This is a genomic window from Bacillus sp. MM2020_4 (assembly GCF_011250555.1).
GTDB lineage: Bacteria > Bacillota > Bacilli > Bacillales > Cytobacillaceae > Neobacillus.
Genome location: NZ_JAANMZ010000007.1, coordinates 1 through 115,343 on the forward strand (window position 1 = coordinate 1; position 115,343 = coordinate 115,343).

The 115,343-nt window shown below is 42.0% G+C and carries 96 protein-coding genes, 3 riboswitches and 1 other annotated feature (1 of these 100 running past the window's edge); of the genes, 73 read left to right on the forward strand and 23 right to left on the reverse strand.

Annotation, left to right across the window (positions count from 1 at the left end; translation table 11 throughout):
• Positions 1-56 precede the first annotated feature (56 nt).
• Complete coding sequence (locus tag G6554_RS07560; protein WP_166240375.1) at positions 57-857, forward strand: carbon-nitrogen hydrolase family protein; 801 nt, start codon at positions 57-59, stop codon at positions 855-857.
• Between the two features lie 88 nt (positions 858-945).
• On the opposite strand, the gene G6554_RS07565 is transcribed toward G6554_RS07560, so the two are convergent.
• Complete coding sequence (locus G6554_RS07565; protein WP_166240551.1) at positions 946-1,311, reverse strand: ribosomal maturation YjgA family protein; 366 nt, start codon at positions 1,309-1,311, stop codon at positions 946-948.
• 611 nt (positions 1,312-1,922) lie between these two features.
• Here G6554_RS07565 and G6554_RS07570 point away from each other — a divergent pair.
• The 19 genes from G6554_RS07570 (at position 1,923) to G6554_RS07660 (ending at position 32,643) form a co-directional block, all read left to right on the forward strand.
• On the forward strand, positions 1,923-4,592 hold the full coding sequence (locus G6554_RS07570) for an endo-beta-N-acetylglucosaminidase (protein WP_242637708.1): 2,670 nt from the start codon (positions 1,923-1,925) through the stop codon (positions 4,590-4,592).
• A 227-nt stretch (positions 4,593-4,819) separates the two neighbouring features.
• Entirely contained in the window at positions 4,820-7,516 is a 2,697-nt protein-coding gene (locus tag G6554_RS07575) for an alpha-mannosidase (protein ID WP_166240377.1), read from the forward strand.
• 19 nt (positions 7,517-7,535) lie between these two features.
• Positions 7,536-8,864, forward strand: a complete 1,329-nt coding sequence (locus G6554_RS07580) for a glycoside hydrolase family 125 protein (RefSeq protein ID WP_166240379.1) — start codon at positions 7,536-7,538, stop codon at positions 8,862-8,864.
• Between the two features lie 42 nt (positions 8,865-8,906).
• Complete coding sequence (locus G6554_RS07585) at positions 8,907-9,527, forward strand: YesL family protein (RefSeq protein WP_166240381.1); 621 nt, start codon at positions 8,907-8,909, stop codon at positions 9,525-9,527.
• A 27-nt stretch (positions 9,528-9,554) separates the two neighbouring features.
• Positions 9,555-11,435 carry a beta-N-acetylhexosaminidase gene (locus G6554_RS07590; RefSeq protein WP_166240383.1) on the forward strand — a complete coding sequence of 627 codons (1,881 nt, stop codon included), beginning with the start codon at positions 9,555-9,557 and terminating at the stop codon, positions 11,433-11,435.
• A 66-nt stretch (positions 11,436-11,501) separates the two neighbouring features.
• Complete coding sequence (locus tag G6554_RS07595) at positions 11,502-14,609, forward strand: alpha-mannosidase (RefSeq protein ID WP_166240384.1); 3,108 nt, start codon at positions 11,502-11,504, stop codon at positions 14,607-14,609.
• A 200-nt stretch (positions 14,610-14,809) separates the two neighbouring features.
• Positions 14,810-15,739 (forward strand): ABC transporter permease, encoded by a 930-nt coding sequence (locus tag G6554_RS07600; protein ID WP_347564283.1) that lies wholly within the window; start codon positions 14,810-14,812, stop codon positions 15,737-15,739.
• A 61-nt stretch (positions 15,740-15,800) separates the two neighbouring features.
• On the forward strand, positions 15,801-16,793 hold the full coding sequence (locus G6554_RS07605; protein WP_166240386.1) for a carbohydrate ABC transporter permease: 993 nt from the start codon (positions 15,801-15,803) through the stop codon (positions 16,791-16,793).
• 23 nt (positions 16,794-16,816) lie between these two features.
• The gene (locus G6554_RS07610) at positions 16,817-18,271 is read left to right on the forward strand and encodes an ABC transporter substrate-binding protein (protein ID WP_166240388.1); all 1,455 of its coding nucleotides are present in this window, start codon (positions 16,817-16,819) and stop codon (positions 18,269-18,271) included.
• Positions 18,272-18,339: 68 nt separating this feature from the next.
• Complete coding sequence (locus G6554_RS07615; protein WP_166240390.1) at positions 18,340-20,136, forward strand: sensor histidine kinase; 1,797 nt, start codon at positions 18,340-18,342, stop codon at positions 20,134-20,136.
• Positions 20,129-21,634, forward strand: a complete 1,506-nt coding sequence (locus G6554_RS07620; protein ID WP_166240392.1) for a response regulator transcription factor — start codon at positions 20,129-20,131, stop codon at positions 21,632-21,634. The genes G6554_RS07615 and G6554_RS07620 overlap by 8 nt, the downstream gene beginning before the upstream one ends.
• 21 nt (positions 21,635-21,655) lie before the next feature.
• On the forward strand, positions 21,656-23,071 hold the full coding sequence (locus tag G6554_RS07625) for a glycoside hydrolase family 1 protein (protein WP_166240394.1): 1,416 nt from the start codon (positions 21,656-21,658) through the stop codon (positions 23,069-23,071).
• 116 nt (positions 23,072-23,187) lie between these two features.
• The gene (locus G6554_RS07630; protein ID WP_166240396.1) at positions 23,188-24,051 is read left to right on the forward strand and encodes an ROK family protein; all 864 of its coding nucleotides are present in this window, start codon (positions 23,188-23,190) and stop codon (positions 24,049-24,051) included.
• Between the two features lie 202 nt (positions 24,052-24,253).
• Entirely contained in the window at positions 24,254-26,008 is a 1,755-nt protein-coding gene (locus G6554_RS07635) for an ABC transporter ATP-binding protein (protein WP_166240398.1), read from the forward strand.
• 7 nt (positions 26,009-26,015) lie between these two features.
• Positions 26,016-27,836, forward strand: a complete 1,821-nt coding sequence (locus G6554_RS07640; protein WP_166240400.1) for an ABC transporter ATP-binding protein — start codon at positions 26,016-26,018, stop codon at positions 27,834-27,836.
• Between the two features lie 163 nt (positions 27,837-27,999).
• Positions 28,000-28,276: a binding site (T-box leader), on the forward strand.
• A gap of 102 nt (positions 28,277-28,378) precedes the next feature.
• Positions 28,379-29,218 carry an SAM hydrolase/SAM-dependent halogenase family protein gene (locus G6554_RS07645; RefSeq protein ID WP_166240402.1) on the forward strand — a complete coding sequence of 280 codons (840 nt, stop codon included), beginning with the start codon at positions 28,379-28,381 and terminating at the stop codon, positions 29,216-29,218.
• Positions 29,219-29,237: 19 nt separating this feature from the next.
• Positions 29,238-29,795: an ECF-type riboflavin transporter substrate-binding protein gene (locus tag G6554_RS07650; RefSeq protein ID WP_166240404.1), complete on the forward strand. Its 558-nt coding sequence runs from the start codon at positions 29,238-29,240 to the stop codon at positions 29,793-29,795.
• Between the two features lie 314 nt (positions 29,796-30,109).
• Positions 30,110-31,822, forward strand: a complete 1,713-nt coding sequence (locus G6554_RS07655; RefSeq protein WP_166240406.1) for an ABC transporter ATP-binding protein — start codon at positions 30,110-30,112, stop codon at positions 31,820-31,822.
• On the forward strand, positions 31,813-32,643 hold the full coding sequence (locus G6554_RS07660) for an energy-coupling factor transporter transmembrane component T family protein (RefSeq protein WP_166240408.1): 831 nt from the start codon (positions 31,813-31,815) through the stop codon (positions 32,641-32,643). Before G6554_RS07655 ends, G6554_RS07660 begins: the two co-directional genes overlap by 10 nt.
• A 52-nt stretch (positions 32,644-32,695) precedes the next feature.
• On the opposite strand, the gene G6554_RS07665 is transcribed toward G6554_RS07660, so the two are convergent.
• Entirely contained in the window at positions 32,696-33,175 is a 480-nt protein-coding gene (locus G6554_RS07665; protein WP_166240410.1) for a glutathione peroxidase, read from the reverse strand.
• Positions 33,176-33,469: 294 nt separating this feature from the next.
• A complete protein-coding gene (gene tagU, locus G6554_RS07670; RefSeq protein WP_166240412.1) occupies positions 33,470-34,396 on the reverse strand; it encodes a polyisoprenyl-teichoic acid--peptidoglycan teichoic acid transferase TagU in 927 nt (308 codons plus the stop codon).
• A gap of 894 nt (positions 34,397-35,290) precedes the next feature.
• Positions 35,291-35,381: riboswitch (cyclic di-GMP riboswitch) on the forward strand.
• A 29-nt stretch (positions 35,382-35,410) separates the two neighbouring features.
• On the opposite strand from tagU, the gene sinI reads away from it, so the two are divergent.
• On the forward strand, positions 35,411-35,542 hold the full coding sequence (gene sinI, locus G6554_RS07675; protein ID WP_242637707.1) for a DNA-binding anti-repressor SinI: 132 nt from the start codon (positions 35,411-35,413) through the stop codon (positions 35,540-35,542).
• Positions 35,543-35,637: 95 nt separating this feature from the next.
• Here sinI and G6554_RS07680 read toward each other — a convergent pair whose 3' ends face one another.
• The 3 genes from G6554_RS07680 to G6554_RS07690 form a co-directional block, all read right to left on the reverse strand.
• Entirely contained in the window at positions 35,638-36,081 is a 444-nt protein-coding gene (locus G6554_RS07680) for a flavodoxin domain-containing protein (protein WP_166240414.1), read from the reverse strand.
• Positions 36,078-37,124: a ribonucleotide-diphosphate reductase subunit beta gene (locus G6554_RS07685; protein WP_166240416.1), complete on the reverse strand. Its 1,047-nt coding sequence runs from the start codon at positions 37,122-37,124 to the stop codon at positions 36,078-36,080. Before G6554_RS07685 ends, G6554_RS07680 begins: the two co-directional genes overlap by 4 nt.
• Positions 37,125-37,254: 130 nt before the next feature.
• Entirely contained in the window at positions 37,255-39,537 is a 2,283-nt protein-coding gene (locus G6554_RS07690) for a ribonucleoside-diphosphate reductase subunit alpha (RefSeq protein ID WP_166240419.1), read from the reverse strand.
• Positions 39,538-39,666: 129 nt separating this feature from the next.
• Positions 39,667-39,867: riboswitch (cobalamin riboswitch) on the reverse strand.
• Positions 39,868-40,023: 156 nt separating this feature from the next.
• Here G6554_RS07690 and G6554_RS07695 point away from each other — a divergent pair.
• Together G6554_RS07695 and G6554_RS07700 are read left to right on the forward strand one after the other, a co-directional pair.
• Entirely contained in the window at positions 40,024-40,449 is a 426-nt protein-coding gene (locus tag G6554_RS07695; protein ID WP_166240421.1) for an OsmC family protein, read from the forward strand.
• 186 nt (positions 40,450-40,635) lie between these two features.
• Positions 40,636-41,943 carry an ATP-binding protein gene (locus tag G6554_RS07700; RefSeq protein WP_166240423.1) on the forward strand — a complete coding sequence of 436 codons (1,308 nt, stop codon included), beginning with the start codon at positions 40,636-40,638 and terminating at the stop codon, positions 41,941-41,943.
• A 79-nt stretch (positions 41,944-42,022) separates the two neighbouring features.
• Here G6554_RS07700 and G6554_RS07705 read toward each other — a convergent pair whose 3' ends face one another.
• Positions 42,023-42,190 (reverse strand): hypothetical protein, encoded by a 168-nt coding sequence (locus G6554_RS07705; RefSeq protein WP_166240425.1) that lies wholly within the window; start codon positions 42,188-42,190, stop codon positions 42,023-42,025.
• 231 nt (positions 42,191-42,421) lie between these two features.
• Between G6554_RS07705 and G6554_RS07710 the strand changes: the two genes are divergently transcribed.
• The 12 genes from G6554_RS07710 to G6554_RS07765 all read left to right on the forward strand — a co-directional run bounded on the left by G6554_RS07710 (position 42,422) and on the right by G6554_RS07765 (position 53,336).
• A complete protein-coding gene (locus tag G6554_RS07710) occupies positions 42,422-43,300 on the forward strand; it encodes a hypothetical protein (RefSeq protein ID WP_166240427.1) in 879 nt (292 codons plus the stop codon).
• Between the two features lie 39 nt (positions 43,301-43,339).
• Positions 43,340-44,626 (forward strand): hypothetical protein, encoded by a 1,287-nt coding sequence (locus G6554_RS07715; protein ID WP_166240429.1) that lies wholly within the window; start codon positions 43,340-43,342, stop codon positions 44,624-44,626.
• A gap of 209 nt (positions 44,627-44,835) precedes the next feature.
• On the forward strand, positions 44,836-45,468 hold the full coding sequence (locus G6554_RS07720; protein ID WP_166240431.1) for an FMN-dependent NADH-azoreductase: 633 nt from the start codon (positions 44,836-44,838) through the stop codon (positions 45,466-45,468).
• A 289-nt stretch (positions 45,469-45,757) separates the two neighbouring features.
• Positions 45,758-46,396, forward strand: a complete 639-nt coding sequence (locus G6554_RS07725) for a response regulator (RefSeq protein ID WP_166240433.1) — start codon at positions 45,758-45,760, stop codon at positions 46,394-46,396.
• A 1-nt stretch (position 46,397) separates the two neighbouring features.
• Entirely contained in the window at positions 46,398-47,504 is a 1,107-nt protein-coding gene (locus G6554_RS07730) for a sensor histidine kinase (RefSeq protein ID WP_166240435.1), read from the forward strand.
• Between the two features lie 115 nt (positions 47,505-47,619).
• Entirely contained in the window at positions 47,620-48,558 is a 939-nt protein-coding gene (locus tag G6554_RS07735; protein ID WP_166240437.1) for an ABC transporter ATP-binding protein, read from the forward strand.
• 12 nt (positions 48,559-48,570) lie between these two features.
• The gene (locus G6554_RS07740; protein WP_166240439.1) at positions 48,571-49,683 is read left to right on the forward strand and encodes an ABC transporter permease; all 1,113 of its coding nucleotides are present in this window, start codon (positions 48,571-48,573) and stop codon (positions 49,681-49,683) included.
• Entirely contained in the window at positions 49,683-50,828 is a 1,146-nt protein-coding gene (locus tag G6554_RS07745; RefSeq protein ID WP_166240441.1) for an ABC transporter permease, read from the forward strand. The genes G6554_RS07740 and G6554_RS07745 overlap by 1 nt, the downstream gene beginning before the upstream one ends.
• 335 nt (positions 50,829-51,163) lie before the next feature.
• Positions 51,164-51,790, forward strand: coding sequence for a metal-dependent hydrolase (locus tag G6554_RS07750; RefSeq protein WP_166240443.1), 627 nt, complete (start codon positions 51,164-51,166; stop codon positions 51,788-51,790).
• Between the two features lie 74 nt (positions 51,791-51,864).
• Complete coding sequence (locus tag G6554_RS07755) at positions 51,865-52,185, forward strand: YbjQ family protein (RefSeq protein ID WP_166240444.1); 321 nt, start codon at positions 51,865-51,867, stop codon at positions 52,183-52,185.
• Entirely contained in the window at positions 52,185-52,409 is a 225-nt protein-coding gene (locus tag G6554_RS07760) for a hypothetical protein (protein WP_166240446.1), read from the forward strand. Before G6554_RS07755 ends, G6554_RS07760 begins: the two co-directional genes overlap by 1 nt.
• Positions 52,410-52,703: 294 nt before the next feature.
• On the forward strand, positions 52,704-53,336 hold the full coding sequence (locus G6554_RS07765) for an AmiS/UreI family transporter (RefSeq protein ID WP_166240448.1): 633 nt from the start codon (positions 52,704-52,706) through the stop codon (positions 53,334-53,336).
• 253 nt (positions 53,337-53,589) lie between these two features.
• Here the strand turns inward: G6554_RS07765 and G6554_RS07770 are convergent, their stop codons facing one another.
• The 5 genes from G6554_RS07770 to G6554_RS07790 form a co-directional block, all read right to left on the reverse strand.
• Entirely contained in the window at positions 53,590-53,850 is a 261-nt protein-coding gene (locus tag G6554_RS07770; protein ID WP_166240450.1) for a DUF4176 domain-containing protein, read from the reverse strand.
• Positions 53,843-54,520: a DUF4293 domain-containing protein gene (locus G6554_RS07775; protein WP_166240452.1), complete on the reverse strand. Its 678-nt coding sequence runs from the start codon at positions 54,518-54,520 to the stop codon at positions 53,843-53,845. The genes G6554_RS07770 and G6554_RS07775 overlap by 8 nt, the downstream gene beginning before the upstream one ends.
• 15 nt (positions 54,521-54,535) lie before the next feature.
• On the reverse strand, positions 54,536-55,288 hold the full coding sequence (locus tag G6554_RS07780; protein WP_166240454.1) for a hypothetical protein: 753 nt from the start codon (positions 55,286-55,288) through the stop codon (positions 54,536-54,538).
• A 35-nt stretch (positions 55,289-55,323) separates the two neighbouring features.
• Positions 55,324-56,403, reverse strand: a complete 1,080-nt coding sequence (locus G6554_RS25570) for a hypothetical protein (RefSeq protein ID WP_207342944.1) — start codon at positions 56,401-56,403, stop codon at positions 55,324-55,326.
• A gap of 79 nt (positions 56,404-56,482) precedes the next feature.
• Positions 56,483-56,770, reverse strand: coding sequence for a hypothetical protein (locus G6554_RS07790; protein ID WP_166240456.1), 288 nt, complete (start codon positions 56,768-56,770; stop codon positions 56,483-56,485).
• Positions 56,771-57,083: 313 nt separating this feature from the next.
• Positions 57,084-57,189: riboswitch (SAM riboswitch) on the forward strand.
• A gap of 174 nt (positions 57,190-57,363) precedes the next feature.
• Here G6554_RS07790 and G6554_RS07795 point away from each other — a divergent pair.
• Genes G6554_RS07795 through G6554_RS07805 form a run of 3 tightly spaced genes read left to right on the forward strand, consistent with a single transcriptional unit; the run spans position 57,364 to position 59,889 of the window.
• The gene (locus G6554_RS07795) at positions 57,364-58,377 is read left to right on the forward strand and encodes a methionine ABC transporter ATP-binding protein (RefSeq protein ID WP_166240458.1); all 1,014 of its coding nucleotides are present in this window, start codon (positions 57,364-57,366) and stop codon (positions 58,375-58,377) included.
• On the forward strand, positions 58,367-59,041 hold the full coding sequence (locus G6554_RS07800) for a methionine ABC transporter permease (protein ID WP_166240460.1): 675 nt from the start codon (positions 58,367-58,369) through the stop codon (positions 59,039-59,041). The genes G6554_RS07795 and G6554_RS07800 overlap by 11 nt, the downstream gene beginning before the upstream one ends.
• 17 nt (positions 59,042-59,058) lie before the next feature.
• On the forward strand, positions 59,059-59,889 hold the full coding sequence (locus G6554_RS07805; RefSeq protein WP_166240559.1) for a MetQ/NlpA family ABC transporter substrate-binding protein: 831 nt from the start codon (positions 59,059-59,061) through the stop codon (positions 59,887-59,889).
• A 112-nt stretch (positions 59,890-60,001) separates the two neighbouring features.
• Here G6554_RS07805 and G6554_RS07810 read toward each other — a convergent pair whose 3' ends face one another.
• Positions 60,002-60,484 carry a DUF6376 family protein gene (locus G6554_RS07810; RefSeq protein WP_166240462.1) on the reverse strand — a complete coding sequence of 161 codons (483 nt, stop codon included), beginning with the start codon at positions 60,482-60,484 and terminating at the stop codon, positions 60,002-60,004.
• Positions 60,485-60,705: 221 nt separating this feature from the next.
• Between G6554_RS07810 and kynU the strand changes: the two genes are divergently transcribed.
• Entirely contained in the window at positions 60,706-61,989 is a 1,284-nt protein-coding gene (kynU, locus tag G6554_RS07815; protein WP_166240464.1) for a kynureninase, read from the forward strand.
• Positions 61,990-62,025: 36 nt separating this feature from the next.
• On the opposite strand, the gene G6554_RS07820 is transcribed toward kynU, so the two are convergent.
• The gene (locus G6554_RS07820) at positions 62,026-62,856 is read right to left on the reverse strand and encodes a TetR/AcrR family transcriptional regulator (protein WP_166240466.1); all 831 of its coding nucleotides are present in this window, start codon (positions 62,854-62,856) and stop codon (positions 62,026-62,028) included.
• 91 nt (positions 62,857-62,947) lie between these two features.
• Between G6554_RS07820 and G6554_RS07825 the strand changes: the two genes are divergently transcribed.
• The 13 genes from G6554_RS07825 (at position 62,948) to G6554_RS07885 (ending at position 78,659) form a co-directional block, all read left to right on the forward strand.
• Positions 62,948-66,034, forward strand: a complete 3,087-nt coding sequence (locus G6554_RS07825) for an efflux RND transporter permease subunit (protein WP_166240468.1) — start codon at positions 62,948-62,950, stop codon at positions 66,032-66,034.
• 143 nt (positions 66,035-66,177) lie between these two features.
• A complete protein-coding gene (locus tag G6554_RS07830; protein ID WP_166240470.1) occupies positions 66,178-66,990 on the forward strand; it encodes a prohibitin family protein in 813 nt (270 codons plus the stop codon).
• A gap of 254 nt (positions 66,991-67,244) precedes the next feature.
• A complete protein-coding gene (locus G6554_RS07835) occupies positions 67,245-68,999 on the forward strand; it encodes a cache domain-containing sensor histidine kinase (protein ID WP_347564284.1) in 1,755 nt (584 codons plus the stop codon).
• Between the two features lie 3 nt (positions 69,000-69,002).
• Positions 69,003-69,794 carry a response regulator transcription factor gene (locus G6554_RS07840; RefSeq protein ID WP_166240472.1) on the forward strand — a complete coding sequence of 264 codons (792 nt, stop codon included), beginning with the start codon at positions 69,003-69,005 and terminating at the stop codon, positions 69,792-69,794.
• 101 nt (positions 69,795-69,895) lie between these two features.
• Positions 69,896-71,206, forward strand: a complete 1,311-nt coding sequence (locus tag G6554_RS07845) for an extracellular solute-binding protein (protein WP_166240474.1) — start codon at positions 69,896-69,898, stop codon at positions 71,204-71,206.
• 77 nt (positions 71,207-71,283) lie between these two features.
• The gene (locus G6554_RS07850; protein WP_166240476.1) at positions 71,284-72,159 is read left to right on the forward strand and encodes a carbohydrate ABC transporter permease; all 876 of its coding nucleotides are present in this window, start codon (positions 71,284-71,286) and stop codon (positions 72,157-72,159) included.
• 15 nt (positions 72,160-72,174) lie between these two features.
• The gene (locus G6554_RS07855; protein ID WP_207627555.1) at positions 72,175-73,074 is read left to right on the forward strand and encodes a carbohydrate ABC transporter permease; all 900 of its coding nucleotides are present in this window, start codon (positions 72,175-72,177) and stop codon (positions 73,072-73,074) included.
• Between the two features lie 22 nt (positions 73,075-73,096).
• On the forward strand, positions 73,097-73,762 hold the full coding sequence (locus G6554_RS07860) for a YesL family protein (RefSeq protein WP_166240478.1): 666 nt from the start codon (positions 73,097-73,099) through the stop codon (positions 73,760-73,762).
• A gap of 19 nt (positions 73,763-73,781) precedes the next feature.
• Complete coding sequence (locus G6554_RS07865) at positions 73,782-75,389, forward strand: glycoside hydrolase family 43 protein (RefSeq protein ID WP_166240480.1); 1,608 nt, start codon at positions 73,782-73,784, stop codon at positions 75,387-75,389.
• Positions 75,390-75,707: 318 nt separating this feature from the next.
• The gene (locus tag G6554_RS07870; RefSeq protein WP_166240482.1) at positions 75,708-76,436 is read left to right on the forward strand and encodes an amino acid ABC transporter ATP-binding protein; all 729 of its coding nucleotides are present in this window, start codon (positions 75,708-75,710) and stop codon (positions 76,434-76,436) included.
• 17 nt (positions 76,437-76,453) lie between these two features.
• Complete coding sequence (locus G6554_RS07875; protein WP_166240484.1) at positions 76,454-77,272, forward strand: transporter substrate-binding domain-containing protein; 819 nt, start codon at positions 76,454-76,456, stop codon at positions 77,270-77,272.
• A gap of 70 nt (positions 77,273-77,342) precedes the next feature.
• Entirely contained in the window at positions 77,343-77,996 is a 654-nt protein-coding gene (locus G6554_RS07880; protein WP_166240486.1) for an amino acid ABC transporter permease, read from the forward strand.
• Between the two features lie 12 nt (positions 77,997-78,008).
• Positions 78,009-78,659, forward strand: a complete 651-nt coding sequence (locus G6554_RS07885; protein WP_166240488.1) for an amino acid ABC transporter permease — start codon at positions 78,009-78,011, stop codon at positions 78,657-78,659.
• Positions 78,660-78,731: 72 nt separating this feature from the next.
• On the opposite strand, the gene G6554_RS07890 is transcribed toward G6554_RS07885, so the two are convergent.
• A complete protein-coding gene (locus G6554_RS07890) occupies positions 78,732-79,901 on the reverse strand; it encodes an ROK family transcriptional regulator (protein WP_166240490.1) in 1,170 nt (389 codons plus the stop codon).
• Between the two features lie 200 nt (positions 79,902-80,101).
• On the opposite strand from G6554_RS07890, the gene G6554_RS07895 reads away from it, so the two are divergent.
• The 7 genes from G6554_RS07895 to G6554_RS07925 all read left to right on the forward strand — a co-directional run bounded on the left by G6554_RS07895 (position 80,102) and on the right by G6554_RS07925 (position 89,095).
• Positions 80,102-81,094, forward strand: a complete 993-nt coding sequence (locus tag G6554_RS07895) for a Gfo/Idh/MocA family protein (protein ID WP_166240492.1) — start codon at positions 80,102-80,104, stop codon at positions 81,092-81,094.
• Between the two features lie 145 nt (positions 81,095-81,239).
• Positions 81,240-82,322 carry a D-xylose ABC transporter substrate-binding protein gene (gene xylF, locus G6554_RS07900; protein WP_166240494.1) on the forward strand — a complete coding sequence of 361 codons (1,083 nt, stop codon included), beginning with the start codon at positions 81,240-81,242 and terminating at the stop codon, positions 82,320-82,322.
• A gap of 72 nt (positions 82,323-82,394) precedes the next feature.
• The gene (locus G6554_RS07905; RefSeq protein ID WP_166240496.1) at positions 82,395-83,933 is read left to right on the forward strand and encodes a xylose ABC transporter ATP-binding protein; all 1,539 of its coding nucleotides are present in this window, start codon (positions 82,395-82,397) and stop codon (positions 83,931-83,933) included.
• Positions 83,911-85,083 carry a sugar ABC transporter permease gene (locus G6554_RS07910; RefSeq protein WP_166240498.1) on the forward strand — a complete coding sequence of 391 codons (1,173 nt, stop codon included), beginning with the start codon at positions 83,911-83,913 and terminating at the stop codon, positions 85,081-85,083. Before G6554_RS07905 ends, G6554_RS07910 begins: the two co-directional genes overlap by 23 nt.
• Positions 85,084-85,121: 38 nt before the next feature.
• On the forward strand, positions 85,122-86,453 hold the full coding sequence (gene xylA, locus G6554_RS07915) for a xylose isomerase (protein ID WP_166240501.1): 1,332 nt from the start codon (positions 85,122-85,124) through the stop codon (positions 86,451-86,453).
• Positions 86,454-86,527: 74 nt separating this feature from the next.
• Positions 86,528-88,027: a xylulokinase gene (gene xylB / locus G6554_RS07920; protein WP_166240503.1), complete on the forward strand. Its 1,500-nt coding sequence runs from the start codon at positions 86,528-86,530 to the stop codon at positions 88,025-88,027.
• Positions 88,028-88,060: 33 nt separating this feature from the next.
• Positions 88,061-89,095, forward strand: a complete 1,035-nt coding sequence (locus G6554_RS07925) for an aldose epimerase family protein (protein WP_166240505.1) — start codon at positions 88,061-88,063, stop codon at positions 89,093-89,095.
• A 66-nt stretch (positions 89,096-89,161) separates the two neighbouring features.
• Here the strand turns inward: G6554_RS07925 and G6554_RS07930 are convergent, their stop codons facing one another.
• Positions 89,162-90,067: a DMT family transporter gene (locus tag G6554_RS07930; protein ID WP_166240507.1), complete on the reverse strand. Its 906-nt coding sequence runs from the start codon at positions 90,065-90,067 to the stop codon at positions 89,162-89,164.
• Between the two features lie 190 nt (positions 90,068-90,257).
• Between G6554_RS07930 and G6554_RS07935 the strand changes: the two genes are divergently transcribed.
• Both G6554_RS07935 and galE (G6554_RS07940) read left to right on the forward strand, forming a co-directional pair.
• Complete coding sequence (locus tag G6554_RS07935) at positions 90,258-91,235, forward strand: 2-hydroxyacid dehydrogenase (protein ID WP_166240509.1); 978 nt, start codon at positions 90,258-90,260, stop codon at positions 91,233-91,235.
• Between the two features lie 204 nt (positions 91,236-91,439).
• On the forward strand, positions 91,440-92,456 hold the full coding sequence (gene galE / locus G6554_RS07940; protein WP_166240511.1) for a UDP-glucose 4-epimerase GalE: 1,017 nt from the start codon (positions 91,440-91,442) through the stop codon (positions 92,454-92,456).
• Between the two features lie 591 nt (positions 92,457-93,047).
• Here galE (G6554_RS07940) and G6554_RS07945 read toward each other — a convergent pair.
• The gene (locus G6554_RS07945; RefSeq protein WP_166240513.1) at positions 93,048-94,259 is read right to left on the reverse strand and encodes an aminotransferase; all 1,212 of its coding nucleotides are present in this window, start codon (positions 94,257-94,259) and stop codon (positions 93,048-93,050) included.
• On the reverse strand, positions 94,256-94,762 hold the full coding sequence (locus tag G6554_RS07950) for an Lrp/AsnC family transcriptional regulator (RefSeq protein ID WP_166240515.1): 507 nt from the start codon (positions 94,760-94,762) through the stop codon (positions 94,256-94,258). Before G6554_RS07950 ends, G6554_RS07945 begins: the two co-directional genes overlap by 4 nt.
• 370 nt (positions 94,763-95,132) lie before the next feature.
• Between G6554_RS07950 and G6554_RS07955 the strand changes: the two genes are divergently transcribed.
• The 5 genes from G6554_RS07955 to G6554_RS26180 all read left to right on the forward strand — a co-directional run bounded on the left by G6554_RS07955 (position 95,133) and on the right by G6554_RS26180 (position 100,435).
• Positions 95,133-95,996, forward strand: a complete 864-nt coding sequence (locus tag G6554_RS07955; protein WP_166240517.1) for a Cof-type HAD-IIB family hydrolase — start codon at positions 95,133-95,135, stop codon at positions 95,994-95,996.
• A gap of 159 nt (positions 95,997-96,155) precedes the next feature.
• Entirely contained in the window at positions 96,156-97,055 is a 900-nt protein-coding gene (murQ, locus tag G6554_RS07960) for an N-acetylmuramic acid 6-phosphate etherase (protein ID WP_166240519.1), read from the forward strand.
• Between the two features lie 31 nt (positions 97,056-97,086).
• Positions 97,087-97,941, forward strand: coding sequence for an SIS domain-containing protein (locus G6554_RS07965; RefSeq protein ID WP_166240521.1), 855 nt, complete (start codon positions 97,087-97,089; stop codon positions 97,939-97,941).
• A gap of 128 nt (positions 97,942-98,069) precedes the next feature.
• Positions 98,070-99,431 carry a PTS transporter subunit EIIC gene (locus G6554_RS07970; protein ID WP_166240523.1) on the forward strand — a complete coding sequence of 454 codons (1,362 nt, stop codon included), beginning with the start codon at positions 98,070-98,072 and terminating at the stop codon, positions 99,429-99,431.
• The gene (locus G6554_RS26180; RefSeq protein WP_166240525.1) at positions 99,428-100,435 is read left to right on the forward strand and encodes a MupG family TIM beta-alpha barrel fold protein; all 1,008 of its coding nucleotides are present in this window, start codon (positions 99,428-99,430) and stop codon (positions 100,433-100,435) included. Before G6554_RS07970 ends, G6554_RS26180 begins: the two co-directional genes overlap by 4 nt.
• A gap of 79 nt (positions 100,436-100,514) precedes the next feature.
• On the opposite strand, the gene ilvB is transcribed toward G6554_RS26180, so the two are convergent.
• Positions 100,515-102,203: a biosynthetic-type acetolactate synthase large subunit gene (ilvB, locus tag G6554_RS07980; RefSeq protein WP_166240527.1), complete on the reverse strand. Its 1,689-nt coding sequence runs from the start codon at positions 102,201-102,203 to the stop codon at positions 100,515-100,517.
• A 192-nt stretch (positions 102,204-102,395) separates the two neighbouring features.
• Here ilvB and G6554_RS07985 point away from each other — a divergent pair, with 192 nt between their 5' ends.
• Positions 102,396-103,661 (forward strand): MFS transporter, encoded by a 1,266-nt coding sequence (locus G6554_RS07985; protein ID WP_166240529.1) that lies wholly within the window; start codon positions 102,396-102,398, stop codon positions 103,659-103,661.
• A gap of 89 nt (positions 103,662-103,750) precedes the next feature.
• Here the strand turns inward: G6554_RS07985 and G6554_RS07990 are convergent, their stop codons facing one another.
• The 3 genes from G6554_RS07990 to G6554_RS08000 all read right to left on the reverse strand — a co-directional run bounded on the left by G6554_RS07990 (position 103,751) and on the right by G6554_RS08000 (position 108,258).
• A complete protein-coding gene (locus G6554_RS07990) occupies positions 103,751-105,052 on the reverse strand; it encodes an NCS2 family permease (RefSeq protein WP_166240531.1) in 1,302 nt (433 codons plus the stop codon).
• Between the two features lie 295 nt (positions 105,053-105,347).
• On the reverse strand, positions 105,348-106,667 hold the full coding sequence (locus G6554_RS07995) for an N-acetylmuramoyl-L-alanine amidase (RefSeq protein WP_166240533.1): 1,320 nt from the start codon (positions 106,665-106,667) through the stop codon (positions 105,348-105,350).
• Between the two features lie 127 nt (positions 106,668-106,794).
• A complete protein-coding gene (locus G6554_RS08000) occupies positions 106,795-108,258 on the reverse strand; it encodes a GGDEF domain-containing protein (RefSeq protein WP_166240535.1) in 1,464 nt (487 codons plus the stop codon).
• Between the two features lie 178 nt (positions 108,259-108,436).
• Between G6554_RS08000 and galE (G6554_RS08005) the strand changes: the two genes are divergently transcribed.
• From galE (G6554_RS08005) to G6554_RS08030, 6 genes are all read left to right on the forward strand, one after another.
• Positions 108,437-109,408, forward strand: coding sequence for a UDP-glucose 4-epimerase GalE (gene galE, locus G6554_RS08005; protein WP_166240537.1), 972 nt, complete (start codon positions 108,437-108,439; stop codon positions 109,406-109,408).
• Between the two features lie 302 nt (positions 109,409-109,710).
• The gene (locus G6554_RS08010; protein ID WP_166240539.1) at positions 109,711-111,753 is read left to right on the forward strand and encodes a BglG family transcription antiterminator; all 2,043 of its coding nucleotides are present in this window, start codon (positions 109,711-109,713) and stop codon (positions 111,751-111,753) included.
• Between the two features lie 19 nt (positions 111,754-111,772).
• Positions 111,773-112,228, forward strand: a complete 456-nt coding sequence (locus G6554_RS08015; protein ID WP_166240541.1) for a PTS sugar transporter subunit IIA — start codon at positions 111,773-111,775, stop codon at positions 112,226-112,228.
• 41 nt (positions 112,229-112,269) lie between these two features.
• A complete protein-coding gene (locus G6554_RS08020) occupies positions 112,270-113,628 on the forward strand; it encodes a PTS galactitol transporter subunit IIC (RefSeq protein ID WP_166240543.1) in 1,359 nt (452 codons plus the stop codon).
• 38 nt (positions 113,629-113,666) lie between these two features.
• A complete protein-coding gene (locus G6554_RS08025) occupies positions 113,667-114,335 on the forward strand; it encodes an L-ribulose-5-phosphate 4-epimerase (RefSeq protein ID WP_166240545.1) in 669 nt (222 codons plus the stop codon).
• 6 nt (positions 114,336-114,341) lie between these two features.
• On the forward strand, positions 114,342-114,626 hold the full coding sequence (locus tag G6554_RS08030) for a PTS sugar transporter subunit IIB (protein WP_166240547.1): 285 nt from the start codon (positions 114,342-114,344) through the stop codon (positions 114,624-114,626).
• Positions 114,627-114,669: 43 nt separating this feature from the next.
• Here the strand turns inward: G6554_RS08030 and G6554_RS08035 are convergent, their stop codons facing one another.
• On the reverse strand, positions 114,670-115,343 hold the 3' portion of the coding sequence (locus G6554_RS08035) for an HAD family hydrolase (RefSeq protein ID WP_166240549.1). It continues 118 nt past the right edge of the window; the window shows 674 of its 792 coding nt (coding positions 119-792); its start codon lies beyond the right edge, outside the window; the stop codon is at positions 114,670-114,672.

Sequence of the window (115,343 nt, forward strand, 5' to 3'; positions counted from 1 at the left end):
CTATAATATAATAGAAGAAAAATACTAAACTAGTTTACTATCCAGGAGGTATTTTGATGAGAGTAGCCATTGCACAGTTATCCACAAGTGTTGATAAATTTGCTAATTTAGAGAAAGCCATAGAATACATTTCGAAAGCGAAAAGGTTGGGCGCGGATTTTGTCATCTTACCTGAATTTTTTATGGCACTGGCTACCCCAAAGTCTGGTGTCTTACCTGTTGATGTGGCGGAGCCCTTGGATGGCCATTTTGTTACCGGGCTAATGGAGGCTGCCCGCCAAAATGAAATTTATGTGGTTTGCGGTTTATATGAATCCAAACCAGATGATCAAAAACGTGCGTATAACACCACCGTCCTTATTAATCATTCAGGACAGCTCGTCCATTCTTATCGTAAGACACATTTATACGATGCTTTTAGTTATCATGAATCTGATACGATTATTCCGGGTGATAACCAGTATAAAATAGTAGAAACCGAGTTTGGAAAAATCGGATTAATGGTATGTTACGAATTACGATTCCCAGAAATCGCAAGGCAATTTGCGCTTCAAGAGGCAGATATTCTGGTTGTTCCTGCCGGATGGGTGGCAGGGCCGATGAAAGAGGACCATTGGCAAACGCTTATTCGAGCACGAGCGATTGAAAACACCCTGTTTGTCTGCGGTGCAAACTTAGTGGGCGATATTTTTACCGGACGCAGTGTGATTGTCGATCCAATGGGTGTCATTCAAGCTAGTGGAGGCGAAGAAGAAACGTTAATTTTGTCCGATATTGACCTTGATCGCATTCAACGAGTAAGGGGAAAACTTCCTAGTGTCAAAAATCGCAGGCCTGAATTTTATCCGACAATTTGATAGATCCCTCGTAAGGCACAGCTAGTTTCTTTCGCTAGTTGTGCCTTTTTACGTGCAATTCTCTGTTTTTACTGCTTCTCAACTAATTTTATTTACGTAGATTCAGCATCATCATTACTTTATCCATGCCAGCTGCTAGCCCTATCCCCACCGTATATCGAATCAGATCCACAAGTAGAAACCCTTTGCCAAGAATCAATGCCCCCATCATATTACTGCGAATCTGATTGATCCAGTCCGCCTGATACAATTGGCTGAATTCAATCCCAAAACTAAAGGAAAAACTAAGCAAGGTCGCTGTTAGCAGGCCTTTACGCACCAGTAAGAAACGGAAACCAACATAAACCATCATCGCCCATAGCGCATCCCCGGCATTCTCCGCTACAAAGACCGGAAGCAACTGGCCGTACCTCCTAGAGGCAAGGCCTCCTGCCACGGTAATAACAACAGCCATCAAATAAACAATTCTTTTAATCAATTGGAGTCCCCCTAGGGAAGAAGTGAAGCAGGGGACGGTTCTCCCGCTTCACTTCACATAATCTTCAAGAATAGAATATCAAATTCACACATTGTGTGAATTTGTGATGAAAAGGTCGCAATAGTAGAATATGATAGACTTGGAAAATGCTACATACAACCCCACAGTTTCAAACCACGAACCAAAGCGGCGAACCAAGGGACGGTTCACTTGCCTCTATTCATTCCTATTTTCTATCATCTTCATGAGCCTTTTCAATCATTTTTTTATCCCATCCATGACACATGCTGTTCTCAATCTAGAAGTTCCCTACTACACAAACAGTTGAGCAATTAAAGCGTAAGAACCGTCCCCTGCATCACTGCCTCCCTTTTCAATGGATTAATTATAGAAACAATGGAAAAACCATATTACCTTTTTCTAGCTCATTGACGGGGCATTTGAGTCAGAATATTGTAGGAGGAAGTAGGTTGATAGAATATTTTAAAAAATGAAAGCGTTACCCGACTTTGGGGAGAGGTAAGGGTTTCAGAAGCTCGCTGTAAAAAGCTTCACGATAAAAATAATAGAATGGGGAGAGTTGGAAAATGATTGATTGGAAGAAAAGCCAGTGGCTGATGGCTGCCTTTTTCGGCATGTGTTTCATCCTATTATGGCCGAATGCAAGCTTTGCAAAACAACCGGAATCATCTTACTGGTATCCCGAACAACTAGTAAACTGGACTCCAGAGAAGGATCCAAGTGCTGTGTTTAACCGCAGCCAGATTCCACTAGCCAAACGGGAGGTGTTATACAAGGTCAATGACCATGCCCAATCTGATGCAAAGTTAGTGGCGTTGTCTGCCCTAAACCCTACGACGAGCGGAGTGCCATCGCAAGGCGGGAAGGATTTCTATGCCAACACCTTTAGTTATTGGCAATATGTTGACCTGATGGTGTATTGGGCAGGTTCCGCTGGTGAAGGTATTATCGTACCGCCAAGTGCGGACGTGATTGATAATGCCCATAAAAACGGCGTACCGATCTTAGGCAATGTTTTCTTCCCTCCTACTGTTTATGGCGGGAAGGCTGAATGGGTCAACCAAATGCTAGCACAGCGGGAGGATGGAACCTTTCCTGCAGCAGACAAGCTGTTAGAAGTGGCAAACTATTATGGGTTTGACGGCTGGTTTATTAACCAAGAAACCGAAGGTGGAAACGCCCAGACGGCTGTAAAAATGCAAGAATTCCTTGCGTATCTTCAAAAACATAAACAGCAAGATATGCACATCATGTGGTACGACTCGATGACGAAAGATGGGCGTATCAATTGGCAAAATGCGCTAACGGATAATAATAGCAGCTTTTTACAGGACGGCAGCAAACGGGTTTCTGACAGCATGTTTTTAAACTTCTGGTGGCAGGACCAGCAGTCTTCCGCCACTAAAGCGAAGGAACTCGGCAGAAGTCCATATGACGTGTTTACCGGGATTGATGTGGAAGCGAATGGAACAAGTACAACTATTCCTTGGCAGGGAATTTTCCCAGAGGGCAAAGCACCTGTCACTTCTTTAGGAATTTATCGTCCAGACTGGGCCTTTAAAACAGCGGAAACGATGGAACAGTTTTATCAAAAGGAAAATGAATTCTGGATTGGAAGGTCTGGAAATCCTGCCGTAACAACTGATAACGGTACGTGGAAGGGAATGGCACATTATTTCACTGCCAAAACAGCGATCAAGGAACTGCCTTTTGTCACTCATTTTAATACAGGCAGTGGCAAGTTTTTTGCCGTCGATGGAAACGTAGTAAGTGACCAGTCCTGGAATAATCGCAGTCTGCAGGATCTTCTGCCAACCTGGCGCTGGTTAAAAGAAGGCGGGCAAGCTGTTAACGTGGACTTTGATTGGGAAACTGCTTATGACGGCGGAAGCTCATTGAAGCTTTCTGGTGCTGTTGATGCTAACAATCCTACGCATATTAAGCTTTATAAAACCAATCTGCCGATTCAAAAGGATACGGAAATTTCACTGACATACAAAACCGATTTGAAAAAGCCAAACATGAAACTTGGAGTAAGCTTTACTGACAATCCGGATCAATTTGTCTTCTTTGATGTGAGAAAACAAAGTCATCAACAATGGATAACCGATTCGTTTAAGTTGAAAAAATACAGTGATAAACATATCGCAGCCATCTCGCTTTTGATAGATAGTGATCAAATGGTGAAGGATTTTACGACAAATATTGGCGAAATCAAGGTTTTTAACAAACAAGAGAAACACAATGCGGTCCATGCCCCGAAGCAAGGAAAGGTAAGTAAGGTTGATTTTACCAAAGGAATCTATGCGGATGTCGCACTTGCATGGGAGCCGTCTGATTCCGATGTGAGTCATTATGAAATTTACCGGACGCTGCCAAACCATACAAAAGAGTTTGTCGGCGCTACACCTAACCATGTTTATTCCCTTTCTAATCTAAAGCGGAATGGGAAGGAGAGCAGTACCAAATTAGAAATTGTTGCGGTGAACAAAGAATTCAAACGAAGCGAGAGTGCAGCCGTCACGTTCGAATGGCCGCCGTATCCAAAACCGGAAGCAGATTTCCGTGCGGATAAAACGGTAGCGGCACCGGGGGAGAAGATTCAATTTTTCAATGCTTCATCAGAAGTAACGGAACAAGTGGAATGGCATTTTGAGGGTGGCTCACCGGCTGTCAGTAATGAGAAAGATCCATTTGTTACCTATGAAAAAGAAGGCACTTACCCTGTTACGTTGATTGCCAAAAATAGCGAGGGTGAAAGTGTTCTAACAAAAGAAGCATTGATTACCATTTCTGCAGCCGCTAAGGATATTAAAAATGTTGCGTTGAATAAGATAGCCATTGCGAGCGGACAGTGTGCTCCGAGTGAAGCGGCAAAATATGCCTTTGACGGGAACGTTAAAAGTAAATGGTGCGCCTTAGGAGATGCCCCTCATTGGCTAAAGGTCGATCTTGGCGATCAATATGCCATTGCAAAATTCGTTGTTCACCATGCCCAAGCCGGCGGAGAGCCGGGAGCCTTTAATACTCAAGCATTTAGAATTGAAGTGAGTATCGACGGAGAAAACTGGACAGAAGCTGTGAAAGTGACGGACAATACGGCAGCTGTTTCGGAACACAGCATTACCTTAACAAAGGCACGCTATGTCCGCTTATGGACGGATAAGCCAACACAGGGCGGCGACCAAGCCGCAAGAATCTATGAATTCGAAGTCCATGGATTTCCAACTCCATAGAAGAATGAAAATTTGGGTACGTCCCCCACTGCCGCAGTGGGGGACTACCCTTTTTTTGGCTAATCAATGGATTAATTTAATATCCACTGTAATATCTTTATGACTTGCCGGGATTCTATTGCTACTTTGGGTAGATTTTTTTATTGTTAGTGGTGAAGGAATTCTATCACACTAAAATGACAGCGTTTTCGCACCGGTATATAAATCATCGAAGGAGGGGACGTCTTATGAAGAAGACAGCCCATATTATCTCTCATTCTCATTGGGACAGGGAATGGTATTTACCTTTTGAAAAACATCGCTACTACTTTATCAAACTAATGAATCAACTTATTGAACAGTTTAAAAAGGAAGGAAATACGTTTCAATCCTTTCATCTAGATGGGCAGACGGTTCTATTAGAGGATTATTTTGCAGTGCATCCGGAAAAGCGTGAAATCGTGAAACAATTAATTGAAGAGAAAAAACTATATATTGGTCCTTGGTATGTACTGCAGGATGCCTTCTTAACTAGCTCTGAAGCCAATATCCGCAACCTGCAGATTGGCCTAAATGATACATTAGCCTATGGTCATGCTTCAAAAATTGGCTATTTTCCTGATACATTCGGCATTTACGGGCAGGCACCGCAGATTCTGAAACAAGCGGGGATTGATACCGCAGCCTTCGGACGGGGCGTGAAACCGACCGGCTTTAATAACACGGTATCAGACACTCCTGATTTTGAATCTCCTTATTCCGAGATGATTTGGAAATCACCTGATGGCTCCAGTGTTTTAGGTATTTTATTTGCCAATTGGTATTCAAATGGGAATGAAATCCCGACGAATGAAGACGAAGCAAAAGCATTCTGGGATAAAAAACTTCAAGATGCTGAAAAATATGCATCGACGAATCAGTTATTGTTTATGAATGGCTGTGATCACCAGCCGCTGCAAAAGACGATACCAAAGGCGATTGAAACAGCCGCTGCCCTATATCCTGATTACAATTTCAAGCATTCCAGCTTTGACGAATATACAGAGGCGGTAAAAGGTTCTCTTCCAGAAAAGCTGCAAGTGATTGAAGGAGAGCTGCGCAACCAGCGGACAGACGGCTGGTCTACACTTGTCAACACCGCGTCAAGTCGGATTTACCTGAAGCAATGGAACAACCTTTGTCAAAACCTGTTGGAGAAAACAGCTGAACCACTGGCTGCGATGAATTATTTAGCGGGCGGAACCTACCCCCGTGAATACATCCGCTTTATGTGGAAATCGCTGATGAAGAATCATCCGCATGACAGCATTTGCGGCTGCAGTGTTGATGAAGTTCACCGCGAAATGGTCACCCGTTTTGAAAGCGTCGCGCAAATGGGTGAAGTATTCGTACAGGAACAGGCCGTATTGCTTGCCCAAACGATTGATACTTCACAAACACCGGAAGGCGGTATTCCACTTGTTGTCATGAACACAACAGGATGGGAGAAAAATGAAGTCGTTACGAAAACCCTAGATCTTGAAAAGGTGTATTTTTCACACATGCATTTTGAAGAAATTCCTGCTTACCTGCAGGATAAAGAAATGCCGGAATACCGCCTAGTAGATGATCAAGGCAAAGAAATTCACTGTCAGCTCGAAGAAGCAACAATCGAATTTGGCTATGATTTACCGGACGATCAATTCCGCCAGCCGTTTTTTGCTAAACGGGCGAAGTTGTCTTTCTTTGCGGAGTGTGTTCCGTCATTTGGCTATAAAACATTCTATCTTGTGCCTGCTGATCAACAGATCCAGCAACAGGAAAAGGTGCGGCCTGCGCCTGACAACAGGCTTGAAATGGAAAATGAATATGTTCATGTATCGTTCCATGAGGATGGAAGCTACGATTTAACCGAGAAGCAATCCGGTGTAATCTTCCATAATCTTGGCATGTACGAAGATACTGGGGATGTCGGAAATGAATATATGTACAAAGAAGCAAAGGGACATGCAGCGATCACAACAAAAGGAGTGCCGGCGAAATTTACCTTTGTAGAAAAAAATGCCCTTAGAACGGTTCTAGAGTTCACGCACACCCTATCGATTCCGGTTTCTGCCGATGACCGACTAGCCATTGAACGGAATAAATTGATTTGGCATAAAGAAAGAGAAGCAGGCAGATCAAGTGAAATGACAACCATCGAACTAAGAACAATGGTCACCCTGGAAAAAGGAATGAAGGGTCCAGCCTTTAAGCTTACGATAGATAACCAAGCAACGGATCACCGTCTGCGCGTTCTCTTCCCGACCGGACTAAAGACCGAAACACATCAAGCAGATAGTATTTTTGAAATTGTCACACGCCCGAATACAGCGGAGAAGGAATGGGAGAATCCAAGCTTTTGCCATCATCAGCAGCGATTTGCCAGCCTCTCAGATGACAAGATGGGCTTAACCGTCGCAACCGATGGTCTTCAAGAATATGAAATCTTGCCGGCAGACGGAACAATTGCCGTTACCGTGCTGCGCTCGACGGCGGAACTGGGTGACTGGGGCTACTTCCCGACACCTGAAGCCCAATGCTTAGGGATGCAAACAGCACAATGGCAGGTGCTGCCGCATGAAAAGGATGTCATTAAGTCACAGGCATTTGTAGACGCTTACCAATATAAAGTGCCGCTGATGGTTATTCAGACCGATACTCATGAGGGAACATTACCGGTGACCTATCAGTTTGTACACACCGAGGCAACCGGTCTTGTATGGACATCGATGAAGGTGGGGGAAGCGAAGAATGATGTCATGATTCGCTGGTTTAATCCGTCTGAGAAACAAGCAAGCCTAAACGCTACTATTCATGATTACCAATCCTATAAGAGTACGATTCTTGAAGAAAGAATAAATCCATCAATAGATTTATATGAAGTAGAAAAATACGAAATTATTACCCTTGGTTTCGAAAAATAGGAAAAGGAGTGTGGTAAACATGACGACAGTGATTCCTGAATCAATGAAAAAACTTATCCATCACGTCAAGGAATTTTTCCCTGATAACCTCAAGCTGCAGCAGATGTTTGAGCAATGTTTTGTCAATACGTATACAACTACCATGAAAAAACAAGGAGATGGCAAAACGTTTGTCATTACAGGCGATATTCCGGCCATGTGGCTGCGGGATTCAGCTGCCCAGGTTCGGCCGTATTTATTGGCTGCGGAAGAGGATGAAGAAATCGCGGATTTGCTCGAAGGAGTGATCCGCCAGCAATATGCTTTTATCCTGCACGATCCATATGCCAATGCCTTTAATGAAAGTGCGAATGGCAAAGGCCATCAAAATGACGATACAAACATGACAGCGCATGTTTGGGAACGAAAATATGAAATTGATTCCTTGTGCTATCCGGTGCAGTTGGCGTACTTATTTTGGAAGTCAACAGGACGTACCTCACATATTCATGAAACGTTCCAGCAGGTGGTAGAAACGATTATCCAAGTATGGAGAACGGAACAAGACCATGAGAAAAATTCCTCTTACCGCTTTGAGCGTTCGGAATGCCGTCAATCCGATACGTTAATTCGTGAGGGCAAGGGAGGCCGGGTGGTTCCGACCGGAATGACATGGAGCGCCTTCCGTCCGAGTGACGATGCCTGCACCTACGGATATCTGGTACCGGCGAATATGTTTGCCGTGGTGATCCTAGGGTATGCAGCTGAAATGTGTGAGGAAGTGTTAATCAATCCATCATTAAAAGAGGAATGCCTCATGCTCCGTTCGGAAATCCAAAGTGGAATTGAGCACTATGCCAAACTGGATCACCCGATTCACGGCGAACTGTACGTCTATGAAACCGACGGTGAAGGCCGAGTTAATTTGATGGATGACGCCAATGTACCGAGCTTACTGGCCGCACCGTATTTAGGCTACCTTTCATTTGAGGATCCGACCTATATAAATACGCGCAAATTTCTACTGAGCAGAGATAATCCCTATTATTATGAAGGAAAATATGCGAATGGAATTGGCAGTCCGCATACTCCTGATCATTACATTTGGCATATTGCCCTTGCGATTCAAGGAATGACAACGACAAACGAAATGGAAAAACAGGAGATAGTAGCTTATTTTCTTCAGACAGATGGCGGTACCCATTTCATGCATGAAGGCTTTAATGCCGATTGTCCGGAGGAATTCACAAGGGACTGGTTTGCATGGGCAAACACTATGTTCAGTGAATTTGTCTTAAGTTTAACGGGGAAAGCGGTTAAGGGCAGTCCGCTTTATCACCAATTACAGAAAATCAATTTCGTTAGGTAAATGGGGTAATTTCGTGGAGTTGATGGGAAAGGATGGTGCAGGATGAAAAAAGGTTCTTGGATGAATGTGTTTGACTGGATATGGAGGGTGATTTCGGCCAATTTGTGCTGGATTGCCTTTACCATTCTGGGATTAGGGGTTTTGGGCTTTTTTCCTTCGTCGGTTGCCCTTTTTACCATTGTCCGGAAATGGATTAGACATGATACAGATTTGTCTGTATGGAAGACGTTTAAGCATGTGTACGTTAAAGAATGGAAAAGAACGAATGGAATTGGCCTTGTGTTTTACAGCATTGGCCTTTTCCTCTTTGTCGATATACGGATTGTAATGGGAATCATGACGGGTGTTTTTTCTATTTTTCTGCTCGTATTTTTATATTTTGTCGCCTTCCTGTTTATCATGTCTATTGGCTATTTCTTTTCGATCTATGTTCATTATCAGTTATCCACGAAGGAATATATCAAACAATCCTTTCTCTTTGCTGTGACAAGCTTCGGGCCTACCATTTGGATTGGGGCCGGGCTGTTACTTGTAGGCATGGTCGTGTGGAAGGTTCCCGGCTTAATCCTCTTTATTTCCGGGGTTGCACCAGCCTATTGGATGATGCGGGTCTGTCTGAGCCGGTTTACGAAGCTTGAAAGAATAGCCAATCAACCATCATAAAATTTGAATGAGATAGGGGAAAACACGATGAAACTTCACCTAACTGGCGAGATAGCTGCTGTTGCTGATGGACTTCAACTGGTAATGGAAAGTATAGGTATTCAACTTTCACCTGACGGATACCCTGTGGAGGTCAGAAAACAAAATGGTCCCATTAGGGTTGTAAATCAAAGTGGCCGTGGGCAAATTTATTTTAAAAAAACGGTTCACTTTTTCCGGGCAGTAGGGCTTTGGATGGAACACTTCCAAACTGAAACGGAATTTGATGTAACAGAAGTGCCGCAGTTTGACATGTGCGGTGTTATGCTCGATGCCTCGAGAAATGCTGTGCCAACAACGGCTGAGGTAGAAAATTTACTGCGAAGAATGGCTGTAATGGGTCTCGATACCTTGATGCTGTATACGGAGGATACGTATGAGGTAAAGGAACATCCGTATTTCGGCTATATGCGGGGAAGCTATGCAGCAGAAGAGTTAACATCCCTTGATGATTATGCCGCGAAGCTGGGCGTTGAGATGATTCCTTGTATTCAAACATTGGGTCATTTACGAGAAGCACTCAAATGGAATTATGCTAGCGATATTCGGGATACAGATGATATTTTACTAGTCGAAGAGCCGAAAACATATGAGTTTTTAGAGAATTGTATAAAGGCAGCATCGGAACCGTTTCGGACAAAACGGATTCATATCGGCATGGATGAGACATTCCAGCTTGGGCTAGGAAAATACCTGCAGCAGCATGGCTATGAAAACCATATCGATTTGATGAACCGTCATCTTCAAGAAGTGGTGGCGATTACGGAAAGGCATGGGCTGAAACCCATGATTTGGAGCGATATGTATTTTCCATTGTTCGCGGAAGACAGCAAATATAAAGACGAGAATGGCAAGATACCGGAAGAGATTATTGCCCAGATTCCGGACGTGGAGCTCGTGTACTGGAATTATTATAGTCAAGATCAAGAAGTCTATGAAAAGGACTTTCATCGCCATATGCTACTAGGGAAAACACCAATTTTCGCCGGCGGGGCCTGGACGTGGAATGGAATGGCACCAAACTATGGGAAAGCCATTGTGACAACAGAAGCGGCAATTGCTGCCTGTAAAAAAGAAGGCATTAAGGAAGTCTTTGTTACGATGTGGGGCGATAACGGGGCAGAAACGCCATTCTCCACTTCACTGCCCATCCTGCAATTATTCGCGGAACATACCTATCATCAGGAAGTTACGCTGGAACAGGTAGCGAAGCGCTTTGAATTTTGCGGCGAGGGTCATTTTGATGATTTTATGATGTTAAAATGGCTGGATGAAACCCCCGGTGTCATGAAGGATAATATGAACACCTCCATGACGTCTAAAGTGTTACTCTACCAGGATATCTTAATTGGATTATATGACGAAAATATCCGCGGCCTGTCTTTAGGCGAGCATTATCAAAAATTAGTCCCAGAGCTTGAAAAGGCAAAGAAACATAATCCAGGCTGGGCGAGTCTATTTGGCTTTTATGAACAATTAGCAAGGGTACTCAGTGAGAAGGCGGAAATCGGCCTTAGACTAACAGAAGCTTATAAGGAAAAAGATTACCAACAAATGAAATTAATCCTGGGTAAATTGGATGTGATTCAAACCAATGTGGATCTTTTACGCCAACAGCACCGCGAAGTATGGTTTGCGGCCTATAAGCCATTCGGCTGGGAAGTGATTGATATTCGATATGGCGGCGTGATTACACGGATTGACTCGGTTAAATATCGGATTAACGAGTGGCTCGATGGCAGAATGACTAGTTTGGAAGAGCTAGAAGAAAAACGCCTGCGCCATGATGGACCATGGGAAGTTGTCGACGGATTAGTAGGTGGCAATGTGTATCATCGAATTGTAACGGCCGGGAACTTCTCGCTCTAAGTGGGTCGCAGTGCCCAAAAGCGTGACAGGTTCATTAATTTTAATTTGACTATACGGGGTGAAAGCATGTTTTTGACCGAACGAAAATTTGAAGCGCGCATAAGGGAATTAGAGGGTTTCCGTTATCGTGATTGCGTTAGCATTGAGTACTTTTACACACATGAGGATGATGGCGTGATTGGTGCCCATCCACCGAAAGTTTACGATGAAAAAAGTACCATGAAGATTGGCGACTATTGGAAGGGGCGCGATCGCTATATGTGGCTTCATGCAGATGTAGATTGCCATCTTCCCAATAGCAATCAACAAGTGGCAGGTATCTTTTCATTTGGCAAGACGGGCGGCGGGAATAATTCCGGGTTTGAATCGCTACTTTTTGTGAACGGTAAACCATACCAAGGGGTCGACTCCAACCATGAAGAAGTACTGTTTGATGAGCAAACGGCTAAGGGCTCAATGCGTTTAGACTTCCGACTCTGGTCCGGACTTGAAGGCGGCGGTGTGCCGGTTGAGAATGAATTTAAACTGGAACAGGCTGAAATCGGCTGGCTGGACACAAGGGTCGATAATTTATACTACACCCTTTTAGCGGCATATGAGGTGGTAAAGGAAACGCATGAAGCAGATCCTACTTATTCAGCTTTGAAACAAATGCTTCAGGATGCCCTACTGCGAATGGATTGGACGGAACCTGGAAGCCTAGCGTTCTATGAATCTTGCTACGAAGCCGAAACGAGTCTTACAGAGGCGCTTCAGTCTATTGAAAAAACATCCGCTATTACGATTCATACTGTCGGTCACACCCATATTGATGTGGCTTGGCTTTGGCGCTTAAGGAACACAAGGGAGAAGGCCGCCCGTTCCTTTTCAACGGTCCTGCATTTAATGAAGCAGTTCCCTGAATACCAATTCCTGCAAACCCAGCCGCAGCTCTATGATTATATCAAAACCGACTACCCAGACATTTACGAGCAAATAAAGGAAAGGATTGCGGCAGCCCAGTGGGAAGCTGGTGGAGCAATGTGGCTCGAAGCCGACTGTAATATCCCGAGCGGCGAGTCGTTGGTCCGACAAATCCTCCATGGGAAGAACTTTTTTAAAGAAGAGTTTGGTGTCGATTGTCAATACCTTTGGCTTCCGGACGTTTTCGGATATAGCTGGGCGCTGCCGCAAATCTTGAAAAAATCCGGCATTAACACGATGATGACCACAAAGATTAGCTGGAATCAATACAACCGGATGCCTCATGATACTTTTTACTGGAAGGGAATCGACGGTTCGGAGATCTTAACACACTTTATCACCACACCGGAACCATGGAATGGACCGGATTCATGGTTCTATACGTATAATGGCTACATTACCGCGAAAACCGTTAAGGGTGCTTGGAACGGCTATCGTGACAAAGACTTATCAAAGGATCTGCTTCTTTCATACGGGTATGGTGACGGGGGTGGCGGTGTTAATCGTCATATGCTTGAAATGCGCCGCAGATTTGACCAAATGCCTGGAATGCCAAATGTGAAGACAACAACGGCAGGTGAATTTTTCGATAAACTGCATGAAAATGTCGAGAAATCGACTGGCTATATTCATAAGTGGGACGGCGAACTGTATCTGGAATACCACCGCGGTACCTATACAAGTCAGGCCTTTATGAAAAAAATGAATCGTAAACTGGAGCTGCTCTATCGCAGAGCTGAATTCCTATCCTCTTGGCTGTCTGAAAATAGCGTATGGCTTGGCGATGCTGCAATGAAAGACGGCTGGAAGATTATTTTAAGAAATCAATTTCATGATATTATCCCAGGGTCTTCGATTCATGAAGTCTATGAAGATGCTAGGGAAGAATATGCGGAAGCGCTGCAAATCGTTCAGCAAGTGGAAACCATGCTTGTGGAAAGCGGAGTCGAACAGGCCGACCGTTCCATCGTTGTTTTCAATTCCACGCACCAAACCGGCAAAAGAAATGTGGTCATTTCTCAGTTTGCTGATTGTGCAGCTGGGGTTTGGACAGATGGCAAGGGCACGGTGTTTCCTTCTCAAAAACGCCCTGATGGATGGCTTGTTGCGGTCGATTCTCTTCCATCCTTTGGTGCGAAGCAATTGTATTTTGAACCCGCTGAAGCAGCACCGGAAACAACGCATTTCACGTATCATGACCGAAGGGTAGAAACACCGTTTTACGAGGTGGAGTGGAATGAGTACGGACAGATGACAACACTTTATGATAAAGAAGCACAGCGCCATGTGCTAGCAGAGGGTCAAAGCGGCAATGTACTGCAAATCTTTGAAGATAAACCGCTTGCCCATGATGCCTGGGATATTGATATTTTCTATCACGAGAAGATGGAGGAAATTCGAAATATCGCTACATTCAAGGTAGTGGAGAATGGGGAACTGACTTTTGCGGTTGATAGTAAATGGACGTATCATCATTCGGAGATTTCTCAGCGAATTGTTTTTTATAAAAATGATCGGCGGATTGATTTTGAAACCGAGGTAGACTGGCATGAAAAACGAAAATTACTTAAGGCTTCATTCCCTGTGGATGTTCGCGCGACAGAGGCAACCTATGATATTCAATTTGGTAATGTAAAGCGCCCGACCCATTGGAATACCAGTTGGGAAATGGCGAAATTTGAATCAGTCGGACACCAGTGGGCAGATCTTTCCGAGCCAGATTATGGGGTAAGTTTACTGAATGATTCCAAATATGGCTATGATATCAAAGAAAATGTGATGCGGTTAACCTTATTAAAAGCAGCCACACATCCGGATCCTGAGGCAGATCAGGGTATGCATTCCTTTACGTATTCACTTTATCCGCATATAGGTGATTGGCGGCAGGCGAAGACAGTGGAAAAAGCCTGGGATTTAAATGACCCCGTTTTCGCTGTTGAAGGGAAATGGGCGAAGGAAGATTCGTTTATTGAATGCGGAACAGACCATATTTGGATTGATGCGATAAAGCCCGCTTACGATGGCAATGGCCTGATTATCCGTTTACATGAGTATGAGGGCAGACGAGGCAAGGCGTCTCTGAACGTTCGAAAGCCCATCACATCATGGGTGGAGACTAACTTGATGGAAGAACCCATTGCAGAAGCAGCACCATCACCGATTGAGTTTGAAATTAAACCATATGAAATTAAGACATTCAGAATCGTATAGAAAAAATGGATGACCGACCGGCATGTTCCAGTCGGTCATTTCATGTTCACTCTATCTTCTCCATGGCCAAATATAGATAGCGTGTCGTGATTTCTAAGATTTTTGCACTTAATCCCAAATTAGTCAACTATAAATAGCCTTCTATCCACTATAAAATATAAGTATGGAAGTGCTTACATTGAAGTGAGAGGAGGATAAGTGTGAAAAAGATAGTGAGTGATATCTATCAAAATAGAATCTGGTTACTTATGGTTTTACCAGGAACCATCTGGCTGCTATTATTCTCTTATTTGCCGATGTTTGGTCAAGTATTGGCCTTTAAAAAGTTTCGAATTGATCCGGATGGTTTTTTCGCAAGTGTGATGAATAGTGAATGGGTAGGCTGGGAGAACTTTAAATATTTATTCAGTACAAATGATGCCTTTGTCATTACAAGAAATACGATCCTGTATAATCTCGTCTTTATCGTCTTAGGGCTCGTAGCCGCGGTTGCAACGGCCATACTGCTCAGCGAGTTAGTAAATAAAAGGCTATCAAAGGTTTATCAGACAGGAATGCTGTTCCCGCATTTTATTTCATGGGTTATTGGCAGCTACTTTGTCTTTACCTTCTTAAGTTCGGATCGTGGTCTGTTAAATCATGTTCTTGGCTGGTTCCATATTGACGCTGTTTCGTGGTATAGCGAGCCTAAATATTGGCCATATATCATCGTTTTTATGAGCATTTGGAAGGGTGTCGGATATGGCAGTATCGTGTATTTAGCATCGATTGTCGGAATTGATCGAACGTATTATGAAGCAGCTATGATCGATGGTGCAACAAAATGGAAGCAGATTAAGCATGTTACCCTTCCAATGCTAAAGCCATTGATGATCATCTTAACCATCATGAATATTGGCCGGATCTTCAACTCGGATTTTGGCCTATTTTATCAAGTGCCAAGAGATTCCGGGGCCCTATTTCCAGTCACAAATGTTATCGACACATTTGTATATCGCGGGCTAATGACGTTGGGTGATATTGGTATGAGTACCGCAGCAGGTCTTTATCAGTCAGCTGTAGGTTTCATCCTTGTGATGATTACAAACTATATAGTAAGAAAAGTCGATGAGGAAAGTGCGTTGTTTTAATCGTTGCATGTCGGGGCTGACCAAGGTGCTTACGGATTTCTCAGAGAGGAGGGGAAAATAAATGCCCAATGATCTAAATCAAGCTCAAGTTTCAGTTGTCGCATCACAGCCGTTGGATCAGTTGAAAGGGGGTGGAACAAAGATTAAACGGAAAAAGACAAGGAATTATCATGAACTGCATCCCGTTGTCAATACCATTTTCAGTGTACTGTTAGGTATTTTCACCATCATGTGTGTCTTTCCGTTTATCTATGTTATCATTATTTCCTTTACAAGTGAGGAAAGTATTGTCAGACATGGCTTTCAAATTTTCCCGGCGGAATGGAGTACCGATGCGTACCATTACTTATGGAATGTGAAGGATCAATTGCTGGGGTCTTATGGTGTAACCCTATTGATTACGGTGGTGGGAACCATCATTAGTGTGTTGATGATCTCCTTTTATGCGTATGCGATTTCACGACCTCAATTTAAATACAGAAAATTTTTCACCTTCCTAGCATTCTTTACGATGCTGTTTAGTGGTGGATTGGTACCAACCTATATTGTGGTTACGCAATTTTTAGGATTGAAAAATTCAATTTGGGCGTTAATCCTGCCCCTTGTTATGAATGCTTTTTATATTATCATCATGAGAACCTTCTTTATGAAGTCCGTTTCCGAATCCATCTTGGAATCTGCACGGATCGATGGGGCAAGTGAATGGAGAATCTTCTTTCAAATCGTCTTTCCGCTCTCGCTTCCGGGCATTGCGACGATTGCTTTGTTCAGTACATTGGGTTATTGGAATGATTGGTTTACGGCATTGCTCTATATTGATGATCCAAAATTAGTGCCGCTCCAAGCCTTATTGATGAAAATTGAGGCAAACCTTGAATTCATGAGGCAAAATGTTGAAGTGGGGATCATGCAGCAAAGTTTATTTGATACGTTGCCGCAGGATTCAGCCAAAATGGCCATGGTCGTTATCGCCACATTACCGATAGCAGTCTCTTATCCGTTCTTTCAGAAGTACTTTATAAGCGGATTGACTATTGGCGGCGTTAAAGAATAAAAAAAGAAAAGGGGAGAGATACGATGAAGAAAAAGTTAGGTTTTATACTGGCACTCGTTTTATCCATTGGAACGATACTTTCTGCCTGCAGCGGGAAAGAAAGTTCTACTTCGGAGAAAGGTGGGAAAGATGGAGAGCCATATGAAATTAAATGGTACACGATTGGAACTCCGCAAAAGGATACTGATAAGGTATTTGCCGAAGTCAATAAGTATGTCAAAAAGAAAATTAATGCTACAGTGAAAATGCAGCAAATTGACTGGGGAGATTGGACACAAAAATCCCAAGTAATGATCAATGCAGGTGAATCATTTGATATAATCTTTACAAATGGTACTGATTATGTCCAAAATGCACAAAAGGGTGCTTTTGTGGCAATCGATGATATGTTAAATAAAGAAGGCAAGGACCTTAAGAACGCCATCGATCCCGCCCTTTTAGAGGGAAATAAGATTAATGGTAAAATTTATGGCGTTCCTACGAATAAAGAAGCGGCAAGACAGTCTGTTTATACGTTCAACAAACGTCTTGTTGATAAATACAAGTTTGATCTTACAAAAGTAAAAACCTTAAAAGATCTTGAGCCCATGTTGAAAACGATTAAGGAAAATGAACCAGGCATTACTCCAATGGCAACCTTTAAAGCGTATCTTCCCTTTGACTATACCTTTAATAATGAAATGCCATTTGCGTTCCCACTTGAGGGTGACAGAGACCATGTGATTAACCAATTTGAAACGGATTTAGCGATGTCAACCTACAAAACCATGCATTCGTATTACAAAGCAGGCTACCTTAAAGAAGATGCAGCCACAAGTAAAGACAGCTGGCCAATGGATGTAGAGAATTGGTTTGTCCGCATGGGTGATTCTCAGCCATATGCTGATTTACTATGGTCCCGTTCAGCAAAATATGACGTCGTTTCTGTACCGGTAGAAGAGCCAACCACATTTAACGATTCTGTTTCTGGTTCTATTCAGGCCATTTCTGCTACATCTAAGAATCCTAAAAAAGCAATGGAGTTCTTAACTCTTCTTAACACAGATTCATACCTTCGCAACCTTGTTGATAAAGGAATTGAAGGCGTGCATTACAAAAAGAATGATGATGACACAATTGAAGATCTTCCAGCACGTATTGATAACTATAATATCCCAACCTATTCAATCGGTAACTTCTTCGTCTTGGATTTATATAAAGATGATCCAAAGGATAAATGGGAAAAATTCAAGGAATTTAATGACGCTGCTAAACCAGCACCAACGCTTGGCTTCCATTTTAACAGTGATCCAGTGAGATCAGAAATTGCTTCGATTACGAATATTTCTAAAGAATTCTATCCAGCACTGGCAACAGGTTCTGTTGATCCAGAAGAATATCTGCCAAAGTATAATAAAAAATTAAAAGAAGCTGGAATTGATAAGGTATTAAAAGAAATTCAAAAGCAATTTGATGACTGGAAAAGCAAGCAAAAATAAGAGTAAAAATCAAGCTGGGTGGAATAGTCCGGCTTGATTTTATTTCAGCCATATCAGAGGACAGCTAAATGGAAATAAGAAAAAAAAGACGCGTGACTCAAAACATTTTTAATAAATTATTTTTAACATCGTCCATTACCATCATTATGACGGTTATTATCTTAATCGTTACGATTACCAACTATTATTCAGATGTTATTATTCAAAAGGAAGTCAATATAAATACAAGAATATTAGAAAGAGTAGAGGATTACTTTTCTGCTAAGGATTCAGATATTAGCAGGGCGATGAGGGATCTTTATACGAATGGCGATATGATTGATGATATTTCCTTTGCCCTTCACAATGGTTATGGGAAATATTTAGAATACCGCTTAGATAAGTATTCGGAAAGTAAATCATTTACACCGAGCAATATTGAAACGTATTTTAAAGGCTATTTCAGCCAAGATAGTGACTTAAATGCGATTAGTTTACGTTCGGTGGAAAATTCATCCATTGAGTATTTGTTAATCAATAATAATTTACGATGGAATAACAGCATTATTGGCCATGCCACCCCTTTAGAACCATCCCTCTCCCAAGGTCCGCCAAGAGTAATGGAAGAAGGTCTTCCAAAGGGAAGGGAATTAAGAAACACCATTACGAGGAAAGTTGAAATTAATAATCCGGTTACACTTACGAAGATGGGGGAACTATCCATTTTCTACTCAACAGAACGTCTAGATAAAATGTTGACAAGGCATGATGGGGCGCCTGCTTCTTTCTTTTTACTGGATGCACACGGCAAGATCCTCTATTCGCTTAATAATGGTGTTCCCCTAGAGATGATCAGTCAAGTAGAACATGAAACGAATGAAACGAAAGTAAAGTGGAACCAAGAAAATTATTATATTAATACCATCGCGAACAAGGGAGATTATACGTATGTCAGTGTGATTCCTGATAAAGACTGGCTAAAGTTATCTATTATAAGGGGAACCATGTGGGTTGTTATTATCTTCCTCATTAGCATTGCCATTTTAATCTCCTATTCGTTTACGTTAAATTACTCGCGGCGAATAAATACCATTGTTTCTATTATCCGCCAGGTGGAAAAAGGAAACCTAGATGCGCGGATACCTGAATCTAAGCACGAGGACGAATTATCCAAGATTGCTGTTAATATCAATTCTATGTTAATGGAATTGAATAATTATATCGAACAATTTTACCTGCTGAATATGAAGCAGCAGCAGGCGGAATTGAAAGCCCTGCAAGCACAAATTGATCCTCATTTTTTATTTAATACGCTTGAAGCAATCCGGATGGTCGCTGTGGTAGAGGGGTCAAAAACCTCGAGTAAAATGATTTTCCATTTAGCCAAACTTTTTCGCTACTCGTTAGAGTCGAAAGATGTGGTACCATTTTATACCGAAATTGAATATGTCAATCAATATTTGAAATTAATGCAGTTTAAATATCCCAATAAATTAGAGGTGCATATTGATATTCCAAGTGAACTGGAACAAGCACCCGTGCAAAAGTTAATTCTGCAACCGATCATTGAAAATTACTTTGTCCATGGTTTTAAAAAGGAGCGGCCAGATAATGAGCTATTCATTCGTGCTGTCAACCTGGGAGACAAAATTGAAATACGTGTAGAAGACAATGGGAAGGGGATGACCGAAGAGGAACTTTCCACCATTGTTCATCATATCAATCGTGAAGAGGGCGATGAAATGAATTCAATCGGGTTAAGAAATATCCATCAACGGTTAAAAATTAGATATGGAGACCAGTTTGGGATCATACTAAAAAGCTTTCAAGACCAAGGAACAATTGTCACCCTAACCATTCCAGTGCAGGGGAATAACCATGTTTAGGGTACTGCTGGCTGATGATGAAACGCTCATAACGTTAGGATTGCAGGCACTTTTGGATTGGGAGGATTACGGGTTTGAAATTGTTTATACTGCGGAAAGCGGAGAAGAAGCCCTCAGCTTTCTTAAGGATCATCCGGTTGACCTACTGATCACCGACATTTTAATGGGGGAAATGTCTGGATTGGAATTAATTAAAGCGGCAAGAGAAATTCAGCCCCAGATGAAAAGTATTGTATTAACTGGCTATCAAGAGTTCGGTTTTATTAAACAAGGGCTGCTATTAGGTATTGAAAACTATTTGGTAAAGCCTGTGGATGAGGAAGAGTTATTAACGACCATCCAAAATGTTGGCCAGAAATTGAAGGCTGTGATGGGTTCTGATCATCCACAAGAGACGACCACATTGCGGGATAATACATTATGGCGTTTTATCAATGGTGAAATTGACAAAAATGATGTTCTTGAAAGAATGGCATTATATGATATCCAATTTACCCAACCGCATTATCTTGTTTCAATTTTAAACTTTGAACATTACTATCGGACTCCGATACTAACGGATATTCGAAACTTTATCGAAGAATATTACTCTGCGACATGTCTCTATAGTCCAAATCAAGAATTAATCATTCTCTTTGGAAGTACGAATGAAGAAGAATTAGGTAAATGGAACAAACACCTTGTAAGTCAACTTTGTGAGGAGCAAAGGGGAATCGGTCAATTCTATTTATCTATGGGAAAACCGGTTCATACCATTGATGAATTAGAAAAGAGTTTTACCATTGCAAGTGAATACAGCCTTCTTCAACTTTATTCAGAACCAAATGTTCTTCTATCAGGCAGAATCTCGGCAGATAAACAAGACGAATTAAAAAAACAGCAGGAGTTTAAAGAAAATATCGTCAAACAACTTGTTAAAGCAAATGAAGAAACATTGCAGATGGTTGATTTGTTTTTTCAATACCTTACGAGGAAAGCAAAATTCATATCCCCACAAGTGGCGAAAAAATATACATTTGACTTAATTTCGTATATTCATTATTCCATCCAGCCAGATGACCTTTCTGAGTACACTGCGGCCGTTGAAAAAATGGTATATAGCTCGGATGTTACGCAGCTGAAGGCCATTTTGAAGGAGTATTGCCATGGATTACTTCTTTCCATTAATAATCAAGTCCAGATGCGAAGCCCCATTGTACAAAATGTTCTAAAGTTTATTCATGCCCACTACGATGAAGGGATATCCTTGAAAACATTGGGTCAACAGTTTCATGTAAACGCTATCTACCTGGGACAATTATTTCAAAAAGAAGTAGGGGTTGTCTTTTCTGAATACCTGAATCGCTATCGATTAGAAAAAGCAAAGGAATTACTAAAAACCACCCATTATCGTGCAGGAGAAATTGGGAAAAAAGTAGGTTATTCCGATACGACTTACTTTTATAAACAATTTAAGAAAACGGTTGGTACGACACCAAGTGAGTGGAGGAAAATTTAAAACAGAAACGGTGATGAATGTATGGAGAAAGTTTCATGTGAAAATCAAGTAAACTATCGTTTTCCGAACGGATTCTGGTGGGGGAGTGCGGCTTCAGGTCCACAAACAGAAGGTGCTGCGGATTTGGACGGAAGGAAACCAAGTATCTGGGATTACTGGTACAGCATTGAACCAAATTGTTTCCATCATGGTGTAGGGCCCGAGAATACATCTAACTTCTATCATCAGTTTAAAGAAGATATTCAACTAATGAAGGAAACGGGTCATAATTCCTTCCGAACCTCGATTCAATGGTCGCGGTTGATTCCAAATGGAGTCGGGGAAGTGAATCAGCAGGCAGTTGATTTTTACAATCGCGTCATTGATGAACTAATTGCAACTGATATTGAACCATTTATGAATCTCTACCATTTCGATATGCCGATGTGTATGCAGGAAAAAGGCGGCTGGGAAAGCCGGGAAGTTGTCGATGCGTATGTGAATTATGCGGCAACCTGTTTTCAATTATTTGGGGATCGGGTGAAGTATTGGTTTACCTTTAACGAACCGATCGTTCCCGTTGAGGCTAGTTATTTATATGATTTGCATTATCCCCATATAGTCGATTTCAAACGAGGTGCGGCTGTGGCTCACAACACGATTTTGGCCCATGCTAAGGCTGTAGAAGCATTTAAAAAGTTACATCTCGGCGATGCAAAGATTGGCATTATCCTAAACTTAACGCCGTCCTATCCAAGAAGTCAGGATCCAGAAGATGTGAAAGCTGCTCATATTGCCGATCAATTCTTTAACCGCAGCTTCCTTGATCCCGTCACAAAAGGGGAATATCCGAAAGACTTGATTGAGATTTTAAAAGATAAAGAGGTACTTCCGACAGTGGAACCGGGAGATTTAGAGGTCATCAGGAACAATCCCATTGATCTATTAGGTGTGAACTACTACCAGCCGCGACGTGTCAAAGCAAAAGAAGAGCCGGTACCAGCAGGGACTCCGTTTATGCCGGAGCATCTATTTGATCCATATATCATGCCAGGCCGGAAAATCAATCCGCATCGGGGCTGGGAAATTTGTGAGGAAGTCATCTATGACATAATGATCGATATTCGTGACCACTATGGCAATCTTCCATTCTTTATCTCAGAGAATGGGATGGGGGTGGAAGGGGAAGCGAAGTTCCGTAATCCCGAAGGATTTATCGAGGATGATTATCGGATTGAGTTTATCCAGGAACACTTGAAGTGGGTGCATAAAGGTCTGCAAGAAGGGGCGAATTGCCTTGGCTATCACCTTTGGACCTTTATGGATAACTGGTCATGGACAAATGCCTATAAGAACCGCTATGGATTAGTAGAGGTAGATAGAGAGAACAATTTTAAACGAACGATTAAAAAATCCGGCAGATGGTATAAACAGGTAGCTGAACACAATGGTTTTTAACTGAAGTGGAGGCATGCCAATTTGATAACGAGGCCAATTTAATTGGAGCTTTGTTTCATTTCTTGAAGGGATAAGCAGCATCAGGAAGATAAAAGAAACGACAGGGAGGAACCTAAATGTTTGGTGCAATTGAAGCTGGTGGAACAAAGTTTGTATGTGCGGTTGGAGACAAGGGGGGCACGATTATTGACAGGATTAAGATTCCTACGACAGTTCCGGAGGAAACGATGACTGAGGTATTCGCCTTTTTTAAAAAATATGAGCTTGAGGCCATTGGAATCGGCTCATTTGGCCCTATTGATGTGAATCCGGGAAGTCCCACCTATGGGATGATTACCTCTACACCAAAATTGGCATGGAAGAACTTTCCGTTTGTCCAGGCATTACACGATGCTTTTTCCGTACCGATTGGTTTCAATACCGACGTGAATGCAGCGGCATTAGGGGAAGCCGTTTACGGTGCGGCAAAAGGGTTGGATAGCTGCTTGTATATTACGGTTGGGACGGGAATCGGCGCGGGTGCAGTGGTTCAAGGAAGGCTTCTTCAAGGACTGTCCCACCCCGAAATGGGCCATATTCTTGTAAGGCGTCATCCGAATGATGAGTATCAAGGTAAATGCCCCTATCATGGGGATTGTTTAGAAGGTCTTGCAGCGGGTCCGGCAATCGAAGAACGCTGGGGGCACAAAGGGTTCGAGCTAGTAGAACGATTGGAAGTATGGGATGTAGAAGGCTACTATATGGCGCAAGCTCTGATGCAATATATTTTAATCCTATCCCCAAAAAGGATTATTCTTGGCGGTGGGGTAATGAACCAAAAGCAAGTATTCTCCTCCATTTATAAGTACCTGCCGGAGCTGGTCCAGGGTTATGTTTCCTTGCCGGATCTGAGGGAATATATAGTAAGTCCCGGACTAGGCGATGATGCTGGGATTACTGGCTCTCTTTTGCTTGCGCAGCAGGCGTTCAATGGAGAGTAGGTTTCAACGATAAACGATACAAATTGCAAGTGGCCGGGTCATGATGAATCGGCCTTTTTCTATCTACATCTTGATCATATTCTATGGAAAAATTTTTGTTGAAATAAATTTAGATAACCGAAATTTCAAAATGTAGAAATATTTTTGTGTCCTACTTTATATGATTAAAGCATGCCAAAATATTAATCAATGGGAGGAAAAAATGTTAGTTTTTAAAAAGTTAAAATCGTTTTATCTTCCATATAAAAGGGATTTCATTTGGTCAACGCTCTTTCTTATCATCATGGCGGGGATCACCGTTGTTTATCCGGTCATTTTACAGCTGACGATTGATGATGTAGTTCTTGGCGGACACTATCGCTGGGTGCCATGGATTTCCCTTGGATTTATCATGATTATGGCTGTAAAAGGACTGTCCACCTATATTCAGCATTATTTGGCTGATATGTTCGGCATTAAATCAGTGTACAGTTTGCGAAATGCCTTATACGAAAAACTGCAGCGGCTGTCATTCAGCTATTATGATAATGCGAAGACAGGAGATTTAATGTCACGCTTAACCGCAGATGTGGAAGGCTTTCGCTTTTTTGTCTCGTTCGGGTTTGCGGAGGTACTTCGTTTTGTTATTCAAGTCAGTGCCAGTTTATGTGTCATGTTCTATTATTCTGTTTCCCTTACCCTTGTCACCATTATCGCACTCCCCTTCTTGAGTATTGTTGTTTATAAGTTTGACAAAGCGGTACACCCGGCTTTTCGTGGGATTCGTGAATCGTTCGGCCGCTTAAATACAAAGGTACAGGAGAATATAAGCGGGATTCATACAGTTAAAGCCCTATCGAAAGAAGGGGTAGAGATCGAGCGCTTTACTGCCTCCAATCAACATTACAGGGTGAAACAGCTTCATACGGCATCGGTTTGGTCAACGTATTTTCCTTTAATGGAGCTGATCGGAAATATCTCTGTTGTCGCCTTACTAGCATTTGGCGGCTATCAGGTGATTGAGGGGGTCTTAAAACCAGGGGAGCTGGTAGCCTTTTACAGCTTGGTTTGGTATATTTTATGGCCGATCATGAACCTCGGATTTACCATTAATATGTTCTCACAGGCAAAGGCCTCGGGGGAGCGGCTTCTTGAAGTATTGGAAGCGGATGAAACTATTTACGATAAAGAAAATGTAAGATGCAGCGGGGAACTGGATGGGCATGTTGTTTTTCGTCATGTTTCCTTCCACTATCATCAGGAGGAAACAGCTGCCTTGGAAGAGGTGAGCTTTGATGCGGCTCCGGGCTCAACCATTGGCTTCATTGGCGCTGCCGGATCGGGAAAGACCAGTGTCATCCAGCTTCTATCCCGCTTTTATGAACCTACGGCAGGAGATATCCTGATTGACGGCCGCCCGATTAAGGAATATGGGTTAAAAATGCTCCGTTCGCAAATCGGCATCGTATTGCAGGAAACGTTCCTGTTCTCCTCCACCATTAAGGCAAACATTGCGTTCGGAAGACCAGATGCGTCGATGGAAGAGATTATCGATGCTGCTAAGCGTGCTCAAGCACATGATTTTATCATGGAGTTGAAGGATGGCTATGACACGATGCTGGGAGAACGGGGAATGGGCCTATCCGGGGGCCAAAAACAGAGGATCGCGATTGCCCGCGCGATTTGTCTGAATCCCACTATCCTCATCTTAGATGATTCCACAAGTGCCGTGGATATGGAAACCGAATTTCACATTCAACAATCCCTTCGGGAGGTCATGAAGGGACGGACCACCTTTATTATTGCCCATCGTATTTCATCCTTGAAACAGGCAGATGAAATTTTAGTATTGGATCATGGAAAAATTATTGAACGCGGAACACACGAGCAGCTATTGGCCAGCAATGGAACGTATCAACGAATTTATGACATTCAATACCAGGACCAAGAAGCAATTATTCAAAAGGCTGTAAGGTAGGTGGATCATGGAAAAGGATCAAAAGAAACAACTGATCGTGGAGAGGTTCCATTACTCACAGGATCAAGTGATAGATAAATCATTCAACTGGAAACAAATGTGGCGATTATTACAATATCTAAAACCCTATGCCAAAACGTTACTGCCTCTTTCGTTTATGACGGTCATCATCTCAACCGCCATCCGTTTACTTATTCCGATTTTGATTGGCGTTTACACCCTTGATAAGGCGATTATTGAAAAAGATACGCCATTATTAATGAAGCTTGTTTTCATTATTTCGGGGCTTTATCTATTATCATATGTCGTCAATTTACTACGAATCCGCTGGATGAACGAGCTTGGGCAAAATGTTATTTATGACTTACGAAAGCATTTATTCACACATGTCCAGTCCTTATCGCATAGATTCTTTGACCAGCGGTCGGCCGGTTCTATTCTGGTACGGATTATGAATGATATTAACTCCCTGCAGGAACTGTTTACAAGTGGTGTGATTAATCTATTAACCGATTTTCTGCTTTTGTTTGCTACCATTTTTATTTTGTTTTCCTTGAACGCGAAACTCACTATTGCGATTATGGTTATTTTGCCGATTATGTTTTTCATTTCCACAAGCCTTAGAAAAAAAATCCGAATGTCGTGGCAGGAGGTTCGGCTGATTCAGTCAAAAATGAATTCCCATTTAAATGAAAGTATACAAGGAATTCGGGTGACACAGGCATTTAGCCAGGAAAAGGAAAACATTCAATTTTTTAAAGGAATTAACCATGATAATGTTCAAAATTGGAAGCAGGCCGTTCAAAAAAATGCGATGTTTGGCCCATTTGTCGAGATGACCAATGCGGTGGGGACGGCAATCCTAATTTGGTACGGGGCCTATCTTGTTTCGGGTGGTGAATGTACGATTGGAGAATTCGTATCCTTTGCCTTTTATTTAGGCATGTTTTGGGAACCCATTTCCAGGCTTGGACAGTTGTATAACCAACTTCTGATCGGGATGGCTTCATCGGAGCGGATTTTTGAGTTTTTAGATGAAAAGCCGCTTGTGGCAGAGGCAGCAAAACCACGGGCACTTCCGTTCGTCAAAGGGGATATCGATTTTGTGGATGTCGAATTTTCTTATGATGCCACACGCAAGGCGTTAAATGGGGTTTCTTTTTCGATAAAAGCAGGTGAAACCGCGGCACTGGTTGGGCATACTGGGTCCGGAAAGACAACCATTGCGAATTTAGTCAGCCGTTTTTATGATGCGACCGCGGGAGTCGTCAAAATTGATGGTCATCCGATTCAGGAATTGTCCATTCCAGGCCTGCGTTCGCAAATTAGTGCCGTGCTGCAGGATACGTTTATTTTTTCGGGGACGATCCAGGAGAATATACGGTTTGGCAATCCCGAAGCAAGTGATGAAGAGGTGATGGCCGCGGCGAAGGCAGTGGGTGCGGATGAATTTATCAACCAGTTATCAAATGGTTATCTGACAGAGGTGGAAGAGCGCGGAAACGCCTTATCTGTTGGAGAACGCCAACTGCTTTCCTTTGCAAGAGCGCTGTTGGCTGATCCGAAAATTCTTATTCTAGATGAAGCAACAGCAAGCATTGACACGGAAGCAGAAGTAAAAATACAAAAAGCCTTAAAAACGTTATTAAAAGGCAGAACAGCCATCATGATTGCCCACAGATTATCCACCATTAGAGAAGCAGACAAAATCATTGTCCTCGACCACGGAAATATCCTGGAACAGGGAAACCACAACACATTAATGGCCAAACAAGGAGCTTACTATGAACTAATAAAAGCCCAATACAGAATGCTCAACGTGGGCTAAGCGGAGAAGCAGGGGACGGTTTTCTGCTTCCTTTTGTTAGTATGTTTATGAAGTTAGGAATACAGTGAATGCGCTTAATGGGAAAAGGTATTCTCTGACAAGTAGACGCTTGACTATTTAAAGGATAAATAATATAATTTTTATAAATTTCTGATAATTATGAATGAAGGCGATGAAGAGGGAAAGTACGATTCGGTTATTTTACACAGAGAGCTTCGGGAGCTGAAAAGAAGCAAAAATACGAATCCGAAGAATGGCCTCAGAGCTTCGAGCTGAAACAATCCCACTAGATTGGAGTAGGTTCCGACGAGAGTTGGTACTCGTTATCCAAACCACAGTATGAAGAGCAGCATTTGTGCTTGCGTACTTGCAGAGGCTGTTTTGTGTGAGCAAACAGTGAATTAAGGTGGTACCACGTGGCGAACAACCACGTCCTTATCTATTTTCTTTAAATGGATAGGGGCGTGGTTTTTTTTGTTGTGATGTGGGAAGCAGAGAACCGTCCCCTGCTTCAAGAATATAAAACGGAGGAGGCAAATATAATGAATAACAATCTCGTGTTGCAAACTGATTTTGGTACAAGTGATGGTGCTGTCAGTGCGATGTATGGTGTGGCAATTGGAGTGAATCCAGCGATTCGGATTTTTGATCTAACCCATGACATCCCGCAATATCATATTTGGGAAGGCTCCTACCGCTTATACCAGACGGTTTCTTATTGGCCGGCTGGCACGGTATTTGTTTCAGTTGTGGATCCGGGTGTTGGCTCTGAACGGAGAAGTATTGCCGTGAAAACGGCGTTAGGTCAGTATATTATTACTCCGGACAACGGGACGCTTACCCATTTGAAAAAATGTATGGGCATTGCCGAAGCGAGAATCATCGATGAGACTGTCAATCGCCTGCCACGCTCCGGTGAATCCTATACATTTCACGGACGTGATGTTTACGCCTTTACCGGAGCACGGCTTGCTTCCAACCTGATTACATTTGAGCAGGTAGGTCCCGAGGTGCCGGTGGATTCCCTTATTGAGCTGCCCATGGCGGAGCCAAGCATCACCAATCAAGTCCTAACCGGTCACATCGATATTTTAGACATACGTTTCGGGAATTTATGGACTAATATTGACCGCATCCTATTTAAAGATTTATCTGCCGGATATGGCGATTCCTTTGAGGTGACCATTGAAAATGATACCCGCCAAGTCTATAAAAATATCATGACCTATGGCCGGACTTTTGCTGATATTCATTTAGGAGAACCATTACTCTATGTGAATTCACTCGACAAAATTGGCGTGGCGCTAAACCAAGGGTCTTTTGCCAAAGCGTATCATATTGAAACGGGGGCTTCTTGGCAAATCATCATCCGGAAACTTTAATGACAAGGGGGTTTTAAAAATGAAAAGAAATCAATTATCAATTAAAACGATTGTGGCAATTGGAATTGGAGCTGCTGTATTCGTGATTTTAGGAAGATTTGCAGCGATACCAACTGGGGTTCCGAATACAAATTTTGATACTTCGTATGGCTTTTTGGCGTTAATGGCAATTATTTTCGGACCGGTTGCCGGCGGCTTGATTGGGTTAATCGGCCATGCCTTAAAGGATGCGATTTTCTACGGAACGCCGTGGTGGAGCTGGGTCGTCGTCTCTGGAATTGTCGGTTTCTTAATTGGCCTGGCAGCAAAGAAAATCAATATTGAATCGGGCGTTTTTACGGTAAAAAAGATCATTTTGTTTAACGTAGTTCAAATTATCGTCCAAGCGATTGGCTGGTTCGCGATTGCACCAACTTTGGATGTGTTGATTTATGCCGAACCAGTGAACAAGGTTTATTTGCAAGGCCTTGTCGCCGGGGGCTTAAACATGATAACGGTTGCTGTCCTAGGCACGTTACTGCTAAGCATTTATGCAAAAAGCCGCAGTCAAAGCGGCAGTTTAACGAAAGATGTTTAGGAGTTATTATAAAAAGTTTGTTGCATTATTGGATTCGCCGATATACTTGATAATTCGCTGATAAATCAAATTGGCTCTCTGAAAAAGTGTAAATTTACACCCTTACTATTTATATTTCATAATTTATTTAACGATTTAATCCCTCGATGAGCGAATTTCGATGTTCAACGAGCGAATTTTATCATGCAATGAGCGAATTTCGCTGTTCAATGAGCGAATTTTATCATGCAATGAGCGAATTTCGCTGTTCAATGAGCGAATTTTATCATGTAATGAGCGAATTCCAAAAAGCAACAATCCCTAGGAGAAATTTTATGAAAATACCAGTTATTCAATTTGAGAATTATAGTTTTCAATATAGCAGTCAGACGGCACCAACCTTGTGTGAGATCAATTTAACGATACACCAAGGAGAAAAGGTTCTGATTGTCGGCCCTTCTGGGTCTGGAAAAAGCACACTTGGTCATTGTCTCAATGGCCTTGTTCCCTTTTCTTATAAAGGGAAAGTGTCCGGAAGCTTAAAAATTAACGGTGAGGATACAATGGACCTTGATATTTTCACACTTTCCAAAAAGGTAGGGACCGTTCTCCAAGATCCTGATGGACAATTCATTGGTCTTACGGTTGCAGAAGATATCGCATTTGCGCTCGAAAATGATTGTGCACCACAACCACAAATGTTTGAAAAGGTTGGAGACGTTGCGAAAATGGTCGAAATGGAGGAGTATTTGGATTCCTCCCTCCATCATCTTTCCGGGGGACAAAAGCAACGGGTCTCGCTCGCGGGTGTCATGGTCGATGACGTTGAGGTACTGTTATTCGATGAACCGCTTGCCAATCTTGATCCGGCAACAGGAAAATATGCGATTGAACTCATTGACCAGATTCAAAAGAAAACTAACAAAACAGTCGTGATGATTGAGCACCGCCTAGAGGATGTCTTACATTGCTCAGTTGACCGCATCATTGTCATAGATGATGGCAGGATTATCGGTGACATGACCCCCGATGAATTATTGGCTTCACCGCTGTTGGAGCGGTGTTCTGTCCGCGAGCCCTTATATGTGAAAGCAGCCAAATATGCCGGGTGTGCGATCACGCCGGAAATGAAGCCTGCCCATCTTGATAGCTTCCAAGTCGAAAAATACAAAACCCAGTTGGCAGATTGGTTTACAAACGTGAATCCCCTGGAGCCAAGGGAGAAAAAAGAAATTATCTTGGAAGTGAAGAATCTTACATTTTGTTACAAGCCGGGACAACGGGCGATTCATGATGTTTCTTTTTCAATTGAAAAAGGGGAAATGGTCAGCATAGTGGGAAAAAATGGCGCCGGCAAATCGACATTGTCCAAATTAATCTGTGGCTTTGAGAAGCCGAGCGCAGGAGGAATTTATTATCGCGGGCAGGATAGCAGCGGCGATACGATTAAAGAACGGGCAGCACGGATTGGTATGGTGATGCAAAATCCGAATCAGATGATCTCAAAGCAGATGATCTATGATGAAGTGGCACTCGGTCTTTTCATTCGCGCTATCCCGGAGGACGAAATAAAAGCGCGCGTCCTAAAGACACTGAAAATTTGCGGGTTGTATCCGTTCCGTAACTGGCCAATTTCCGCTTTAAGCTTTGGCCAGAAAAAGCGGGTGACGATTGCCTCGATCTTAGTTTTGGAACCTGAGGTGCTGATTCTCGATGAGCCGACGGCAGGGCAGGACTTTCGCCATTATACTGACATAATGGAATTCTTGGTGGAACTCAACCGTCATGGGATCACAATCATCATGATTACTCATGATATGCATCTCATGCTCGAATACACACCGCGGGCGATTGTAATGGCAGGTGGGAGAAAAATAGCCGATGACACAGCGATTCACGTATTGGCCGATTCTGCGATGATCGACCAGGCAAACCTAAAGGAAACCTCCCTTTTTAAACTGGCGGAGCGAGCGGGAATCAGTGAACCGAAGGAGTTTGTCCGGCGATTTATTGCGTATGATCGAGGGGTGAGGCAGAAATGGCAGTAGAGATGCTTTCCTATATTGAGCGGCAATCACCGGTTCACCGACTTACAGGTGTCACCAAGCTGATTTGTTTTATAATTTGGTCCACAATTGCGATGCTCACCTATGATACGCGTGTTTTGGTCTTTCTTCTTCTATTAAGTGTAGGAGTGTTTATCGTTTCCAAGGTAAAGCTGAAGGAAGTAGCTTTTGTCCTCCTATTTATACTATCTTTTCTCATGATTAATAATCTAGCCATCTATGTGTTTTCACCGCAAGAAGGTGTGGCAATTTATGGTACGAGCCATGTGCTGGTAGATATCGGTGGCGGGCGCTATTCGCTTACGCTAGAGCAGCTATTTTACCAAATGAATGTCACGCTTAAATATTTCACTGTCATTCCGGCGGCGATCTTGTTTATCGTGACCACCAACCCGAGTGAATTTGCTGCATCGTTAAACCGTGTCGGAATCAGCTACCGAATTTCCTATGCTGTTGCTTTGGCGTTACGCTATATTCCCGACATCCAACGGGATTTTCGGACGATTGCGCTTTCCCAGCAGGCACGGGGAATGGATATGTCGCGTAAGGAAAAACTACCGAAGCGGATCAAAAATGCCGCCTCGATTATCATCCCGCTTATTCTTTCAAGTCTTGATAAGATCGAAATCATCAGTAATGCGATGGAACTGCGCGGCTTTGGAAAAAACAAAAGGCGCACCTGGTACCGCGCTCGTCCTTTTCAAAAAATAGATATTGTTACTATTATTCTATTCGTTCTGATTTTGGGAGCTTCACTTTCTATCACCTTTCATGACGGCAATCGGTTTTATAATCCGTTTTGAAGCAGGGAGTGGAATAAAAAACGAGCTTTCCGCGAAGGAAAGCTCGTTAAGCTTAAGCCAATATCTTTACTAAATCCGCCTCGATACTACTCGGATCCACCGTTGGCGCATAGCGTTTGATTACCTGGCCGTTACGGTCGACAAGGAATTTGGTAAAGTTCCATTTAATCCGAGGGGATAGAAGCCCCGTCTTTTGTTCCTTTAAATACTTGAATAGGGGGTCCGAAAAAGGGCCGTTTACGTCAATCTTTGCAAAAATAGGAAAGGTAACCCCGTAGTTAATCTGGCAAAATTCAGTTGTTTTATCGATTTCAGCAAATTCCTGATTGTTGAACTGGGAACAAGGGAAGCCTAAAATCTCCAACCCGCGCTCATGATAGGTATCATATAATTTTTGAAGTCCTGTAAATTGGGGAGTAAACCCGCATTTGCTGGCTGTGTTGACGATAATTAATGGTTTGCCCTCGTACTCTTGCAATGATTTTTCTTCACCATTCGGCATTTTTACTTGAAAGTCATACACGGTTTTCATGGCATTCGCTCCTTAAAAATGGATAGTAGGTTAATTCTTCATTAAATTACTCGACCTGGCAAAAGCCTCCATTCAAATCATCCTCAAAATAGCTCAGAGATTGATTACATTATTTCCTTTGTCAATTTTAGACTTTTCATTATATTTTGATAGTATAGATTCAATATATCGTAAAACGGAATGTTGCTCAATTGGATTTTCGAATTTATCGGAAATGATTTATGTTTACTGCCAATTCTCCCTATTAATAGAAAAAGCCGAATGGACCCATTATCCATTCAGCTTTTGCTACCTTTAGTTCAGTTCTAATTGTGCTTTTAATTCATTTTGGACTCTTTGCTTCTCTTCGGGTGACACTAATCCATAATAAATTGAATTAATCTTTGTCCCTTGTTCTTTTATTTCCATTTGCTGAATGTTCTTGCCTGCTTCTTTGTAATTCTTTTGAATGTCCATTAGTTGATCAAACGTTAGGTTCGTCTTTACGTTTTTGCCAAGGGCAGCGAAGATATCTGAGAAGTTAGTCAAGCTTGATACACTTGCTCCTTCTTGAATGACCCCTTGAATGATTTGACGCTGTCTGGTTTGACGACCAAAGTCCCCTCTAGGGTCTTCGTATCGCATACGTGTGTAACTTAAGGCCTTATCACCATTTAGTGTTAAGGGTCCTTTTGTAAAATGGAATCCATCTTGTGTAAAGTCTAAATCATTCTGGACGGTAATGCCGCCCACCGCATTGACGATATCCTTAAATCCTTCCATATTCACCTGCATATAATAATCAATTGGAATATCAAGGAAGTTTTCAACCGTATCCATTGACATTGGAATCCCACCAAAGGCATAGGCGTGATTAATCTTATCTTCTTTTCCCTTTCCAACGATTTCCGTACGGGTGTCACGTGGAATGCTGAGCATTTTGACTGAATTGTTGTTCGGATTAACCGTTAATACGATCATGGTATCGGAACGGCCTTTGTCACCTTTACGTTCATCGACTCCTAACATCAATACAGAAAATGGGTCTTTTTCCTTGAACTTTACTGGTTCTTGGCGTTTTTCGGATTGTTTCCGTTCAATTGGCTGGTGCATCGTATCTACAGCATTTTTAAAAGATTTATAGACGGTGAAGGCATAGGCACCACCGGCAACTAGTAGAACTAACAAGATAATTCCTGTTACCCTTAGCCACTTTCTTTTCTTTTTTTTAGCAGTCCTCATTCGACAATTCCTCCAAAAAATATACAATTATTTTACATCTACCATATAGAATAGCAAAAAAAAGGAAGTGTGGATACAAAAAAATTGTGGAAGTTTACGTTACATTCATTCCCAATATTCCTTTATTTTTCCCATAGGCTTTCATGGTAGATTCACTGTTATCGGCGTAGCCACTGTTTATTCTATACTTGATGCTCTTTATACTTTATTAGATGCTCATTAGCAAAATCATTCACTAATACAAAGGCATGTAGTTTGGTTCTCGAAAAACCCCCCATAAGTGATTGAATCTATTTTTTTCCTCCATTATTTTAAGTCGCTTGAATTTGCCTACTAAAGTCATTGCTTCTTCGAGTGCCTATTTTGAATTTGAATCGCGTTGTGCATGTGCAGTGGTAGTCGTTTCGTACCACGTTCATTTAGTAGATTAGCAAAAATATAGGAAAAATGATAGAAAAAATACAAATTTTAATTCGAGGATCCTATTTGATATAATGATCAGCTGGTTATTAGAAAAGTGCAAATTATGAGAAAACGGTAGAAAAGGCGATAAAAAGAACAATAATTGTATTTATTTGGGCAAAAATGCCTGTTTACTGGGTTTTTCTAATACGGTATTTTGTTTTATACTCGATGTAGTTGTTCGTTATAAAGAGTGAATTCTTCGACGCCATATTCACTGTTCCGTTTTTACTGTTTGGGTATGGGGGGGAATCTGTTTTTTTGTAGAAATATGTAAAAATAAAAGAATGGAAGAAATGAAGCATATCGACAAAATGTAACAAAATGATTAATTGGGACTAGGTATAATAAATATAACACTCAAGAGTGAGTATATGGCCCTATGGGGTTTGAGCAGAAATGATAAGATGGTGTCGTTTCATTGGGATTAGGGGCAGAAAAAGGCAAACCTTTTGAAAAAAGGGGACGCAAAGCCGCGGATCTAAGGCAGGTGGTTGCTTGCTATGATGGCCGGGTTACCTGGAATACGATTGTATTTTAGGGGTGATAAGAATGTTAACGGTAGACAAGGAAATGATGGACATTGACGAAGAATGGTTGAGGCTCATTTTAGAAGCAAAAGAATTGGGATTATCCATTCAAGCCATTCAAGCCTTTTTAAATCAAAAGGAACAACAAGCATAATACCTATGAAAAACCATAACCTACATACATCAAGCTAAAGCATCCCACAAAAAAGTCCTATTTTTTGCGGAATGCTTTTTTCCTTTCATTTGGTGTCAGGCACCATTTTCAATTTTATTCCAAATGATATTAACAAATCTACTGCAGCGTTCTTGGTCTGCCACTTGTATGGCGACTTCAATTTTCAGGGTGGCCGCCAAGCGACTTTGAACATAGAGCATGTCCCTGAAAGCATCGACTGCACCGCAAAATTGAGGGTAAAAGCTATCCCCGCTTCCGACTATACCGGTCACGATATGGTCTACCTCCTCGGTTTCAAATACGCGGTAAAGCGCGAGCATTTCAACTGGAATCTCCCCATCACCCCATGTGTAGGTACCAATAATGACCGCATCAAAGGTAAAAAGCTTCACTACAGGGAAATCCTCAATCCGAAAAAGTTCCGCCATGATCCTTTTCTCTAAAAATAAATCTCTTATGAACTGGACTAGATCTTCTGTATTCCCTGTTTTCGAGGTATACACGATGGCTAGTTTCATAGTTCATCGAATCCGTTCGATTGTGATACCTTCGCATAGGTCCGTGATTTTTGCTCAAAGAAATCCGACTTGGTGCCGTTCATCATTTCATCGCTAAACACATGAATCCATGGCATCGGATTGCTGCGGTCTTCATATAAATTCGCTAATCCAAGCTGGCGCAAACGCTTATTTGCCAAGTATTCCGTGTAGCCATTATATTCGTCCAAATCAATCCCCGTAATATCTCTGAGAATAAAGGCGGCCCATTCCTTTTCTAATTCGACAGCTTGTTCAATGGTTTGATAGATATACTGGATATTTTCCGGATGATTCAATTCCGGATTCTCGGTCAGCAGTATCCGGATAAATTGAGCAATGAAATAGGCGTGCTGCATTTCATCCCGTTGAATATAGCTAATCATCGTGCTCGTTTTCAGCATTTTCTGCTGGCGGGCAAGATGATAGAAAAAGGCAAAACCTGCATAAAAATAAATCCCCTCAAGATTAATCGAGTTCACCGCCAACTGAAACAAATGCTGGGGCGTCGGATTCTCGCGGAAACACTCATATGCCTGTAGGATCAAGTGATTCCGCTTCTGCACGATCGGGTCACTTTTTGCTTGATTGAACCGAGCATTCTGCTCGCTTAAAGAGACAAGGGAGCTAAGAATGTATGAATACGATTCAGTATGCACCGCCTCCTGCTGGGCAATGACGGCAATGATCGCTTTAAAGCTGGAATCCGTCACATAATCCATCACCTGCATCATCGTTGGTGTCTGCAAACTGTCGAGCGATGCCAGCTGGGTGTTAATTCTTAGAAAAACATCCTTTTCTATTGCACTGAGTGTATCCCATTGTTTAATGTCATCCTGCATATTGATCTCTTGGGCCTTCCAAAAATTGCCCAATAGGGTTTGATAAAAGCCGTACATCTGCGGATAGGCGATATCATTCCAGTTAAGCAGACCGGAAGACTCGCCGTTGATGATTCCGGTTGATTTATTAGGAAACTGTGGGTTTAATAGTTTTATTTTTGCTAATGGTGCATGGGGATCCATTTGAAAAAACCTCCTTGTTCATTATGGGCTCTTTTATAAAAGTTTGTTGTATTTTTAAATGCGCTGATAAACGGACAAAAATCGCTGATAGATCAGATTAACTCCGACTTTTTTACGAATACAGCCCCATCTAACTTTGACACGCCTCACATTCGGTAATTTCTGCTTGCGATGTGCTTCTAACGTAATACGTAGTCTTTAGTCCATGCCGCCAAGCTTCCATATGTAAGTTTAATAAATCCCTTGCTTTAATATCATGGCGGACATACAGATTAAAGCTGATCCCCTGGTCAATGTGGCGCTGGCGGGCGGCATTTTGTTTAATGCTCCATACCTGATCCAATTCATGTCGCGCCCGGCGGTAATAGGGATAGGTTCGATGCGTTAAATCTGGTGCAGTGACTTTGAATTTAAAATTTTTCTTCTCCTCCGCATATTCAACGGAATAAATCGGGTCAATTCCATCCGTAGAGCCGCCGATTTTCGCTGTAGAAGAGTTAGGTGCAACAGCCATTAACCAGCCATTGCGGATCCCGTGTTCAGCCATGTCCGTTGCTAACTCCAGCCACCGGTCAGAACGATATTCTTTCCGCGAAAAATAGGCACCCGTTTGCCACTCGGAGCCTTCAAACGCACGATAGACTCCTTTTTCAACCGCCAATTCCTTAGAGGTACGAATGGTGTAGTAGGCAATATCCTCATACAGTTGGTCGGCAAATTCAACCGCAGCTTCTGACTCCCAGTGAATGCCTTTTAGGGCAAGTAGATGATGCCAGCCGAATGTTCCGAGACCGATGGCTCTGAACTTTTGATTGGTTACCTGTGCCTGTCCCACCGAAATCGTATTGAAATCGATGACGTTATCCAGCATTCTTACTTGAATGCGGATTAATCGTTCTAACACCCCGGCCGGAATCGCCTTTGCAAGATTAATAGAAGATAGATTGCAAACCACGAAATCACCAGGCCTGCGAACGATGACAATGTTTCCTTCCTCATCTTGATACTCGTTGATAATTGTTGTGGCCGACATATTTTGTGTAATTTCCGTGCAGAGGTTGCTGCAGTAAATCGAGGTACGCCCAGCGCCGGAAAGATGCTTATTCGGATTTTGTCGGTTCACTTCATCTCGGTAGAACATATAGGGAGTACCGGTTTCCAACTGTGACACCATAATCCGCGCCATGATATCCATTGCCCTGTACGTTTTTCGGGGCAGGAGCGGGTGTGCTGCAGCTTCTTCATACTTTTTGGAAAAATAAAGATAGTCGGTTTCATCATAAAAATCCTCGAGTCCAAGGGGCACCCCGTTTTCATCCTTCCAGCCCATGCACTGCTTCACCTGATGCGGGCAAAACGTGTGCCACTCGCCGATACTTCTGCCATTCTCGTCAGTTTCCTGCAGTTTTTTCATAAACAGATCGGGGATGGCCACGCCGGTAAAAATATCATGGGCTTTGCGGCGTTCATCGCCATTATTCGTTTTCAAATCAAGAAACCCGTTCATGATATCTTTATGAAAAACATCCAAGTACACAGCAATGGCGCCTTGGCGCTGCCCCAGCTGATCGACGCTGACAGCTGTATCATTGACAAGCTTAATCCACGGCACAACCCCCGAAGAGTTGCCCTTGAATTTTTTAATATCGGAGCCGAGGGCACGGACCTTTCCGTAATAGAGCCCAATTCCGCCACCATCTTTACTTAACCGGGCAATATCCCAGTTATTTAAATAAATGCTGTCGAGCGAATCGTCGACCGTATCGATAAAACAGGAGGAAAGCTGGCCGAAACGTTTGCCGGCATTCGCGAGTGTTGGTGTGGCAACGGTCATATAGAGATTGCTAAGTGCCCAATAGGCTTCTTTTACTAGGTGGGACCGTTTAGATGGATGTTCATTTTGCATGATAGTCATCGCAATGATCATAAATCGCTCTTGTGGCAACTCATACACCTTTCGCTCATGATCGTGGGCAAGGTAGCGGTCCGCCAGTAAAAATAAACCGATGTAGGTAAAAAGGCCATCCCGCTCAGCGTCGATCTCTTTCGCAAATTCATCGATTTCCCTTTTTGTATAACTGCCTAGTAGATGGGTAGAATATATGCCGATTTCCGTTAATTGTTTAATGAGGTGAAAAAAATCCCCGTATTTCAGCTGGCGCTCATAACCGCGATTCGTTGCCGCCTGTTGGTATAATTCATTCAAATATAAGTGGGCCGCGACAAACGTCCAATCTGGCTGGTCCATTGCAATCTGATTGACAGCATAGAGAAGCGCTTGCTGGCAGGCGCCTGCCGCATCCCATCCACTGATTTGTTTTTCAAGTACCTTCGTATCTAATTGGTATTTCTCTGAAGCTTGTTTGATACAATCTAGTACCAGTTGCATTTCATCATTTACCTTGGTGGTCATAATCTATCTCCTTCAATAAAAAAATCCGCTCGGGAAATCCTGAGCGGATGAAACGGAACACTACACAAAAGGAAAAATAAAAGCTGCCTTGTGCTGCCACCGTTCATCCTCTTAAGTCCCCGAAGAGGTGAAACTACTTAAGAAAGACAGGTCTCCTGACTTATGCTTCATCCTACTTCTGAGCCCTTCCCATATAAGCGTCTATGTTCATAAACTCTCTCATACAGTGGTTTGCTCATTTCGTCAGCATTTACAGTTGCGGGGGCAGCTCCGGATTCACACCGGATTCCCTTTTAAGCCGCTAGCGGCATCTTTTCCTAAGGTAAATACAATATATAGTTTTATTTTCGAAAAAATTAACAATATGTAGATAATATACTAAAATTAATCATAGTATACTATATTTGAAATGACAAGGATTTTATTAGTGAGAAAAAATAAGGTCGGATTCAATTGGTTATGATAAAAAATGAAAGGGGGTTGAAAATGGATTTTACAATTAACTGGAAAGGGAAAATGGCATTTGGGGGTGTCACTCCATCCGGCCATGAATTTAACATGGATGCAGCATCAGAAGTAGGGGGAGAGAACGGCGGCCCAAGACCGACAGAATTACTATTACAGGCGGTTGCGGGTTGTACAGGAATGGACATCATCTCCATTTTGCATAAAATGCGCCTTGAGCCATCTTCCTTCCAAATGGATGTTACAGGTGAACGTGCCGAAGATCATCCAAAGCGGTTCACTGCCATTACCATTCATTATGCATTCGACGGAGACTTGCCGGAAGATAAGGTGATCCGAGCCATCCAACTATCAAAGGATAAATATTGTTCCGTGTCCCATTCCTTAAGCGCAGAAATCACCGTAAGCTACTCCATCAATGGTGTGAAAGGTGAAAAAAGCATATAAAGCAAGGCGAAGCAAGGGACGGTTCTCCTGCATCATTTCCTGGTACTCTGTGAAGCGCAAGAACTGTCCCCTGCCTCACTGCCTTACTATTTTTAAAATTTACATGATTTAAATAATTTTTTATAATAGAATAAGCATGAATGGGATAGTTTACCTTGATTGATCATAAAGCCAAGGAGTTTTTCTATGAATCTAGATGTTGACATTCTTTTATACCAAGTCGTAAGTGTCCTCTTGCCCATCTCCGTCTATCATTTATTTTTTCATGAACAAGACAGTGAGCGGAGAAAACCTCTATCAAAACTTTCCTTCATCCTGATTATGATTCTAGTACTTGCGATGTCATTCCCAGTGAAGTTTTCTTCGGGGTATATATATGATTTCAGAATTGTCCCCTTTATTATTGCATTTGTGTATGGTGGAACCTTTCCAGGTTTACTGAGTGCGGCGGTTCTTTTAGGATACCGTTATTTCATTGGCGGAGATGGCTTTTATATCGTTTTGATCAATTATTCGCTTTCTTGCATCATTTTCATTTTGATGCAAGATCAATATGAGCTTTTTAAAAAGAAAAATAAGTTGATGTTTGTTAGTTTGGTGTTCTGGGCTAACACGATCATTGTCATCCTCACGCTACTGACAAAGAATCAATTGGCGCAAATTCCCTTTATGTTTGGGTTTTATTTTATTACATGGATTTGCTTGGTGATGGTTGTTTTTATCATGGAAAATGTCAATCAGCAGGCTGAAATGCGGGAGAGATTACAAAAAGATGAACGATTAAATGTAATTAGTCAGCTGTCCGCTTCGGTTGCCCATGAAGTCAGAAATCCGTTAACCTCTGTTCGTGGCTTCTTACAGTTAATGCAAGAAGACGAGAATTTAAAAAATGAACAGAAACAGTATATTGAGATTGCTATAACGGAACTAGACCATGCGCAATCCATCATCAATGATTACCTGTCCCTAGCCAAACCGAACACGGAAGGTTTGACGATTGTCCATATTTCTGAAGAGGTGAAGAAGACGGTCGCACTTATGACTTCTTATTCAAATATCCAAAATATTTCCATTCAAATGAATGTGCAAGATGGGCTTTACATAAAAGGAAATAAAGGTGAAGTGAAACAGGTTTTAGTCAATATTATCAAAAATGGCATTGAAGCATTGGAGACGGGTGGGGATCTTCATGTTGATACCTTTGAAGAGGGCGGAGAGATTGTTATCCAGATCATTGACAGTGGCAAAGGGATGACCAAGAGCCAGCTAGCTAGATTAGGGACGCCTTTTTATACAACAAAAGAAAAGGGGACCGGTGTGGGATTAACCATTTCCTTTCAACTTATTCACGCCATGAAAGGAGTCATTTCGGTAGAAAGCCATCTAGGGCAGGGGACGGCCTTTACGATCCGGTTCCCAAGCCTGCCCGCGCCCAGCACGGCTGGAAGTTTGTCGAATATGGATGGAATTTTAGATCATGAGAAAATCAGTTGAAGGGAGAGGCCAGTTCCGGTGGGGAACAGCCTCTTTTTTAAAATTACTAGTACCGTGCAGGCACCTTTGCCCCTGGAACCTACACTTCATGAACATACGGCCGTTCAGACACGTTTTGTACATCAGATTCGTGAACTAATTCGATATGAAATCTATTGCTCTTCTCCCGAATTTCCAAATAACCTGAGGTATACTTATAGATCACCGCGTAAAGCTTACCCTCGTATAGCACTTCATTCATTTCCATTTTTATATCACCATCCATTTTTTTAAAAAATTAAGTGATTTATATCTATTCCTTATTTCGCTTTTTTATGACAAAAACTTCTTACTCTCAATGAGAAACAGGAAATTAGATACACTCGTTATAGGCGAAAAGAATCGTTTCTAGCGATTGATGGAGAAAACGGACAAAAATTGTTTATTTGACTCGAATGCTTTTCATGAAAGTGACGTAAAGAGGAAAGGGGGTGAGAAGATGCACTTCCGTGATTTTCTTATACCAGCCCTAATGGTGGGAGCAGCCCTGTTTTCACCAGGCCACACATTCGCCGAAAAGGGTGAACCTAATGGACAGGTAAATTCCCATAAAGAAATGGTGCAAACTTCTGAATTAATGGAGCACGGGCCGGTAAAACAGACTAATGTTCCAATTAAGGTTGAAAATGCAAATCCCGTGGGAAAACCCGTGACGATCCCTGAATCCGCTGGTAAAAGTCAAAGCGCAGTAAAACAGCCGCCTTCTAAGGGCGCTCTCAAACGAGCGGTTCCCATTCAAGCAGCTAATGAAACGGTAAAAACTTTGCCGGATCGGGCCAAGGGGAACGGATATGGGTTGTCAGAAACAAAAAATACTGAGAAAATCGTTAATCCGCCTGGGCAAGAGAAAAAGTCTGTCGCTCAGGAAAAGGAAAACGGGTTTATTGATGATGAGACTGAACCTTTCGTTGAGATTACGGTAAAAGATAAAGTAGAATCGACAAAATCGGTTCCTCGCTTCCAACCCCATGGGGAGGATTCCCACACCGTAAACACCAAAAAAGCGGCGGGCTTTGAACCGCGGTTGCCAGTGCCTGTAAAAAAGGAGAAGCCCCCTTCCGGTCAGGAAGAGAGGCCAGCCATTAACACTGTACAACGGTCAAACAATTCGAGCAGTCCGTCAAATGATCGAGTCAGCACAGGAGTAAGCTCCATTAGCTTTTCAGATAAGTGGTTTGAATGGAATAAGTACGTTGAAATGAAGCTTGTCCAACCATACCTTTCTCGCTATGCCTTTATGAATTCTCAATGGGTGAATGCTCCACCTTCGCCTCCGCCGCAAGATGCTCCTTTTTTAAAAACCGTAAACCGCAGCTAATCGCCACGGAACACGAAAATTAAAGGAGCGAATATTAAAATGAAACATTATATAAACACGAATAAAATGATGAAATCTCTTGTATTAACTGGAGCAGTATCCATTGGCGTTTTTGCAGGTGCTCATTTTACTGAAGCGGCAGGACCTGATAAGGTGAAAGTAGAACACTCTGTTCAAGTAAAAGGGGAAAATCCAGTAAAGGCTAATGGAAAAGAACAGCAAGTACCAGCTGCAAAACCTGTAGTTCCTGCAAAACCAGCGGAGCAAGTAGTAAAGGAACAGCCAAAAGTGGAACAAGCAGCCAAATCACAAGCAAGTGTGCATGCAAGTGAAAATGCAAAGTTGCACGCTAATCCAAATTCAGCCGTCCTTGGAAAGATTGGAAAGGCTGAAGATGTGGCTGCGGAAACAACTTCGGTCTCAGAACCAACCGTAGATGTGGAAGAAACTGAAATAACTGAAGTAACTCCGGTACAAGAGCCTGCAGTAGAGGAGAACGTTGACGTTAATATGGACGTTACAACGGATGACCAAGGTACTGAAACCGAAGTGGATGCTGATGAGGCTGCTAAGGCTGAAGAAGATAAAGCAGCTGTTAAAGAAGATGAAAAAAACACAGAAGTTGAGGCTGATTCAGTTGAAGCTACTGTGGATGAAAATGATGCTGACCAAGATTCTGATTCTAAAAAATTCGTTCATGATCGTGAAGGGATCGTGAATACGAAAGATGATGATGAATCAAATTCAGATGAAGAAGAAAATGACACAGACAAAGATGAAAAGGTGAATCCTTCATATGCTAATAAAATAAAATCTCAAGCATACGAGCATGCAAGTGACAATGCTAAAGCACACGCTGCTGCAAATGTGGCTGTTCATGCTGGAGAAGTTACGGAAAACGTAGTTACAGAAGAAAGATCTGAGGAAACAGCTGAAGTTGTTGAGGAAGACAATACAGCGGTTGGAACAATTGCAACTACTGAATCTGAGGGAGATGCTGCGGCAGTTGTTTCAGAAGATGTTACTGTTGAAGCTGGAACGGATGAATCAGTTGAGGCCGTAAATGATGAATCCACAGAAGCAACAGTACAAGATGAAGTTGAAACTGAAGAAGTAAACCCATCTGCAGCAAACAAAGCAAATGCTCAAGCTAGTTTAAAAGCAAGCGTTCAAGCAAAAGATAATGCTGCTGCAAATTCAGCTGTACAAGCTATGACTGTAGATACCAATGATGCAGTTGTAACCGATGATGAAACAACTAAAGAAGATACAACTAATGAAGTAGTTGCAGAAGAAACAGCTGTTGAAGTTGATGCAAAAGAATAGTTTTTATTTGTGCAGGGTTAAAGCATGTATTACTTATATTTACCCTATACGGCACGTATTTGGGGCAGAGAGAAATCTCTCTGCTCCATTTACATACAGGGAAATACCTTCCACTGTTACCAGAGTGTTTTGGTTGACCTGATTTTTAAAATCATATAGTATGAATTTGAGATAATCACAATCAAGATAACTAAGGGAGATCAATATAAATGAACATATTAGTAGTAAAAGCAAATAACCGTCCAGCTTCTCAAGCTGTGTCTAGTAAAATGTATGAGACCTTCATGGAGAACGTAGAAGGTGTGAACGTTACGACTTACGATGTATTTGCAGAGGATATGCCTTACTTTGGCCAGGATTTATTCAATGCTTTTGGAAAAATGCAGTCTGGCGAAGAGTTAACGGATGTTGAACACCGTATTTTAGCAGCAAAGCAAAAAGCTATGGATGCTCTATCAGCGGCAGATGTCGTTGTATTTGCCTTCCCATTGTGGAACTTAACCATCCCAGCTAAATTACAAACATTTGTTGACTATGTATATGCATCAGGTTTTGCCTTCAAATACGATGAAAATGGCCAATTAGTCAGCTTAATGACTGATAAAAAGGCTGTTATTCTTAGTGCACGCGGCGGCATTTATTCCACACCAGAAGCAGCCCCAATGGAAATGGCGGCAACTTATATGAAAAATGTATTTGGCGGCGTTTTCGGTATGCAAATCGTTAATGAAGTCATCATCGAAGGTCACAATGCTAACCCAGCACAAGCTGAAACCATTATTGCAGAAGGTTTAGCAAAAGTGGCAGAAGTAGCAAAAAGCCTTTCCGCCGTGCTAGCATAAGGCGGGCTCTAACCAACTAAAGAATAGTAGAGCAGTGAGATCAATCTCACTGCTCTTTTTCACTTAATCTACTTTCAATCGTATTTGTCGAAAAATAAAAAATTTCCCAGGAGATATTGAAGGATTTCAGATTTCTTTGTAGAAAATAAAATTTTTTGATACAGTCATTTCCCAAATTGTCGATATACAAAGAATCTGGATAGATGATTAGTAGGATGATGCCGGCAGCCCTTTTTCTTGCTATAATAGCGGGTAAAGCAGTGAAAATGAGGAAGGGGGTCAGGGACATATGAAAATAAAGGTCATCATTGCGGATGACAACTCCTTTATTCGCGAAGGTTTGAAAATTATCCTCCATACATATGCAGAGTTTGACGTACTTGATACGGTGAATGATGGAAAAGAGGCAGTGGACTATTGCTTGGAAAATTCAGTCGATGTAGCCCTACTGGATGTACGCATGCCCAATATGAATGGGGTTGAGGCGGCGAAATTGATTACCGAGCAAACCAGCACAAAGCCCCTCATCTTGACCACCTTTGATGATGATGAATATATTCTCGATGCGATCAAAAACGGGGCGAAGGGCTATTTATTGAAAAATAATGACCCTGAACAAATTCGTGATGCCATAAAGAGTGTTTATAATGGAAACAGCATCATTCAGGATGTGATTTTAGAAAAAATAAAGTCGAATCTTACGGAAAAAAAGGAAGCAGAGATGCAAATGGACCTCAGCCAATTTACCGAAAGAGAACGAGACATCATGTCTCTGATTGCAAAGGGGTTCTCCAATAAAGCGATATCGAAACAATTGTTTATTTCCGAAGGGACGGTGGCCAATTATATTACTTCCATCTTAAATAAGACTGGGCTTGAGCACCGCACCCAGATCGCAATCTTCTACCTGAAGGGGAAAGTGGAATAAGATGGAGTTTTGGATGATTGGCACAAAGCTAGTACTCTTACTTTATCTTGCTTTTTATTTTGTTCGGGTGGAGATCGATCATTTCGCCTTAGTGATTCTTACCTTTCTTGGCTATTTCTGTGTCAATATCACGCTCTATCTATTTAATCAGACCATTGTCAAACGAATTCTGCTCGTCATCTCAATAGGCATTTCTATTGTAGCCTGTCTGATGGTTCATCCAATATTTGGTATCTCATTGCCATTATCGATAGTAGAATTGGCCTCAGGATTTTTTGAAAAAAAAGTTCCCGTTCTGCTTCTTTCCATCGCCCCGATTCTTTATATACAAGAATCGTTTCAGCCGTTGTACGGATTAGTGGCCATCTTTTGCTTTATGCTCTATTCTGTCACCGCAAGCTTTAATAAGATGCTGGTGAAGGATGAAGCGCAGATCGATTCAATGCGAAAGGCGATGCAGAAATTAACCAAACACGTAAATGAAAATACCGAGTACATTAGGCAGTCGGAATATACCTTCAAATTAGAGGAACGAAATCGAATTTCACAAGAGATTCATGATAAAATCGGCCACTCGATGACTGGGGCCCTTTTTCAAATGGAAGCCGCCAAACGACTTATCGAAACCGATCCACCTAAGGCAGCTGAGCTGCTGCAAAATGCGATCAATATCTCAAAGGATGGCATCGAAAATATCCGCTTGACGCTGAAAAATATGAAGCCCCCAACGGAACAAGTAGGGATTCACCGCTTGAAGCTGATGATCGATGACTTTAATACCAAACAACCCATCAAAACGGTGCTAACGTATGAAGGAAATTTAGGAATTATTTCGCCAATCCAGTGGAAAATTATTCATGAGAATGTCACTGAGGCACTCACGAATGCCATGAAATATTCCCAGGCTACCGTCGTTTCAATCGACTTAAAGGTATTAAACAAGCTGGTCAGGGTCGAGGTGAAGGATAACGGCGCTGGAACAAAGACAATCAAGAAGGGGCTCGGCTTTATTGGGATGGAGGAGCGGACTGCCGCAATCAACGGGAAAATTATTGTCGACAGTACGCATGGTTTCTCCGTCACCACGCTCCTGCCCATCTCCATATGAGAATCCCACATCGACAATATGAATATCTTCATGTGAAAAGAATGAACGATTGCACTTATGCAGGTTCATTCTTTTTTTTATACTTGAACTATACTAACGACCTTGAGGTGAAAAGATGAACGTATTAGAGATAAAAAATGTTACGAAAAAATTCGCTGATTTTATTGCGGTTGATAATATGAGCTTATCCGTTGCCGAAGGGGAAATCTTTGGTTTCCTTGGGGCAAATGGTGCCGGTAAAAGTACAACGATTAATATGATCGCCGGACTGTTGCGAAGCAATGATGGTCTCATTCGTATTCTTGGGAAAAACGCGGCCAAACACAGCCGTTTTGCTAAAATGAACCTTGGCATGGTTCCACAGGATTTGGCGATCTATGAGGACATGACGGCCTATGAAAACGTAAAATTCTTTGCGGGGCTATACGGTTTGCGCGGTGCGGAACTACATGACCGGGTGGAGGAAGCGTTGGAATTTGTCGGTCTTCAAGATAAACATAAAAGTTACCCTAAAAGTTTTTCCGGCGGGATGAAGCGCCGCTTAAATATTGCCTGTGCCATCGCCCATCGGCCGAAGCTGATCATTATGGATGAACCAACGGTGGGCATTGATCCGCAGTCGCGGAACTACATCCTGGCATCCGTGAGGAAGTTAAATGAAATGGGCTGCACCATCATTTATACAAGCCATTATATGGAGGAAGTGGAGGAGATCTGTTCGCGGATCGCTATTATTGACCACGGAAAAATCATTGCCGAGGGTACGAAGGAACAACTGAAATCGATCATTACCAATACAAAAGACTTATGGATTGAAGTCAAATCGACCGAAAATATAAATCTTCAGTCGATTAAAGATATCCCAGGTGTAGAAGCCGTTGTCGTGGATGAAAATTTTATAAAAATCAACTCGGATACAGGTGTTAATAATCTAAATAATATCATTGAGCACTTTATTAACAGCCATATTGAAATACGCGCCTTACAAGAAAAAGCACCGAATTTAGAGACCGTATTTTTAACCTTAACCGGAAGAAATCTGCGGGACCAATAAGGGGGATTACCTTTGACTATACTTCATATCGCCTGGAAGGGGATCAAATCAGACTTCCGGGATAGAAGAACCTTGTTTTTTATGTTAGCCTTTCCGATTCTCTTAATACTTGTTCTTGGAACGGCCTTGTCGAACACGTTTACAAGCAGTCTTCCTGTGGATGATCTCCACGTTTTATATAAAGATACGACACAAGAAGGAAGCTTTCAGCAGTTTAGGGCTGGCGCTGAAGCATCTGGGATTCATTTCAAGAAAGCCACCGAAAAGATGGACGGAAAAAAAGAAGTGAAGCAAGATACCTATGATGGATATATAGAAGTGAGTGATAAAGGTGTACAGCTGTATATCAACAATGGAAATAGTATTAACGCAAATATCCTCCAAGGCATGCTCGCTGCCTATGTTGATAAATTCAATATTGCTTCTGAAATTAGGAAGACAGCGCCTGATAAATTGGAGGAGGCTTTTACGAGTAGAACCCAGGCGAATTTTATTAAGGAGACCTCTCTAAATCCCGAAAAGAAGCCGGGGTCGTTGGATTATTATGCGATTGCCATTACGACGATGATTATTCTGTACGGAGCGATGTCAGCGAGCTCGTTAATTGTTGGTGAGCGCGTAAGAAAGACGGCCGATCGACTAATTGCCGCACCAGTAAGGAAAAGCGAAATCTTTATCGGAAAAGTGTTAGGGAGTCTCATTAGTAATGGGTTGTGTGTCATATTAGTCATTCTGTTTAGCAAACTATTATTCAAGGCCAACTGGGGTAACCATCTGGGGCTGGTATTTCTAGTGCTGCTTTCTGAGGTGGTGCTTGCGGTTAGTATCGGAATCGGTGTTAGTTTCCTAGCGAAAACAAGTGCGGCACCTCAAGTCATCATTATGTTATTTGTGCAGCTATCATCCTTTTTTGGCGGGGCTTATTTTAAAATTGAAAATCCCGAGGGAATTTTTAAGCTCATTACCGACCTTTCACCGTTAACTTGGATGAATACAGCTATAACGAAAATCATTTATGCAAATGACTTTGCTGCCGCCATTCCGGCGATCGGTATCAATCTGATTGGATCATTCTTATTGTTACTAGTGGCAATCATCTCGCTGCAAAGGAGGGAGGGGCTATAATGAAGGATATCCTCTGGCTTATCCAAAACACATTACAAGGTACGTTTCGAAAAAAGAAAAACATTATTATGTATCTATTTATGCCATTAATCGGAATTTTTATTTCGCTGCTCGTCTATGGCGGTGATCAAAAAATGCTCCTGCATGTCGGCGTAGTCAACCAGGATAAAAGTGAGATTACCACAGATACGATCCAGTTTTTAGCAGGGTTAGAGAATGTGAAGATGACGGAAATGAAAGCCGGGAACGTTCAGGAAGAAATTGTCTCCGGTAAGCTCGACAGTGTCATTACCTTTGAAAAGGGGTATTCGGACAGTGTCTTGGCGGGAAGCCCTGACCATATCCAAATTACCTCCATCAAAGGTGCTCAAGTTACAGGATTCGTAAAATCCTATTTATATCAATATATCGAAAATATCTCGACGATCAGCCGTGCGGCAGATGGAAATCAACAAACTTTTCGGCAAATGGTTCAGGACTACCAGCAATCGGCCTTTAAGCTCGAGACACATTCATTAGCGGATACATCGAAAAATAAGAATATGACAAATCAAACGATTGGTTTTTTAATAATGATCATGCTGATGTCAGCAACCAATCTGTCCGAGATCATATTGCTGGAAAAAGAAAAACGCACCTATTTTCGGTTATTATCGACACCGATTAATGCTAGAAAATTTTTACTGGCGAATGTGCTGGTGAACATGATTGTGATGTGCATTCAAGTTGTGATTACATTAACTGTCATGAAAATCGTCTTTCATATTGGCCTGAATATGGCTTATTGGGAAGCGGCAGTCGTCATGTTCCTGTTTTCCTTGATTGCCGTCGGGCTATCGCTCGTCATGATCTCGCTTTCAAACAGCCGCAGTGCAGCAAGTGCCCTGCAAAACTTAATTATCACACCAACTGTGATGCTTTCCGGATGCTTCTGGCCTGTGGAAGTAATGCCAACTTCACTGCAAAAAATAGCCAACTTCCTACCGCAGCGCTGGACACTTGATACCCTAACCAAACTGCAGGAAGGCCATTCGTTTAGCGAGTTATCTTTACATCTGCTGATTCTCATTGCCTTTGCCGCTGCCTTTTTCTTAATTGCGGTCTACAAATTCAGCAGAAATAATACCACACAGAATTTTGTCTGATTTGCTGAAAATTTGATTATAATAACAAGAAGATGCGCTGCCGGTTTTTAGCGGACAGCGTTTTTTCAGTTTGTCGAAAGCTAAAAATTTCCTGGGGGATTTTGAAGGATTTCGGACTTCTTTGTAGAAAATTAGTAGTTATTCGCGACTAAATCAAGCAGAGGAGTAACAAATTTTGCTTAACAGTTGGAGTGGAAATAGGGGTACTTTTTTGCTTGCATCCATTCCAAACGTAAATTCCCTCTAAACAGAACAAACGTTTTGGTGTAAACTAAATATAGTGTGGTGCTTTTATGAAATAACCACAACAATATTATTTAGAGGTGGACATACAATTGAATGGTACAGCACATGCGGCAATTGGAGCAGCTGCGGGATTTATCGTTGCCAACCAGTTTCAATCTACTCCCTCAACTACGCTCTTATTAGTCGGATTAGGAGGAATATCTGGTTTAATCCCCGATCTTGACATTGATGGGAGTCTTCGCGGCAAAATCACTCTATCTCATAAGGTAATTCGGACGGCTGCTCAGCTAATTGGGGCTCTTATGATCTTTTATAGTTTTTTTGAGGGTGGAGCGACAGAAAAATGGCTTGGGGTTGGCATTGGATTGGCAATTATAGGAGTAGCCTCGAAAATCAAGCAAAAACATATGTTAACAATCACGGGAATTGGTGTACTTGCGGGGGGAGCCTCCTTACAAGAACTATGGTTGATCCTACTTGGAATTTATATTTTAATTGCGTCCTTTGTATCGCACCGCAGCTATACCCATTCGCTATTGGGAGTCATCTTCTTTGGGATTATCGCATCCAAATTAGAGGTATCGCTTGGAATTAGTGGTATCTTTTATACCTGCCTAGCCGGTTACATCAGTCATTTGCTGGCAGATCTTAAAATTCTGCCATTTAATAAACGGGGAATTAAACTATTTTTACCTGTTTCTTCTAAAGAAATCTAGCGACTTTCTGCACTTGTTTTGATGATGAATAGGAATTGAACACAACCAAAAATATAATGATGGAGGTGATTATTGTGTTAGTGGTTACCACTGAAAAAGTTGAAGGCTACAAAGTTGTAGAAATAAAAGGACCTGTATTCGGACTGATTGTTAGAAGCAGAGGGATTGGCGGCGATATTATGGCAGGTTTAAAATCTCTAGTAGGCGGAGAAATCAAGCAGTATACAGCGATGCTTGAAGATTCAAGAAAAGAAGCCTTGGACCGTATGATTAAAAATGCCAACCAAATGGGTGCAAATGCGATAGTGATGATGAGATTTGATTCTGGTGAAATCGGCAAAAATATGAGTGAAATTGTGGCATATGGAACGGCTGTTATTGTGGAGGCAATTTAATGAAGTTCGTCATTAGTTTCTATGCCATAGAAATAATTATCGTTATCTTTTGCATCCTCCTTGGTTACTTTATTTACGACAAACGGTTTAACCGAAATCATGGGATAAAAGTTCCGGATGGATTCCAATCGACAGAGGAAATAAATATTGACCCCGTAACGGGTGAAAAAACCAGAGTATATTATAACCCTGTTACAGGTGAACGTTTTTATAAAAATGAATAAAGTAGGGGACGACCACAAGTGTCAGGCTCCATCCAGTTAAAATGGGTGGGGCCTGGCACTTTTTTGGTTCTTAACTCTTATAGGACGATTATGGAGATAATGGAAATAAGTTAATTTTACATTTTTTCAAATGTGGCTTAACATATGTTCATGACATGTGCTATAGTTACTTTGAAAAATGAAATATAAAGATTTGATGATCACTATAATGATAAAATTTTGTTTGAAAGGGCAATTTCTTTTCTTCATTAAGAAGAGAAACTGCCTTTTCCTTTTTTAAAGGAGTGGAATGCAGTGAGCTTTGTGGGTTTATTTCTATCGGGTGCTGTCTTATTTTTAAACAGTCTTATGTTGTTAGGGAAGGCAGATGGGAAGAGTGTTGGCGTTTTTAATGTTTTCGTAGGAAGTATTCAAATTATTATTCCATTTTATTTACTCATTGTTTCGGATCAAACTAATTGGGAACTTTATAATAATGCGGCCATTTTCTTATTTGGCTTGACTTACTTATATGTAGGAACCACTGCGTTGAAGGGATTCGAGGGCAATGGTCTCGGTTGGTTCTGCTTATGGGTTGCCATTATTGCAGTCGTTTACACCATAACTTCAATTGTCCACTTTCATGATGTAGTAAGTGCCTTAACATGGGGAATGTGGTCATTTTTGTGGTTTCTCTTCTTTTTATCAAATGCGCTGAAAAAGAAAATTGATTCGTATCTCGGAATCGTTGCCTTCGTGCAGTCATGGGTAACGCTAACGATCCCAGCACTGCTTTACTTTTTAGGTGTTTGGAATACGCCATCTATGGCCCGAATCTGGACGTACGTTTTAATTCTTTCACTCCTCTCATTTGTTGCTGCCAGCCTATTTAAAAAGAAAATTGCCTTCAAGAAGGAACCTGAAGTGAAAGAGATATCAGCCGCTTAGGAGCAAAGGATTGAATCCTTTGCTTTTCTTTATGAGGAAGTCGGGGCATTGACACAATCTCGGTGAAGACGGAAACAATTGGATTGAAAACGACAACATCATTCATATAAGCGGAAATCCCCCTTGTTATCTTAGTCATTCGCTGCTTTTCGCCAATTTGGGGCAGAGACGATTGAGAGCGACCGAGGGACTAAGCCCTAGGACGTTCGAAGAGCAAATTCAGCCCCAATGGGGATTTTTTTCAAATTCCTATTTAATCGTTTTCGAATAAATTCTCCTTTACAAATTCAAACTCTTCTTCATCCTGGTAGCCAATAAAATAAATTTTATCTATTTGGTCATGATTAAATAAATACATGTATTGTTCGTTAATATTACCTTCGGGGTAAAGACAGGCAATGTAATCCCAAATTTTGTTGGTATTCAGTTCCTGTTGCTTGCGGCCGTAGATCATCACCCTTTTAGTGCCGCCTTCTAAGAGGACAACAGAACCAATCGGTAAATACTTATCCATTATTTTTCGTTCCTTTCGTCTTTGATCGACATATAACAATCATCATTGCGCAGCCGATATATCCGAACCCAACTGAACCAGCTAAAATTTCATAGGAATCCCTTACTGAATCAGGATTGGTAAAAATCTTGTGCATGATGACTATCATAATGATATAGGCAATGATGACCATTCCAATTCCGAGGACACTTGCCCAAACATAAGCCTTCGCCGTTTTGATTTCCCGGTTTAATATTTTTGGTGATGAGAGGATAAATAGGAGTACTGACAAAATAGAGATAATAATCAAATACTCTAGTAATGAAAACGAGAAGTAATGAACCTCTTCGACAATTGTTCCCTCTTCTACACCAGCTGTATACAAAATATTTGCGGTTAAAAAAAGCAGGATGCTAACTAGGATACAATAAACGGAGCTGAAAATCCCCATCTGCCTGTTGAGCCTTATGTTATTTCGCAGCCAAAATCCATAAATAAAAAGACCTAAACTTACCAATAGCACAATAGACACTGAAATAAGTAAAGACTGATTTGGGATAACCTTTGAATATTGAAAGCAGACTAATGCGAAAAAAGCCGTAATGGCAAATAAAACCACATTTATGAAAAGTATATTTTTCTTTAATGGATCGTTTGGGGATGTAGACGTTTTTGATTGCTTTGTTTTCATCTGGTTTCTCTCTTTCTAAAACGCTAGTATTGTCTTAATTAATTTGTTAGGAGGACATTGAAGTAATGCGGTCATTTCCTTTTCTTCCGTGTATATCATTTTAACCAGTGTAAGTATACCGGAATCATTAACTATTTTCGTGATGATCGTTCCAGTCCCGCCTATTCTCTCCGTGAGAACGGATAGACCTTCATGTTGATGGGTTGAATTTAATAAAGAAATACAAGTCTCGAAGCTTACTTGTTTAATGGTGCAAAGAACGCTGATTTTGGCTATTTCACTGTTGTTATACCAACCAAGAAGAGTATCAAATTGACTAGTAGGGAGTTGAAGCGAAAAGTATTCAAAAGGGGGTGGTGAGGTGGCCTCTTCCATGCTCATGTTGGCTAAAAAGTCATGGGAAAAATCTTCCTCGCCCTCAAAGTGTTTTAGAGAAAAACCAATATCCTCTTTTTTTAATAGTGACCTATCCTCTTCATGTAAATAAAAAACGGACTGAATCTCTTCTTCTTGAATAATTGAGATCATGGTGTCGGCACCAAACATGGATAATAATGATTCTATAAGACTAGTATCAAAAATAACATTTCCAAGTTCATCTGTACGAAGAAGTCCCCTTGAACGAAATCTTTCGGTAAATAGCTGCCATTCATTTTGGATCTGAACCTTTGTCCTATCATTGAATGGATCATCTACAATTAATGGTAATGGATGATTAAAAATAAGACTTAGAAAACCTATATCATATTTTGAAAAATTATAAACCATTTTCTTCACTCCTTACTGGTTGTTACGAACCATTACTAGCCTGCACCTGTTACTGGCTTTGGTTTATCCTTGAATAAACTCCCGAACCACCTTGATGCACCATTGGCTGCATGTCCAACGGCATCAACCCCTATTTCAACGCCATCCCCAATGACATCCAATGTTGACTTTTTATTTTTGCCAGAACCCCATATGTTTAAATTTAAACCCTTGTCGATGACATAGGAACTAATTGCTGCAACTCCGGCACCAACGACAGCACCAACGGCTGTCCCAACTCCCGGTGCAATGACCGTCCCGATTGCAGCCCCGAATTTTGCTCCGACAACTGCTACAGCAGCCACTTCTGCACCTTTCACCCCAGCGTTGATCACTTTTCTTTTTGTTGACACAGTATTATCTGTTGTGAGTTCTTTATACACTTGAGCAGCGCCGGTGATTAATGCTCCTGCCACTCCTACCTTCCCAGCAATTTTTAAACCTTTATCTATATTTACTAGTTTTGACACATTGGGATATCTGCCGTTTTTGACGTTTTCTATCGTGTATCTTCTCGCTAGTCCCTCGCCGCCTTTATAAAATTCACTATTCAAAACCTTGAGGTATCTATCATCCTTAAAAAACTTTGGCATCTTGTAATATTTCGAGACTAAGGAAGCAGAGAAGCCTCCTAAAAGCAGCTCGCTGGCGAGTCCGCCTTCATCATTTGTAAGGGCTTCAATAATGCCGTTACGCCATTGTTCCCATTGACTATCAGATTTAGACGCATGTTTCTGCCTGGCAGCAGCACCGCCCATTTGACTGTCCATAATGATACGATCGATCCCGAGCAAAGCTGCAGCCTTGCCATCTACTTTTCTTTCAGCTGATATGTATTGGTTAATCGATTCCTCCATGAAGGACTTCAGTTTGTTTATTTGACTTTCAGCGTCTTGAATATCCTGAGCAATTGTGTTCAGTTTTTGCCCAATAGATCTTCGGGACAGGATTTTACTGCTGATTTGATTCCTTAATGAGGACACACTTTGTTTAACATCTGAAATACTTGATTTACCTCTTTCTAAATTGCTTTGATAACCTTTTATCGTACTTACGTTTATTTTGATTGGATCCAAAGAAATCCCCTCTCTAAGCAAATCATGTATTTTGTGGTACCGAGAAATATAGTGCACCATTCGTCCAGCTAATTTCCTCTTATAGTGATTTTGCAGCCGCCTTTTCTTTCGCTATTTTTTCATTTCTAATTTCATGTGTAGTGCGGACAATATCTCCACCAATCTCATCTAGCGTTTGCGATATCGAATAAAATTTCCTACTAAGATGGTCAATCGCATTGTTTATGTACGTTACTTCCGTTGCCTGCCAATGGACAGTTAAATTGCCTTTATAGGTTTCCATGCTCTTTTTTATATCTCGAAGTGTATCTGCATATTGGCTTAACCTTCTCGCCTGTGAGACAGCCTGGTCAACATCAAATCCCATATGGTCACCTCTCTATTAATTAAAAAAACCGCTGCGTAATTTATTTAAATGGTGGTAAAAGATGGAACTATCAAGATTATAAGAAAACTACACCCTTTTGTCACGGGGTCAATAACAAAATGGTGCTTTAGGATGAGTATTCAAAAAAGGAAGCAGGGGACGGTTCTTTTGCTTCAAAAAGTTTCTAAAACCCACTTTATAGATTGATATAATAGGGATGGAAGCGTTTTATTGTGGTAGAATACTATTTTCTGATGATTGACAAAATAAACATAGATGAGTAATATCTAAACTATCTTATTAAACTCAATTTAACTTATCGAGAGCGACCGAGGGACTAGGCCCTATGACGTCCGGCAACCCCCACTTCGGGAAGGTGCCAATTCCTGCAGAATGACCTCCATTCTGAAAGATAAGTCGAAATATTTCTTTGTATTTCGATGCCCCTTTCAGGTGAAAGGGGCATTTTATTATTTTTTAAAAATAATGACAATAAGAAATGCGCAAGCGCCCTGGTTAGCGGCGCTGGAGCTGGACAATTCTCAAAATTGAAAATCTTATACTTTCTAATCTTTTGAAAAAGAGGTCATCCTATGATTGAAATTCAGAATCTTACAAAGATTTACAAAACAAAGCATGGCACGGTTAAGGGTGTCGATGAGGTATCATTAACCATTCAAAAAGGCGAAATCTACGGGATAGTCGGCTATTCCGGTGCCGGAAAAAGTTCGCTCTTGCGTTGTATCAATTTGCTAGAGCGGCCTACTACAGGCACTATTACCGTCGATGGAACTGACCTTACCTCATTAAAAGGCGAGAAGCTTCGCTTAGCGAGGTTAAAAATCGGGATGATTTTTCAACACTTTTATTTAATCAGTCAAAAAACCGTGTTTGAGAATATTGCTTTTTCCCTGAAGGCTGCCAACTATCCAAAGAGTGAAATCAAAGAACGGGTCGAGGAACTGCTTGCAACCGTGGGATTGACGGATAAACGGGATGTGTATCCGGCGCAATTGAGCGGCGGGCAAAAACAACGGGTGGGAATTGCGCGGGCACTCGCCAATAATCCCAAGGTACTCTTGTGTGATGAAGCCACTTCTGCACTGGATCCAACGACCACCAAATCGATTTTGACTCTATTGAAAAAAATCAATAAAGAACTCGATATCACCATTGTCTTAATCACCCATGAGATGAATGTGGTTAAGGAAATTTGCCACCGGATGGCGATTATGCAAGAGGGACGGGTCATGGAGGAGGGACCGGTTTATGACTTATTTGCCAGCCCTCAGGCCGCACTGACAAAAGAGTTTATCGAAAGTGTTGTTTCCTTTGATGTTCCGGAGGCTATTTTAAAAAATTGCCAGGGTCCTATCATTAAAGTGACCTTCAAAGGAAAAGTCGCAGGCGAGGGCGTCATTTCCGACATGCTGCAGCAATTTAAGGTAAATGGGAACTTCCTTCATGGTTCGATTGAGTACATTCAGGAATTGCCGCTTGGTATCTTTATTATGGAACTGAATGGCCAGAAGGAGGAAGTACGTACGGCACTTCGGTATATCGAGGACCGTGCAGCGCAAGTGGAGGTGTTACGTGATGGGTATTGATTTTAATCATCTGATCGAACTGATCCCCGATATCAATACAGCCTTTTTACAGACGATTTATATGATTGCTATTTCACTGGCGATTGCGATTATCATCGGTTTGCCTGTGGGGATTCTCTTATATGTCACTGATAAAGGTCTGTTTTTGCAAAATGGTGCAGTCCAGGTTTGCATGGGCTTTCTCGTCAATTTAATCCGATCGATTCCGTTTATTATCCTGTTGGTCGCGTTAATTCCGCTAACGAACTTTATCGTTGGAACAACGATTGGACCAACCGCGGCAAGTGTTTCACTATCCGTGGCAGCCATTCCTTTTTTTGCCCGAATTGTTGAGACAGCGTTACGGGAGATTGATAAGGGCGTCATTGAAGCGGCGATTGCTGCCGGTGCTACCCCATGGATGATCATTAAAGATGTCCTGCTCCTTGAGGCAAGGTCGGGGATTATCTCAGGGATTACATTAACCCTCATTAGTTTAATTGGCTTTTCAGCAATGGCCGGCACAGTCGGCGGCGGTGGAATCGGGGATTTAGCGATTCGCTTTGGCTACTATCGCTATGACAACACCATCATGATTGCCACTGTTGTCATATTAATTGTCTTAGTTCAGTTTGTTCAGCTTCTTGGGGATTTTATTGCCAAAGCGGTTGATAAAAGAAAATAGGAAAGAAGGAAATGATGATGAAAAAATGGTTTTTAGCAATGGTTTTACTTTTAGTCGTTGGAGCATTAGCAGCTTGCGGCGGCAGTTCCGAAAGCAAGGACAAGGCAAGTGCCAAATCGAAGGATATAAAATTTGGGGCTACTGCTGGTCCGTATAGTGATATGTTGAAGAAAGCAATTGTACCAGGATTAGAGAAAAAGGGCTATAAAGTGGAGGTTGTCGAGTTTAGTGACTATATTCAACCAGACAAAGCATTAGATAATGGCGATATTCAAGCCAACCTATTCCAAAACTCAATCTACCTGGCAAGTTTTGCGAAAGAAAATAACATGGATTTATCTCCTTTGATTTCGGTTCCAACAGCACCAATGGGGATTTTTTCAAAAAAATATAAATCATTAGATGAAGTAAAGGATGGGTCTACGGTGACCCTACCGAATGACCCAACGAATGCGGCGCGCGCGTTGAATACTCTCCGCGATGAAGGTTTGATTAAAATCAATGAAAAAGCCGATCCGATTACTGTATCAGAGAAGGACATTACGGAAAACAAGAAAAACTTGAAATTCCAGCCGATTGAAGCAGGTCAACTGCCTCGTTCTGTTGACAGTGCCGATTTAGCTGCTGTTCCTGGAAACTTCGCCTTGGCTGCTAAGATGGACTTGCTTGACGCAATAGCGCTTGAAAATATGCTTAATCCATATCGCAATGTCGTTGCTGTCAAAACAGAAAATAAAGATACCCAGCTGGCAAAGGATATTAAAGCCGTTGTCGAATCTGCAGAGTTCGAAAAAATCATCGACGACCAATTCAAAGGATTTGGAAAACCGGACTGGATGAAAAAGTAAAGACAACCCCTTATTCTTATTGAATACCAAACTATAAAAGCTCTTCTCATCATGAGAGGAGCTTTTCACATCTATTGTAATCGTAAATCCAGTGTATAAGTTAGTAAGGGTGTCAGGCACCATGTGAAGCGTTGAGCGTTTCCTTTACCTGGGTGCCTAGTCGATTGAGTTGTTCGATGATGTGGGTGATTTCTTGAATGGGCTGCAGGAGTTCGCCGTTTTCACGAAGGGTGGGATCGAGTCTGTCGTCTTTTATGTGATTTAGGTAAATGTCAATTTGGTTTGACAATAGATTGTTTTGTTCCATGAGCTCGTGATGGAAAGCAGCAACTGTTTCTGGTACGTCCAAGGTATTGAAGGATTCCAAGTCATCCTTCATTTGTTGAAGGGTTGTCTTAAGGTCATTTGCTGCTTGAGGGTCGTCCACAGCCTGCTGTAGGAGGACAGAGGTTTCATCGGCGAAAGTTACGACGCTGTCTAAATAATCTTTGGCATCGTTTACGTAATCAAGTGTGTCGTACGTATTGTTTAGGTAAGAACAGCCGCTTAAGAGGACTAAAAGACCAACAGAAAAAACAGTTAACCACCTTTTCATGAAAAACCCTCCGTTTCATTATACTCGGGGAAAATTACAGGCATAGTGAAGAAATGAATAGATTGGTATTATCACTATCATATGTGGGAACTTCTGTTAAGTTTCGTGTTTTGCAACAGATTATTCTTTCGTCATAGGTAAAAATCTTTTAACATATATGCAAAGGAATAATATCCTAAATGGTGTCAGGCACCATTTAGCTTTAGGAAAGGAGGACTACGATGGAGGCAAATTTCTTACCAACTGCGGAATTTGCAAAACAATTAGATCAAGAGGATCCTCTTTCACGTTTCCGTGAGGAGTTTTATTTAAAGCCAGGTATGATTTATATGGATGGGAACTCCTTAGGACTTCTTTCGAGGAGGGCTGAAAAAACGCTCTTAGAATCCTTAGAGGATTGGAAGCAATACGGGATTGATGGCTGGACAAGGGGGAACCATCCATGGTTCTTTATGGCGGAGCAGCTGGGAGAAAAGCTGGCACCGTTAGTTGGGGCTTCCGCTGAAGAGGTCATTGTCACGGGTTCTACCACAGTCAATTTGCACCAGCTTGTCTCAACTTTCTACAAGCCGGAAGGAAAGCGCACAAAAATCCTAGCGGATGAACTCACATTTCCATCTGATATTTATGCATTACAAAGCCAGCTAAAAATTCATGGCTACGATCCGAATACACATCTCGTCCGTGTGAAAAGCCGCGATGGTCGCACTATAGAAGAAGATGACATGATCGATGCGATGAACGATGAGATTGCGCTGATCGTCCTGCCGACAGTGCTGTATCGCAGCGGTCAAATAATAGACATGAAACGATTAACGAAAGAGGCGCATAAACGAGGGATTTTAATCGGCTTTGACGGCTGTCACTCCGTTGGTTCGGTTCCTCATTTCTTCAGCAAATGGGAGGTTGATTTCGCGTTTTGGTGCAATTATAAATATGTTAACGGAGGACCTGGCGGGGTGGGCAGTATTTTTGTGAATCGCAAGCATTTTGGAAAAATGCCCGGTCTTGCCGGCTGGTTTAGTTCGAATAAAGACAAACAATTCGACATGGAGCATACCTTAACACCAGCTCACTCGGCAGGGGCGTTCCAAATTGGTACACCACATGTACTTAGCATGGCGCCATTAATCGGGTCGTTGGAAATGATTACAGAGGCTGGCATTCAGAATATCCGTGAAAAATCGCTTAAAATCACTCAGTATTTAATGGATGTAATCGATCATGAATTAGCGGGTATGAGCATTTTCATTGGGACACCAAGAGAGGATGCGCGCCGCGGCGGACATGTAGGCCTTGAGCATCGTGAAGCCGCCCGAATTTGTAAGTCCTTGAAGGAAAATGGCATTATTCCCGATTTCCGGGCACCTAACATCATTCGCCTTGCCCCGGTGGCCCTATATACGTCCTATGTGGAAGTGTGGGAAGTTGTTCAAGCTCTAAAAAGGATTATCACTGAAAAACAATATGAGAAATTTAAAAATGAACGGGAGATCATCGCATAAAATGAAGCAGGGAACCGTCCCCTGCTTCACCCATTGTTAAAACCCAAAATATTGCCGAAGCAAGAAAGAGATCCATTTACAATGGGGGTGTTTACGAATATTCTCGATTAAGCCTTTCACAACCGCAGGCGGCTGCGAAGGATCCAACAGCTCTTGCCGCAGGAGGAGTAAAGACTCCTTTTCAATAGACTCTTCCATTTCTTCTATCTTTTGCTCCATTATTATACCGAGCTGTTCTTTTGTTCCTTCTTCCTGCATGGGCTTCTTAAACATTTGGCCGAGCTCTTTTGTAACAAAGGGGATAGTCATATGTTGAGCCAGTAAGGATGTTTTTTCCACAAGCGACTCCGACAATACCTGTAAATCCAATGGTACATTATAGAAAACAAATAACTGCGAATACATATTCATAAAGCCCTTAATCGTATACATTAAATCATATTTTGTCTCTTCGACCTCTTCAGCGTATAAACGTTCAACCAGCAGTAAGATATTGCTTTCAAGAAGTTTGTCGTAGTATTGCATTTTTAAGATCAGATCTTTGTTAAATGTTTGCGAATGCTCTTTCATGAGAACTTTGGCAAAATCAGAATGCTTTTGAAAGGCATGATAAATGGCATAATAAAATTGATATAAAAGTTGACTGTCTTCTGTATTTCTGACTATGTAGTCAATATCCGCAATGATTTGCATCATAAATTGGTCGATTAGGGCGATGATCAATTCGTCCTTTGACTTGAAGGATAAGTAAAAGGCCCCTTTGGAAATCCCGCAATGTTCTGTTATCTGCTGAACGGATGTTGCTTCAAACCCTTGCTTAGCAAAAAGCTCCAGCGATTTTTCCATTATTAATTGTTTTTTCACCATTTATGGTCGCTCCTATTTCATTGACAAATGACTTGCTGGTCATTAGTATAAGTAATTGAGCTTAATAAGTCAATTTAGGGTAGGTGTAATAGTGAAAGGGTTAGTCAATTTTGTTTTGAAAAATAAATTAGCCGTCTGGCTGCTTACGATTATCATTACGGTATCTGGTATCTATTCAGGTACGCGAATGAATATGGAGACGATTCCAAATATCTCGATCCCATACTTAATGGTTATGGATGTATATCCAGGAGCCACGCCTGAAAAGGTAATGAAAGATGTTTCCATGCCGATTGAAAAAGCGGTAGAAGGCCTTGATCATGTGAAAGCTGTCTATTCTAATTCCAACGCAAACGTGTCGAGTATTCAAGTGGAATACGAGTACGGTATCGATATGGATGAAGCCAAACGGGAATTAAAATCAGCGCTTGATTCCTTGAAATTGCCGGAAGGGGCACAAGAGCCGACAACAACAGCGATTAGCATGAATATGATGCCGGTTGTGGCGCTCAGTGTCAGCAGTTCAAAAGAGGATATTGTTGAATTAACATCAACCGTTGAGGAAAGCTTACTTCCAAAAATCGAAAAAATCGAGGGTGTTGCGTCGGCAACGATTACCGGCCAGCATATTGAGGAAGTAGATCTTACCTATAATAAAGCGAAATTGGCTGAGTTTGGGTTAACGGAAGATAAAGTGAAGCAAATGATTCAAGCAAGCAATATGGCTGTGTCACTTGGACTTTATGAGTTTAAAGCGGGGGAGCAGGCTGTTGCGATTGACGGCAAGTTCATGACCGCTGATGAATTAAAAAATATGCTGATTCCGGTCACACCAACAGCTGCCAGCCCATCACCATTTGTCAAGCTAAGCGACATCGCAACCATTGACACCGTTGGGAAAGTACAATCCATCTCACGCACAAATGGGAAAGATGCGATTGCCATTCAGATTGTCAAAGGCCAGCAGGCAAACACAGTTGATGTAGTAAACAAGGTGAAAAAGGTAGTAAAAGAGGAAAAAGCAAAGGTTAGTGGCCTCGTTATTGATGTCACGCTTGACCAAGGGAAACCGATTGAAGAATCGGTTGCCACGATGATTGAAAAGGCAGTATTTGGCGGGTTAATTGCCGTTCTAATCATTCTTCTGTTCCTACGTGATTTTAAATCAACGATTATTTCAATTGTTTCGATTCCAGTTTCGATTTTCATGGCGTTATTGCTGTTGAACTGGATGGATATTACATTGAATATTATGACGCTCGGGGCGATTACGGTTGCCATTGGCCGGGTCATCGATGACTCGATTGTCGTCGTCGAAAATATATATCGAAGACTGCATTTAAAAGAAGAGAAATTAAACGGCCGTGCCCTTGTCCGTGAGGCCACGATTGAAATGTTCAAACCAATTATGTCCTCGACATTGGTAACAGTTGCGGTATTTGCGCCAATGATCTTTGTTGGCGGCATGGTTGGTGAATTGTTCGCACCGTTCGCTTTAACAATGGCGTTCGCGCTTGGGGCATCGTTACTCGTCGCGATTACCATTGTTCCGGCCCTATCACACTTCTTATTTAGGAAAAAGTTATATGGTGAGAAAATAACAAAACGCCATAAAGAGGCCGGGGAATTAGCGAAATGGTACAAATGGTTCCTTGAAAAGACCCTTAATCATAAAGTGATTGCTTCCATCCTTGCGATTGTGTTATTAGCCGGAAGTTTGGCGTTAACACCGTTAATCGGCTTCAGTTTTATGGGCAGTGATGAGGAGAAAGTGATGTACTTAACGTACACACCAAAGGCAGGGGAATTGAAGGAAGATACATTGGAAAACGTTCAGGCAGTCGAAAATAAGATGCTAAAACGTAAAGATATTGATATCGTTCAAGTTTCCATAACCGAAGAAGGCGACCAAATGTCCGCTATGATGGGTGGCGGCGGAGGCGGAGCCTTAATGTATCTGATTTTTGACCCAGATATGGAGAACTTCTCAGAGGTGAAGGAAAAAATTGAAAAGGATGTAACCAGCCTTGACCAATCAGGCAAATGGAAGAGCCAGAATTTCGGCGCCATGTCGGGTTCTACCAATGAAGTTAGCTACACCCTTTACAGTGAAAATATAAACAAGCTAAATCAATCTGTGAAAAAAGTTGAGTCCGTACTGAAGAAACATGATGACTTAAAAGATGTGACTTCTAGTGCCGAGGACGCTTACGTCGAATATACTTTCCGTGTGGAACAGGCTAATTTACTGAAATACGGGTTAACAGCGGGTCAGCTCGTGATGATGTTAAGCCCACAAAAAACACAGGATGTATTAACAACGGTTGAAAAGGACGGCAGCTCTCTAGATGTCATCGTGCAACAAGAACAAGCAGCACAACCAGAATCAATCGATGACCTTTTAGCGAAACAAGTACCAACAGCCCTTGGCACCACCATGCCGCTTTCAGAGCTTGTTACGGTGAAAAAGGGAACAACGCAAAATACGCTTGCACGTAGTAAAGGTGAATACTACGCAACCGTATCTGGAAAAATTAAGAGTGCGGATATTTCCAAAGTAACGACTAAAGTTGGAAAAGAAGTAGATAAATTGGATTTACCAAAAGGTGTAACGGTCAGCGTTGCCGGGGTACAGGCAGATATGACCGAAACCTTTACACAGCTTGGTATTGCCATGGCAGCAGCGATTGCGATTGTGTACTTCATTCTTGTGGTTACCTTCCGTGAAGGTGTCGCGCCGTTTGCGATCTTATTCTCGTTACCGTTTGCGGTTATTGGATCTTTTGTTGGTTTGTTAATCGCCGGCGAAACCATTTCGGTATCTGTCATGATGGGACTATTGATGTTAATCGGTATCGTCGTCACGAACGCCATCGTCCTGGTCGATCGGATTATTCATATGGAACGTGATGGATTGAGAATGCGTGAAGCGGTCCTAGAAGCAGGAGCAACGCGTCTTCGTCCAATTCTGATGACAGCCATTGCTACAATTGGTGCATTAATCCCATTAGCACTTGGCGCAGGAGGCGGCGGAGGATTAATCTCCAAAGGCCTCGCAGTTACCGTAATCGGCGGATTGACAAGTTCGACGTTATTAACGTTGATTGTTGTACCGATTGTGTATGAAATTTTATCGAAGATGTTTAAGAAGAATCGTCGAGAAGTGCAAGAGAACTAATTGCAATATAGATGAAAAACAGAGGGTAAATGCCCTCTGTTTTTTGTGTTGGCATAAAACGAATGTATAAATGGTGAGCCATTTTCATATGGTTATCTGAATGGTTTTTTTCGTAGAAAGTAAGCTTGAAAAGGGGGATCATAATGAAATATATGAAATCTACTATCGGCGGACTAATTGCGATTGTCATTTTAGTAGTGGGCTTTTTTTCAACGACTACCGTAGCATCCGGAAATAGAGGTGTTCTGTTGCAATTAGGGGCCGTTAAACCGACCATTTTAACAGAAGGGTTTCATTTTAAGGTTCCATTTATCCAAACGATTCAATTGATTGAGGTCCGGGTGCAAAAAGAGGAAAGTACGCAGACGGCTGCTTCGAGGGATCTGCAAATGGTTACGGCTAAGGTAGCAGTGAACTATTCTGTTAATCCGGATGCCGTGAATAAGCTCTATCAAGAAATCGGTTTGGATTATCGTTCTCGGATTGTTGACCCGGCGATAGCGGAGTCGCTTAAGGCGATAACGGCGCAGTACACCGCGGAGGAATTGATCTCCAAGCGCCCAGAGGTATCAGCGCAGGTGAAGGAGATGCTTGGAAAAAAGTTAACAAAATATTATATGATCCTCGAAGATATCAATATTAAGGAATTTGCCTTTAGTGAAGAATTCAATAAAGCGATCGAATCCAAACAAACCGCCGAACAAAATGCCTTACGAGCACAAAGAGACCTCGAAAGGATTAAAATTGAAGCAGAGCAAAAGATCGCTCAAGCAGGTGCAGAGGCCGAAGCCTTACGGTTGAAAAAACAAGAAGTAACGGCCGAACTAATCCAACTCAAACAAATTGAAGTCCAAGAAAAGGCCTTGGAAAAATGGGATGGCAAACTGCCGGCTGTAACTGGCGGAGCAACACCATTTATTGATTTAGACGCACTAAAAAATAGCGATGCAAAATGATGCAGGGGAATGTTCTTGCGCTTCATTTTCCCCAAATAAATACAAATTAGGCAGAGGGCGAAAGGCTCTCTGTCTAATTTGTGTGTTGGCGAGGAAATGGAGACAAGTGCCGAGTAAAGGAAAAAGTCCCATGAAAAAAAGCCCAGCAACACCGATTTTAACGTTGAAAAGTTCCCCATCCAAGTAACATATTTGATTGCTAGTATTTAAGGAGAGTGATTTAATGAAATTAACAGAAATTTATTGGAGAATGGGTGATTACGATTCTTGGCTCACGATTGAGAAGCTTGAACACATTACGTAATCAAATATTATCTGTCTTTCTACTTGTCATGATGATAGTCCTTGCCATCGTTTCCATTATGGTCTACCGCCAAGTTGGAACCTTGATGAAGACCAATGCGGAAAAACAGATCCAGCAAACAGCAGTAGAAGCCAACGGGAGGATGGAAACGCTTTATAAACAAATTGACACGCTGTCAAATCAATTGGCGACGAATGGGACCGTTCAGCAGCTTATGCTTAGTTTAACAAACGGGGATACCATGGATTTTGCCAAGAAACAAGCGTTAATCAAAGTCATTAATAACTTTTATGCCTATTCAGATGGCATCTCTTCCTTTGAACTATACAGTTGTGAAGGAAAGAGAATTTATCCTTTTGATGATAAAAGATTATCCAGCCTGATCCATCAGGGTTGGATCGATTTGGCGGATGAGCAGAAGGGGCGGCTGGTTTGGGTGGGGAAGGATCCTCTCAATGAACATTATTCCTATGCCATCAGAAGAGTTAGTTTAATAGACCAATGGTTTTCGAGCGGCGGTTACCTAGTTGTCCGGATTTCCAATAGCTTATTTGAGGTAAAGGAGAATACGGCGGAGAACGGAGAAAAGGATTACATGATGCTCCTAGACCGTGACTTAGCTCCTATAACCTCTGACTATGGGATAGATATTCAAAATATTCTTCTTGAGGGCCAAAAGACCGTTTCGCTGCATAAAAAGGAATTCATGATTGTAAAAGAATCATCGAAAGTAACAGGCTGGACACTGGTTATCCTCAAGCCGACGAGTTTCTTAATGGAGCGCTCTTCTGCAGTACGGCCGGTAATATTCCTATCAGGGACGATTGGCTTTTTCATTTTCCTCGTTTCCTCCATTTTCCTAGCAACTATGATTACCAGACCAATTAAGAGATTAACAAGCACAATGAAGGATGCGAAAATGGATGAATTAAAGCTGCATCCGGAAAGTTCGGCTTCACTAGAAATTATTGAACTGAACAAAACGTACAATCAAATGGTCGAGAACACCAATCATTTGATTCAAGAAGTTTATGAAAAAGAGCTGTTACGCAGTCAAACTGAATTGAAGGCACTTCAGGCACAGATTGACCCTCATTTTCTGTACAATACCTTAAATGCCCTCTACTGGTCATTGGAGGAAAACGGAGAAGAGGACCTGGCCAAGATAGTGATTGCGATGTCAGAGCTTTTTCGCTACACCATTGGGAATAACACAAGTGGCGAGTGGGTCACACTGCTGGACGAACTCGAGCATATTGAGCGCTATTTGCAGTTAATGAAAATGAGACTTGGTGACCGATTGGTATGGAATCTAGCGGTACCACCGGAATACCTGGATGTGAAAATTCCAAAGCTGATTATTCAGCCCTTAGTTGAAAATGCCATCATCCATGGAATTGAGAATAATAGAAAGCAAGGATCTGTTTCTATCACTGTAGAAAAAGTGGACAACACCTCGGACCTTTTGTTTACTGTAGCGGATAATGGTCAGGGGATGGAAGCAGAAACACTCTCACGGATTCATCATGCGATTGAGCATGACGGGGAATCATCCTTTAGAGGAATGGGAATGGCCCTTACGAATGTCAATAAACGACTACGACTCTTTTATAATGGCTGCAACTTGAAGCATCTTCATCTAGATAGTGAACAAGGCAAAGGAACAACGGTAACATTTGAAATTCCAGTACAGGGGAGGCAATAACAGATGACTACCAAGACGATTCTTATCGCAGATGATGAACAAATGACAAGGCGGGGATTGAAAAAAACATTGGAGCTATGGTCCGCCGACAAATATGAAATTATCAGTGCAGCGGATGGACCGGAGGCATATGAATTGTTTAGCAAACATCGGATTCACCTCTTAATCACTGACGTCTGTATGCCGGAAATGGACGGGTTAGAGCTGTTGAAAAATCTAAAGGATAAAGGATACAAGCCTGTTGTCGTGATCATCTCCGGGTTCCCTGATTTCCAATATGCCCAGGAAGCCATTCGTCTTGGTGTCATTAATTATCTCCTGAAGCCGGTTAGTAAGCAAAAGCTGATTGAAGCAGTAGAGCAGGCCATGGAGACGGAAGCGAGCATGGAAAGGGCCGAATATATGGAAAAGGTCGCTGATAAAAAGCTGCTGCCAATCGACGGCCGGGATCACCTTGCTAATTCCCCCATAAAAGAGGCCATTTCTTTTATTAATCACCATTTTAACAGGCAGATTAGTCTGAAAGAGGTGGCGGATTCGGTGCATTTAAATGCCAGTTACTTCAGTGTCCTGTTTAAGGAGCAAACCCGTTTAACTTTCAGTGAATATTTGACTAGAAGAAGGCTGCAGGCAGCTAAAGTCATGTTATTAACGACCGATTCACCAATAGAAGATATCGCGCTAAAGGTGGGGTATCAAACCGCTAAATATTTTATTAAAATATTCAAAGATTACGAGGGCATTACCCCGAGCAAATATCGTAAAACAGCTGCTCTCGATGAAATACAGACCTAAAAATAGTGGTATTTTCCCCAATCGCGGTTACCTTACCGCGATTTTTACTAGGTGCTAAAATTTAGTTTGTAAGCGATATCAAAATAATTGGGGGTTGTAAAATGTTTAGGAAGGCGCATACATTACTGCTTGTACTTGCATTACTTTTGACAGCTGGTCTTGCTGGCTGCAACAGTTCTGACAAGGCGAACGGTGATAACAGTTCCAAAAAGACGATTAAATTTATGCATCTATGGCCTGCAGGAAGCTCTAAACAGCAAAACATGATTGTAACAGATATCATCAAGCAATATGAGGCGGAACATAAGGGTGTAAAAGTGGAAGTAGAAGTTCTTGAAAATGAACAATACAAAAACAAGATGAAGGTTCTTTCTTCCTCAAACGAGCTTCCTGATGTTGGTTTTACATGGGCAGCGGGGTATATGACTCCATTTGTAAAAGGAAAGCTTTTCGCACCACTTGATGATGTATTGCAGGACGGCTTGAAGGATTCTTTTGTTAGTGGAACGACAGAAGCTTATGCGATAGACGGAAAAACTTATGGTCTTCCACTTGAATTAAACATTGCTCCAATTTACTACAATAAAGAAATTTTTAAAAAGTATAATCTTGAAGTACCAAAAACATACAGTGAATTCACCAATGTTGTCAAAACACTAGCCAGTAACGGAGTTGCCCCAATCGCACTGGGGAATAAGGATCGTTGGACAGGATCCCTTTGGTATATGTACCTTGCGGATCGGATTGGCGGCGCAGATGTATTAAACAAAGCTATCGATCGTACGGGTTCATTTGAGGATCCGGCTCTTGTGACAGCAGCTGAAGAAATTCAAAAGCTTGTCAATGAAAATGGATTTAACAAAGGTTTTAACGGACTTTCAAATGACGAAGGAAAATCAGAATTCTTAAATGGAAAAGCAGCGATGTACCTAATGGGAACATGGGAACTGCCAAACTTTACGACCAATGAAGAAATCCCGCAGGAATTCCGGGACAGTGTAGGGTTCTTTAAGTTCCCAACCGTTGAAGGCGGCAAGGGGAACATCGACAGCTGGGTAGGCGGACCGGGAGTGGGCTTATTCGTTTCCGAAAATTCTAAGGTGAAGCCAGAGGCGAAGGAATTTGTGAAGTTCTTTGTCGAAAAATGGGGTCAGCAATCTGTTGAAAAAGCAGGGGTTATTCCGGCCACTAAAGTGGATACCGCAAAGGTAAAATTACCACAGCTTTATATTGATGTATTAAGCGAGTTAAATAAAGCAAGCAATTTAACATTATTTGCCGATGTGCAAATGAGCGCATCTGTTGCTGAAACACACTTGAACCTTATTCAATCTTTGTTTGGGAACGAGGTAAAGCCAAAGGATTTTGCTAAGCAGCATGAAGAAGCATTAAAAGCAGATGAAGGAAAGTAAGCTGCGTATCTTAAGAATAGGACATATCTCATTTGCTGGTATGTCCTTATTCTTTCATATACAGGGAGTTGAAAGAAATGAATAAAGTGATGTCTAATAAAAAAATCATTGCCCTCTATATTACACCAGCTCTTTTTCTACTCGTTGCCTTGATTTATATTCCAATCGTGCAAACAGGTTATTTTGGGTTAATGAAATGGAATGGAATTGGCGAGATGGAATTTATCGGCCTAAAAAATTATACCCATCTCATTCAGGATTCCTTGTTTTGGAAGAGTGCCTACCACTCCTTTTTGCTGGCCGTTTTTTCCACACTCAGCTTAATCGGTTATCTATTTATTTCAATTTTATTGGCGGGCAAAATTAAAGGAGCCGATTTGCTTAGAAAAATCTATCTTATTCCGATGCTGCTGGCATCCGTGGCCATTGCCCAGCTTTGGCTGAAAATCTATCATCCTACTAATGGTATTTTAAATAATATTCTTGTTTCCTTTGGAGTTGAAAATCCACCGGCATGGCTGGCAGAACCTAAAATCGCCTTGTATGCGATTATCATTCCAATTATCTGGCAGTATGCGGGCTTTTATATTTTGATTTATTATGCGGCATTGAAAAACATCCCGGAATCGCTCATTGAAGCAGCAAAAATCGATGGGGCCACCCCCATTCAAATTGCGCTAAAAATCAAGCTTCCGTTAATCATGAATGTCATCAAAGTTACGATTGTCCTGGCGGTTGTCGGCTCGTTAAAATACTTTGATTTAATATACGTCATGACCGATGGGGGCCCGAACAATTCAAGTGAAGTGATGGCCTCCTATATGTACCATAAAGCATTTAAAGGCTTTGACTTCGGCTACGGAAGTGCAATTGGTTTCTTCCTATTAGTGATCTGTTTAGTCATTACCTATTTGATCCGCAAACTTACCGTTCAGAACGATGATATCTATTAAGGGAGGAGGATTTAGATGAATACCGTCAAAGCAACGGAGTCCACGCTAATCGCCAGCAAGCAGAAAATAAATCATGGGAAGAACTCCTTTCTAAATCGGACGGCCCTCGGAATCATGTATGTCTTTCTGATTATTGTGGCAGTCTTTCAAATCTTTCCGATTGTCTGGTTATTTCTCTTTTCACTGAAAAATAATCAAGAGGTCTTCAATATGTCGCCTTTTTCCTTACCTGAAAGTCCAAAATGGGAAAATTACCAAAAGGTTTGGACAGAAGGAAATATCAGCCAGTACTTTCTCAATAGTGTCACTTATACGGTCGCAGCGGTTGTCTTGACGGTCGTGTTGGCCAGCATGGTGACTTTTGCAATTACGAGAATGAACTGGAAGGGCAGCAAACTGGTTTTAGGTCTATTCATGGTGGGATTAATGATTCCGGTCCATTCAACCTTAATTCCGTTATTCAATACCTTCACAAAAGTGAACCTGATTGATAACCCGTTATCCATTATTTTGGCTTATACGGCTTTTAACTTGCCGATCACGATTATGATTCTACTTGGATTTTACGAGGCATTACCAAGAGAGGTGGAAGAAGCGGCCGTAATGGACGGTGCTTCCATTAATCATATCTTTTTCCGGATTACCTTACCAATGACCGCTCCAGTAATGGCGACGGCGGCTATTATCAACATGATTTACAACTGGAATGAGTTTGTCTTTGTCAACACGTTCATTAGTTCAGATCACTTCAAAACACTGACAGTCGGAATTCAAAACTTTATTGGTCAATATACGACCGACTGGGGGGCAATTGGTGCGACGCTAGTTATCAGTATCCTGCCAATCCTGATTGCCTTCTTTATTTTAAGCAATCGAATTGTAGAAGGGCTTGCTTCGGGATCTGTCAAAGGGTAAATGTTCAAGGGGAGTGGATCAAATGCTAACCGGAAAAACAATGGGGAAACTATTTATAGTTTGTGAGTGGATGATGAAACTAGCCTATCTGAATCTTTTATGGTTCCTCTTTTCCATAGCAGGATTCCTTTTTTTTGGAATCATGCCTGCGACTGTGGCTCTTTTTACAATCATAAGAAAATGGCTAATGAAAGAAACAGATGTACCGGTTTGGCAAACCTTTCTTACGGCATATCGCAAGGAATTCAAACGAGCAAATGGTTTGGGAATATGTCTTGCCATAAGCGGAGTATTTCTTGCCAGTGATTTTCTGTTTTTAAGAATGGTGGATGGAGCACTACAGCTAGCATTATTAGCACCATTACTGATTATTACAATGGGTTATATCATCATCGTTTTGTATATCTTTCCAGTCTATGTTCATTATGAAGGTACCTTAATGGAGTATCTAAAAAATGCTTTCTTCATTGGAGTTCTTAACTTTCATATCACCTTGCTGCTTCTAGCGGGATTGGGAGCCATTCTGTTCTTGATGCTGTATCAGCCGGGTATGATCCCATTTTTTGGGGGTGCATCGATGGCATGGATATTCATGATTGGCGGAAATTATTGCTTTAAGCGGATTTCCTATAAAAAAGCGAGTCTACTAGGTGGATGTATGGATTCAAGTAAACAAATAGCTGAATGAACGGACGGGAGTGTGAAAAATGGCTTTTATTCAAAATCCAATATTAACAGGATTTAATCCAGATCCAAGTATTTGCCGTGCAGGAGAAGATTATTATATTGCCGTCTCCACATTTGAATGGTTTCCAGGAGTAGGTATTTACCATTCAAAGGATTTGGAAAACTGGCGTTTAGCAGCAAGGCCGCTTAACAGGTTAAGCCAGTTGAATATGATGGGAAATCCTGATTCGGGCGGGATTTGGGCACCGGCCTTGTCTTATCGTAATGGGCAGTTTTGGCTGATCTATACGGATGTAAAGGTAGTGGAAGGTCAATGGAAGGACTGTCACAATTACCTAACTACCTGTGAATCGATTGATGGCGAGTGGTCAGATCCGATTTATTTAAATAGTTCTGGCTTTGATCCTTCCCTATTCCACGATGATGATGGAAAAAAATACTTAGTTAATATGTACTGGGATCACCGGGTAGGTCATCATAATTTTTACGGAATTGCCCTTCAGGAATATAGTGTTGAAGAACAAAAGCTGGTGGGTAAGGCTGAAATCATCTTTAAGGGAACAGATAGTAGGCTGACAGAGGCGCCTCATTTATATAAAATGCATGGCTACTACTACCTCCTAACGGCGGAGGGCGGTACAAAATTTGATCATCAAGCAACGATTGCACGTTCCACCCAGCTAATGGGCCCATATGAGGTGCATCCGGAGAACCCTTTGATTACTTCATTCCCGTACCCAAGAAATCTACTTCAGAAGGCGGGCCATGCTTCCATTGTCCACACGCATACGGACGAGTGGTTCCTTGTTCATTTGACTGGAAGGCCTCTACCAAAAGAAGGTCAGCCGTTATTAGATCCTCGCGGATATTGTCCGCTTGGGAGGGAAACGGCCATCCAGCGGCTGGAATGGAAAGACAATTGGCCCTATGTGGTAGGGGGCAATCAGCCTGCGGTTGAGATTGAAGGTCCTAAACTGGAGGAGGTCCGGTGGGAAAAGGATTTTCCGGAAAAGGATGATTTTGATACGACTAGCCTAAACCTTCATTTTCAAAATTTGCGGATACCATTGGGAGAGGATATTGTTTCATTGAAAGATCGTCCTGGACACCTGCGCTTGTACGGGAAAGAGTCCCTAACATCAAAATTCACGCAGGCTTTTGTGGCAAGGCGATGGCAACACTTTCACTTTACCGCAGAGACCAGGGTCGCCTTTCATCCTGAAACCTTCCAGCAATCGGCAGGACTGGTAAATTACTATAACACACAGAACTGGACCGCATGTCAAATCTCTTGGAACGAACACAAAGGTAGAATACTAGAACTTGTGACCTGTGATAACTTTACTTTCGCCCAACCCTTACAAGGGGAGGAGATTGTGATTCCTGATGGGGTTGAATATGTGTACCTTCGTGTTGAAGTAAAAACGAATGTGTATCACTATTCCTACTCATTTGATGGTGAAAGTTGGAATGGTATCCCCGTAACATTCCAATCCTATAAGTTATCGGACGACTATATTCAAGGCGGTGGCTTCTTTACCGGTGCCTTTGTCGGAATCCAGTGCCAGGATACATCGGGACAAAGACGGCACGCTGACTTTGATTACTTTATCTATAAAAGCGAATAAATACTAGTGGAGTCGCCTAAGCTATCCCAGCTTGGCGGCTCCACTTTTTTTCCTGGGCTTTTTTACCCGATACCTTAAATTTTGCCGAAGAATGCTAGAATCGATCCCATTTCTTTTTCCATAATTCACTAAAAGATAGCAAAAATCAGCGGGAATATTTGCAAATTTCCGAATTGATGTTTACTAAATTGGAAAAAAACTGTAGTATGTCAATATACCTGTAGTTATTTGTCAATTCTTAAAAGTTAAAATTCTAAAAAAAGTGGCAATATGACAGGCGTCGTACATAGGAAATGAACAACAGGGAGGAGGATTGGTGTGATTCGGTTTGATTCGGTCAATAAATATTATGGGGACTTTCATGTTCTCAAAGATATTAATCTAGAGATTAATAAAGGAGAAGTTGTCGTTGTTATTGGGCCTTCAGGGTCGGGGAAAAGTACGCTGCTTCGCTGTATTAATCAGCTGGAAACCATCTCTGGCGGAGAATTAACTGTTAACGGGTTTAAGGTAAATGACAAAAAGGCGAATATTAATGAGTTAAGACGAAATATCGGGATGGTATTTCAGCATTTTTACCTATATCCGCATAAAACCGTTCTTGAAAACATTACGATTGCACCCATGATGGTTGTAAAACAATCGAAGGCGGAAGCGGAGAAAGTGGCTAGGTATTATCTTGAAAAAGTAGGGATACCGGAAAAGGCAGATGTTTATCCATCCCAGTTATCAGGAGGCCAGCAACAAAGGGTAGCGATTGCAAGAGGACTTGCGATGAAGCCAGAAATTATGCTGTTTGATGAGCCCACTTCGGCACTTGACCCGGAAATGATTGGTGAAGTGCTGGATGTTATGAAAACACTGGCAAAAGAGGGGATGACGATGGTCGTCGTTACCCATGAAATGGGATTTGCGAAAGAAGTAGCCGATCGTATCATATTCATGGACCACGGGCAAATTCTTGAACAGGGGAAACCGGCTGATTTTTACGCGAATCCAAAAGAAGAAAGAGCGCGTCTATTTCTCAGTCGTATATTAAATCATTAAACTTTAGGGGGATTTCTATGTTTAAAAGTAAAACAAGTAAGATTGCGGGCGTTCTTTTATTATCGGCTTCCATGCTGCTTTCAGCGTGTGGTAAAGGGGATGAAAAAGAAGCAAATGGGACAGCAGCCAAAAATGCGTTAGAGCAAATTAAAGAGGATGGCAAAATTGTGATCGGAGTAAAATATGATACTCGATTATTTGGACTTAAGAATCCATCTTCCGGCGAAGTAGAAGGTTTTGATATTGATATTTCCAAAGAGTTGGCTAAGGATATTCTTGGGGATGAGAAAAAGGTAGAGTTTAAAGAGGTTACATCTAAAACACGAATCCCGATGTTAAACAATGGCGATATTGATGCAATCGTTGCCACCATGACGATTTCCGAAGAGCGTAAAAAAGAGGTTGATTTCTCGGATGTCTACTTTGATGCTGGACAATCACTACTTGTCAAAAAGGGCAGCCCGATCAAAGGACTTGATGATTTGAAAAAGGGTACCAAGGTTCTTGCCGTTAAAGGCTCAACATCTGCCATCAATATTCGTGAAAAAGCTCCAGAGACAACTGTATTAGAATTTGAAAACTATACAGAGGCCTTTACAGCATTGAAATCCGGTCAAGGAGATGCCTTAACAACGGATGATTCCATTCTTTATGGAATGGTTGACCAAGATGCAAACTATCAGCTAGTCGGTGGAACTTTTACAGAAGAGCCATACGGAATTGCTGTTAAAAAAGGAAACAAAGAATTAGTTGATGCGATCAATAGCGCCCTAAAGAAGATGAAAGATAACGGAAAGTACGACGAAATTCACAAAAAATGGATCAAGTCCAACTAACATCTTCTGAATCAGGATGGGCCCATCATGCCCATCCTGACTACTTTTCAAGAAAAGGAGGGAGATCTATTTGCTTGATTTTTCCATACTGGTAGATAACTGGGATACATATTTAGAAGGATTTAAGAATACTGTGCTGTCTAGTATCATTGCCTTGATCGGAAGCTTTATTATTGGCGTGATTGTAGCGGTTATGAGAATTGCACCGATTAAACCTTTAAATTGGATTGGCAGCGCGTATGTTGAGTTTATCAGAAATATTCCTTTACTCATCATAGCCTTTTTCTTTTATATCGGTCTTCCCGCTGTTGGTGTAACGTTAACTGGATTTGTGGCAGGGACGATTGCCCTTGCCATTTATACGGCATCCTTCATTGCGGAAGCGATTCGTGCTGGAATACAATCTGTACCAAAAGGACAAATGGAGGCGGCAAGATCATCAGGTCTTACCTATTTGCAGGCGATGAGGGTCATTATTTTACCGCAAGCGATTAAAATAGTCATTCCTCCAATAGGCAACCAGTTTATTAATCTAGTCAAAAACTCCGCTATTTTGGGGATGATTGCCGGTTTAGATTTAATGTACTTTGGTGACCTTGTATCCTCCCATACATTCGTTACCTTTGATGTCTATATTTTTGTGGCCATCTTTTATCTCGTGTTAACAATACCATTAAGTCTGGGCGTTGGTTATTTGGAAAAACGCTTAGCTAGAAGCCATTAAGGAGGGGAATGTATGGATATTGCAGGAGCGCTCTCAGTTGATCATTTAAAATTCCTCGCCGATGGTTTTAAGGTGACGCTTTACATTGCCTTTGTTTCGATTGTATTAAGCTTTATTATCGGGATCGTGTTAGGAACCTTACGTTTTGCCAAAATTAAGTTCCTATCGAAGGTTGTGGCTTTGATTGTCGAGACGATTCGGAATATGCCGCTGCTTTTGATTATTTTCTTCACCTTTTTTGCCCTGCCTGAAGTGGGATTGAAGCTAAGCCCCACGGCTGCGGCAATCTCGGCATTAACACTGTTTGAATCAGCGATGCTGGCTGAGATTGTAAGAAGCGGCCTAACTTCCATCCATAAAGGACAAATTGAAGCTGCCCGTTCATCAGGGTTAACGTATATCCAAACATTATGGCATATTGTCATGCCACAAGCCCTTCGGCGCATGGTGCCGCCGATTGTTAGTCAATTTATCTCGTTATTGAAGGACACTTCACTATGCGTGATTATTGCTCTGCCGGAATTCATGCACAATGCCCAAATCATCTATGCCCAAAATGTTAATTACGTGATTCCAATCTTTGTGGTCGTCGCGCTCATGTACTTTATTGTCAACTACTGCTTATCATTGATTGCGCGCAGGCTTGAAAGCAAGCAGGCATAAAAAAGTATCTATCATAAACAGATAGAAGGCACAACTAGCTAGTTGTGCCTTTTTCGTGGTCTATTTCCATTTTCAATTAGAAATCTCCTCTACCTTTCCTCCTGTGATAAAGTCTTCCACTACAAAAGCGATTACGCCTAATGCTGCTGAATAAATGGAGAGCGTTGAAAACTGTAATTCCACTTCTTGACGATGAAAGGAAAGAGTATGGGTATTAATCGTTTTGCGAATCGATTCCTCTAGCCATTTCTGCGCTTTTGCTAATCGATTTCCAATGATGACTTGTTCAGGATTAAAGGTATTAATAATGTTATTTATTCCATATCCGAGATAACGGCCAATTTGTTCAAATAGGTTCAGGGCACTCTGGTCATTTTTTTCAGCTAATTCAATTAACAATTCGAGTGATAAATATTTTTGATTTTCCACGTTGATCAATGCGTGCTCAGAAGCATAGGCCTCCCAACACCCTCTACTTCCGCAGCTGCACGGTTTACCGTTCGCTTCAATGATCATGTGACCCATTTCTCCGGCAAAACCGTTTTTCCCTTGATATAATTCTCCGTTCAAAATGATGCCAACACCGATCCCGATTCCAGCACTTACATAAACGATATTTTGAAAGTTTTGACCTACACCAAATTGTTTTTCCCCATAGGACCCGGCATTTGCTTCATTTTCAATAATGACAGGGAGATTGAATTCGTCCGTAATCAGCTGTTTTAAGGATAAATCCTTCCAGCCTAGGTTCGGAGCCAGTAAGATGGTTCCGGATTTATCCACTATTCCCGGCACACCTATCCCAATTCCGACGGTGCCGTATTTACTTTTCGGCATTTCGTCCATTACGGAGTGAATCATTTCAATCACTAAGCTCGTAACAACAGGATAGGAGGTATCTAGGAGTAATTGATTTTTTTCAATGAGGATATTCCCTTTTAAATCGGTCAGTATACATAAAATATAATTTACCCCAATATTCAGTCCAATGGCATAACCCGCCACTTTATTGAAATGAAGGAGAACGGGCCGCCGTCCACCGCTGGATTCACCTGGACCAGATTCATAAATCAGTTCCTCGTCGAGTAATTCGTTTACCATAGAAGAGACTGTCGCTTTATTCAGTCCGGTAACTTGGGCAATATCTGCCCGTGATAGCGGTTCCTTTGCCAAAATCATTTGTAAGACAAGTGCTTTATTATTTTCTTTAACGATTTGTTGATTCCAGGTTTTTGGTTGCATGATAAAAATCCCCTAACGTATTAAGTAGGTCAATTTTAACATAAACTTTGTTTATTGGATATACAAAGTTCGTGTTTAATGATATAATGAGCTTACTAAAAGTATAGGGTTATGACAGATGATTGTCTAATCATTCATTACCAAAAAATGTAGAAGGACTTGATCTATTTTAGGAATTTTATAAGAAAGGAATGATAGCAATGAAAAAGGTTCGTTGGGGAGTCGTAAGCACCGCATCTATCGCACAGACACAAGTAATACCTGCAATTAATCGATCTGAAAATGCTGAAATGGTTGGTATAGCTAGTAGGGATGAAAAAGCAAAGGCGGTGGCTGCTAGATTATCCATTCCAAAAAGCTTTGAAAGTTATGAGGAGCTTCTTCGTGATTCGGAAATTGACGCCGTTTACATCCCGCTTCCTAATCATTTACATAGTAAATGGGTTAAAAAAGCTGCTGGGCTTGGCAAACATGTTCTATGTGAAAAGCCGGCTGCATTAACAACGGAAGAGACTGGGGAAATGGCTGCGTTTTGCAAACAAAAGAATATCAAATTCATGGAAGCATTTATGTACCAATTTCACCCCCAGCACCAAAGGGTTCAGGAAATAATCGCTGATGGAGAGATTGGTGAGATCAAATTCATGCGTGCCAGTTTTTCGTTTCATATGGAAGATAAACAATCCAATATTAGAATGAAAAAGGAAATGGGCGGCGGAAGTATTTATGATGTTGGGTGTTACTGTATTCATGCGATTCGTTCTATTCTACACTCAGAGCCGATTGAAGTTGAGACCTTTGCCACGCTTGACCCTCATACGGGAGTGGATCTATCCGCACTAGTTCATATGAAACTAACCAATGGAATAATGGCTGTGTTTGACTGCAGTTTTGATATGGCCTTTAGACAGGAGTATGAGGTGGTTGGTACAAAGGGCCGCATTTCAGTGCCAAAAGCTTTTCGTCCTGATACCAATGGGGGCGAAGGTTTCATTATGGTTCAGTCTGAGCAGGGAGATCGGACCGAAAAGATAACGGGTGACCAATATAAACTTCAAATTGAGCATTTTTCTCAGTCTATCATGGAAAATACTCAACCATCGTATTCCGCTGAAAATACGATTCTAAATATGCGCGCCATTGACGCTTGTTATCAGTCTATTTGTCAAAAGGCTGCAGTCGTATTGGGGTAAGGTTAAATAGGGTATTAAAATGGTAACTTTAAGTCCTAGTTATATAATAGTCAAAAAATTTTTATAAACTTAGTTTATTGGATGGACAAACTAAGTTTGGAGTGATATTATTCTTTTGTAATCACAAATTAAAGGGGGACAGAAAATGAAGAAATGTAAGGGTTTACTAAGCTTGTTCCTGGCATCGCTTCTAGTACTCATGTTGGCAGCTTGTGGGGAAGATGTAGCGGGCCAAAAGGCAAGTAGTAGCAAAGGAGATCAGAATAAAAAAATAAAAATTGGTCTTTCTGTTTCAGATTTGACATTAGAAAGATGGCAGCATGACCGTGATATTTTCGTAGAAAAGGCAAAGGATTTAGGTGCGGATGTATTGGTTCAATCTGCTAATGGGGATGAAGCGAAGCAATTGTCGCAAATCCAAAACATGCTTTCACAAGGAATCGATGCCCTCGTTATTATCGCCATTAATTCTGATTCCTTAACTACCGTAGTGGACCAAGCGAAGCAAGAAGGAATCCCCGTTTTAGCCTATGACCGCTTAATTAATAACAGTGATGTTTCTGCATATGTTTCGTTTGATAATGTCAGAGTGGGTGAAATGCAGGCGGAATATGTAGTAAAGAATGTTCCTAAAGGAAATTACTTCATGCTTGGCGGCTCGCCAACAGACAATAATGCCAAAATGTTTAGAGAAGGCCAAATGAATGTGATCCAACCTTTAGTTGATAAAGGTGATATAAAAATCATTGGGGACCAGTGGGCTAAAAACTGGGATGCCAATGAAGCAATGAAAATTATGGAGAATGCCTTAACTGCTAATAAAAATAAAATCGATGCAGTTGTTGCATCCAATGATGCCACAGCCGGCGGTGCTATTCAGGCATTATCTGCACAAAACATGGATGGCAAGGTGGCCATTTCCGGTCAAGATGCTGATTTAGCTGCCGTTCAACGTATTGTTGAAGGAAAACAGTCGATGACCGTCTACAAACCTATTAAAACGATTGCGACAAAGAGTGCGGAAGTTGCCGTTCAACTAGCAAAAGGCGAAAAGGTTGAAGGAAGCGAAAAAGTAAACAACGGAAAAGTTGATGTCCCGTTCATTAAACTTGATCCAATTATGGTTGGAAAAGATGAAGTAATGGACTCAATCATTAAAGATGGTTTCCATCCTTATGATGATGTATATAAGAATGTTCCGGAGAACGAACGTCCACCACGCCCATAGAGTTAAAACAGATCAAACAAACGGATAAGGGGTTCCGCCCCTTTCCGGAACTTAAATAGGGGGTAGCCTCATATGGAAGCTTTTGCATTACAAATGGAAGGGATAACCAAGGAATTTCCTGGTGTTAAAGCTTTGGACGATGTGACATTTTCTGTCCGCAAGGGTGAAATCCACGCCTTATGCGGTGAAAATGGAGCGGGGAAATCCACTCTTATGAAGATATTAAGTGGTGTATATCCTACCGGAACATATAATGGGAAAATTCGTATCAATGGTCAGGAAGTCTCGTTTAAATCCATCAAAGAGTCTCAAAAAGCAGGAGTTTCTATTATTTATCAGGAACTGGCGCTCGTAGGGGAAATGAGCGTAGCGGAAAACATTTTTCTTAGACATGACTTAATGCGAAAAAAGATTATTGATTGGCATAAGATCCATGCCGAAGCGCAAAAGTGGCTAAGCTATATTGGCTTAAATATTGATCCGCAAACAAAACTTGGAGAATTATCAGTTGGCAAGCAGCAACTAATTGAAATAGTTAAGGCTCTTACGAATAATACGGAAATACTTATTTTAGATGAACCTACTGCCGCATTAACAGAAAGTGATGTTGAAGTTCTTAAAGGAATTCTAAGAGATTTACGTTCAAAAGGCGTTACGTGTATTTACATATCTCATAAGCTGGGGGAAGTCATGTCCTTAGCAGATACTGTCACTATTTTACGAGATGGAAAAACGATTAGTACAGATCCGATTGCTGACATGTCTGAGGAAAAGATTATCGAGAAAATGGTAGGCAGGGAACTTACTGAATTATTCCCATACGAGGAACACAAAATTGGGGATAACATCCTCGAGGTAAAAAATTATTCCATATTCGACAATAAAACTGGAAAAACAGTTATTGATAATGTTTCATTTTCACTTAAAAAGGGTGAAATTCTCGGATTTTCGGGATTAATGGGTGCCGGCAGAACGGAATTGTTTACGGGCATTTTTGGAGGATTGAAAGGTAAAAAACAAGGTGTAGTCATGATTGATGGAAAAGAGACAAATATAAAAATGCCGGCGGACGCCATTCATGCGGGTCTGGCCTATGTATCAGAGGATCGTAAGAGATACGGACTTGTCCTAGGAATGGATATTACCAAAAATTCTACGTTAGTTGCTTTGAATAAGGTAATGAAATTAAATATTATCGACACGGCCCTTGAAGTAAAAAGATCCGATGAAATAACAAAAAAAATGAAATTAAAGGCACCTAATCTGGAAGCAAAGGTTAGCCAGCTAAGTGGAGGGAACCAACAAAAAGTAGTTCTGAGTAAATGGATTCTTAACAATCCTAAAATCCTGATTTTAGACGAACCTACTAGAGGAATTGATGTTGGTGCTAAATATGAAATCTATAAAATTATTAATGAACTTGTCGAGCAAGGTGTAGCCATTGTGATTATTTCATCAGAACTTCCAGAAGTCTTAGGATTATCTGACCGAATCCTTGTTATGGCAGAGGGTAAAATAACGGGTGAATTTTTACGAAATGAAGCGACACAAGAAAAAATTATGACCTGTGCAACAGGAGGGGTGCGCCTTGAACAGCCAAATATCAACTAATACGGATCAAGTGAAACCTGGGATAAAGGAAAAGGGTATTAAAATTGATATTCAATCCTTTACTTTAATTATCGCCCTCGTATTGATCGCCATTATTTTTGGTTTTTTTACAAGTGGAGAGTTTTTATCCTCTCGTAATATATCAAATTTATTTTCGCAAATGTCCATTATATCTGTCTTAGCAATTGGAATGACACTTGTTATTGTCGCTGGACATATCGATTTATCCGTGGGATCTATCGTAGGTTTAACAGGTGGCGTGGCAGCGATTCTCCAAGTTTGGTATGACTGGAGCACACCTGCAGCGATCCTTGCTGCAATCGTCATTGGGGCACTTTTAGGATTATGGCAGGGGTATTGGGTAGCATACCGGGCCGTTCCGGCATTTATTGTTACCTTAGGTGGAATGCTCATTTTTAGGGGAATTCTAATCGGTCTCAGTAAGGGTGAAACGATTGCCCCATTGAATGAAAGTTTTAAGCAAATTGGAAATAGTTATGTGCCATACAGCATAGGGTATATTTTAGCCATTGCCAGTATTATTCTCTATTACTTTTTTACCGTCCGTTCAAGATCAAAGCGGAAATCACTAGGGCTCTTCGTTCCAACAAATATAATTGATTACGGAAAGGTTTCGGTCATTTCATTTTGTATTTTAGCTATTGTTTATGTGCTTAGCAGATATTTGGGCGTACCTGTACCGATGACGATTGTCATTGTATTAGCAGGAATATTTGTTTTCATTTCACAAAAGACGTCATTTGGTCGCTATGTCTATGCAATCGGTGGGAATGTTGAGGCCGCGGCACTATCAGGTATCAACATTAAACGAAATACTTTGTATATTTTTATCCTGATGGGAGCATTAGCAGGTGTGGCTGGAATTCTCTTGACCAGCAGACTAAACGCTGCCACTGTAAGTGCCGGCACGAATAATGAATTGGATGCGATTGCCGCATGTGTTATCGGCGGAACCAGCTTAATCGGTGGTAAGGGTAAAATAGTCGGAGCTCTAATTGGGGCTTTAATTATGGCCAGTATTGATAATGGTATGAGCATGATGAATATCGAAGCCTTCTGGCAATACATTGTGAAAGGTCTCATTTTAATATTTGCCGTATGGTTAGATATCTCAAATAAAAAAAATTAACACGAAAAAAAACTAAAAATTTCTAGGAGGAATGTAACATGGCTTATTTTGAAACTGTTAGTAAAATTGAATTCGAAGGTGCTTCATCAAAAAATCCGTTCGCCTTTAAATACTATAATCCGAAGGAACTCGTTAACGGAAAAACAATGGAAGAGCTTCTTCGCTTTTCAGTTGCCTACTGGCACACCTTTACGGCTGATGGTACAGATCCATTTGGAGTCGGTACGGCCATCCGTCCTTGGAATCACCTGCAAGGTTTAGATTTAGCAAAAGCACGTGTTGAAGCAGCATTTGAACTTTTTGAAAAATTAAATGTTCCTTTCTTTGCTTTCCACGATGTGGACGTTGCACCAGAAGGACGCACCTTAAAAGAAACCAATGAAAATCAAGATATCATTATAGCCATGATTAAAGAATACATGAAAACGAGCAAAACGAAATTATTATGGAATACGGCTAACATGTTTACAAATCCAAGATATGTTCACGGGGCAGCTACTTCTCCGAATGCGGATGTATTTGCTTATTCGGCAGCTAAAGTGAAAAAAGGTTTAGAAGTAGCAAAAGAGCTTGGGGCTGAAAACTATGTATTCTGGGGCGGCCGTGAAGGCTATGAAACTCTATTAAATACAAATATGTTGCTTGAACAAGATAATTTAGCACGCTTCTTCCAAATGGCTGTAGAGTATGCGAAAGAAATCGGTCTAAATGTTCCATTCTTAATTGAGCCAAAACCAAAAGAGCCAACAAAACACCAATATGATTTTGATGTAGCTACTGGTCTAGCATTCTTACAAAAATATGATCTAACCGATTACTTCAAGTTCAATATTGAAGCAAACCATGCCACACTTGCCGGTCATACATTTGAACATGAGCTTAGAACAGCCCGTATTAATGGAATGCTTGGATCCGTAGACGCGAACCAAGGAGATACGCTGCTTGGCTGGGATACAGATGAATTCCCAACAGACTTATATTCTAATACATTAGCCATGTACGAAATTTTGAAAAATGGCGGTCTAGGTAAAGGTGGACTCAACTTTGACGCGAAGGTAAGAAGGGGATCCTTTGAGGCAGAAGATCTTTTCCATGCACACATCGCTGGGATGGACGCATTTGCCGTAGGTCTAAAAGTAGCGAATAAATTGATCGAAGATAAAGTTCTTGATAGCTTTATTGACGATCGCTACAGCAGCTACACAAAAGGAATTGGACTCGATATTGTCGAAGGCAAAACAAACTTCCGTCAATTAGAAGAATATGCCCTGCAATTAACTGAAATTAAAAATACTTCAGGTAGAACAGAACGGTTAAAAGCATTGGTGAATCAATATATTTTAGAAACACTTTCAAGCGTAACCGTTTGATAGACATATAAAAATAGAAATAAAAAGTGCTGGTAGTTCATACTCCGGCACTTTTTTAAAAAGGGATGATCTAGATGAAGTACGTAATTGGTGTTGACCTTGGTACAAGCGCTGTCAAAATCCTACTAGTGAATCAAACGGGTGAAGTATGCCATGAGGTTTCGAAATCGTATCCTTTAATTATTGAAAAATCCGGGTACAGCGAGCAAAACCCGGAGGAATGGGTGGCCAAGACGTCCGAGGGCTTAGCTGAACTCATTCTCAAATGGGGCGGAGATGTCAGCGCTATTGAGGGAATTAGTTTTTCCGGACAGATGCATGGTCTAGTCTTGTTAGATGACAACCATCAAGTGTTGAGGAATGCAATTCTTTGGAATGATACGAGGACAACGAAACAATGCCAGGATATTTATCAGGTTGTGGGCAAAGATCGCTTGTTAGCGGTGACAAAGAACCCTGCGTTGGAAGGCTTCACCCTGCCTAAGATTCTTTGGGTAAAAGAAAATGAACCGGAAATTTTCGATTGTGCCAGCGTATTTATGCTGCCAAAGGATTATTTGCGCTATCGGATGACCGGTGAAATCCATATGGATTACTCTGATGCGGCCGGAACCCTTCTATTAAATGTAGCAAATCGTGAATGGAGCACTGAGATGTTAGAAGCATTCGGTCTTTCACCCGAATTCTGTCCACCATTAGTGGAATCGCACGCATGTGTAGGGACAGTCACACCTGAATTCGCCCATGCAACAGGCTTGGCGGAAGCCACTAAAGTGTTTGCCGGCGGTGCGGATAATGCCTGTGGTGCGATCGGCTCAGGCATTTTATCTGAAGGGAAAACATTATGCAGCATCGGTACCTCTGGTGTCGTTCTTTCTTATGAAGAAAGAAATGACCTTGATTTTGAAGGGAAGGTTCATTACTTTAACCATGGTGAAGAAAATGCCTACTATACCATGGGCGTTACCCTTGCTGCGGGGTATAGCTTGAGTTGGTTTAAAGATACATTTGCCGGGAAGGAGGACTTTGAACAGTTTTTAAACGATGTGGAAGAAGTGCCTGCCGGATCAAACGGATTGCTCTTTACCCCGTATATTGTCGGTGAAAGAACACCGCATGCGGATTCCAATATTCGCGGCAGCTTTATTGGGATGGATGCTGCACATGAACAGAAACATTTTGTCCGGGCAGTTCTTGAAGGGATTACTTTCTCTTTAAATGAATCAATTGAAATCTTTCGAAATAGCGGCAAGACGATTGATTTGATTGTCTCCATTGGCGGCGGCGCAAAGAATGAAACATGGCTGCAAATGCAGGCGGATATTTTTAATGCCAAAATTGAAAAGCTTACAAGTGAACAAGGTCCCGGAATGGGGGCAGCGATGCTAGCGGCATATGGCTGCGGCTGGTATGCCTCGCTTAAAGAGTGTGCAGAAACCTTTATTCACCCTTCGAAAACCTATGAACCTATTAAGGATAATGTAGAAACCTACCGGAAACTTTTTTGTTTTTATCAACAGGTTTATACACAAACTAGAGTTCTTAATGATCAGTTAAGAGAATTCAGAAAGTAGATTGCCTTTTTATTAGATGGAAGGAAGAGAAAAATGAGCGTCATTCAAGAAAGCTTTGGCCAGCTTGGTCACCAACCTGTCTATTCGTTTACAATGGTAAATGATCATGGTGTAGAAGTGACGGCTATCAATTATGGCTGTATTATCACGAAAATGATGGTTCCGGATCAACAGGGTAATTATGAAAATATCGTTCTTGGACATGACACACTTGATGAATATGTTAACGACCCTTATTTTCTTGGTGCCGTTGTCGGCCGTGTGGCTGGGAGAATCAAAGGCGGTTCGTTTGAACTTGATGGGACACCGTTCACACTTGCTCGGAACGAGAATAAAAACCATCTGCATGGGGGGGTGAGAGGATTTGACAAGGTCGTTTGGGATGCTGAAATCGTGGAAGATGGGGTCCAGTTTAGCTATCTAAGCCCTGATGGTGAAGAAGGATACCCAGGGAATTTATATATACAAGTTAGTTATAGGCTAAACAATGATAACGAATTAACGATTCATTATGAAGCACATTCAGATAAGAAAACCTTGTTAACCGTCACGAACCACTCGTATTTTAACCTAAGCGGTAATGGAAAAAGAGATATTTTAGAGCATACGTTAACCATAAAAAGTAATCAATTTCTAGAGCTGGATCACGAATTAATGCCAACAGGTACCTTTGTGAATGTTGAAAATACGCCTTTTGATTTTACACGTGAGAGGGTTATCAACACCGGGGCAGCATCGTTACATCCGCAAAATAAACTTGTTGGGGAAGGGTATGATCATTCATTTCTCTTACACACAAACCATGATAGGGAGATTGTTTTAAGCGATCCTGAAAGCGGGCGGACCGTAGCGATTGAAACGGATGAGGCGGCCGTTGTCGTTTATTCAGGAAACTCATTAAAAGCAGAAGGTGAATTTCGGGGTGTTCCATCTAGAAAATACTTGGGGCTTTGTTTGGAGACACAGGCCTTACCTGATGCCATTCATCACCCCGAGTTTCCATCCATCATTTTAGATAAAGGCCAGCAGTATTCCTCAGTAACAACGTATCGGTTTGATGGTAAGTAGGATTTTGCCGTTTGCCATTAAGTTATGTGCACCCTTAGATTCATAATCTAAAGGTGCCTTTTATTTCTATATATACGTCTCTTCCTTGATCACTTTCGGAATCGGCTTTCGCTGCTGGCTCAAAAAGAAAAAGACACCGAGCAGGACAAGCAGGCCGCCAACGATTTGCCAGGTGACGAGATGTTCATGTAATAAAAGCATGGCTAAGATCGTCGAGCCGACGGGTTCACCTAAAATACTCATAGAGATGGTTGTCGCATTGACATAGTTTAACAACCAGTTATTGATGACATGGCTGACGGTTGGAACGCTGGCAAGTAAAAGGAAGATGCCCCATTCCTTGCCGGGATAGGCAAAAAGTTCAACCCCAGTTGATAGGTTATAGATGGTAAGAATGATAGCCGCAGAGAAAAAGACGCAAAAACTGTAAAGCCAGTGAGATACTTTTTTTACGATGGTTTGCCCGATAAATAAGTAGCCAACCACTGAGATGACGCTGAAGAACGACAGTAAATCACCCATGATGGCGTCACCGCTTAAACCGAAATCCCCCCAGCCGATCATCATCGCCCCGACAATGGCAATGCCCATCGTCATTAATGCTGAGAGTGTTGTTCGTTCTTTAAAAAGGAAAAAGCCCCCGACTAGTGAGACAATCGGCTGCAAGGCAAGGATGATCGTGGAACTTGCTACCGTCGTCAGCTTCAACGAGCCGAACCATAAGACAAAATGCAGTGCTAGAAAGAAGCCGGAAAAAAACAAAAAGAACCAATCCTTTTTGACTATATTCCTGAATTCATGGCGATTTTTCCATACGATTGGAACCATTAGAATGCTTGCAAACCACATGCGGTACATACTCAAAATGGAGGCCGGTGCATCTGACCATTTGACAAAAATAGCCGAAAAAGAGATGGCAATAATCGAGATGGTAAGCGGTAGCCCAATAGATTTTGAACCTTCCTGTTTCATGTTTTCCCCCAATCATGATGCCTGGTAACAGGTCTCTATACTCTTCACTATTCATTTATTATACTTGCATTTCTATTCTCCCTCAACCTATGCCCATATTTTTCATTTTCAGTAAGAATTATGGTAGGATGAGAGGAGAATGGCCGGGTCAAAAAACGCAGGTAAAGCCTAGAAGGTGGGGGGGAATCTATTGAAAAGCACCGTTTACATCACTAGAAAGCTTCCTATGGAGGTTATTGAAAGACTTTCTAACCATTTTGATGTGAAAATGTGGGAAGAGGAGACGATTCCTGTTCCTAGGGAAGTTTTGCTTAAAGAAATGGAAGGAGTCGATGGACTTCTCTGTCTGTTGACAGATTTGATTGACAAAGAAATCATCACGATGGCACAGCAGCTAAAGGTTATCTGTAATCTAGCGGTTGGTTATAACAATATCGATGTTGAAGCCGCTGCCGGAAAAAATATTATTGTAACCAACACTCCCGGAGTCTTAACCGAAACGACAGCGGATTTAACTTTTGCCTTGTTAATGGCAGCCGCCCGGAGAGTCGTGGAATCGTCTGACATGTTGCGGAAAGGTGAGTGGGGTGCCTGGTCTTTGATGCAACAAACGGGACAAGATGTGTATGGGGCCACACTTGGAATTATTGGCCTTGGCAGAATTGGCGAGGCCCTTGTCAAGCGGGCTAAGGGCTTCAGTATGAACGTGCTTTATCATAATCGGACAAGAAAGTTGGAAAAGGAAGAACAGGAACTGGGAATTCACTATCGAGAGGTAAAGGATTTGCTGCAGCAAGCTGATTTCGTCTGTTTGCTTCTTCCATACAGTCCCGAGGTCCATCACCTGATTGGAAAAGAAGAGTTGGCCTTGATGAAACAAACGGGCATCTTGATTAATACGGCAAGAGGCGGAATTGTCGACGAGAATGCCTTGTATCATGCCTTGAAAGAGGGGCAGATTTGGGCTGCCGGACTTGATGTGTTTGAACAGGAGCCGGTTGCGGTGGATCATCCATTGCTCACCTTACCGAATGTAGTTACCTTGCCGCATATCGGCAGCGCAAGTATCCAAACGAGAATGAGAATGGCGCAGTTGGCGGCGGATAATCTAGTAAGCGTACTAAATGGCGGTCAAGCAATTACACCAGTTCATATAAAAAAGAGCTAAAGAACGCCGAATTCCTCGTGAATGGCACCTTTATTGTTTTAACTTTTCCATACAATAAAGCGTAAATAACAGGTAAATTTTAATGAAAAGTCATAAAATAGCACTAATTTACCAGTTGTTGTTAGTGGTGTATAATAATCAATGGAATTAACTTTTTCAAAATATGCACTGTACATAAATGTAAGCGGAGGAGAGGTCGATAGTATGTCTATATTAGTGACAGGCGGGGCCGGATATATCGGGAGTCACGCATGTATTGAACTATTAAATGCAGGTCATGAAATCATCGTTCTAGATAATTATTCAAACAGTAAACCCGAATCGTTACAGCGGGTAAAAGAGATTACAGGTAAGGAATTTCCATTTTATGAAGTAGACTTGCTTGACCAAGATGAGCTTGAGCATGTTTTTGCCGAAAATCAAATCGAGGCTGTGATTCATTTCGCCGGATTGAAAGCAGTAGGAGAATCAGTATCGATTCCGCTTCATTATTATCACAATAATATCACCGGTACATTGATTCTTTGTGATGTAATGAAAAAATATGATGTGAAAAACCTTGTCTTTAGTTCGTCTGCAACCGTGTACGGGATGCCTGACCGCATGCCAATCTCCGAGGATTTCCCACTCAGTGCAACCAATCCTTATGGTCGAACAAAGCTGATGATCGAAGAAATTTTACGCGATTTGTATGTTGCTGATCATGGCTGGAGCATTGCATTGCTTCGTTATTTTAATCCTATCGGCGCGCATGAGAGTGGTCGGATTGGTGAGGATCCAAACGGAATTCCGAATAATTTAATGCCGTTTGTTACGCAGGTAGCTGTTGGGAAATTACAGGAACTACAAGTGTTTGGCAGTGACTACCCAACGATTGATGGTTCAGGCGTACGGGATTATATTCATGTCGTGGACCTGGCGCTGGGGCATTTAAAAGCGCTTGAGAAGGTCATGTCCGCTAACGGTGTTGAGGCGTACAACCTAGGCACAGGTACGGGGTATAGTGTATTAGAGATCGTTGCAGCTTTTGAAAAGGCGGCAGAAGTGAAGGTTCCTTATAAGATTGTCGATCGAAGACCAGGGGATGTGGCGGTCTGCTATGCGGATCCAGTTAAGGCGAAAAATGAACTTGGCTGGGCCGCGTCACGGGGAATTGAAGAGATGTGCCGCGATTCTTGGAATTGGCAAAAGAATAATCCGAATGGGTATGAGGGTGAGTAGAGCAACATTTTAAAGGCTTTATATAGGTGCTTCCTTATTAAAAGACACAAGAATTGACGTATGAAATTGGCATACGTCTTTTTCTTTATTTTTCAAGTTTCTACGAAATTCCATTAACTTTGACTTAACAATTGACGTCATTATTATGATGGACAATAGATTAAGCACCTGAGCAGAAAAATAGACGGAAAAATTCCGCTTAATTATTAAATGTTATTAAAAAAGGCCTAAATAGACGGAGAGATTCCGCCTATTCGTTTGAAAAATCCAAAAGTGAGGGATTTCACCTTACATAGTCGGAAAAGCTCCCCTTATTTACCCTAAAATGAGCTTCATTTTGCATTTAACCGGAAAACCTCCGTTTATTTTACTTTAGCTGGTTACTCGATTAAGGACAAGACATCTTATTTAAAAAAGGGTGAGTTTTATCTCGAAAATGCAAGAGACCTGATTTTGATGCATTACGGTGAACCGTATCACAAATAAATAAGGTTTTTTATTCCTATTTAAGAAACTCGCCAATTATGGCGAGTTTTATAATTTATATAATAATTCAAAATGGTACCCTTTGGCGACATTCACCTAGTTCTTTTAGCGTATTTTCACTTTTTCAGACTGGTGATTAGCAAGAACACCCTTCGATTCAATGAAACGCTGCATTCGTTTTAGCGCCTCTTGCAGTTGGGCCATCGAGGTAGCGTAGGAACAGCGGATATATCCTTCACCGCTTTCGCCAAACACATGGCCGGGGACGACGGCGACTTTTTCCTTCATCAATAGTTCCTCGGCAAATTGCTCTGAGCTTAGGCCTGTAGCACGAATGGATGGAAAAACATAAAAGGCACCTCCTGGAACATGACAGTCTAATCCCATTTGATTGAGGGTCTGGACCACATAGTTCCTTCTGCGGCGATAGCTGTTTCGCATCGATTCGACTTCAGGATACGTATTGCGCAGCGCCTCGATCGCACCGCGTTGCAGCATATTCGGCGCACACATTGTCGTATATTGATAGATTTTCAGCATGACCTCTACAAATTCCGTTGGTGCAGCCAAGAAACCCAGCCGCCAGCCTGTCATCGCGAATCCTTTGGAAAAACCATTAATTAAAATCGTCCGTTCATACATGCCATCAATGGCGGCAACGCTGCAAAAATCCTCGTCATAGGACAGCTCTGCATATATCTCATCGGACACGACAAGTAAATCATGTTTTTTGATAACCGCGGCAATTTCAATCAACTCATTCTTCGTTAGCATACTGCCGGTTGGATTGTTTGGCGAACAGAGTAAAATCGCTTTTGTCTTTTCGGTAATCGCCGCTTCGATTTGTTCCGGTGTTACGTTAAAACCGTTCGCGGGTGACGTTGACACAGCAACGGGAGTCCCGCCGGCAATCGCTACTAACGGGGCATAGGAAACGAAGGCGGGTTCAACAATTAAGACCTCATCGCCTTGATTTAGAATGGCGCGAAAGGCAAGATCAATCGCCTGGCTTGCGCCGATTGTCACAATAATTTGATTACTCGGGTCATACTGAACCCCAAATCTATTATTTAAATAGTAAGTGATTTCTTCCCGTAATTCCAGCAATCCGGCGTTGGCCGTATAGGAGGTAAAGCCCTGCTCCAACGATAAAATGGTTGCCTCACGAATGCTCCAGGGTGTGACGAAGTCCGGTTCACCGACACCTAGGGAAATCACGTCGTCCATGCTGGCAGCTAAATCAAAAAATTTCCGAATCCCAGAGGGCTGCAGTTCTTTGGCTGTTTGCGAAAGATAGTGCTCATAGCCATGTTTCATGGTGAAACCACCATCCTACGGTCTTTATCCTCATTGCCACTGTTAAAATTAACACCATCATGCTTGTATTTTTTGAGCATAAAATGGGTGGTGGTAGAAACCACATTTTCAATCGTTGATAATTTTTCCGAAACAAACTGCGCGATTTGATTCATTGTTTTTCCTTCGATGGTGATCGATAAATCATAGGCACCTGACATGAGATAAAGTGATGACACTTCGGGAAAACGAGAGATTCTCTCGGCCACTTCGTTGAAACCAACGCCGCGCTTCGGGGTAACCTTGACATCAATCATCGCGATAACGCCTTCTTGCCCCTCGACCTTGCTCCAATCGATTAGGGTTGGGTAACTCATAATAATCTTCGCTTGCTCTAATTTCTGAATGGCTGCGCTGACTGCATCCTCACTGCACATCGCCATTAAGGCGATCGACTCTATTGGTAGTTTGTGATTCTCTTCGATAATTTTCAAGATTTCAATTTCTTCTCTGCTAAGCTGCATTTTTGCGGCCTCCAATTACGAGTTTTCGTTTCTTTATTGATGATTTTAATCCTATTTTGGGAGTCTGTCACCCTCTGTGAAAAAATTATTGTATTTTTTTGAAAACTGCAGGCTAGATTAATAGAAAGAAAAGGCAGCAAGGAAAAAAGGACTGCCTCTAATAAGGTTGCCCCTTCATAAATTAGTCGATTTTAACAGCCTCCATCAATAAATCCACAATATGAATAGCACGCATTTTAGCAGACAGGCCCAGCTTCTGTTTCCCCCATTTCTGTCTTACGGATTAATCCTGCTCTGTGAATCACTTTGAAATATTATTTCAATAAATATATAATAATCATAAAAAAATAATTCAAAAGGAGCAATACAATTGAAATATTCCCTATTAGCTACTGATTTAGATGGCACTTTGTTAAACGAGCATAAAGAGATTGATGCGGAAACCATCGCTGCAATTCATGAGTACCGCAGACGAGGTGGGAAAGTGGTGATTTGCAGCGGCCGATCTCCGCTTTCAACGAAATGGATTGCTAATACCATCGGCCTAAAAGGAGATCCGATCATTGCCTACAATGGAGCGATCCTGCTTGATGAGAACGGTGAAATACAAGAGCAGGCTGTGTTTCAGCCCGATCCGCTTCACCATTTCTGGGAATTATGTGAGGAAGAAGGGATTTACGCCCATTTTTATGAAGGAGATACATTGCTTGTTCCAATGGTAAATAAGTGGAACGAGAATTGGATTGAGAACAATATTCCTACCCTTGAAAAAACGGGCGGTCGGTTTGAAGATTGTGAAGGCTTCCGGAATAAATGCCAAATCAAGGTCATTGATCATTTTTATCAATATATGAAAGAAAATCAACCCAAGATTACGAAAATAGCTGTATTTGATGATGGGGAACGACTGGCTGATTTTTCAAAAAGAATCGCCGAACAGGTGGAGGACATGGAAATCAGCAGCAGTTTCAATTTCCTCAATTTAGAAATTTCCCCAAGTGGAGTGACAAAAGCAGCCACACTAGCGAAGCTCACTGAAAACCTAGGGATCCCAATCTCGCAAACGGCAGCCATTGGCGATAATTATAATGATGCGCTGATGCTTTCCATGGCAGGACTGGGAATAGCGATGGGAAACGCACCGGAAAAAGTGAAACAAGTGGCGAATCAGGTGACAGGGAATAATAACGAAGCAGGAGTGGCGCAGGCGATCCGTCGATATTTACTTGATTAATGCCTTTTCGTTTGGAATTTACCTTTTGTAAACTAATTTTTTTAAAATAGTATTTCAGATTTTTAATAAAAATATTGAATTATTATTTCAAACGGAATATAATAAAAGCACAGTAATCGCTTACAGCATAGAAAAGACAAACTGGAGGACATCAAACCAATGGAAGAAAATCTCGAATTACTAACAACGGAATCAAGAAATGCAGATTCCATGCAAATAGATACAGCAAATGCAACGGATATTTTACGCATTATGAACGAGCAAGATCAATTAGTCGCATTAGCTGTTAAGGAAGTTTTACCGGAAATAGAGACAGCCGTTCAATTTGTATTCAGATCCTTTCAAAACGGCGGTCGCCTCCTCTATTTAGGGGCAGGTACGAGCGGACGCTTAGGAATACTTGATGCAGTCGAATGTCCGCCAACCTTCAGCACGGACCCTGGAATGGTGCAAGGAATCATGGCCGGGGGTGAAGGGGCCTTCATCAAGGCAGTTGAAGGAGCAGAGGATGATCCGGAGCTTGGCGTCAGTGATTTGAAAGCCTTGGAGCTGACAAAATATGATACTGTGATTGGTATCGCTGCCAGCGGCCGGACACCATATGTGATAGGTGCCCTCCGCTATGCCCGAAGCATCGGCGCGAAAACAGTCGCTCTTTCTTGTAATAAGAATGCAGCGATTAGTAAGGAAGCGGATCAAGCCATCGAGGTGATCGTCGGCCCCGAGGTTCTAACCGGTTCAACGCGCTTGAAATCAGGGTCAGCTCATAAAATGATTTTGAATATGATTTCCACCTCAGCAATGATTCTTTTAGGAAAAGCCTATGAAAATTTGATGGTGGATGTTCATGTGAGTAATCAAAAATTGAAGGAACGGGCGATTGGCATCATCCGTAAAATTACCGGGGTTTCGTATGAAATGGCATTGGAGACACTAGAAAAAGCAGACCTCCAAGTCAAAACAGCTATTGTCATGATCAAGACGGAAACAACGAAACAAGAAGCTGAAAAGCTTTTGGCAGATGCAAATGGATATGTAAAAATCGCAATCCAAGGTTGAAAAATGAAGTAGCTGAAAAGGTGGGTTTTGTGTGGCAGCTGGTGGGTTAAAGATGATTCAGAACATGCTGGAACAGCTTCCGGCTTCTGAACGAAAAATTGCGGAGTTTATTCTTGAACATCCGCAAAGTATTTTAAACAGTACAGTCAATGACATTGGGAACCAAGCAAACACGAGTGGTGCAGCTGTTATTAGGCTCTGTAAGTCCCTTGGCTTGACTGGGTTTCAAGACTTAAAGGTGAGAATTGCCGGGGATTTAGTGAAGCCTGTCGAGCATGGGTATCGGGATATTGAACCAGAAGAATCCTTTTTCTCCATTGTTCAGAAGACAACCAGCAATAGTATTCAAAGCATCCGTGATTCAGAGGAAATGATTAATTATGATGAGTTGGAACGAGCTGTTCACACCTTGCTGCCTGCGCAAAATGTTCATTTTTTTGGCATTGGCGCCTCAAATATTATCGCGAAGGATGCGCAGCAAAAATTCCTGCGCATTCACAAAAATGCAACCGCTTTTACAGATACACATCTTGTGGCGACATTAATTGCCAATGCTAATCAGGATGATGTCGTGTTTGCCATCTCGCATTCCGGGGAAACGGTTGAGGTTGTGAAGGTGATGCAACTGGCAAAAGAACGGGGCGTAAGGACGATTAGTTTAACGAAATACGGCCAATCAACCGTCTCGTCGCTTGCTGATATTAAGCTGTTTACCGCCTATTCCGGGGAGGCGCCGTTCCGTAGTGCCGCCACCTCATCGCGGCTCGCGCAGTTATATTTAATCGATATTTTATTTTTGTCGATGGCAACCGTCCAGTATGAAAAAACGATTCACTCGATCGACAAAACGAGAGAAGCGATTCGGTTTATCAAAGAGGGAAAATAAGAGGAACTTTAATCCGTGGGGTCTTACTTCCCGTTTTTGTCGGGATGAACATTTCAGGGGGTGATGCGGACACCATTCCGTTCTTACTTTTTCAAATAATAAATACAACAGAGAGAAGGGGAAATTAGATGGCTGGAGAGAATAAACAATTAGCCGAAAAGATTCTTGAACAATTAGGTGGAGCGGGGAATGTCGGCAATTATACCCATTGTATGACAAGACTTCGCGTGACACCAAACGATGAGTCGAAAGTGAATAAAGCGGCTATTAAAAAAATTGATGGGGTACTTGGGTTTGTAGAGGAAGAGACATTACAAATCATTCTTGGTCCTGGAAAAGTAAATAGAGTGACAGAGGAGTTTGGCAAATTACTAGATGCAGCCGGCGGGATTGATTTAAAAGCGAAGGCCGCAAGCACGAAGGCTGAAATTAACAAAAAAAATGCCACACCATTTAAGTTGTTTTTACGAAAAATCTCGAGTATTTTCATTCCATTAATCCCGGCCCTCGTGGCATCTGGATTAATTACGGGGATTACAAAAGCAATCATTCAAGCTGGATGGCTCGCAGGGGATTCCCAACTGGCTACCATTTTATCTGTCATCGGCGGTGGATTATTTGGCTACCTCGGCATTTTAGTTGGTACGAATGCAGCGAGAGAATTCGGCGGTTCTCCGGCACTTGGGGCGATTGCCGGTATCTTAATCATTAACCCCGCTGTAGCAGGGATCAAATTGTTCGGGTCGGAATTGCTTCCTGGACGAGGCGGCTTAATTGGTGTTCTATTTGCAGCCATTTTTATTGCGATTGTTGAAAAACGAGTTCGTAAGTTTGTACCACAATCTCTTGATCTTTTTATTACACCAACGGTTTCATTATTGCTTACTGGTATTGTTACTTATCTTGTCTTTATGCCGCTTGGTGGGTTCGTTTCAGATGTGATTACAAAAGGATTAACATCATTACTTGATGTTGGTGGTGTGGTAGCAGGTTTCGTCCTCGGGGCAACCTTCCTGCCGCTCGTGGTGACCGGCTTACACCAAGGTCTAACCCCAATCCATCTAGAATTAATCAATACACTTGGGGATGACCCATTATTACCAATCCTGGCAATGGGTGGTGCCGCACAGGTCGGAGCAGCGTTTGCGATCTACTTTAAAACGAAGAAAAAGAGTTTAAAGAGAGCCATTGGCGGTGGTCTTCCTGCCGGAATTCTTGGAATCGGTGAACCGCTAATCTTTGGTGTTACATTGCCACTAGGCCGTCCATTCTTAACGGCTTGTTTAGGAGCAGGGGTCGGCGGAGCCTTCCAAGCTGTCTTCCATGTAGCGACAATCGCTGTTGGGGTCTCTGGTTTACCACTTGCTTTCCTTGTTGTAGGTGGTCAAGTTCTTCTTTATTTAGCAGGGGTATTGATTGCTTATGTTGCAGGATTCTTGTTTACTTATTTATTCGGTTTCAAAGATGAGATGGCCGGTGAGTTTGAGTGATTGGCATTTCCTTCTATTTAAATGATCCTAAAGCTTTAGAGCGAATTGCTCTGGCAGGGAAAATGGGTGTGAAGCGGGCGTTTACCTCGCTTCACATTCCGGAGGAGTCCGGTGATTTAGCGGGCCGCGCGAAACAACTGCTGCTGGCGGCTAAAGAGGCTGGAATAGAAGTGTATGCGGATGTATCGCTGCGGACACCTGCCCATTTGGGATTAACTAGTCTAGTTGAGCTACGTGCCTTAGGGGTCAGCGGATTGCGCTTGGATGACTTTTTTGAGAATGAAACGATTTTGGCTTTGGCTAAAGAGTTTAAGCTTGCCTTGAATGCCAGTATTTTGTTTGAGGATGATGTGCGTGCCTTGCTTGATGGCGGTTTGGCGGCGAGTCAGCTGCTCGCCTGGCATAATTTCTATCCTCGTCAGGAAACGGGTTTAGCGGAATCGTTTTTTTATGCGCAAAATGAACTGTTTGGGCGGTATGGCATACCGGTTAGCGCTTATATTCCTGGTGATGGGGAGAAACGCGGTCCACTGTTTGAAGGACTGCCAACCTTGGAGGGCCATCGTTATGCGGATCCTTATTTGGCGGCGCTGAAGCTATTCGCAGCGGGTGTTGAGGATGTGTATATCGGAGATCCGGAAGTAAGCGTTGACTTGCTTGAAAGATTAATCGAATTCGACTCATGTCGCCGGGTTTCGATTCGAGTGGAGGGGTTTGAAGAAGGGGAGTTTCGTCTTCGACCTGATTTTTCACGGGATGTTCTCCGGTTGATGGATACGAGAAGTGTTGAGGCAATTGTGCCGGCGAATACTTGCGCTCGGCCTGTTGGGACGGTTACGAGGGATAATGACCGTTATGGGCGCTACCGTGGCGAGGTGCAAATCACACTTCATGACTTGGCGGCAGATGAACGTGTTAATGTAGTCGGAAAAGTCGTGGAAGCTGATCTACCATTACTTTCGCTGCTCCAGCCAGGTCAGAAGATAAAATTAATACAGGTCTAAAACATGGAAGCGGCCCTTATCTTAACGATAGGGGCCGTTTTTAGGGTGCCTGACACCATTGGGATGTCAGGCACCTTTATTACCGTGACAAAATGATTTGATGGTTGCTATGGTTGGGCGGGACGATGGGGTAGACGTTTTCTTCTTCGACGACGTCGAATTCGATCAGTGCGGGCCCGTTGTAACGAAATGCTGCCGCAATAACCTTCCTAGCCTCCTTCTCGGACCCAGCCCTATATCCTGCGACCCCGTATGCCTCGGCTAACCGAGCGAAATTCGGCGAGGACATTTTAACGGAAGAATAGCGGCCGTTATAAAATAGCTCCTGCCATTGGCGGACCATCCCCAGATAACCGTTATTTAAGATGACAATTTTAATAGGAAATTGATACTTCACAGCCGTCATCAATTCCTGCAGGTTCATTTGAAAGCTGCCGTCTCCTGAAACGCAAATAACGGATTTACCCGGGCAAGATGCGGCGGCACCGATAGCAGCAGGCAGCCCGTAGCCCATTGTCCCCAAGCCACCGGAAGTGAGAAGGGTTCTTGGTTTCGTAAACGCATAATGATGGGCGGTCCAGATTTGATGCTGGCCAACATCTGTTACCACGATGGTGTCCTTATCCGAATAGCTATTGAGCAATTGGATGACAGTTTGTGGACTTAAAATACTTCGCGATTTGTCAAAGCGCGGGACCGTCCGTTTCCATTCAATGACCTCAGCTGTCCAAGGCCCAGAATTCTCCCTAATTCGCGGGAAATCCAACTGATCCTTCAGTCCGCTGAGAAATTCCTTCGCATCGCTGACAATTGGCAAGTCGACGGGAATGATCTTATTGATTTCAGCCGAGTCAACATCCACATGAATCTTTTTCGACTTTGGTGAGAATCCGCTGATTTTTCCTGTTACTCGATCACTAAAACGGGCCCCAATACAAATTAACAAGTCGCAATGATGGACAGCTTTATTAGCAGCAAATGTCCCATGCATCCCCAGCATCCCGAGGAACAGTGGATTCTTCGCATCCATTGCACCAATCCCCATCAAGGAACTGACAACAGGGATGCGCGACTGTTCGACCAGTTCATTTAACACAACTGCCGCACCAGAGGAAATAACGCCGCCGCCAATGAAGACAACTGGCATCTCAGCTGTTTCGATATACTCTTTAGCAAGCATAAGCGACTTTTCAAGACGCTTATTATTCACGGCTATTCGGTGATTTGCAGTCCGATTCCCTCGTTCTCCGCCTTCACTTGTCGAGAAGCTGGAATTCGCACTGAATTCAATGACTACTGGACCGGGTCTGCCGTCTGCCGCAATCCGTAAGGCTTCCGGGAGAACTTCAGAGAGGCCATACATGCTGTTGGTTGAAAAAGAGTGTTTTGTAATCGGCATGGTGATCCCTTGAATAGATAATTCTTGAAATGCTTCGGCATGAAGAGGGTCCATCAAAAACGCCCCGGCAATAACGACCAGCGGCACGGAGTCACTAAAGGCCGTGGCGATTCCGGTGATTCCATTCGTTACCCCTGATGCAGTGGTGAGCAAAACCACTCCCGGTTTTCCTGTGGCCCGGGCATACCCGTCTGCGGCATGGACCGCAGCTTGCTCATGCAATAATTGAACATATTGGACTTTTGCCTGCTCTGAGGAAGGTTCACCTTGTACCCCTATCTCTTGGTTAAGGTCGACACAGCCAAAGACCAAATCCACCCCATGTAATTTTAATGAATCAAACAATGTTACATCTTTCACCAATTCCATTATTTCACCTGATTTCTTATTTCCTAATATTTTAAATTATCAGAAATGAAATGTATGTGAAATATATCATATATACCGTCTGAATTTTTTTAGAATAAAGCAATCCCATAGCTTCCGAGGCAAATCAAAATCTATCTGAAAAAAATTAGGTTATAATAGAAAAATGATGACAGCTAACGGGAGTAGAGAATAGTGGAAAAACAAAATAGCAAGTACAGATGGGTTGTTTTTGGCACGGTTTTGTTTGCGTATTTCTTAATTGTGAGCCAAAGAACAGCGCCAGGGTTAATTTCAGATCAATTGATGGGGGAGTTCAGCTTGACGGCCTCCACCATCGGTTTACTGACAAGTATACAATTTTTGGCCTATGCGGGTTTGCAGGTTCCGATAGGGATTTTATCCGACCGTTTTGGCCCCAATTTCTTTTTAATTGCTGGAGCGCTGCTAAATGGGCTGGGGACGCTTATTTATAGCCTGGCCCCAAATGAATTTGTACTCCTCGTTGCCCGATTTTTGGTGGGAACAGGGGATGCCGCAATTTGGGTTAACTTGGTTATTATTTTGAGTCAGTGGTTTAAAGTAAGGGAATTTGTGGGCCTCCTAGGGTTTGCAGGCGTGGCCGGGAGTTTTGGTTTCCTGCTGGCGACTGTTCCTTTTTCGGCTTGGATCGCGCATTTTGGCTGGAGGGCTCCCTTTTTAACCACAGGAATCGTGTTAGTTTTAATCGGCATTCTTTTATACTATGTGCTTGTGAGAAAACCTAAGCAGCTATTTTCGGATTCTGCTTTAAAGGGGAAGCCAAAGAAGACACAGGAAAAAACGATGGTCATCTTACAGCGTATTTTTACGAGCCGACAAGCATGGGCAGCATTCTTCTGTCACTTTGGCTTGGTCGGTACCTATGTGGGCTTTATCGGTTCATGGGCCGTTCCTTACGGGATGCATGTGTATGGAATGTCACGGTCAGATGCGAGTCAGCTCATCATGATTGGTCTTTTTGGCGCTATTATTGGTGCACCGCTCATGAGCTGGATTTCAAGCCGTTTGGATACGATTAAACGTCCCTATTTGCTTGTTCATGTATTTGCGTTTTTTAGCTGGTTAGGGATTCTCCTTTTCAGTGGGAAACCGCCTTACCTTATGCTTGTGCTTATATTTTTAATTATGGGTTTCGGAAATGGCGGAAGTGCGTTAACGTTTGCCGTTGTGCGGAAGTCCTTTGATATGAAAGAAGTGGGTGTCGTTTCGGGCTTTGCTAATATGGGCGGCTTCTTGAGTGCTGTCCTCCTGCCGATTATTTTTGGCAAGGTGTTAGACCAGTTTCCACCATCTTCAAGCATCGGATACCACTACGGTTTCATTATTCCCGTTGTGTTCTCACTCATGGGGTTAATGGGCGGAATCCTGATTAAGGAGGAGCTTCAAAAGGCAAAGCAGCCGAGTGAATCACCAGCATAAAGAAAAGCTCCATCTCGATTAAATGAGATGGAGCTTTTTTCATAAACGTTGAGGATGGTCAAGCTTCGGGTGCCTTCCGCTATCCATTTTTAGTGCTGCAAAAATGCAAGTTGAATAAAGAATAACACGGCGAACACGTAAAGTAATGGATGCACCTCTCGCCATTTCCCTTTTGTGATTTTTAACAGTGGAAAACTGATAAAACCAAGGGCAATTCCCGTTGCAATGCTGGAGGTTAGCGGCATACTGAGGACGGTCAAAAATGCCGGGAAGGCTTCATCGAGCTCGTCCCAACGAATTTTGGCAATGCTCCCCATCATCAGACTGCCGACAATGATTAAGGCAGGTGCCGTAATCGCGGCAATTCCGGACACGGCGCTAACGAGCGGACCGAAGAAAGCCGATACGATAAATAGCACGGCAACCGTAACAGAAGTTAAACCAGTCCTTCCGCCGGCAGCAACGCCGGAAGTAGATTCAATAAAGGCTGTTGTTGGGCTTGTCCCAAACATGGCGCCGACCGCTGTCCCAAGGGAATCTGATAGCAGTGCCTGGCGTGCACGCGGTAATTTGTCTCCCTTCATTAATCCTGCCTGGTTCGCGACCCCAATCATCGTGCCAGTTGTGTCAAAAATGGTGACTAAAACAAAGGAAAACACTACCGCATAAAGACTGTGCTGAACGACATCGGACAGTGCCGTGATTGGATTCGCAACAATTAGTCCTTCTGGAAGGGAAGGAAGCGCCATGATTCCTTTATCAAATGAAAGCTCGCCAGTAAAGAAGGCGATGAGCCCGGTAACAATCATTCCGAAAAATAAGGCACCGTTCACTCTTAGCACCATCAAAACTAATGTGACCGCAAGCCCAACGATAGCTAAAATCGCTTCTGGGGAATGCAGGTCTCCAAGACCAACAAGATTGGATGGGTGTGCGGTGATGATTTTGGTTTGGCGCAGGCCGATAAAGGCAATAAATAACCCGATTCCTGCTGTGATTCCGTGTTTGAGGTTATCCGGGATAGCCTCGATTAATTTTTCTCTAAAGGGTGTTAACGATAAAATGACAAAAATAAGACCTGCAACGAAGACGGCAGCAAAGGCTGTTTGGTAGCTAATCCCTTGATGACCGCCAACGACGGAATAGGCAAAGTAGGCGTTCAGCCCCATGCCAGGTGCGATGGCGATTGGGTAATTGGCGAAAAGACCCATCCAGAGTGTACCGACCAAGGCGGCAATGATTGTTGCTGAAAACACTTGTTCGAATGGAACGCCGGCATCAGCAAGAATGACCGGGTTTACGACCACGATATAGACCATGGTGAAAAAGGTGGTGATTCCTGCGAGCAGTTCCGTTTTTGTATTAGTTTGATTTTCTTTCAGTCTAAACATGATGGTTCCTCCAAAACACGAACGATTTATTATGACTTTACTATATTATTCGTTTCTAAGTGACTTTTCAATAGCTAATTTTTATTTTGCCCAATTATTGACCTACTACCCCTTTGAAAAATAGCGATTATTGTTGAACGTTCCGAAAGGAATATCGTTCGTCGGTGGGGATGAAAGACAGATGTGAAGGATGGATGAAGAGATTAGTCCTTCATAAGCGGGATGAAGGACTAAAGGGAAGGATGAAGGGATGAGTCCTTCATAACCTTGAAAAAGGGTAATCAAAACGCCTTCATTAAAAAGTCACATCCACCATTCTCTTATATAAATCTAGTATCGATTGGCCATAGGTTGTCCCTGGCACCGCCCACTTGCCGTTTAAATCAGTCCACTTCGGGGCGGATCCCCTTTTTACTAATTGAAACCGCGGATCAACCAATGGATATTTCGGCGGCAATGGCTCAGTCGAAGCATAGGCGAATAAATGTTGAAGGTGAGCAAGGACTCCATCTTTGGAGTCAGCAAAACTGGCGCCAGGATGATCAGCATTAATCGCCCCGATCCCTGCAAAGTTGTTTTGCTCAGAACGAACGACACCGGTAAAACGGAAATAATTGGTTTCATGCAATGCCTGGGCAAAAGCGATGTCCCCCCTAATTCCATAAAACTTTCCGAAGTCTTGATAATAACTTCCAAGTTCCAATGCATCAGGATTCACCGTTTTCACAAACGAGTTCATTTGTTCCGCAGATAAACGGGTAGGCCCTAAAATAGAATCTGCTGCAGCAGCGACGCTAGTTTCTGCAATAAGAAAAGCATCCGCAATCCCAACTTGTTTCAGAACAGTTACTTGTTTTTCAGCATTTTCACGGTTTGAATAGGCACCAGCCTGAACACGGTACCAGGTCTTTCCAGAGATTATTGTAGGATTGACAAACGCATTGATTCCTTTCGCACCCAAGAATGCAACCCGCTCATTGGCGTTTTCCCTTGATTGGAACGATCCTGCAATCACCTTGTAAAGTGTTCCAGCCACCGGATTCGTTGGTTCTGGTGGATTATTTGCTTTTCTTTTTAGATTAAAAGCGGCCCCCACCCCGTTTGCATGCCCCTGGGCTACAGCTTGACGCCAGGAGTTTTGTTTCAGTAAGGCGGCATCGTGGGTGCTGTCGATAAAGCCATTTTCTGATAAAAAAGCAGGCATCGCTGACTCACGTAAAACGTGGAAATTAGCCTTTTTTCGGCCGCGGTCCTTTAGCTGATTCACCTTCATGACCTCACGATGGATGATTTCCTGGTATTTCGTTGTTGTACTTGTGTTAGAGAGACCGCTATAAATGTAGTCCTCATATCCTTGGGCAGAACCGCCGGCAGCGTTAATGTGAATCGCCAAAAAATAATCTGCGCCCCAACTGTTGGCCTCGTTTGTCCGCTCCTGCAGGCTTTTACTGACATCAGTCGTGCGACTCATCTTTATTTCAATATCTTCATAACTGTTGGTTAAAATGGAGCGTAATTTCAGCGCTATATCTAACGTTATATCTTTCTCGTTTAGTCCATTACCTTGGGCGCCGGGGTCTTTGCCACCATGCCCCGGATCTAAATAAAGCTTCATAAATCATTCCTCCCATTCATTTTTAATGGTTGTACACTATATTCTATGGGGAAAATTCTATTTTGCGCGCAGTCTCGCCCGCCAGACACATGGTGACAAAAAAGACCGGATTCATCGAGAATCTGGTCTACCTTCGCATTAGTTCTGCTTTTTGACTTTTATAGTTGACCTTGTTCTTATACATATCTTGATCAGCCAATTCCAGCATTTCCTCTAACGTAATCGGAACATCTGGCTTATAGTGGTAATACCCATGACTAGCCGAAATCTGATAGGGCTTCTGTTTGCTGTCGTTGATAGCCTGAAATGACAGTTTGATGTGGTCCCATGCCTTCTCTGCGTCAGCGAGCTGCTTTTTTAGAAAAATAATAATAAATTCGTCACCACCTAGGCGGAATAGGACATCCTGTGGCTCTAAGTGCAGGTTAATCGTTTCACAGCATGTTTTAATCAAATCGTCCCCAGTCGAATGTCCATAACGGTCATTGACAATTTTTAAATTGTTTATATCGATATAACAAAGAATAAATTCCGTTTGACGAGGCCCTGCTGATTGCAGTTCGCGAAGCAGCTCGATGCCGCATCGGCGATTTCTGACACCGGTCAGCATATCTATCGAGGCATGCTCGAGAAGTTCTGCTTCCTTCTTTTTCAAATCGGTAATATCGGTTGTATCGATTAACATACACGTGTCGCCCATGTATTCAACCAATTCAAAATTAAGCAGCGACCATTTCTTAAGTTCCGTGGTAATTTGTTGCTCTGTCAGGTAGTTTCTGATACTCTTTTCCGCTTCCAGCCTTTTCAAAATCTCGTGTTGTTCATCAAGGGTTCGGAACAAATATCGTATCTCAAAGGATTCCGTGCGATGCGGATCCAAATGATAGTATTCGATGGCCTGTTGATTCAAAAGCACAATCTCACCACTGGCTGATTTTGCAAGTATGAGAGGATTGGGATTGACAGTAAATAATCTGCGAAAACTTTCCTCACTTTGGTTCAGTCTTGCCTGATTCAAAAAGTCATTTTTTCGAAATGAATAGAATGCTAGGGCAATGGTGAACGAAATGACTACGGTGCCGGTCGAGTTTATAAGCATTGATAAGTAGGAAAAGTGATTGGGATGTATGAAGAATAAACCAATCAGGAAGCCACTGTGGACAGTGACGAACTGGATAAGTAAATTCCTTGGCCGGATGGGTAAAATAGCGGCAACCGCCAATAGAATGATGATATAAGCGTAAATGTTTCCTGTAAATAACTGACTGTTAATGGCGGAGACGGCCCCCATTAGTAAATAAAGGAGGATAAAGCCGTTCACCACTATACTCTTGGAAACTTTCTGGTTATCTAAGCGGTAAAGCATTAAAAAAATAATAGAAATAATCAGCCCTGTTATGTGCACGGAGGCTAGCCCGATTTTAAAAATGGGAGCATCGAGATTCTTAAACAAAACAAAGTCGACAATGAAGAAACAAGGGTAGGTGAAGATCAACATATATGAAATGAGCTTCATTCTTTCATATAATTGCTCGTAGTTTGATTGATTAAATTCCTGGGTGGTAATGGAATTATCTCCTATGGATCTCATGTATATCATCCTTTTTCCCTGTCTCAACCAAATTTTAGCATAGTTTGGGATGCTTGTCAGAATGGACGTAATAGTTAATTATTTGGGTAATATTGGTCAACGCTTGGAACAAGCTGTTTTTTCTGAAAAATGCTATAATGGTGGACGTGAATGAAATTCTAGCTAAGGGGAAATGACTATGATTCTCGTCGTTGGCGGAGCTGGTTACATTGGTAGCCATGTGGTAAAGGAATTAGTTGAAACAGAAGAGGTCGTCGTACTCGATAACCTTTCGACAGGGCGTCGCGCAGCCGTTGATAGTCGGGCGATCTTTGTCAAAGGGGATCTCGGCAATGTGGATGATGTTCTCATGGTTTTTAGAAGCTATCCCATCAAAGCGGTGATGCACTTTGCTGCCTACAGTTTGGTCGGGGAGTCGGTTGTGGATCCCTTGAAATATTATCAAAATAATGTCGCGTCTACTATTACACTATTAAAAGTTATGATGAAATTCAAGGTGAAAAAGTTTATTTTTTCCTCAACTGCGGCGACTTATGGAATCCCTGATGTTAAGTTGATTGATGAGACAAGTGCTACGACGCCGATTAATCCTTATGGGCGGTCCAAATTAATGGTGGAGCAGATTCTTGCGGATCTTGCGGCATCTGATGGGCTGAAGTATGTGGTTTTGCGGTACTTTAATGCGGCCGGGGCCCATGCATCTGCAAGGATTGGCGAAAGTCATGATCCGGAAACCCATCTTATCCCGATTGTTCTTCAACAGCTGCTAGGTAAGCGGGAAAAGATTTCTGTCTTTGGCGCAGATTACGATACACCGGATGGCACATGTATTCGTGATTACATTCATGTCACGGATTTGGCACATGCTCATATTCTTGCCCTTCAGGCGTTGGTGGCAGGCAAGAAATCAACGGAAGTCTATAATCTTGGCAATGGCCTTGGTTATTCTGTTAAAGAGGTTATTGAAACATGTGAAAAAGTCACTGGCGTGAAGGCAAATGTAGAAATCGCCGACCGCCGCGCGGGTGATCCCGCAAGACTTGTGGCTTCTGCGGATAAAATTTTCTCTGAATTAGGCTGGAAAGCGGAGCGGAATTTAGAAAAAATCATTGCTGATGCCTGGAAGTGGCATCGGAATCAGGAATATTAAATGTATAAAAAATGTTCTGCTCACCCTTCAATGAGGGTGAGCATTGTTTTTTTTTTTAGGGTATTTTTTTGACTAGTTTCTGTTGTTTTTAAAAAATAAGTAAAAAGTATTGAAATAACCCCCATAACGTATCATGATATTTACAAATGTTATAATATAGAACAAATGAAATCGGACTGTCAAGTAATACTCAGTACAAACTTGCACACAAAATGAGTGGGGAATGGTAAAAAGTTGGACTGAAAACGGTTTCAAATTTTGCAACATTTCAAATACAATAGAAATAGAAGGAGGTTGTAGTCATGTTCCTTGATGATCGAAGTGTCAATATATTACATGAATTGATCAGAACTCCGCAAATAAAAAATAAGGAACTAGAAGATAAATTTAACCTAAGCAGAAGACAAGTCGCCTATTCACTGGAAAAGATTAATCAGTGGCTGCAAACGAAAAATTTAGTTCCGATTACAAAAAGTAGAAACGGGAATTTTATTATCGATAAAAAAATATTTGCCCACTTTTCAGATGGGACTTCCCATTCTGGCAATCTGAAAGAATATATTCCAACTGAAAAAGAAAGAGCACTTTTAATCATTTTATACTTATTAGGTAAAAGAGAAGGCATTTCTCTCTTCCATATTATTGATCTCTTAAACGTAAGTAAAAATACCGGTATTAGTGATATAAAGGAAGCAGCAGAATTGATTAAAAAATACTCCCTTTCCATTGTTTATACCCGGTCGGGGGGATATGACATCATTGGTGACGAGTTCCAAATCCGGAAACTGTTAATCGTCGTCGTGAAATCCGTTTTAAACTTTTTTAATGGCCACCACTATTTCGAGAAATTTTTACACCTAGATATTTCCTCAACCCAGGAAAAAGTAAGATCAATAGAGGAATCATTAAACATTCACTTAACAGATGAAAGCTATGAAAGTTTGCCCTATATGATTGAACTTATCTTTAGTAGAATCGAACAAGGCCATCTTCTCCATGCAGACTTTTTTGTTGGTCTAGACGAGCTGGCAGATACGGAAGAATATGCAGCATCAAAGCTGCTCCTTAAAGAGGATATGGAAATACCGATCCCGGAAAGAATCTGGCTGACCCTGCAGCTGCTTACCTCCAATGTTCGCTCGGCTGATATTCTGACAAATGAACGCATTCAGGATTTAAAAACAGCAATTGGCCGTATGATTGAGCTTTTTGAAAAGAAAACCTGCCTCTTCATTGTCGACAAAGAGGACATTTTGGACAAATTATTGCTCCATATGCGTCCCGCCTATTACCGAATCAAATATCATTTAACCCTTAAAAATCAATTTTCTGCCAAGATGATTGAAGAGTACATGGACTTGCATGAAATGGTTACCGCCTCGATTGAACCACTTGAAAACCTAATGGGCGAGACATTCCCACCCGGTGAAATTGCCTTTATCACGATGTTTCTTGCCGGGCAGCTGATTAAACAAGGGGAAGAACTGAATAAAAAGAAACGAGCATTAGTTGTCTGTACAAATGGGCTGACCATTTCAAAAATCATGCAGCAAACGCTAAAGGAAATATTCCCTGAATTTTATTTTGCCGAAAGCCTTTCGTTGCGGCAGTTCCAAGAATATCCGCTTGATTACGAGATTGTCTTTAGCACAATCCCGGTTCAGTCGGAGAAGCCAATGTATTTGATCAATCCATTAATGACCTTAAGCGAAAAAGAGTCCTTACGGAAACAAGTGATCAATACCATCGACAAGGAAAGTTATGCAACCATTAACATTAGTAGATTGATAGCGACCATTAAGGAGAATGCCATTGTCACAGATGAAATGGCCTTACTCACCTCTTTGTCGAAGCTGTTTCAAGAGGGACAGAAGAATGAGCCGAAAGAGGTTAAAAATGTCACCTACGGATTGCAGCAGTTTTTACCAAGTGAATTTATTCAACTAAGAGACCAGGTGGAAACATGGCAGGAAGCCATTACCATCGCCTGCGAACCGCTTGTCAAAAGCAATATCGTCAAACCGTCCTATGTGACAATGTTAATTGAAGAAAATGATCACAAGCAGATTTATAGTTTCTTAGGTAGTAAGATGGCGATTCCGCATGGTGCACCTGAAAAAGGAGTCATGGCGGATGCGTTTGCGATGCTTATTCTAAAACAACCTGTTGAATTTGCAAACGGCCATAAGGTATCCATCGTTACACCGCTCGCTATATATAATCAAAACCGTCATTTAAAGGCACTAGCACAACTAGTTGAACTTGCTGAGGATGAAGAAAAGATCTCCAAGCTGCTCGATGTAAACGATAGTTCAGATGCCTGGTTTATCGTGAATGGCTGTTGAATTGTTAGGGGGAACCACCATGTTTTTTGATAAAAAAATAACCTTTTTTGACCTAGAAGCAACCGATCGAGAGGATGCATTACGCCAAATGGCTGAATCTTTACAGGCAGCAGAGCTTGTATCTGCCTCATTTGAAGAAGGAATTATAAAACGAGAAGAAACATTTCCAACAGGACTAGCGGTAGAACCATATGGGGTAGCCATTCCACATACAGATGCCGATAAGGTCTTTACACCGCAAATTGCTTTCGCATCTTTGAAAAATCCCGTCAAGTTCCAAATGATGGGCAATGGGCAAGAAGAGGTAGATGTTTCCTTAATCTTCATGCTGGCCTTAAAAAAGGCGGAAGACCAACTGACGATGCTGCAACGGCTAATGGGAATTTTCCAAGATCAAGCATTACTAACAGAATTTGCAGCCTGTAAAAATCAGTGCCAGTTGGAAGGACTGTTAAGCAGGGTTGGGCTTGAATAGAGGATTGTGCTTGAAAAAAATGATAAAAGGGGGACTTTACAATGTCAGTGTTACAATGGTTCGTTGATCTTGGTGCGAGCGTTATGCTGCCCATTCTATTGTTTATCTTCGGTCTTATTTTAGGGACCAAACCAGGGAAGGCCTTTAAAGCAGGGTTAACGGTTGGGATTGGTTTCGTCGGTTTGAACCTCGTCATTGGTTTGTTAACGAATAGCTTAGGACCTGCGGCAAAGGCGATGGTAGATAATTTCGGCTTCCACCTAGGTACGATTGATGTCGGCTGGCCAGCTGCAGCAGCCATTTCCTACGGTACAGCGTTAGGAAGTTTAGCGATTCCATTAGGTATTGGAATCAACGTGGTCTTACTGTTAACCGGGCTGACAAAGACACTTGATGTGGACATTTGGGATTATTGGCACTGTGCCTTCACTGGTTCCCTTGTCTATGCATTAACTGGAAACTTTGCTCTTGGCCTATATACCATTGCGATTCACTTGGTCGTGATTTTCTTCCTTGGGGACTTGATTGCCAAAGATATCAGCAAATTTTACGGATTTTCAAATATCACTTTCCCACACGGTGCATCCGCGCCATCCTATTTAGTGGCGAAACCATTAAACTGGGTGTTTGATAGAATACCAGGCTTTAACAAATTAGAAGCTGATCCAGAATCCATCCAAAAAAGAATCGGAATATTCGGTGATTCTACTGTTATGGGTGTGTTAATTGGTATCGTCATCGGAATCCTTGCAGGATATAATGTGACGGAGATCATGCAGCTTGCCGTTCAAACTGGAGCCGTTATGATGTTAATGCCGCGGATGGTATCGCTCTTAATGGAAGGACTTTCGCCAATTTCCGAGGCAGCAAGTGATTTTGTCAGAAAGCGTATGCCAGGCCGTGATTTATATATTGGGATGGATAGTGCCTTGTCTGTTGGTCACCCAGCCGTTCTTTCTGCATCCTTAATCATTGTGCCAATCACGTTATTCTTAGCCGTTATTTTACCAGGAAATAAGGTATTACCATTTGGAGACTTAGCCACCATTCCGTTCTTAGTCTGCTTAATGACACCTGTATTCAGAGGGAATATTATCCGTACCGTTGTCGCCGGAACCATTTATATGGCCGTTGGTTTGTTAATTGCTTCATGGGCAGCACCATTAATCACGGATTCAGCCTTAGCTGCCAAGTTTGATATGGCTGGAAATTCAAGCATTTCTGCTCTCGTGGATGGTGCTGTATGGACGACATTCATCTTTGTCGGATTGGCAAAGGTACTCAGCTGGGCAGGGATCACCATCATTGGTCTGATTGCCTTTGGAGGGTTATTCTACTTAAACAAAATTAAACCGAAACGTGACGCAAAGCTCGGAAAAGATCAGAGCGCTAGTCTTTAAAATCTAGCATTTAATAGTAAGAGGAGGTGGTGAAATCAATGTTAGAGAACTTCAAGCAATTAGTCTGTGAAGTAAATAAAGCACTGAAAGAGTTAAACTTAGTTAAATGGACGAGTGGAAATGTAAGTTTCAGAGACCGGGAGAGTAATCTAGTCATCATTAAACCAAGCGGTGTTCACTTTGATGCCTTAAAATCCGAGGATATGGTCATCGTTGATTTGGATGGCAGGGTAATCGAAGGCAAGTTAAAGCCATCCGTGGACACGGCCAGCCATTTATATGTATACAAACATCGGGATGATATTCATAGTATTGTCCATACCCACTCCCCGTTCGCAACCAGCTTTGCGATTCGGGGGTTAGATCTTCCTTCCTACACGACGACCGCGGCGAACATCTTTAAGGATCGTGTTCCGTGTTCAGACTTTGCGGCTATTGGTGAGGAAGAAGTAGGGAAACAAATCATTGACCATATTGGCGATTCACCTGCCGTATTGCTTCGAAGTCACGGGGTGTTCACGGTAGGAAAAGATATCGAGCATGCATTGAAGGCGGCTGTTATTTTAGAGGAAACAGCAGAATATGCTCATTATGCAACCTTGCATGAGCCTGATCTCATGCCGCTAAGCAAAGAGGTCATTGCCTCTTGCAACCATTTTTATAAAACGTCCTATGGACAAACAAACCAAACTACGATAAAAGGATGATGAAAAGTGAAAAAATTATTGATTATGTGCGGAACTGGAATTGCAACTTCAACAATCGTGACAGGAAAAGTGAAAACGTGGTTAGCGGAAAATGGATTAGAAAATAAGGTGAAATTATATCAATCAAAAATTAGTGAAGAGTTAAGCCGCATTAATGATTACGATATTATTGTTTCCACAACATTGGTACCAGAAAATATCAAAAGTAAGGTCATTGATGGTGTACCGTTGTTAACAGGCATTGGTAAAGACGCGATGTTTGAAAAAATCAAAACACAAATTCTAGCGTAACAAATGGAAACAGCCTGCAGGCAATGGCAGGCTGTTTTTATCATTAATTTACCAATCCAATCATTTTCAAGCCATTGTATAGGCCGGCATCCATTACGTCAGTTGTTCTGTTTTTGGCATAGGCAAAAAGGTCGGGATGGGCATTCCCCATCGCGAAGCTTTCGCCAACACTGAGCAGCATTTCCTTATCATTTAACCCATCGCCAAAGGCAATAGCCATTTCTTTTGGAATGTTCAAATGTTCTAAGACCAGGCTTACCCCAGTGCCTTTATTCACGTGGTCACGAAACACATCATAGCAATGCTGCATTCCCTCCACATTGGCCTGAGATAAAACTAGGCGGTCAATCTCCCCATATAATTGGACATCCGCGGGCCTCATGTTAATAAAGGTCATGGCCAGTACATCCTCGATCTCCTCTTGAATGCTGCTGAGGAGTTCATTTTTTCGATAGTCAAATTTAGTCACAAACTGTTTAGCAGCAGGCGAATCCAAATCGCTAAGATAGTTGGCTGTCCCTGTATGTAAGGCGATTTCGTGCCGGTGCCGTGCCGCAATGGCCAGTACTTGTTCAACCTTTTGTGGTTCGATGGGCTTTCTAAAGCAGCTGTGTCCATGGATGATGGCTGCGGCACCGTTATACCCGATAGAAGAATGAACGTTTAATTTCTCAGCCAGCTCTTTTAGTTCATGAATCGGTCTACCTGTCGTTAAAA

What these genes read in the sequence shown, in the direction of transcription:
- tagU (WP_166240412.1), bottom strand. Translation starts at nt 34,396, where the DNA reads ATGAGGACTGCTAAAAAAAAGAAAAGAAAGTGGCTAAGGGTAACAGGA.
- G6554_RS07630 (WP_166240396.1), top strand. Translation starts at nt 23,188, where the DNA reads ATGTTTGGTGCAATTGAAGCTGGTGGAACAAAGTTTGTATGTGCGGTT.
- G6554_RS07585 (WP_166240381.1), top strand. Translation starts at nt 8,907, where the DNA reads ATGAAAAAAGGTTCTTGGATGAATGTGTTTGACTGGATATGGAGGGTG.
- G6554_RS07770 (WP_166240450.1), bottom strand. Translation starts at nt 53,850, where the DNA reads ATGGATAAGTATTTACCGATTGGTTCTGTTGTCCTCTTAGAAGGCGGC.
- xylF (WP_166240494.1), top strand. Translation starts at nt 81,240, where the DNA reads ATGAAGAAATGTAAGGGTTTACTAAGCTTGTTCCTGGCATCGCTTCTA.
- G6554_RS07990 (WP_166240531.1), bottom strand. Translation starts at nt 105,052, where the DNA reads ATGTTTAGACTGAAAGAAAATCAAACTAATACAAAAACGGAACTGCTC.
- G6554_RS07995 (WP_166240533.1), bottom strand. Translation starts at nt 106,667, where the DNA reads ATGAAGCTTTATTTAGATCCGGGGCATGGTGGCAAAGACCCCGGCGCC.
- xylB (WP_166240503.1), top strand. Translation starts at nt 86,528, where the DNA reads ATGAAGTACGTAATTGGTGTTGACCTTGGTACAAGCGCTGTCAAAATC.
- G6554_RS07570 (WP_242637708.1), top strand. Translation starts at nt 1,923, where the DNA reads ATGATTGATTGGAAGAAAAGCCAGTGGCTGATGGCTGCCTTTTTCGGC.
- ilvB (WP_166240527.1), bottom strand. Translation starts at nt 102,203, where the DNA reads ATGGAATTGGTGAAAGATGTAACATTGTTTGATTCATTAAAATTACAT.
- G6554_RS08010 (WP_166240539.1), top strand. Translation starts at nt 109,711, where the DNA reads ATGTTCCTTGATGATCGAAGTGTCAATATATTACATGAATTGATCAGA.
- G6554_RS07565 (WP_166240551.1), bottom strand. Translation starts at nt 1,311, where the DNA reads ATGGCTGTTGTTATTACCGTGGCAGGAGGCCTTGCCTCTAGGAGGTAC.
- G6554_RS07640 (WP_166240400.1), top strand. Translation starts at nt 26,016, where the DNA reads ATGGAAAAGGATCAAAAGAAACAACTGATCGTGGAGAGGTTCCATTAC.
- G6554_RS07895 (WP_166240492.1), top strand. Translation starts at nt 80,102, where the DNA reads ATGAAAAAGGTTCGTTGGGGAGTCGTAAGCACCGCATCTATCGCACAG.
- kynU (WP_166240464.1), top strand. Translation starts at nt 60,706, where the DNA reads ATGGAGGCAAATTTCTTACCAACTGCGGAATTTGCAAAACAATTAGAT.
- G6554_RS07795 (WP_166240458.1), top strand. Translation starts at nt 57,364, where the DNA reads ATGATTGAAATTCAGAATCTTACAAAGATTTACAAAACAAAGCATGGC.
- G6554_RS07745 (WP_166240441.1), top strand. Translation starts at nt 49,683, where the DNA reads ATGAAGGATATCCTCTGGCTTATCCAAAACACATTACAAGGTACGTTT.
- G6554_RS07845 (WP_166240474.1), top strand. Translation starts at nt 69,896, where the DNA reads ATGTTTAGGAAGGCGCATACATTACTGCTTGTACTTGCATTACTTTTG.
- G6554_RS07690 (WP_166240419.1), bottom strand. Translation starts at nt 39,537, where the DNA reads ATGACCACCAAGGTAAATGATGAAATGCAACTGGTACTAGATTGTATC.
- G6554_RS07635 (WP_166240398.1), top strand. Translation starts at nt 24,254, where the DNA reads ATGTTAGTTTTTAAAAAGTTAAAATCGTTTTATCTTCCATATAAAAGG.
- G6554_RS08015 (WP_166240541.1), top strand. Translation starts at nt 111,773, where the DNA reads ATGTTTTTTGATAAAAAAATAACCTTTTTTGACCTAGAAGCAACCGAT.
- G6554_RS07655 (WP_166240406.1), top strand. Translation starts at nt 30,110, where the DNA reads ATGAAAATACCAGTTATTCAATTTGAGAATTATAGTTTTCAATATAGC.
- G6554_RS07860 (WP_166240478.1), top strand. Translation starts at nt 73,097, where the DNA reads ATGCTAACCGGAAAAACAATGGGGAAACTATTTATAGTTTGTGAGTGG.
- G6554_RS07820 (WP_166240466.1), bottom strand. Translation starts at nt 62,856, where the DNA reads ATGGTGAAAAAACAATTAATAATGGAAAAATCGCTGGAGCTTTTTGCT.
- G6554_RS07720 (WP_166240431.1), top strand. Translation starts at nt 44,836, where the DNA reads ATGAACATATTAGTAGTAAAAGCAAATAACCGTCCAGCTTCTCAAGCT.
- G6554_RS07620 (WP_166240392.1), top strand. Translation starts at nt 20,129, where the DNA reads ATGTTTAGGGTACTGCTGGCTGATGATGAAACGCTCATAACGTTAGGA.
- sinI (WP_242637707.1), top strand. Translation starts at nt 35,411, where the DNA reads ATGTTAACGGTAGACAAGGAAATGATGGACATTGACGAAGAATGGTTG.
- G6554_RS07830 (WP_166240470.1), top strand. Translation starts at nt 66,178, where the DNA reads ATGAAATATATGAAATCTACTATCGGCGGACTAATTGCGATTGTCATT.
- G6554_RS07710 (WP_166240427.1), top strand. Translation starts at nt 42,422, where the DNA reads ATGCACTTCCGTGATTTTCTTATACCAGCCCTAATGGTGGGAGCAGCC.
- G6554_RS07660 (WP_166240408.1), top strand. Translation starts at nt 31,813, where the DNA reads ATGGCAGTAGAGATGCTTTCCTATATTGAGCGGCAATCACCGGTTCAC.
- G6554_RS07810 (WP_166240462.1), bottom strand. Translation starts at nt 60,484, where the DNA reads ATGAAAAGGTGGTTAACTGTTTTTTCTGTTGGTCTTTTAGTCCTCTTA.
- G6554_RS07800 (WP_166240460.1), top strand. Translation starts at nt 58,367, where the DNA reads ATGGGTATTGATTTTAATCATCTGATCGAACTGATCCCCGATATCAAT.
- G6554_RS07780 (WP_166240454.1), bottom strand. Translation starts at nt 55,288, where the DNA reads ATGGTTTATAATTTTTCAAAATATGATATAGGTTTTCTAAGTCTTATT.
- G6554_RS07610 (WP_166240388.1), top strand. Translation starts at nt 16,817, where the DNA reads ATGAAGAAAAAGTTAGGTTTTATACTGGCACTCGTTTTATCCATTGGA.
- G6554_RS07775 (WP_166240452.1), bottom strand. Translation starts at nt 54,520, where the DNA reads ATGAAAACAAAGCAATCAAAAACGTCTACATCCCCAAACGATCCATTA.
- G6554_RS07625 (WP_166240394.1), top strand. Translation starts at nt 21,656, where the DNA reads ATGGAGAAAGTTTCATGTGAAAATCAAGTAAACTATCGTTTTCCGAAC.
- G6554_RS07580 (WP_166240379.1), top strand. Translation starts at nt 7,536, where the DNA reads ATGACGACAGTGATTCCTGAATCAATGAAAAAACTTATCCATCACGTC.
- G6554_RS08020 (WP_166240543.1), top strand. Translation starts at nt 112,270, where the DNA reads ATGTCAGTGTTACAATGGTTCGTTGATCTTGGTGCGAGCGTTATGCTG.
- G6554_RS08025 (WP_166240545.1), top strand. Translation starts at nt 113,667, where the DNA reads ATGTTAGAGAACTTCAAGCAATTAGTCTGTGAAGTAAATAAAGCACTG.
- G6554_RS07680 (WP_166240414.1), bottom strand. Translation starts at nt 36,081, where the DNA reads ATGAAACTAGCCATCGTGTATACCTCGAAAACAGGGAATACAGAAGAT.
- G6554_RS07700 (WP_166240423.1), top strand. Translation starts at nt 40,636, where the DNA reads ATGAATCTAGATGTTGACATTCTTTTATACCAAGTCGTAAGTGTCCTC.
- G6554_RS07650 (WP_166240404.1), top strand. Translation starts at nt 29,238, where the DNA reads ATGAAAAGAAATCAATTATCAATTAAAACGATTGTGGCAATTGGAATT.
- G6554_RS07855 (WP_207627555.1), top strand. Translation starts at nt 72,175, where the DNA reads ATGAATACCGTCAAAGCAACGGAGTCCACGCTAATCGCCAGCAAGCAG.
- G6554_RS07945 (WP_166240513.1), bottom strand. Translation starts at nt 94,259, where the DNA reads ATGAAACATGGCTATGAGCACTATCTTTCGCAAACAGCCAAAGAACTG.
- G6554_RS07665 (WP_166240410.1), bottom strand. Translation starts at nt 33,175, where the DNA reads ATGAAAACCGTGTATGACTTTCAAGTAAAAATGCCGAATGGTGAAGAA.
- G6554_RS07950 (WP_166240515.1), bottom strand. Translation starts at nt 94,762, where the DNA reads ATGCAGCTTAGCAGAGAAGAAATTGAAATCTTGAAAATTATCGAAGAG.
- G6554_RS08000 (WP_166240535.1), bottom strand. Translation starts at nt 108,258, where the DNA reads ATGAGATCCATAGGAGATAATTCCATTACCACCCAGGAATTTAATCAA.
- G6554_RS07705 (WP_166240425.1), bottom strand. Translation starts at nt 42,190, where the DNA reads ATGGAAATGAATGAAGTGCTATACGAGGGTAAGCTTTACGCGGTGATC.
- G6554_RS07865 (WP_166240480.1), top strand. Translation starts at nt 73,782, where the DNA reads ATGGCTTTTATTCAAAATCCAATATTAACAGGATTTAATCCAGATCCA.
- G6554_RS07590 (WP_166240383.1), top strand. Translation starts at nt 9,555, where the DNA reads ATGAAACTTCACCTAACTGGCGAGATAGCTGCTGTTGCTGATGGACTT.
- G6554_RS07930 (WP_166240507.1), bottom strand. Translation starts at nt 90,067, where the DNA reads ATGAAACAGGAAGGTTCAAAATCTATTGGGCTACCGCTTACCATCTCG.
- G6554_RS07905 (WP_166240496.1), top strand. Translation starts at nt 82,395, where the DNA reads ATGGAAGCTTTTGCATTACAAATGGAAGGGATAACCAAGGAATTTCCT.
- galE (WP_166240511.1), top strand. Translation starts at nt 91,440, where the DNA reads ATGTCTATATTAGTGACAGGCGGGGCCGGATATATCGGGAGTCACGCA.
- G6554_RS07805 (WP_166240559.1), top strand. Translation starts at nt 59,059, where the DNA reads ATGAAAAAATGGTTTTTAGCAATGGTTTTACTTTTAGTCGTTGGAGCA.
- G6554_RS07890 (WP_166240490.1), bottom strand. Translation starts at nt 79,901, where the DNA reads ATGCAACCAAAAACCTGGAATCAACAAATCGTTAAAGAAAATAATAAA.
- G6554_RS07790 (WP_166240456.1), bottom strand. Translation starts at nt 56,770, where the DNA reads ATGGGATTTGATGTTGACCAGGCTGTCTCACAGGCGAGAAGGTTAAGC.
- G6554_RS07885 (WP_166240488.1), top strand. Translation starts at nt 78,009, where the DNA reads ATGGATATTGCAGGAGCGCTCTCAGTTGATCATTTAAAATTCCTCGCC.
- G6554_RS07840 (WP_166240472.1), top strand. Translation starts at nt 69,003, where the DNA reads ATGACTACCAAGACGATTCTTATCGCAGATGATGAACAAATGACAAGG.
- G6554_RS07875 (WP_166240484.1), top strand. Translation starts at nt 76,454, where the DNA reads ATGTTTAAAAGTAAAACAAGTAAGATTGCGGGCGTTCTTTTATTATCG.
- G6554_RS07725 (WP_166240433.1), top strand. Translation starts at nt 45,758, where the DNA reads ATGAAAATAAAGGTCATCATTGCGGATGACAACTCCTTTATTCGCGAA.
- G6554_RS07735 (WP_166240437.1), top strand. Translation starts at nt 47,620, where the DNA reads ATGAACGTATTAGAGATAAAAAATGTTACGAAAAAATTCGCTGATTTT.
- G6554_RS07575 (WP_166240377.1), top strand. Translation starts at nt 4,820, where the DNA reads ATGAAGAAGACAGCCCATATTATCTCTCATTCTCATTGGGACAGGGAA.
- G6554_RS07715 (WP_166240429.1), top strand. Translation starts at nt 43,340, where the DNA reads ATGAAACATTATATAAACACGAATAAAATGATGAAATCTCTTGTATTA.
- G6554_RS07685 (WP_166240416.1), bottom strand. Translation starts at nt 37,124, where the DNA reads ATGGATCCCCATGCACCATTAGCAAAAATAAAACTATTAAACCCACAG.
- G6554_RS07970 (WP_166240523.1), top strand. Translation starts at nt 98,070, where the DNA reads ATGGCTGGAGAGAATAAACAATTAGCCGAAAAGATTCTTGAACAATTA.
- G6554_RS07760 (WP_166240446.1), top strand. Translation starts at nt 52,185, where the DNA reads ATGAAGTTCGTCATTAGTTTCTATGCCATAGAAATAATTATCGTTATC.
- G6554_RS07560 (WP_166240375.1), top strand. Translation starts at nt 57, where the DNA reads ATGAGAGTAGCCATTGCACAGTTATCCACAAGTGTTGATAAATTTGCT.
- G6554_RS07595 (WP_166240384.1), top strand. Translation starts at nt 11,502, where the DNA reads ATGTTTTTGACCGAACGAAAATTTGAAGCGCGCATAAGGGAATTAGAG.
- G6554_RS07730 (WP_166240435.1), top strand. Translation starts at nt 46,398, where the DNA reads ATGGAGTTTTGGATGATTGGCACAAAGCTAGTACTCTTACTTTATCTT.
- G6554_RS07925 (WP_166240505.1), top strand. Translation starts at nt 88,061, where the DNA reads ATGAGCGTCATTCAAGAAAGCTTTGGCCAGCTTGGTCACCAACCTGTC.
- xylA (WP_166240501.1), top strand. Translation starts at nt 85,122, where the DNA reads ATGGCTTATTTTGAAACTGTTAGTAAAATTGAATTCGAAGGTGCTTCA.
- G6554_RS07695 (WP_166240421.1), top strand. Translation starts at nt 40,024, where the DNA reads ATGGATTTTACAATTAACTGGAAAGGGAAAATGGCATTTGGGGGTGTC.
- murQ (WP_166240519.1), top strand. Translation starts at nt 96,156, where the DNA reads ATGGAAGAAAATCTCGAATTACTAACAACGGAATCAAGAAATGCAGAT.
- G6554_RS07615 (WP_166240390.1), top strand. Translation starts at nt 18,340, where the DNA reads ATGGAAATAAGAAAAAAAAGACGCGTGACTCAAAACATTTTTAATAAA.
- galE (WP_166240537.1), top strand. Translation starts at nt 108,437, where the DNA reads ATGATTCTCGTCGTTGGCGGAGCTGGTTACATTGGTAGCCATGTGGTA.
- G6554_RS07605 (WP_166240386.1), top strand. Translation starts at nt 15,801, where the DNA reads ATGCCCAATGATCTAAATCAAGCTCAAGTTTCAGTTGTCGCATCACAG.
- G6554_RS07645 (WP_166240402.1), top strand. Translation starts at nt 28,379, where the DNA reads ATGAATAACAATCTCGTGTTGCAAACTGATTTTGGTACAAGTGATGGT.
- G6554_RS07850 (WP_166240476.1), top strand. Translation starts at nt 71,284, where the DNA reads ATGAATAAAGTGATGTCTAATAAAAAAATCATTGCCCTCTATATTACA.